This window comes from Pseudomonas sp. TE6283, assembly GCF_054060555.1.
On record NZ_JBSSDH010000017.1, the window covers coordinates 1 to 112103 of the forward strand.

Here is a 112103-nt window from a genome sequence, read left to right on the forward strand (position 1 = left end):
GCGGTCCTCCCGGGAGCAAGAACGGAGCGAGGGGACCCCGGAGCGCAGCGTAGGGGCCGGATGAACGGAGCGGAACGGTTTTGCCTACTTTTCCCTAGAGAAAAGTAGGTCGCCGTAAAGGCGAAAAGGTGACTAAATGTCGACATCGCCTACGAATGAGCATGCAAAAATCAAAACAATCACCCCGAATCCGAACTACCCCCGAAAAGCCCGAACAAAAACCCCAACAGCCTCCCGCACATGCGCCTCAGCCTCATCCCCACTCAGCGCCTGCGCACACCCCAGCAACAACCGATAATCCGGCGCCCCCTTGACCAGGCAGAAGAAATGCTCCGCCGCCCGCAACGGGTTGTCTATCCGCAGCAACCCTCGCTGGTCGACACAGTGCAGCAGCGCCGCCATCCCGGCCATCACCCGCTTCGGCCCCGCCTCGTAGAAATACTGCCCAAACCCCGGATCCTGGCTACCGAGGGCAAAGATCAGGCGACTCAGCTTGACCGCCTCGTCACTGCTGATGAGCGCCTGGAACCCCCGGGCAATGTTCAGCAGCACATCCTCCACCGCCACCCCTTCCGGGTACTCGAACATCAAGTCAGGCAACTGGTTCTGGCAGGTGGACATGACCGCAGCGCCGAACAGCGTCTGCTTGTCGGTGAAATGGCTGTAGACGGTGAGCTTTGAAACACCTGCCGCCGCAGCGACCGCATCCATGCTGGTGTTGGCATAGCCAAGGCTGAGGAACAGGTGCTTGGCGGCTTCGAGGATGGCCTCGCGCTTGGCCAGGTCCTTTGGCCGGCCTGGGCCGATGGGTGCGTCGTTGGACATGGGGGACCGCATTCAATGTGAAAGAGGCACATCTTACCGGGTCGTGAAGGTGTCGGCTGCAGCATACGTCGCAAGGCTAATATGGATTTTCTCTGACACGCCCGCTTCCCCGGCCCGGTTCGCTGACTTAATATACTCGCCAGTATAAATATTCGATGCGTCCTCTGCCAAAGGTCATTCATCATGTTGCGTCGTGCGTTGTCCCTCGCCCTGCCGGCAGCCGCCGTGCTTCTGCTTTCCGCCTGCGGCCAGGAGGCCGCGCCACCCGCCGCGCCGCGCCCGGCGCTGGTGGTCCAGCCGCAACCCGCGCAGGCCTCGGCCGATAGCTATCCAGGCGAGGTGCGCGCGCGCTTCGAGCCTGAGCTTGCGTTTCGCATCGGCGGCAAGGTCAGCAAGCGCCTGGTGGAAGAGGGGCAGCGGGTCAAGGCCGAGCAGCCGCTGGCCGAACTCGATCCCCAGGACGTGCGCCTGCAACTGGAGGCCAACCGCGCCCAGCTGGCGGCGGCCGAGGCCAACCTGGCGCTGGTCCGTGCCGAACGCGACCGCTACCAGAAGCTGCTGGACCGGCAGATGGTCAGTCGTTCCCAGTTCGACAACGCCGAGAACCTCTACCGTGCCGGCCAGGCGCGGCTGAAGCAGGCCAGGGCCGAGTTCGAAGTGGCCGGCAACCAGGCCGAGTACGCGGTGCTGCGCGCGCCCCAGGCCGGGGTGGTCGCCAAGCGCCAGGTCGAGGTGGGCCAGGTGGTGGCCGCCGGTCAGACCGTGTTCACCCTTGCCGCCGACGGTGAGCGCGAAGTGGCCATCGGCCTGCCCGAGCAGCAGTTCGCCCGCTTTGCCGTCGGCCAGGCGGTGAGCGTGGAACTGTGGTCGCATCCTGACCGGCGTTTCGAGGGACTGATTCGCGAGCTCTCTCCGGCGGCGGACCCACGTTCGCGGACCTTTGCCGCACGCATCGCCTTCACCTCCAATGCCACGCCGGCCGAGCTCGGCCAGAGCGCCCGGGTGTTCATCGATCATGCCGAACGCTCGCCACTGGCGGTGCCGCTCTCGGCGGTGACCGCAGAGGCCGGGCAGGCCTATGTCTGGCGGGTCGGCAAGGATAACCGCCTGGAGCGTGCGCAGGTGCGCCTGGGCGCCTATGGCGCCGACAGCGTGCCGGTGCTCGAAGGACTGCAGCCCGGCGACTGGGTGGTCGCCGCGGGCGGTCATGTGCTGCGCGAAGGGCAACAGGTGCGGCCTGTGGACCGCAGCAATCGTGAAGTGAACCTGGCGGCCAAGGAGTAAGTCCCGATGGGTTTCAACCTTTCCGCCTGGGCGCTGCGCAATCGCCAGATCGTGTTGTTCCTGATGATCCTGCTGGCGGCGATCGGCGCCATGTCCTACACCAAGCTGGGGCAGAGCGAAGATCCACCCTTCACCTTCAAGGCCATGGTCATCCGCACCCTGTGGCCCGGGGCGACCGCCGAGGAAGTGTCGCGCCAGGTCACCGAGCGCATCGAGAAGAAGCTCATGGAGACCGGCGAGTACGAGCGGATCGTCTCGTTCTCGCGGCCCGGTGAGTCCCAGGTCACCTTCATGGCCCGTGACTCGATGCATTCCGCGGATATTCCCGAGCTGTGGTACCAGATCCGCAAGAAAGTCGCGGACATCAAGCACACCCTGCCGCCCGAGGCGCAGGGGCCGTTCTTCAACGACGAGTTCGGCACCACCTTCGGCAACATCTATGCCCTGACCGGCGCCGGCTTCGACTATGCCGTGCTCAAGGACTACGCCGACCGTATCCAGATCCAATTGCAGCGGGTCAAGGACGTGGGCAAGGTCGAGTTGATCGGCCTGCAGGACGAGAAGGTCTGGATCGAACTGTCCAACGTCAAGCTGGCCACGCTGGGCGTGCCGCTGGCCGCCGTGCAGCAGGCGCTGCGCGAGCAGAACGCGGTGAGTACCGCAGGCTTCTTCGAGACGCCCAGCGAGCGCCTGCAACTGCGGGTCAGCGGGCGCTTCGACAGCGTCGAGCAGATTCGCCAGTTCCCCATCCGCGTAGGTGACCGCACCTTCCGTATCGGCGACGTCGCCGACGTGCAGCGCGGCTTCAACGACCCACCCGCGCCGCGCATGCGCTTCATGGGCGAGGATGCCATCGGCCTGGCGGTGTCGATGAAGGACGGCGGTGACATCCTGGTGCTCGGCAAGGCCCTGGAAACCGAGTTCGCCCGCCTGGCGCAGAGCCTGCCGGCGGGCATGGAACTGCGCAAGGTGTCCGACCAGCCGGCGGCGGTGAAGGCCGGGGTCGGCGAGTTCGTGCAGGTGCTGATCGAGGCACTGGCGATTGTCCTGCTGGTGAGCTTCTTCTCCCTGGGCCTGCGTACCGGCCTGGTAGTGGCGCTGGCGATCCCACTGGTACTGGCCATGACTTTCGCCGCCATGCACTACTTCGGCATCGGCCTGCACAAGATCTCGCTGGGGGCGCTGGTACTGGCCCTGGGGCTGCTGGTGGACGATGCGATCATCGCGGTGGAGATGATGGCGATCAAGATGGAGCAGGGCTACGACCGGCTCAAGGCTGCGAGCTACGCCTGGACCAGTACCGCGTTCCCGATGCTCACCGGCACCCTGATCACCGCCGCCGGTTTCCTACCGATCGCCACGGCGGCCTCGAGCACGGGGGAATACACCCGCTCGATCTTCCAGGTGGTGACCATTGCCCTGCTGACCTCCTGGGTCGCCGCAGTGGTGTTCGTGCCTTACCTGGGCGAGCGCCTGTTACCGGACCTGGCCAAGCTTCACGCGGCCCGCCATGGCGCCGACGGGCATGCCCCCGACCCCTATGCCACGCCGTTCTACCAGCGCGTCAGGCGGGTGGTGGAGTGGTGCGTGCGGCGGCGCAAGACGGTGATCGTGCTGACCATCGCCGCATTCGTCGGCAGCATCCTGCTGTTCCGTTTCGTGCCGCAGCAGTTCTTCCCGGCCTCCGGCCGGCCGGAGCTGATGGTCGACCTGAAACTGGCCGAAGGCGCTTCGCTGAACAACACCGCCGAACGGGTCAAGCAGCTGGAGGCGCTGCTCAAGCAGCAGGACGGCATCGCCAATTACGTCGCCTACGTCGGCACCGGCTCGCCGCGTTTCTACCTGCCGCTGGACCAGCAACTGCCGGCGGCGAGCTTTGCCCAGTTCGTGGTGCTGGCCAAGTCGCTGGAGGACCGTGAGCGTCTGCGCAGCTGGCTGATCGGCACCCTCGACCAGCAGTTCCCCGACCTGCGCTCGCGGGTCACGCGCCTGGAGAACGGCCCGCCCGTGGGCTATCCGGTGCAGTTCCGCGTCACCGGCGAGCACATCGAGAAGGTCCGCACCCTGGCCCGCGAGGTGGCGGCCAAGGTGCGCGAGAACCCCCATGTGGTCAACGTGCACCTGGACTGGGAAGAGCCGAGCAAGGCGGTGTACCTGGATATCGACCAGGACCGTGCCCGGGCGCTGGGGGTGAGCACCGCGCAGCTGTCGAGCTTCCTGCAGAGCTCGCTGACCGGCAGCAACGTCAGCCAGTACCGCGAGGACAACGAGCTGATCGAGATCCTCCTGCGCGGCACCCCGGAGGAGCGGCGCGAGCTGGGTAACCTGGGCAGCCTGGCGGTGCCCACCGACAACGGCCAGAGCGTGGCCCTGTCGCAGGTGGCGACCCTGGAATACGGCTTCGAGGAAGGCATCATCTGGCACCGTAACCGCCTGCCCACTGTCACCGTGCGCGCCGATATCTACGACAAGGAGCAGCCGGCGACCCTGGTCAAGCAGATCCAGCCGACTCTGGCCCAGATCAAGGGCGAGTTGCCCGATGGCTACCTGCTGGAAGTGGGCGGCACAGTGGAGGACTCCGAGCGTGGCCAGCGCTCGGTGAACGCTGGCATGCCCTTGTTCATCGTGGTGGTGCTGAGCCTGCTGATGATCCAGCTGCGCAGTTTCTCGCGGATGTTCATGGTGTTCCTCACCGCGCCCCTGGGGCTGATCGGCGTGACCCTGTTCCTGCTGGTGTTCCGCCAGCCGTTCGGCTTCGTCGCCATGCTCGGGACCATCGCCCTGGCGGGGATGATCATGCGCAACTCGGTGATCCTGGTAGACCAGATCGAACAGGATATCGCCGCCGGGATGGAGCGTTGGCAGGCGATCATCGAGGCCACGGTGCGGCGCTTCCGGCCGATCGTGCTGACCGCGCTGGCGGCGGTGCTGGCGATGATTCCGCTGTCGAGGAGCGTGTTCTACGGGCCGATGGCGGTGGCGATCATGGGTGGGTTGATCGTCGCCACGGTGTTGACCCTGCTGTTCCTGCCGGCGTTGTATGCGGCGTGGTTCAGGGTCAGGAAGGACTGACAACATCGCGGGTCAAGCCCGCTCCCACGGTGGGAGCGGGCTTGACCCGCGATCGGAACCGACGCCTCAGAGTGCGCCGAACACCTTCTTGGCCAGGCTGGTCGCGGCACCGGCCGGGTTCTGGCGAATGCTCTCTTCCTGCTTGGCGATCATCTCGAACAGCCCGTCCAAGGCTTTCTCGGTCACGTAGCTCTCGATGTTGGCGCTCTTGGCGTCGACAACGCCCAGGCCTGCGGCCTGCCCGGCGAAGTTGTTGTACTGCTGGGCCAGGCCGACCTTGTCGGTGGCCTGCTTGACGATCGGCAGGAACTTGGCGCGGATCTGCTCGCGGCTGCTCTTGTTCAGGTACTGGGTGGCCGAGTCCTGGCCGCCGCTGAGGATGCCCTTGGCATCGGTCACGGTCATCTTCTTCACCGCGTCCACCAGGATCGCCTGGGCTTGCGGCACTGCGGCCTCGGCTGCCTTGTTCATGCTGGTTTCCAGGGCTTCGACCTGCTCACCCTTGCCGAACATCTTCATGGCCTTGGCGGCCTTGCCGAGGTTGCCCGGCAGTTCGATGCGCACGTCGGGGTTGTTGCTGAAACCGCCGGGGGTGCTCAGTTGCTTGACGGCGATCTGCGCGCCTTGGGTGAGGGCGTCCTTCAGGCCGCCGGAGGCGTCGCTCTGGGACAGGTCGCCCAGCGACAGGGCCAGGGCGCTGGCCGACAGCAGCAGGCCGGCGCACAGGGTGGTGAAGCGCAAGGAGGAGCGAATCATGGGGATTTCCTTATGGGCAGAATGGAGCAGGTTCAGCGTATCGGGTAGACCGGGATCGGGCCAGTTCACTCAACCGCCACAGGTTCCGGTGTTTCATCGCGGTGCAAGGCTACCTGGCGGATCGACAGGCGCAGCTCCGCCGACAGTACCCGCTTGGCCACGCCTTCGGCCAGCTCGGCGAGCTTGTCGTGGTAGCCCAGCTTGCCATCGGTGTCCGGCTGCAGCACGCCCTCGCGCACCAGGGTCTGGATGAAGTGGCGGAACAGGGTCTTGTCGAAGAACTCCGGGGCGTTCAGGCCATGCAGGATCGACAGGCGCTGGGCCATCATCACACACAGCTCCTCCAGCTCCTCGGCGCTCAACGTGTGTTGGCCGCTGTTGAGCAGCAACGAGGTGGCCATGTAGAAGCGCTGCAGGGTCTGGGTGATGGTGCGCGCCAGCAGCGTCAGCAGGACGAACTGCCGCGAGCTGGGGGCCGGGCGCATGTAGATGTCCTGCTCCCTGCGCAGCAGCCCCTGCTCGACCAGCGCTGTCAGCCATTGGTCGATCACCTCGTCCAGTTGCTCGGGCGTCCAGCGCAGGAACAGCTCGGCCTGCAGGTACGGATACAGCGCTCGTACGTACTGGCCCAGCAGGTCGCGGCTCATGCGCGAGCTGCTGAGGAAGAAGCTCGCCAGCAGCCCCGGCAGGGCGAAGATGTGCAGCACGTTATTGCGGTAGTAGGTCATCAGCACCGCGTTGGCTTCGTCCAGGTAGAGGATGCGACCCAGCGCATCCTTCTGCTCGGCCAGCAGGTCCATGCCCAGCACATGGTCGATCAGCGCCTTGCCGTCGCCATCGGGCAGGGTGGTGTGTGGCGAGTAGGGCACCTGGCGCAGCAGGGTCAGGTACAGGTCGAGCACGCGGGTCAGGGCGCGCTCGTCCAGGGCCAGGCGGCTGGTCGACAGCAGGGCCAGGGCCACCAGGTTGACCGGGTTGATCGCCGCGGCTTCGTTCAGGTGACGGGCCACCGTCTCGCCCAGGCGGGTGGTGGTGTCGTTGAGCCAGGCCGGGCGGAACTGCGGGGCGAGCGGCTGATCGCGCCAGCCGGGCTGCTGTTCGTCGAGGAAACTATTGAGGCGGATCGGCTCGCCGAAGTTGACGTAGACCTGGCCGAAGCGCTGCTTGAGCGCGCCGATGACCTTGAAGATGTCGAAGATCGATTCTTTCTTCTTGCTGGCGCCGCGCAGTTCGCCCAGGTAGGTGCGGCCTTCGAGCACCCGCTCGTAGCCGATGTACACCGGGACGAAGACGATCGGCGTGCGCGAGGAGCGCAGGAAGCTGCGCAGGGTGATCGCCAGCATGCCGGTGCGCGGCTGCAGCATGCGCCCGGTGCGCGAACGGCCGCCCTCGACGAAGTACTCCACCGGGAAACCCTTGGTGAACAGGGTGTGCAGGTACTCGTTGAACACTGCGGTGTACAGCGGGTTGCCCTTGAACGTGCGGCGCATGAAGAAGGCGCCGCCGCGGCGCAGCAGGCCGCCGATCACCGGCATGTTGAGGTTGATGCCGGCGGCGATGTGCGGCGGCGTCAGGCCATTGCGGAACAGCAGGTAGGACAGCAGCAGGTAGTCGATGTGGCTGCGGTGGCAGGGCACGTAGATCACCTCGTGGCCGGGGGCGATGCCCTGCACCTGCTCGATGTGGTTGACCTTGATGCCGTCGTAGATCTTGTTCCAGAACCAGCTGAGCACCACTTCGAGGAAGCGGATGGCGGTGTAGGTGTAGTCCGAGGCGATCTCGTTGCCGTAGTGCAGCGCCTTGGCCTCGGCCTTGGCGTAGGGGATCTTCTCGCGGTCGGCCTCGTCGCTGATGGCCTGGCGCACCAGCGGGTCGTGCACCAGGCCCTTGACCAGGTTGCGTCGGTGCGAGATGTCGGGGCCGATCACCGCGGTCTTCAGGTTGCGGAAATGCACGCGCATCATGCGCTGGGCCATGCGCACTGTGCGCTCGTGGCCCTTGTTGTGCTGCACCAGTTCGCGCAGGTGGATCGGCGCGGAGAACTGCACCCGGGTCTTGCGCCCCAGGATCAGCACGCTGAGCAGGCGGCGCAGGCGGCCGGTGACGGCCCAGCTGTCGGCGAACAGCAGCTTCCACGGGCTCGACTCGCTGGCGGGGGTCTGGCCCCAGAACACGCTGACCGGAATGATCTGCGCGTCTTCCTCGGCGTGCTGGCTGATCGCCGCGACCAGGCGCTCGAGCGTCGGTGGCGCGCCGCGTTTGTCCTGGCGGCCGAGCCAGTCAGGCTCGGGGGTCAGGTAGAAGAACGCCGCGGGCTCCTGCAGCGGGCCGACAGCCACCGGCAGCACCGGGCGTGGCAGCCCCGCCTTGGTGCACTCGTGGTCGATCACGGCCAGGTCGGTGAGCGACGGCGAGGAGAGGGCGTAGAACACCGGTCGGCTGCGGTCGAGCTTGAGCGTCAGCGAGGATTGGTTGATGGTTTCGGAGCGCACCCACAGGTAGAGAACGCGACGCAGGGCGCCGAAGATGAGGCGGCGCAGGGGAGAACGGGTCATGGGGTGGGGCCCTGGGTGAAAGTTTGTTTTACAGCCTGTTAGTCTGCCGTATCTGCGTAAGTTCAGCAAAATTCGGCCAAAAATGACCCTGTCATGAATTTTTTTTGTTCCCTGTCATATACTCGGCCTGCCGCTTGCAGGATATTTGTGCAAGCTGCGTCGGCGCGGACGGTGAACCCGCGCCAGCAAGGCGATCTTCAAAATAAAAATCCGGAGTAGTTCAGATGTCGTCTCGTGAGACTGGGAATGTGAAGTGGTTCAACGATGCCAAGGGTTATGGCTTCATTCAGCGCGAAGGTGGTGCGGACGTGTTCGTCCACTATCGGGCTATCCGCGGTGAGGGGCATCGCACCCTGGTCGAAGGGCAGCAGGTCGAGTACGCCCTCGTGCAAGGCCAGAAAGGCCTGCAGGCCGAGGACGTGGTAGGGCTCTGAGCCTCGAGGCTTGACGCTCAAGCTGCAAGTTGACCGTGGAACTTGCAGCCTGATGCGAACAATTTCAGTGCGTGCGCCAGGTGATTTCCTGTTCACCGTCGGCGCTGATGCGGATCCAGCGATCGGCATCTTCTTCACCGTCCTCCTCCGTCCAGCTGCCTGGCGCGCAACGCACTTCGACGTTGAGCGCGGCGAATGCCGCCCGGGCGCAGGCGATGTCGTCGGCCCACGGGGTCTGGTCGCTTTCCAGGTACAGGCTGTTCCATTTTCCCACAGCCTTCGGTAACCAAGTGACCGGAATGTTACCGGCCGTGCACTTGAAGGTCTGGCCCTTCTGCTTCCATTCGCTGCACGGCCCCAGGGCCTGGGTGAGCCAGTCGGCGATCTGCTTGTGGTCGACGTCGTCGTCCTTGAGGTAGATCTCGATATCGGGTTGACGCATGGGGGGCTCCAGTGTGCTCAGTCTTGGCGCACGAAATAGTCATAACGCATGGAAACGGTGACCTCGAAGGGTTCGGGCTGGTCGATCACCCGCGCGCGCTTCTCGGCGCTGGCGCGCCAGCCGTGCGGGGTCATGGCCAGCAGGTCGGCGCGGGCCTTGGCGTCGGCCAGGCTCAGGCGGAACTCGAGAATCTCGCCGTGGGCGTGGGCCATGCCTTCGGGGACCAGGGCCAGGTGCTTGTCGTCGGCGTAAGGGCGCACTTCATCGTAGAGCACCTCGCGCAGTTCCATCAGGTGGCCGCTGGTCGGGCCGACCCGCATCAGGCCGCCGCCGGGTGCCAGCAGGCGCTTGGCCTCCTGCCAGTCGAGCGGGCTGAACACGCTGGTGATGAAGCCGCAGCTGGCATCGGCCATGGGCACGCGGGCCATGCTGGCGACCATCCAGGTCACTTCGGGGGCGCGGCGGCAGGCGCGCTTGACCGCCTCGCGGGAGATATCCAGTGCGTAGCCGTCGGCCGCCGGCAGGGCCTGGGCGATTTGCGCGGTGTAGTAGCCTTCGCCGCAGCCGATGTCCAGCCAGGCCTGTGGCTGGCGCTCGGCGGCCAGTTGCGCCAGGCGCCGGGCCACCGGCGCGTAGTGGCCGGCGTCGAGGAAATCGCGGCGGGCTTCGACCATGGCCTGGTTATCGCCCGGATCGCGGCTGTTCTTGTGCTGCACCGGCAGCAGGTTCAGGTAGCCCTGGCGGGCGCGGTCGAAACGGTGGCCGGCGGGGCAGGCCACGCCGTTGTCGAGTCGCGCCAGGGGGGCCTGGCAGAGTGGGCAGGCGAGCATCAGGCGAGCAACCGCACCAGGGTCTGGTAGTAGATTTCGGTGAGCAGGTCGAGGTCGCTGGCCAGGATGCGTTCGTCCACCTGGTGGATGGTGGCGTTGACCGGACCGAGCTCGACCACCTGGGTGCCCATGGTGGCGATGAAGCGGCCGTCGGAAGTGCCGCCGCTGGTCGACGGACGGGTCTCGCGACCGGTGACCGCCTTGATGCTCGACGACACCGCATCGAGCAGATCGCCCGGCTCGGTGAGGAACGGCAGGCCCGACAGCGCCCAGTCGATGCTCCATTCCAGCTGATGCCTGTCGAGGATCGCCGCGACGCGTTGCTGCAGGCCCTCGACCGTCGATTCGGTGGAGAAGCGGAAGTTGAACAGCGCGGTCAGCTCGCCCGGGACCACGTTGGTGGCGCCGGTGCCGGAGTTGAGGTTGGAGATCTGGAAGCTGGTCGGTGGGAAGAACGCGTTGCCTTCGTCCCAGTGCTCGGCGGCAAGTTCCGCCAGGGCCGGCGCGGCCAGGTGGATCGGGTTGCGCGCCAGGTGCGGGTAGGCCACGTGGCCTTGCTTGCCGCGCACGGTCAGCTTGGCGCCGAGTGAGCCGCGACGGCCGTTTTTCACTACATCACCGAGCAGGGTGGTGCTGGACGGTTCGCCGACGATGCACCAGTCCAGACGTTCGTTGCGCGCCTTGAGGCGCTCGACCACGGCCTTGGTGCCATGGTGGGCCGGGCCTTCCTCGTCGCTGGTGATCAGGAAGGCAACCTTGCCGCGGTGGTTCGGGTAGTCGTGCACGAAGCGCTCGCTGGCCACCACCATCGACGCCAGGCTGCCCTTCATGTCGGCGGCGCCACGGCCGCAGAGCATGCCGTCGGCATCGATCAGCGCCTCGAACGGCTCATGCTGCCACTGCTGCACCGGGCCGGTGGGAACCACGTCGGTGTGGCCGGCGAAGCACAGCACCGGGCCATCCTGGGTGCCATGGGTGGCCCAGAAATTGTCGACGTCTTCGATACGCATCGGCTCGAGCTGGAAGCCGACGGCGCCCAGGCGGTTCATCATCTGGGTCTGGCAGTCGGCATCGACCGGGGTGACCGAGGGGCGACGGATCAGGTCGCAGGCCAGTTGCAGGGTAGGCGAGAGCTCGGCTGGGGCCGTCATTGAGGGACTCCGGGGCATGGCAAGGCGGGAAACTGAGGGGCGTTATCTTATATCAAATTGACGGGCCGATGGGGCCGCTGTGCGGCCCTTTCGCGACACAAGGCCGCTCCCACAGGAGTTGCACAGGCCTTCTGGGCTGCGGTGATCCTGTGGGAGCGGCCTTGTGTCGCGAAAGGGGCGCGCAGCGCCCCCGGCAATCTCAAGCCTGTTGCGCTTCGGCGGCCTTCTCGGCGGGCTTGGGCAACGACGACAGCAACGCCATCACCAGCGCCGCCAGGTATGGCAACGACTGCACCAGCAGCATCGCCACCCAGAAGCGCATGTCCGAACTCGGTAGCCCTTGCACCAGGTAGATCCCCAGTGCAGCGCCCCACAGCAACAACATGATGAACAGCTCTTCGCGGGCCTCGGAGATCGCCACCAGCACACCGTGGCTGTCGGCATTCTTTGGCGTGCGGAAGAACGGCATGCTGCTGGTGAAGAACCCGTACAGCACCGCCTTGGCAATGGTGTGCGACAGCGCCAGCCCCGCCAGCGCGGCGGCGAAGGCATCCTTCAGGTTGACGCCGACCGCGCGGCGGTAGAGGAAGACGATCTTGCCGACCTTGAAGAAGAACAGCGCCAGCGGCGGAATGGCGAACATCATCAGCGGCGGGTCGACCCGGTGCGGCACGATGATCATCGCCGCCGACCACAGCAGCGCGCCGACGGTGAAGAAAATGTTCATGCCATCGGCAATCCAAGGCAGCCAGCCGGCCAGGAAGTGGTAGCGCTGGCCACGGGTCAGCTCGCTGCCCTTGCCACGCAGCAGGGCGCCGGCGTGGTGCTTGATGATCTGGATGGCGCCGTAGGCCCAGCGGAAGCGCTGCTTCTTGAAGTCGATGAAGGTGTCGGGCATCAGGCCCTTGCCGTAGCTGTTGTGGGCGTAGGCCGCCGACAGACCCTTCTCGAACACGCGCAGGCCAAGCTCGGCATCCTCGCAGATGCACCACTCGGCCCAGCCCAGTTCCTCGAGCACGCTGCGCCTGGTCATGGTCATGGTGCCGTGCTGGATGATCGCGTCACGGTCGTTGCGGGTGACCATGCCGATATGGAAGAAGCCCTTGTATTCGCTGTAGCACAGCTTCTTGAAGGCGCTCTCGTGCTGGTCGCGGTAGTCCTGGGGCGATTGCACCACGGCGATCTTCGGGTCGGCGAAGTGCGGCACCATGTGCTTGAGCCAGTTGCGATCGACACAGTAGTCGGAGTCGATCACCGCGATCACCTCGGCGTCCTTGGCCGTGTGCGGGATCAGGTAGTTCAGCGCGCCGCCCTTGAAGCCGGCCAGCGGCGCGACATGGAAGAACCTGAAGCGCTCGCCGAGCTTCTCGCAGTGGGCCTTGAGCGGTTCCCACACGGCTGGGTCCTTGGTGTTGTTGTCGATCACCAGCACTTCGTAGTCCGGGTAGTCCAGCGCGGCGAGGGCATCCAGGGTCTGCTTCACCATCTCCGGGGGTTCGTTGTAGCACGGCACATGTACCGAGACCTTCGGCCGGTAGGCGCTGTCACCCTGCACGGGCAGGAATTCCCGCCGTCGCTTGTGAATCCACACCGCCTCGGCCAGTTCGTGGGCCTCGGTCAGCAGCACGATGAACACCCCGAGGGCGCCCAGTGCCAGCAGCACACCCACGGTGAGGCTGAACCAGGTGCTGTACTGCTGGCTGTAGTCGTAGGCGATCCACACCAGCACCGACCCGCACAGGAAGGTGATGAAGGTGAGGAAGGTACGCCCGCGCTGGCGCAGGGCCGAGCCGTCGATCAGCAGGATGGCCAGGGCGATCATCGCCAGCACCACCGAGGCCACGGCCAGGGCGCGCCATTGCGGGATGGCCACGATCGGGCCTTCAAAGTTGAATTTCTGTTGGCGCTCGGCGTTGTACACGCCCCAGTAGGCGCCCACCGAGCCTTCGTCACTGGCCTTCCACGGCTGGTCGTAGGCCTCGATGACGAAGTAGTTGTAGCCACGGCGGTTGAGGGTGTTGACCAGGGTGCGCAGGTAGATGGCCTGGTCGGCCTGGGTGGCGTCGGCGCCGCCACGCATGCGGCCGTTGCTTGGCCAGCCGACCTCCGAGAGCAGCAGCGGCTTGCGTGGGAATTGCTTGCGCAACTCGCGGGCGCGGTCGAGGACGAACTGCACCGAGTCCTTCATGGGCACGAATTCCCAGTAGGGCAGGATGTGCGCGGCGATCAGGTCGACGTGTTTCGCCAGCTCCGGGTGCTCCTTCCAGATGTGCCACTGCTCACTGGTGGTCACCGGCACCTTGACCGCGGCACGGACCCGGTCGAGGTAGCCGATCAACTGCTCGGCGGTAACTTCCTCGCGAAACAACGCCTCGTTGCCGACGACCACCCGCACCACGCTGCGCGAAGTGTTGGCCAGGCCGATGGCCTTTTCGATCTCCCGCTCGTTGCGTTCCTGGTCGTTGCTGATCCAGATCCCCAGGGTGACGCGCAGGCCAAGCTCCTCGGCCAGGCGCGGCACCTCGGCCTGGGTACCTTCGACGGTGTAGATGCGGATGTTGTCGGTCAGCTTGTTCAGTTGCTCAAGGTCCTGGCGGATCTCATCCTCGCTGGGGTACTGGCCCTTCTGCGGGCTTTGGCCGAGACGGAAGGGCGAGTAGGAAAAACCGGAAATCTGTTCCGGCCAGGCGGGGGCGGATACCGGGCGGTTGATCAAGGCCCAGAACCCGGTGAACAGCGCGGCGATGGCCAGGACCACTACCAGGTTGAGACCGAATTTGCGTGATGACATAGGTGTTCGAGGTTCCGAAGAGGGGCGCGAGGCGTAGCCGCTGGGGCGTGGGTCCACGGATTCCGGGGAAGGTAACCCGTTGGATTGTCGGCAGGGGATGTAGTTCTCAGTCCGCCTGCCTGTCGTCCAGATATAGTTACTTGATAGGACATTAAAGCAGGCTTGGTAGGACTTTTTCCAACCCGTGGCCGCTCTGGCATGCCCTGGCGGCATGATCGGGTGGTGCGCTTTGCCCGCGAACCCATGGCTTGGCCTATAATGCGCGCCGGTTTTTTCGGGGTATCAGCATGAGTACAGAAGATCCACGCTTTGCCGGCGTCGCCCGGCTCTACGGTGACGACGGCTTGCAACGCTTGCGCCAGGCCCATGTGGCCATCGTCGGCATCGGCGGCGTCGGTTCGTGGGCGGCCGAAGCGCTTGCTCGCAGCGGCGTGGGCGAGATCAGCCTGTTCGACCTGGACGATGTCTGCGTGAGCAACACCAACCGCCAGGCTCACGCCCTCGAAGGCCAGGTCGGCCGGGCCAAGGTCGAGGTGATGGCCGAGCGCCTGCGGGCGATCAACCCGGCCTGCACGGTGCACGCGGTGGCCGATTTCGTCACCCGCGAGACCATGGCCGAGTACATCACCGAGCAGATGGACTGCGTGATCGACTGCATCGACAGCGTGATGGCCAAGGCGGCGCTGATCGCCTGGTGCCGCCGCCGCAAGATCGCCATCGTCACCACCGGTGGCGCCGGCGGGCAGATCGATCCGACCCAGATCCAGATCGGCGACCTCAACAAGACCTTCAACGATCCGCTGGCTTCACGGGTGCGCTCGACCCTGCGTCGGGACTACAATTTCTCGCGCAACACCAGCCGCAACTATGGCGTGCCGTGCGTGTTTTCCAGCGAACAGCTGCGCTACCCCAAGGGGGACGGCAGCGTGTGCCTGCAGAAGAGCTTTGTCGGTGAAGGCGTGCGCCTGGACTGCGCCGGTGGATTCGGCGCGGTGATGATGGTGACCGCGACCTTCGGCATGGTCGCGGCGAGCAAGGCCGTGGAGAAGCTGGTGGCGGGTGCGCGGCGCCCTTCTGAACGGATCAAGGCCCTGTAGGAGCGGCCTTGGATTTATTGAGCGGTCGCCAGTTCGGCCATCTTCAGCAGCACCGCATGCAGCCCATTGCTGCGCGACGGAGACAACTGCCGCTCAAGCCCCAACTGGGTAAACCAGGCGCTCAGGTCGAGCGCTGCCAATCGATCGCTCGCCAAGCCCTGCACCCGCACCAGCAGCAGTGCCAGCAAACCGCGCAACAGCCTTGCATCACTAGCGGCTTTGAAATGCCAATGACCCTTTTCTTGGTGGGCCACCAGCCACACCAGGCTCTCGCAGCCATGCACCCGGTTGGCCTCGATCTTCTCGCTGTCGTCCAGCGGCTCCAGCCGATCACCCCATTGCATCAGCAACCGCGCCCGCTGCTCCCAACCGCGTGCTTGCTTGAAGCTCTCCAGCGCCCGGCTGGCCTCGGCCGACAGGCTCATCGCAGCAGCTCCAGGCCCTGATCGAGTGCGTCGAAGAACCGTTGCAGGTCGTCGCTGTCGCTATAAAGCCCCAGCGACACGCGGATCGCGCCGTCCAGGCCCAGATGCCTGAGCAGCGGCATGGCGCAGTGATGCCCGGCGCGCACGGCGATGCCCTGTTCGGTCAGCAGGTGGGCAATATCGGCGTTGTGCACCCCATCAATGACGAAACTGGCCAGCGCCACCTGGGGCGCGCCGAGCAGACGAACCCCTTCGCGATCAGCCAGGCCGCGTACCAGGTGTTGGTGCAGGGTGGACTCATGGGCAACCACCGCGTTGGCGTCGAGGCTGGCCAGGTAGTCCAGGGTGGCGCCCAGGCTAATGACGCCGGCGATCGGCGGCGTGCCGGCTTCGAAGCCCAGCGGTGCCGGACGGAAGCTGGCGTCGTGGTAGTCCGCCAACTGCACCATCTCGCCGCCATACTGCCAGTGGCGCAGCAGTGCCAGCGCCTGCTGGCGACCGTACAGCACGCCCACGCCATCCGGACCGTACAGCTTGTGGCTGGAGAACACATAGAAGTCGCAGTCCAGCTGCTGCACATCGTGGCGACCGTGGACCACGCCCTGGGCGCCATCGACCACGCTCAGCGCGCCTTGGGCGCGGGCGTGGGCCAGCAACGGCGCCAGCGGCTGCCAGGTCCCCAGCACATTGGACAGCTGGCTGATCGCGAGCACGCGAGTGCGTGGGCCGATCAGTTGCAGAGCTTGCTCCAGGTCTACATGCCCCAGGTCGTTCACCGGCAGGATCACCAGGCGCAGTTGACGTCGGTGCGCCAGTTGTTGCCAGGGCAGCAGGTTGGCGTGGTGTTCCAGGCCGCTGACGGCGATTTCGTCACCGGCCTCGAAGCGGTGCTCCAGGCCATAGGCCAGCAAGTTCAGGGCCGAGGTAGCACCATGGGTGAAGACGATCTGCCGCGCGTCGGCGGCATTGAGCCAGGCGGCGACCTTGTCACGTGTGCCCTCGAATGCCTGGGTGGCCAGGGCGCCGGGCAGGTGCTGGGCGCGGTGCACGTTGGCGGCGCCATGGCCATAGTAATGGCCCAGGGCATCCAGCAGAGCCTGGGGCTTCTGGGTGGTGGCGGCGCTGTCCAGGTAGGTCTGGTGCTGCCGTTGCAGGGCGCCGATGGCGGGGAAATCGGCACGCCAGGGGGAGGGCTGGAACATATTAGCGGGGCCTGGAAAGAAAAATCGGGTCTGCTCACAGGCAAAACCTGGGAGCAGACCCGATCTTATCACTTCAAACCCAGGCGGGTTCTCAGTTGTGCGCGTGCAGCGCCTCGTTCAGCTCGATGGCTGACTTGTGGGTCTTGCACTCTACCGCGCCATTGAGCGAGTTGCGACGGAACAGCAGGTCGGTCTGGCCGGCCAGGTCGCGGGCCTTGACCACCTTGACCAGCTGGTTGTTCTCGTCCAGCAGATTCACCTTGGTGCCGGCAGTGATGTACAGGCCGGCCTCGACGGTGTTGCGGTCGCCCAGCGGGATGCCGATGCCGGCGTTGGCGCCGATCAGGCAGCCTTCGCCGACCTTGATGACGATGTTGCCGCCACCGGAAAGGGTGCCCATGGTCGAGCAGCCGCCGCCCAGGTCCGAACCCTTGCCGACGAATACGCCGGCGGAGACGCGGCCTTCGATCATGCCCGGGCCTTCAGTGCCGGCGTTAAAGTTGACGAAACCTTCGTGCATGATGGTGGTGCCTTCGCCGATGTAGGCGCCCAGGCGCACGCGGGCGGTGTCGGCGATACGCACGCCGGCCGGCACGACGTAGTCGGTCATCTTCGGGAACTTGTCCACCGAGAACACTTCCAGCAGTTCGCCTTTCAGGCGCGCTTCCAGTTGCAACTCGGCCAGCTCGGCCAGGTCGACCGCGCCCTGGTTGGTCCAGGCGACGTTCGGCAGCAGGGGGAAGATACCGGCCAGCGACACGCCGTGCGGCTTGACCAGGCGGTGCGACAGCAGGTGCAGCTTGAGGTAGGCCTCGGGGGTGGAGGTCAGGGCGCCGTCTTCGGCCAGCAGGGTGGCGACCAGCGGCTTGTGGCTTTCGGCCAGACGGGTCAGCAGGGCGGCCTGGGCGGCATCGACGCCCTTGAGTGCGTCGGCCAGTTGGGCGGCCTGGGCGGTGGTGAAGGCGATGGCCTGGTTGCCCCCTTCGTAGCCCAGCACTGGCGCGACGGCTGCGACCAGCTCGGCGGATGGCTTGAGCACGGGTTGTGCGTAGAAGACTTCCAGCCAGGCGCCCTGGCGGTTCTGGGTGCCGACACCGAAGGCCAGGCTGAACAGCGATTGAGACATGCGATTACCTCGTACAAAAAGGGGATGGAGCGTAATGCGGGATCAGGCCAGCGCCGCGGCGTACAGGTCGGGCTTGAAGCCGACCAGCGTGCGTTCGCCGAGGTCGAGCACCGGGCGCTTGATCATCGACGGTTGGGCGAGCATCAGTTCGACGGCCTTGGCCTGGTCGAGGTCGGCCTTGCTGGCGTCGTCGAGCTTGCGGAAGGTGGTCCCGGCGCGGTTCAGCACGACTTCCCAGCCATGCTCGTCGCACCAGCGGTTCAGGCTGTCGCGGTCGATGCCCTGGGTCTTGTAGTCGTGGAAGTCGTAGCCGATGGCCTTGTCTTCAAGCCAGGTGCGGGCCTTTTTCATGGTGTCGCAGGCTTTGATGCCGTAGAGAGTGTAAGCCATTGAATGCCTGGGGCCGCCTGGTCGGGCCGGGCTTCCCCGATGCTCCTTGAAGATTGGGTGGGCCGATTATGCGGTATCGATGGGGCTGGCGCCACGGCTGCGGGCTGGAAGGCGACGCCGATGTGTTTCACCGCTTCTCGTGTAGCATTGTGTTACACATTCCCGGCCAGGCTGCGACTATCGTGCAGCGGCCCACGATAGCGAGTCCCCGCTAACATATTGTTTCAATGGCGATGTTTCGCCTCGCTGTGGTTTCTCCGATCAAACAGGAAGCTCGCCGATGCAGTCAGCCTATACCGTTCTAATCCTGCTGATGCTGGTGAGCGTGTCGAAACTGGTCGGGCGGGTGCTGCCGCTGCCGCTGCCGCTGGTGCAGATTGGCGCCGGCGCGTTACTGGCCTGGCCGACCCTGGGCCTGCACGTGGCGCTGGACCCGGAGCTGTTTCTTTTCCTGTTCCTGCCGCCGCTGCTGTTCGCCGACGGCTGGCGCATGCCCAAGCGCGAACTGTGGCGCATCCGCGGGCCCGTGGTGGCCCTGGCGGTGGGGTTGGTGCTGTTCACCGTGGTTGGCGCCGGCTACTTCATTCACTGGCTGTTGCCGAGCATTCCGCTGGCGGTGGCCTTCGCCCTGGCGGCGGTGCTGTCGCCGACCGACGCCGTGGCCGTCTCGGCCATCACCCAGGACCGCCTGCCGACACCGCTGATGCACATGCTTCAGGGCGAGGCGCTGATGAATGACGCCTCGGGCCTGGTGACCTTCAAGTTCGCCCTGGTGGCGGCGATCACCGGGGTGTTCTCGTTGACCGAGGCCAGCCTGACCTTCGTCCTGGTCGCCCTCGGCGGCCTGGCGGTGGGGGTGGCGCTGAGCTGGCTGGTCGGGCGCCTGCGTATGTGGATGATCACCCGCGGCTGGGACGACCCGGCGACTCACGTGGTGTTCATGCTGCTGCTGCCCTTTGCCGCCTACGTACTGGCCGAACGGCTCGGCGTATCCGGCATTCTCTCGGCGGTGGCCGCCGGGATGATGCAGAGCTGGCTGGACCTGCTGCCCCGGCAGACCAGCACGCGCCTGCTCAATCGCAGTGTCTGGTCGCTGCTGGAGTTTGCCTTCAACGGCCTGATCTTCCTGCTGCTGGGGCTGCAATTGCCGGACATCATCAAGGCAGTGGTGACCGACGAAGCCGCAGCCTGGACGACTTTGGCCTGGCGCTGCCTGGATGTGGTGGCGATCTTCGCTGCGCTGGTGCTGTTGCGGTTCATCTGGGTGCAGAGCATCTGGCGGGCTATCGGCGTGGTCAGACGCTGGCGCGGCAAGCCTGCGCTGGTGCTGATGCCGACCGCGCGCTCCTGCTGGTTGCTGACCCTGGGCGGTGTACGTGGTGCTGTTACCCTGGCGGGTGTGATGTCGGTGCCGCTGCTGATCGGCGCAGGCAAGGTGTTCCCCGAGCGCGACCTGCTCATCTTCATCGCCGCCGGAGTGATTTTGCTGTCGCTGGTCAGCGCCTGTATTGCCTTGCCTCTCTTGCTGCGCGGGGTGACCAAGAGCCCGGACGAGCGCTTGCACCAGGAGGTGCAGGAGGCCTGGCGGCGCACCGCCGAGGCGGCGATCCATGCGCTTGAGGCCGAGGAGGTGATCGATGCCAACGCGCCGCAGGATGCCGCCCAGGCGACCCTGGCCACCGAGCTCAAGGCGCGGCTGATGGCCGAGTACCGCGATGAGCTGGACAGCTACAACGACAGCGCCGAGGCCCGGGCGCTGGCCGAGCAGATGGATCTGCTCGAACGTCGTTTGCGCCTGCGGGCCCTGCGTGCGCAGCGGCTGGAGTTGTACGAGTTGCATCGCCAGCACCTGGTCGGGGACGAAGTGGTGCGTCAGGTGCTAGGCGAGCTGGACCTGAGCGAGGCCAACCTCGGGCAGGTCCGCTAGTTATTTGCATGAAGCCGGATAGACCAGGCGCATGAAGCGCTTGTCCTTTTTGCTGATTTTCAGGTTATGGCTACGCTTGAACGCGTGGCGCGTGAGTTTCTGCCTGATGCGGTAGTGCATGATCGACCGCCTGTCATAGGGCAGGATGAGCAGGTCGCCGTTGTCGGGCAAGGGCAGGAACTGAGTGGCAAGGTCCTCTTCGATCAGGTCCTCGAGGTCATTCGGGTTGTTGGCCTCTTCGGCCAGGACCACGGCCAGCATTTGGCGCACCGCGTCCAGGTCCCAGGGTATGTTGGCCCTCGGGTGTTGGTGCTCATGCTCCATCCCCAATGCGTGTCCGAATTCATGCAGTACGAACGGCTCGAACAGCGGGTCCGACAGCTTGACCCCCAATGCCATGGTGGCACCGTCCACGTCCAAGGCCTGGTTGCCCAGGAAACTGAAATTCACGCCTTCCTGCACATCGGTCTGGATGCGGATCTCGGCTTTGTCGACATCGTTGTCGAGGAGCTCGAAGTTCAGATTGGCATATTTCAGCCATTGGCACGCGGTGTCGAAAATCGATTTCTTGAGCCACGGGCATGGCGTGCCGATGAACGAGATCCTGAGTGTCTGGCCGGGGCGCCAGAATGCAGAGTGATCGGCCACCGAGCGTTTCTTGCGCGGCTTCATCGCCTGGGGCAGATGCAGCTTCTGGCGTAGACGGTAGATCGTGTTTGCCACGAGAGTATCGGACATGGTTGTGCACCTTCAGGGGTTGAGAGGTGCCAACTATCGGTCGCCGGCGTTCTGCACCGACGGTACTTAATGCTTGTCTCGATAGAGATTGCGCCCCCCTGTGAGGAGGGGCGCCTGCCATCAGCGGCCCAGGAACGCGCGAATCCGCTCGGCCGCCTCGATGCACTCGGCCAGCGGCGCGACCAGGGCCATGCGCACGCGCCCGGCTCCCGGATTGACGCCGTCTACTTCGCGGGACAGGTACGAACCCGGCACCACGGTCACATGCTCGGCCTCGAACAGGTCGCGGGTGAAGTCGGCATCGCTGCCCGGTACCTTGGCCCACAGGTAGAAACTGCCGTCCGGGCGTTGCACATCGAGCACCGGCTGCAGGATGTCGAGCACGGCGTCGTACTTGGCGCGGTACTGGTCGCGGTTTTCGCGCACATGGGCCTCGTCCTGCCAGGCGGCGATGCTGGCCAGCTGGGTCTGCACCGGCATGGCGCAGCCGTGGTAGGTGCGGTACAGCAGGAACGGCTTGATGATTTCGGCGTCGCCGGCGACGAAGCCCGAGCGCAAGCCCGGCAAGTTGGAGCGCTTGGACAGGCTATGGAACACCACGCAGCGCTTGAAGTCATTTCGGCCCAGTGCCGCGCAGGCGCTGAGCAGGCCCGGTGGTGGCGCTTCCTCGTCGAAGTACAGCTCGCTGTAGCACTCGTCGGCGGCGATCACGAAGTCGTGCTCGTCGGCCAGGGCGATCAGCTTTTTCAGGGTGTCCATCGGCACCAGGGCGCCAGTGGGGTTGCCCGGGGAGCACAGGAACAGGATCTGGCAACGTTTCCAGACGTCGGCCGGCACGGCGTCGAAGTCCGGGTTGAAACCGTTGTTTTCCAGGCAGGGCAGGTAGTGCGGGGTGGCGCCGGCCAGCAGGGCCGCGCCTTCGTAGATCTGGTAGAACGGGTTGGGGCTGACCACCAGGCCGTCCGCGGAGCGATCGACCACGGCCTGGGTGAAGGCGAACAGCGCCTCACGGGTGCCGTTGACCGGCAGGATATGGCGGTCGGCGTCCAGCCAGCCGGCCGGCACGCCGAAGCGCCGCTCGCACCACTGGCCGATGGCCTGGCGCAGGGCCGGCAGGCCCAGGGTGCTGGGGTAGACCGCCAGCTTGTCGAGGTTGTCGGCCATGGCCTTGGCGACGAAAGCCGGCGATTCGTGCTTCGGCTCGCCGATCGACAGGGCGATCGGGCGTTTGTCCGCCGCCGGTTTCACGCTCCCCAGCAGGGCACGCAGTTTCTCGAACGGGTAGGGCTGGAGCTGGGTCAGTGCTGGGTTCATTGGCGCAAGGTCTCGTTATCGTCAAAAGGTCATGCGGGTGGGGCTGGCATCGCTGGCCTGGCCGGCCTGCAGCTGCCGGACGATGGCCTCCTGCAGGCGGCTGCACAGCTGCGGGTCGGACAGCGGCTGGTTGTCGGCATCGGTGATGAAGAACACGTCCTCCACGCGCTCGCCTAGGGTGGCGATCTTGGCGTTCTGCAGCGAGATGTCGAACTCCAGGAAGATCCGCCCGATCCGTGCCAGCAGGCCGGGGCGGTCCGGGGCGGTGATCTCGAGGATGGTCACCGGCCGCTGGGCGTCGTTGAGGATGGTCACCTGCGGCGGGAAGTCAAAGTGCTTGAGCTGGCGCGGCACCCGGCGCTGGATGATCGCCGGGTAGTCCTCGGGGGTGCGTAGCGCTTCGGTCAAGCCGTCGCGGATCTGCCTGACCCGCTGCGGATTGTCGCCGATCGAGCCGCCGTCGTTGTCGAGCACAATGTAGGTGTCGAGGGTGAACTGGCTGCTCGAGGTGATGATCCGGGCGTCGTGGATGTTCAGGTTGAGCTGGGCCATGGCGGCCACGGTCACGGCGAAGAAATCGTGCTGGTCGGGGGCATAGATGAAGATCTGCGTGCCGCCCTCGAACTCGCGCTGGGTGGTTTCCTTGATCAGTACCAGCGGCCCGCCGTCGGCCGGCTGCTGGAGGATCGCGTCGCTGTGCCAGGCCACGTCGGCAGCGGTGTGCTTGAGGAAGTAGTCGTCACCCAGTTGCGACCAGAGCTGTTCGACGTCGTCCGGGTCGGTGCCCTCGCGCACCAGGATATCCAGGGCGGCGCTCTGGGTCTGGCGGATCTGCTCCTCGCGGTCCAGCGGGTTCTCCAGGCCCCGGCGCAGGGCGCGCTTGGTCTCGGTGTAGAGCTGGCGCAGCAGGCTCGCCCGCCAGGAGTTCCACAGGCTGGGGTTGGTGGCGTTGATGTCGGCCACGGTCAGCACGTAGAGGTAGTCCAGGCGCGTCTCGTCGCCCACGTGCAAGGCGAAGTCGTTGATCACCTGCGGGTCGGAGAGGTCCTTGCGCTGGGCGGTGGTGGACATCACCAGGTGGTTCTGCACCAGCCAGACGATCAGCCGGCTGTCCCACGCAGGCAGCTGGTGGCGCGCACAGAAGGCCTGGGCATCCACCGCGCCGAGCTCGGAGTGGTCGCCCTGGCGACCCTTGCCGATGTCGTGGTAGAGGCCGGCCAGGTAGATCAGCTCGGGTTTGGGCAGGCGTCCCATGAGCTTGCTGGCCAGCGGGAATTTCTCGGACACCGGGGTGTACTGCAGCTTGCGCAGGTGCTTGATCAGGTTGAGGGTGTGTGCATCGACCGTATAGATGTGGAACAGGTCGTGCTGCATCTGCCCGACGATCAGGCCGAACTCCGGCAGGTAGCGGCCGAGGATACCGTAGCGGTTCATCCGCCGCAGGTTGCGGTGGATGCCGATTTCGCACTTGAACAGCTCGATGAACAGGCTGGTGTTGCGGATATCGTTGCGGAACTTGTCGTCGATCAGGTGGCGATGCTCGCGCAGCAGGCGCACGGTGTCGGCGCGCACGCCCTTGATCTCGGGGTGCTGGGCCATCAGCACGAAGATCTCCAGCATGGCAAAGGGGGTGCGCCGGAAAACATTCGGGTTGACCGCTTCTATATAGCCGTCGTGCAGGCGGAAGCGCGCGTTCAGCGGCTGGGTGGCGCCGCTGTCGTCATCGGCGAGGATCACTTCCTCGAAGTGCTGGATGATCAGGTCGCACAGCTGGCTGATGCTCATTACCACCCGGTAGTACTGCTGCATGAACTGTTCGATGGCGCGCTTGGGGTTTTCGTCGGTGTAGCCCAGCAGCGCGGCGATGCTGCGCTGGTGGTCGAACAGCAGGCGGTCCTCGGCGCGCCCGGCGAGCATGTGCAGGGCATAGCGCACGCGCCAGAGGAAGGCCTGCGACGAAGCCAGCAGTTCGTTCTCGCTTTCCAGCAGGAAATCCTCGCCGGCCAGGGCATGCAGGTTCAGGGTGCCATACTGGCGCCGGGCCACCCAGAGTACCGTCTGAATGTCGCGCAGGCCGCCCGGCCCGCCCTTGACGTTGGGCTCGAGGTTGTACTCGGTGTCGTTGTATTTGTGGTGGCGGGCCTTGAGCTCGGCGCGTTTGGCCAGGAAGAACTCCTTGCTCGGCCACATGTGCGCGGTGCTGGTGGCATCGAGCATGCGTTGGCGCAGCGATTCGGGGCCGGCGATGGTGCGGCTTTCCATCAGGTTGGTGATGACCGTGAGGTCGGCCCGCGCCTGCTCGGCGCATTCGTCGACGGTGCGCACGCTCTGGCCGACTTCCAGGCCGATATCCCACAGCAGCGTGAGGAAGCGTTCGATGGCGTCGCGGTACTGCTCGTGCTCGGCGGCGTCGAGCAGGATCAGCAGGTCGATGTCCGAGAACGGGTGCAACTCGCCGCGGCCATAGCCGCCCACCGCCACCAGGGCGATGCCGTCCGGCGCGCCCCAACTGAACTGGTGCCAGGCCTGTTGCAGGATGTTGTCGACGAACCAGGCGCGGTCCTCGATCAGCCGGCGGATCTCGCGGCCTTCACGGAAACGCTTGTCGAGCACCTCGCCGGCCATGCGGATGGCCTTCTTGAAAGCGGCGATGGGGCTTGCCTTGAGGGCCAGTTCCGCCTGGAACTGGCCGCGGTCGAACAGCTCGGGATCCACCTGGGGCATCGAGTCGCGTTCCTGTTAGTCAGTGTCAGGCCGAGGTGCGCGCAATGGTGTCGTCCTTGCGCAGGGTGAAGATCTCGTAGCCGTTGGCGGTCACCACCAGGGTGTGTTCCCACTGGGCCGAGAGCTTGCGGTCCTTGGTGATGGCGGTCCAGCCGTCGCCCAGCACCTTGGTGTCGGCCTTGCCCTGGTTGATCATCGGCTCGATGGTGAAGGTCATGCCTTCCTTGAGCTCCATGCCAGTGCCGGCGCGGCCGTAATGGAGGATCTGCGGCTCTTCGTGGAACACCTTGCCGATGCCGTGGCCGCAGAACTCGCGAACCACCGAGAAACCGTTCTTCTCGGCGTGCTTCTGGATCACCTCGCCAATGTCGCCAAGACGGCAGCCGGGCTTGACCAGCTCGATGGCCTTGTACAGGCACTCCTGGGTGACCTTGGACAGGCGCTCGGCCCATGGCGCGACGGTGCCGACATGGAACATGCGGCTGGTGTCGCCGTGATAGCCGTCCTTGATCACGGTCACGTCGATGTTGATGGTGTCGCCGTCCTTTAGCGCCTTGTCATTGGGAATGCCGTGGCAGACCACATGGTTGATCGAGGTGCAGATCGACTTGGGGAAACCCTTGTAGTTGAGAGGCGCGGGGATCGCCTGCTGGACGTTGACGATATAGTCGTGGCACAGGCGGTCGAGTTCCTCGGTGGTGACGCCGGGCTTGACGTGCTCCTCGATCATTTCCAGCACTTCGGCGGCCAGGCGGCCAGCGATGCGCATCTTCTCGATGTCTTCTGCGGTCTTGATGGTGACGGTCATGAACAGGCTCTCTACGGCGCCCTGTGAGGCGCGAACAAACGGGAAAGACCGGATTCTACCAGAGCACGGCGGCGATCTGTCGGGAGAGTCCCGTGGATCCGGAGGTCTATTGAGGGCATTCTGGCCGCAAAGCGCGGGGGCTGCAAAAGCCGCTGACGGACGAAGCATGATCCGGGTTCCGTTCGCGCTCGGCCTGTGGTATAAAATGCGCCGCTTTCGGGGGATGTCCTCCGTCAGCTCAAACCCACACACGTGTCGACACGATGGCCTGGGTGCCCGGTTTCCCTGGAAGCACGGGTTGGTCATTGGGATACGTGGAGGCCCAACCCGACTTATCAAGGAACTATCATGTCCCAAGTCAACATGCGCGATATGCTGAAGGCCGGTGTGCACTTCGGCCACCAGACCCGTTACTGGAACCCGAAAATGGGCAAGTACATTTTCGGCGCGCGTAACAAGATCCACATCATCAACCTGGAAAAAACCCTGCCGATGTTCAACGAGGCTCTGTCCTTCGTAGAGCGCCTGGCCCAGGGCAAGAACAAGATCATGTTCGTCGGCACCAAGCGTTCCGCCGGCAAGATCGTCGCCGAGCAAGCTGCTCGTTGCGGTTCGCCATACGTTGACCACCGTTGGTTGGGCGGCATGCTGACCAACTACAAGACCATCCGCGCCTCGATCAAGCGTCTGCGCGACCTGGAAACCCAGGCCGAAGACGGCACTTTCGCCAAGCTGACCAAGAAAGAAGCCCTGATGCGTTCGCGCGATCTGGAAAAGCTGGACCGCAGCCTGGGTGGTATCAAGGACATGGGCGGCCTGCCTGATGCCCTGTTCGTGATCGACGTCGACCACGAGCGCATTGCCATCACCGAAGCCAACAAGCTGGGCATCCCGGTCATCGGCGTTGTCGATACCAATAGCAGCCCGGAAGGTGTTGACTACATCATCCCAGGTAACGATGACGCCATCCGCGCCATCGAGCTGTACATGACTTCGATGGCTGACGCCGTCATCCGCGGCCGCAACAACGTTGCCGGCGGCACTGAAGTCTACGCTGAAGAAGCGGCTGCACCTGCTGCCGAGTAATTGACGCCTGGCGTCGACTTGGCACGCAAAAAGGGGGCTTGGCCCCCTTTTTGCCACCTTGAAATCCTGCTGTCAGCAACGGCCCCGCATCATGGGCGAGCTGATATAAAGGCAGCGATTTGCAGAATTTAACGCCCGTGACGAGCGGGTGGAATGGTTGAAAAACTTTCCAAGAGGATTTTGAAATGGCAGCAATTACTGCGGCGCTGGTCAAAGAACTGCGCGAGCGTACCGGCGAAGGCATGATGGATTGCAAGAAGGCCCTGGAAAAGGCCGGCGGCGACATCGAAAAAGCCATTGACGACATGCGTGCCTCGGGCGCCATCAAGGCCGCCAAAAAGGCTGGCAACGTCGCTGCTGAAGGCGCTATCGCGGTCAAGACCGACGGTAAATCCGCCGTTCTGCTGGAGGTGAACTCGCAGACCGACTTCCTGGCCCTGCAGGACGACTTCAAGAACTTCGTTGCCGAAAGCCTCGAAGAAGCCTTCGCCCAGAAGCTGACCGACGCCGCTCCGCTGATCGCCTCGCGTGAAGCCGCCCGTGAAGCCCTGGTTGCCAAGTGCGGCGAGAACGTCAACATCCGTCGCCTGGTGCGCGTTGAGGGTGACGTTGTCGGTGCCTACCTGCACGGCAACAAGATCGGTGCCGTTGTTGTCCTGAAAGGCGGCGACGTCGATCTGGCCAAGAACATCGCCATGCACGTTGCAGCCTCGAACCCAGAGTTCCTGGATGCGTCGGAAATCTCCGACGAGATCATCGAGCGCGAGAAGAACGTCTTCCTGCAGTTGAACGCCGACAAGATCGCCGGCAAGCCGGAAAACATCGTTGAGAACATGATCAGCGGTCGTATCAACAAGTTCAAGGCCGAAGCCTCGCTGAAAGAGCAAGCCTTCGTCATGAATCCGGAAGTCAAGGTTGGCGATCTGGCCAAGAACGCCGGCGCTAAAATCGTTTCCTTCACCTACTTCAAGGTCGGCGAAGGCATCGAGAAGCCGGTTGACGACTTCGCTGCCGAAGTTGCCGCCCAGGTAGCTGCCGCCAAGCAGTAAGACGGATTCGTCTGTCGCCCCGAAGAGGCTGCCCGCTTACGCGCGCAGCCTCTTTGTCAAAGCGGGAGCGGTTCACGAGACCGTTGCTCGCTGGCGCATCAAGTGCGTCACGCTAGAGTTACGCGCAGGCTGAAACAGCCCGCCAGATTTTTACAAACGCCGCAGGAGAGATTCGCAATGGCTCAGCAGGGCAGTGGTCATCAGGCTCGCTATAAACGCATTCTACTCAAACTTAGCGGCGAGGCCCTGATGGGCTCGGAAGAGTTCGGGATCGACCCCAAGGTCCTGGATCGCATGGCGCTGGAAGTCGGCCAGCTGGTCGGCATCGGCGTTCAGGTCGGCCTGGTGATCGGTGGCGGCAACCTGTTCCGTGGCGCGGCGCTCAGTGCGGCCGGCATGGATCGCGTTACCGGCGACCACATGGGCATGCTGGCCACCGTGATGAACGGTCTGGCCATGCGCGACGCGCTGGAGCGGGCGAACATCACCGCCATCGTCATGTCGGCTATCTCCATGGTGGGTGTGACCGATCACTACGATCGTCGCAAGGCCATGCGCCACCTGAATTCCAAGGAAGTCGTAATCTTCGCTGCCGGTACCGGCAACCCGTTCTTCACCACCGACTCCGCCGCTTGCCTGCGCGCCATCGAAATCGATGCCGACGTGGTATTGAAGGCAACCAAGGTCGATGGTGTATACACTGCAGATCCATTCAAGGACCCGCATGCCGAGAAGTTCGATCATCTGTCCTACGATGAAGTGCTGGATCGCAAGCTGGGCGTAATGGACCTGACGGCAATCTGCCTTTGCCGCGATCACAAGATGCCGCTGCGCGTCTTCAACATGAACAAGCCCGGCGCCCTGCTCAACATTGTGCATGGTGGTGCGGAAGGAACTCTGATCGAGGAAGTTCAAAAATGATCAACGAAATCAAGAAAGACGCCCAGGCGCGCATGCAAAAGTCGCTGGAGTCGCTGATCCACGCATTTGGCCAGATCCGCACCGGCAAGGCGCATCCGAGCGTCCTGGGCAGCGTGATGGTGCCTTACTATGGCTCCGACACCCCGCTGACCAGTGTCGCCAACGTGACCGTCAAGGACAACCAGACCCTGCAAGTCGTGCCTTTCGAGCGCAACATGCTGGGCGCCATCGACAAGGCCATCGGCAGCGCCGGCTTGAATCTCAATCCGACCAACCTGGGCGAGTTGCTGCTGGTCAATATGCCTCCGCTAACCGAAGAAACCCGAAAGGGCTTCACCAAGCAGGCTCGCGCCGCGGCCGAAGATGCGCGCGTTGCCGTGCGCAACATCCGTCGTGACGCCATGGGTGATCTGAAGAAGCTGTCCAAGGACAAGGAAATCAGTGAAGACGAAGAGCGTCGTGCCAGTGCCGACATCGACAAGCTGATCAAGGATTTCGAGGCGCAGATCGCCAAGGCCACCGAAGCAAAAGAAAAGGACCTGATGGCCATCTAAGGGTCAGGACGCCTTCATGGAAAAGACCAAGCAGACTGTGCCCTCCGTGGTGCCGCGTCACGTGGCGATCATCATGGATGGGAATAATCGCTGGGCGAAGAAACGCTTCATGCCCGGCGCTGCCGGGCATAAAGCGGGTGTCGATGCGGTGCGCGCCGTGATCGAAGTGTGCGCCGAGGCGAAGGTCGAAGTGCTCACGCTTTTTGCGTTCTCCAGTGAGAACTGGCAGCGACCGGCGGACGAAGTCAGTGCCCTGATGGAGCTGTTCTTCAAGGCGCTGCGCCGCGAGGCCTCGCGCCTTAACGACAACAACATCAGCCTGCGCATCATTGGCGACCGCTCGCGCTTCCATCCTGAGCTTCAGGCGGCGATGCGCGAGGCCGAGGCCGCGACCGCAGGCAGCAACCGTTTCATCCTGCAGATCGCCGCCAACTACGGCGGCCAGTGGGATATCGCCCAGGCTGCCCAGCGCCTGGCGCGTGAGGTTCAGGCCGGTCATCTGCGGCCGGACGACATCACACCGGAGTTGTTGCAGACCTGCCTTGCCACCGGCGACCTGCCGTTGCCCGACCTGTGCATCCGCACCGGCGGCGAGCACCGTATCAGCAACTTCCTGCTGTGGCAGCTGGCCTACGCCGAGCTGTACTTCTCCGACCTCTATTGGCCGGACTTCAAACACGAGGCCATGCGCAACGCGCTGGCCGATTTCGCTTCGCGCCAGCGCCGCTTCGGTAAGACCAGCGAGCAGGTCGAAGCCGGAGCCCGTGCTTAATGCTTAAACAACGCATCATTACCGCGCTGATCCTGCTGCCGATCGCGTTGGGTGGTTTCTTCCTGCTCAACGGTGGAGATTTCGCCCTGTTCATCGGCTTCGTGGTGACGCTCGGTGCCTGGGAGTGGGCGCGCCTGGCCGGCCTGGTCGCGCAGCCGCTGCGCATCGCCTACGCCGCGGTGGTGGCGGGCGGCCTGATGTTGCTCTACCTGATGCCCGACCTTGCGCCCTGGGTGCTGGGCGCCTCGGTGATCTGGTGGGCCCTGGCCACCTGGCTGGTGCTGACCTACCCGCGCAGCGGCGAGCTGTGGAGCAGCGCCGCCTGTCGCCTGCTGATTGGCCTGTTGGTGCTGCTGCCTGCCTGGCAGGGCCTGGTACTGCTCAAGCACTGGCCGTTGGGCAACTGGCTGATCCTGTCGGTGATGGTGCTGGTCTGGGCTGCCGATATCGGCGCGTACTTCTCCGGTCGGGCCTTCGGCAAGCGCAAGCTGGCGCCGCAGGTCAGTCCGGGCAAGAGCTGGGAGGGCGTCTATGGCGGCCTCGCGGTCAGCCTGCTGATCACCCTGGTCGTGGGTTTCTCCCGCGACTGGAGTATCGGCCAGGTGCTGCTGGGCCTGCTGGGGGCTGTCGTTGTAGTGATGTCCTCGGTGGTCGGCGACCTGACCGAAAGCATGTTCAAGCGCCGTGAAGGCATCAAGGACAGCAGCAACCTGCTGCCGGGTCATGGCGGCGTGCTCGATCGCATCGACAGCCTGACCGCGGCGATTCCGATGTTTGCCGTGCTGCTGTGGGCGGCTGAGTGGGGTGTGATGTGAGTGCCGTGCAACGCATAACCGTGCTGGGGGCCACTGGCTCCATCGGCCTTAGCACGCTGGACGTCATTGCCCGGCACCCTGATCGTTACCAGGTGTTCGCCCTGAGCGGCTATTCACGCATCGATGAGCTGCTCGCCCTGTGCGAGCGTCATCGGCCGGCGTTCGCCGTGGTGCCGAGCGCCGAGGCGGCCACGCGCTTGCGTCAGGGGCTGGGCGCGGCGGGCTGCGCCACCGAGGTGCTCGAGGGTGAGGCCGGATTGTGCCAGGTGGCCGCTGCGTCAGAGGTGGACACCGTGATGGCGGCCATCGTCGGCGCCGCCGGCCTGCGCCCGACCCTGGCTGCGGTCGAGGCGGGCAAGAAGGTGCTGCTGGCCAACAAGGAGGCCCTGGTGATGTCCGGGGCCTTGTTCATGGATGCAGTGCATCGCAGTGGTTCGGTGTTGCTGCCGATCGACAGCGAGCACAACGCGATCTTCCAGTGCATGCCCGGCGATTACGCCCGTGGCCTGGGCGCTGTCGGCGTGCGCCGGATCCTGCTGACCGCCTCCGGTGGGCCGTTCCGCGAAACCCCTGCTGAAGCATTGCTGGATGTAACGCCGGAGCAGGCCTGCGCGCACCCGAACTGGTCCATGGGTCGCAAGATCTCGGTCGACTCGGCCAGCATGTTGAACAAAGGCCTGGAACTGATCGAGGCCTGCTGGCTGTTCGATGCCAGGCCGTCCCAGATTGAAGTGGTGGTGCACCCGCAAAGCGTCATTCACTCGCTGGTGGATTACGTCGATGGCTCGGTGCTTGCCCAACTGGGCAACCCGGACATGCGCACGCCGATCTCCAACGCCCTGGCCTGGCCGGAGCGTATCGATTCGGGCGTCGCGCCGCTGGACCTGTTCGCCATCGCCCGTCTGGATTTCCAGGCGCCCGACGAACAGCGCTTCCCATGCCTGCGCCTGGCGCGTCAGGCTGCCGAGGCGGGCAACAGTGCGCCGGCGGTGCTCAACGCCGCCAACGAAGTGGCCGTCGAGGCGTTTCTCCAGCGGCGTATCCGCTTCCCGGAGATCGCGGGTATGATCGAACAGGTGCTCGGCCAGGAGCCCGTGGTGGCATTGCCCACCCTCGAGGCGGTGTTCGCCGCCGACCAGCGTGCCCGGGAGCTGTCCCGGGAGTGGCTGCGACGCCACGGCCGCTGAAGCCTGCGGCCGACTCCGCCGAATGTCACCCGGAGATTGGACATGACTGCGCTCTACATGATTGTCGGCACCCTGATTGCACTGGGTGTGCTGGTTACCTTCCACGAGTTCGGCCACTTCTGGGTGGCGCGGCGTTGCGGGGTCAAGGTCCTGCGTTTCTCGGTGGGTTTCGGCACGCCGCTGGTGCGCTGGCATGATCGCCACGGCACCGAGTTCGTCGTCGCCGCTATTCCATTGGGCGGTTACGTGAAGATGCTCGACGAGCGCGAGGGCGAGGTTCCTCCGGCGCTGGTCGAGCAGTCGTTCAATCGCAAATCGGTTCGCCAGCGCATCGCCATCGTGGCCGCAGGCCCCATCGCCAACTTCCTGCTGGCCATCCTGTTCTTCTGGGTGGTGGCCATGCTCGGTTCGCAGCAGGTGCGTCCGGTCATCGGCGGCGTCGAGGCTGGCAGCCTGGCGGCCAGCGCCGGTCTGAGCGTTGGCCAGGAAATCGTTTCCATCGATGGCGAACCGACCAATGGCTGGTCGGCGGTCAATCTGCAACTGGTGCGCCGTCTAGGCGAGACCGGCACGTTGCGGGTCGGGGTGCTCGATGAGGGCGCGACGGCCGAGCGCCAATTGAATGTTTCCCTGAATCAATGGCTCAAGGGCGTCGATGAACCCGAGCCGATCCAGTCCCTTGGCCTGCGTCCCTGGCGTCCGGCGATGGTGCCGGTGCTGGCAGAGATCGATCCGAAAGGGCCGGCCGCCGCGGCCGGGCTCAAGACCGGAGACAAGCTGTTGGCGCTCGACGGTGTCGAGCTGGCCGACTGGCGGCAGGTGGTCGACACGGTTCGCGCCCGTCCCGAGAAAGCGGTCAGCCTGCGCGTCGAGCGCGACGGCGCACCGTTCGAGGTTGCCGTCACCCTGGCGCGCAAGGGCGAGGGCCAGGCGTCCGGCGGATACCTCGGGGCTGGGGTCAAGGCCGCCGAATGGCCGGCGAAGATGCTCCGCGAAGTCAGCTATGGGCCGCTGGAGGCGGTGGGCGAGGGACTTTCCCGCACCTGGAACATGAGCGTCCTTACCCTCGAATCGCTGAAGAAAATGCTGTTCGGGGAGCTCTCGGTAAAAAACTTGAGCGGACCGATAACCATTGCTAAAGTGGCGGGCGCTTCAGCCCAGTCGGGCGTTGGGGATTTCCTGAATTTCCTGGCCTACCTGAGCATAAGCCTGGGGGTTCTGAACCTGCTGCCCATCCCGGTACTGGATGGGGGGCATTTGCTGTTCTACCTGATCGAGTGGGCGCGCGGTCGTCCGCTCTCGGATCGGGTGCAAGGTTGGGGGGTCCAGATCGGTATCAGTTTGGTCGTCGGGGTGATGTTGCTCGCCCTGATCAACGATCTGGGTCGACTATAAAAGCTTCGCTCAATCGCGAAAACCTGCCGCCTTGTCGCGGCAGGTTGTTTATTGCCAGTTGGAATAAAAGGACTTCATGAAACGTCTGCTGCTAACTGCGGTGCTCTCCGCACTGATGATCGCTGAAGTTCACGCCGAGTCCTTCACCATCTCCGATATTCGTGTCAACGGCCTGCAGCGGGTGTCCGCCGGCAGCGTGTTCGGCGCGTTGCCGCTGAACGTCGGTGACCAGGTCGACGACCGCCGCCTGGTCGAATCGACCCGCTCGCTGTTCAAGACCGGCTTCTTCCAGGACATCCAGCTGAACCGCGACGGCAATGTCCTGATCATCAACGTGGTCGAGCGCCCCTCGGTGTCGAGCATCGAGATCGAAGGCAACAAGGCGATCAGCACCGAAGACCTGATGAAGGGCCTGAAACAGTCGGGCCTGGCCGAAGGCGAAATCTTCCAGCGCGCGACGCTGGAAGGCGTGCGTAACGAACTGCAGCGCCAGTACGTGGCCCAGGGCCGCTACTCCGCCGAGGTCGACGCCGAGGTCGTGCCGCAGCCGCGCAACCGCGTCGGCCTGAAGATCAAGATCAACGAAGGCACCGTGGCCGCGATCCAGCACATCAACGTGGTGGGTAATACGGTCTTCGACGACGAGACCCTCGGCCAGCTGTTCGAGCTCAAGACCACCAACTGGCTGTCGTTCTTCAAGAACGACGACAAGTACGCCCGGGAAAAGCTCTCCGGTGACCTGGAGCGCCTGCGTTCCTACTACCTGGACCGCGGCTACATCAACATGGATATCGCGTCCACCCAGGTGTCGATCACCCCGGACAAGAAACACGTCTACATCACCGTCAACATCAACGAGGGCGAGAAGTACACCGTCCGCGACGTGAAGCTGTCCGGTGACTTGAAAGTGCCGGAAGACCAGGTCAAGTCGCTGCTGCTGGTGCAGCCGGGCCAGGTGTTCTCGCGCAAGGTGATGACCACCACCTCCGACCTCATCACCCGTCGTCTGGGCAACGAAGGCTACACCTTCGCCAACGTCAACGGCGTGCCACAGCCGAACGACCAGGATCACACCGTCGACATCATGTTCGTCGTCGATCCGGGCAAGCGTGCCTACGTCAACCGCATCAACTATCGCGGCAACACCAAGACCGAAGACGAAGTGTTGCGCCGCGAAATGCGTCAGATGGAAGGTGGCTGGGCTTCGACCTACCTGATCGACCAGTCCAAGACCCGCCTCGAGCGCCTGGGCTTCTTCAAGGAAGTCAACGTCGAGACGCCGCCGGTACCGGGTACCGACGACCAGGTCGACGTCAACTACAGCGTCGAAGAGCAGGCCTCCGGCTCGATCACCGCCAGCGTCGGTTTCGCCCAGAGCGCCGGCCTTATCCTGGGCGGTTCGATCAGCCAGAACAACTTCCTCGGTACCGGTAACAAGGTCTCCATCGGCCTGACCCGCTCCGAGTACCAGACCCGCTACAACTTCGGTTATGTCGATCCCTACTTCACCGCCGATGGCGTGAGCCTGGGCTACAACGCCTTCTACCGCAGCACCGACTACGACGACCTCGACGTCGACGTGGCCAGCTATGCGGTGGACAGCCTCGGTGCCGGTGTCAGCCTCGGCTACCCGATCAGCGAGACCTCGCGCCTGACCTACGGCCTGACCGTGCAGCAGGACAAGATCAAGACCGGCCGTTACACCGTCGACGAGATCTTCAAGTTCCTCCAGGACGAAGGCGACAACTTCCTGAACTTCAAGGCCTCGATCGGCTGGTCCGAGTCGACCCTGAACAAAGGCGTGCTGGCTACCCGTGGTCACTCCCAGAGCCTGACGCTGGAAACCACCGTGCCGGGCAGCGACCTGTCGTTCTACAAGCTCGACTACCGTGGCCAGCTGTTCAAGCCGATCAACAACGACTACACCCTGCGCCTGCACACCGAACTGGGCTATGGTGATGGTTTCGGTTCGACCTCCGGCCTGCCGTTCTATGAAAACTACTACGCGGGCGGCTTCAACTCCGTACGCGGCTTCAAGGACAGCACCCTGGGCCCACGCAGCACACCGAGCCGTGGCGCTGCGGTAACCGGCAACCAGGGCACCATCGCCGACCCGGACCAGGATCCGCTGCCGTTCGGTGGTAACGTCCTCGTCCAGGGTGGCGTGGAGCTGCTGTTCCCGCTGCCGTTCGTCAAGGATCAGCGTTCGCTGCGCACGTCCGTGTTCTGGGATGTGGGTAACGTGTTCGACACCAACTGCGGCTCGAAGCCCGATTGCACCAAGGTCGGCTTCTCGGACATGGCCAGCTCGGTCGGTCTGGGCGTGACCTGGATCACCGCGCTGGGCCCGCTGAGCTTCAGCCTGGCGATGCCGATCAAGAAACCGGACGACGCCGACACGCAAGTGTTCCAATTCTCTCTGGGCCAGACCTTCTGAGGTCGGCCCTTGCATAACGACAACGGATTATCCAGGAGTGCATCGTGCGTAAGTTGACCCAACTGGCCCTCGTGGCCGCGGCGCTGGTCGCCACCCCGGCTTTCGCCGAAATGAAAGTTGCCGTGCTGAACTATCAGATGGCTCTGCTGGAGTCCGACGCGGCCAAGAAGTACGCCGTTGACGCCGAGAAGAAGTTCGGGCCGCAACTGACCAAGCTCAAGGGCCTGGAAAGCAGTGCCAAGGGTATCCAGGACCGCCTGATCAAGGGCGGCGACAAGATGCCTCAGCCTGAGCGTGAACGCCTGGAGCTCGAGTTCAAGCAAAAAGCCCGCGACTTCCAGTTCCAGTCCAAGGAACTCAACGAAGCCAAGGCCGTGGCCGACCGCGACATGCTCAAGCAGCTCAAGCCGAAGCTCGACGGCGCTGTCGAGGAGGTGATCAAGAAGGGCGGTTTCGACCTGGTTTTGGAGCGTGGCGCGGTCATCGATGTCAAGCCTCAGTACGACATCACCCGTCAGGTCATCGAGCGCATGAACCAAGCCCGTTGATATGACCGTGACCATGACGCTCGGCCAGCTGGCCGAAGCCCTCGGGGCCGAACTCAGAGGCCCCGAGGCGCTGCAGATCACCGGGCTGGCCACCTTGCAGGAGGCCGGTTGCGGGCAGTTGAGCTTCCTGGCCAACAAGCAGTATCGCAAGTTCCTGGACGATTCCTCGGCCAGTGCGGTACTGCTCAAGGCCGAGGACGCCGAAGGTTTTGCCGGCAACGCCCTGATCGTTCCCGACCCTTACCTGGCCTATGCGCGCATTTCGCACCTGTTCGATCCGAAGCCCAAGGCTGTGGCGGGAATCCATCCCAGCGCCGTGGTGGCCGAGGATGCCCAGGTCGATGCCAGCGCCAGCATCGGCCCGTTCGCGGTGATCGAGAGCGGCGCGCGCGTTGGCGCCAATGTGACGGTCGGCGCGCACTGCTTCGTCGGTGCACGCTGTGTCATCGGCGAGGGTGGCTGGCTGGCTGCGCGTGTCACGCTGTATCACGACGTGACCATCGGTAAGCGCGTGGTCATCCAGTCTGGCGCGGTGATCGGTGGCGAGGGCTTCGGCTTTGCCAACGAGAAGGGCATCTGGCGCAAGATCGCGCAGATCGGCGGCGTCACCCTGGGTGATGATGTGGAGATCGGCGTGAACACCGCGGTAGACCGTGGCGCGCTGTCGGACACCCGCATCGGCGATGGCGTCAAGCTCGACAACCAGATCCAGATCGCCCACAACGTGCAGGTCGGCGACCACACGGCGATGGCGGCCTGCGTCGGGATTTCCGGCAGTACCCGCATCGGCAAGCATTGCATGATTGCCGGTGGTGTCGGGATGGTCGGCCACATCGACGTCTGCGACAATGTCTTCGTCTCCGGCATGACCATGGTGACCCGTTCGATTACCGAGCCGGGTGGCTATTCTTCCGGTACGGCCATGCAACCCTTGGCCGAGTGGCGCAAGAGCGCCGCTCGCATTCGCCAGCTGGACGAGATGTCCAAGCGTCTCCAGCAGCTGGAAAAGCGTGTCGACACCGTGACCTCAGGTGGCCAGCCGACATCAGAAGGCTGATACCATTTACTGAGCGAGCGTTACAGTCGCTAGCTGGCTCCTCTTTGGATCTGCAAAAGGAGCGTGTGGTCAGCACCTGCGCTCCCTATTCTTATACAGGCTTCCCCCCGAAATGATGGACATCAACGAGATTCGCGAATACCTGCCTCACCGTTACCCGTTCCTGCTCGTGGACCGTGTGACGGACCTGGACTTCGAGGCCCAAAGCATTCGTGCCTACAAGAATGTCAGCATCAACGAGCCGTTCTTCAATGGCCACTTCCCGGCGCATCCGATCATGCCGGGCGTGCTGATCATCGAGGCGATGGCCCAGGCGGCCGGGATTCTCGGATTCAAGATGCTCGACGCCAAGCCGGCGGACGGCACCCTCTACTACTTCGTCGGCTCCGACAAGCTGCGTTTCCGCCAGCCGGTGCTGCCGGGCGACCAACTGGTGCTGGAAGCCAAGTTCCTCAGCCGCAAGAGCATGATCTGGAAGTTCGAGTGCCGCGCCCTGGTGGACGGCAAGCCGGTCTGCTCGGCCGAGATCACCTGCGCGGAACGCTCCCTATGAGTTCGATTGACCCACGGGCGATCATCGACCCCTCGGCCAAGCTGGCCGAGGGCGTCGAGGTTGGTCCCTGGTCGATCGTAGGCCCCGATGTGGAAATCGGGGAGGGTACCGTCATCGGTCCGCACGTGGTGCTCAAGGGGCCGACCCGTATCGGCAAGCACAACCGTATCTACCAGTTTTCCTCGATCGGCGAAGACACCCCTGACCTGAAGTACAAGGGTGAGCCGACGCGCCTGGTGATCGGTGACCACAACGTGATTCGCGAGGGCGTCACCATCCACCGCGGCACCGTCCAGGACCGTTCGGAAACCACCCTGGGCGATCACAACCTGATCATGGCCTATGCCCACATCGGCCACGACAGCGTCATCGGCAACCACTGCATCCTGGTCAACAACACCGCGCTGGCGGGCCATGTGCATGTCGGCGACTGGGCGATCCTGTCCGGCTACACCCTGGTGCACCAGTACTGCCATATCGGCGCCCATGCGTTTTCCGGCATGGGTACCGCGATCGGCAAGGACGTACCGGCCTACGTCACTGTGTTTGGCAGCCCGGCCGAGGCGCGCAGCATGAACTTCGAAGGCCTGCGCCGTCGCGGTTTCGGCGATGAAGTGCTGCACGCCCTGCGTCGCGCCTACAAGATTGTCTACCGTCAGGGCCTGACCGTCGAAGAGGCGCTCAAGGAGCTGGATGAGCTGGTCACGCAGTTCCCTGAAGTCGATCTGTTCCGTCAATCGATCGCCAATTCCGCACGCGGCATCACCCGCTGATATGGCCCAGCTCTGCGTGGCGCTGGTCGCCGGCGAGGCCAGCGGCGACATTCTCGGTTCCGGCCTGATGCGCGCTATCAAGGCACGTCATCCCGATGTACGGTTCATCGGTGTTGGCGGTCCCTTGATGGAAGCCGAGGGCATGACCTCCTACTTTCCGATGGAACGCCTGGCCGTCATGGGCCTGGTCGAGGTGCTCGGGCGCCTGCGCGAGCTGCTCAAGCGGCGCAAGGAACTGATCCACACACTGATCGGCGAAAAGCCCGACGTGTTCATCGGTATCGATGCCCCCGATTTCACCCTCAATATCGAACTCAAGCTGCGTCAGGCCGGAATCAAGACGGTGCATTACGTCAGCCCGTCGGTCTGGGCCTGGCGACAGAAGCGCGTGCTGAAAATTCGCGAGGGCTGCGACCTGATGCTCACCCTGCTGCCGTTCGAGGCGCGCTTCTATGAAGAGCAGGGCGTGCCGGTGCGTTTCGTTGGCCATCCGCTGGCGGACACGATTCCCCTGGAGGCCGACCGTGGCGCGGCGCGTGCCGAACTGGGCCTGGGCGAAGGCCCGGTGATCGCGTTGATGCCTGGCAGCCGCGGCGGTGAGGTCGGACGCCTGGGAGCTTTGTTCCTTGATGCCGCCCAGCGCTTGCGCGAGTTGGTGCCCGGCGTGCGCTTCGTGCTGCCGTGCGCGAATGCCGCCCGGCGCGCCCAGGTCGAGCAGATGCTCGAAGGACGCGAACTGCCACTGACGCTGTTGGACGGCCGCTCGCACCAAGCGTTGGCTGCCTGTGACGCGGTGCTGATCGCCTCCGGCACCGCCACCCTGGAAGCGATGCTGTACAAGCGGCCGATGGTCGTGGCCTACCGCTTGGCGCCGCTGACCTACTGGATCCTCAAGCGCATGGTCAAGAGCCCGTACGTGTCGCTGCCCAACCTGCTGGCCCAGCGCCTGCTGGTACCGGAGCTGTTGCAGGACGCCGCTACCAGCGAAGCCCTGGCACAGACCCTGGCGCCGCTGGTCAAGGACGGTTCACAGCAAACCGACAGCTTCGACCAGATCCACCGCACCTTGCGCCGCGACGCCTCCAATCAGGCGGCCGACGCGGTGCTCGCCCTGTTGAAGGACCGCTGAGATGCAGATGGGACTGGATTTCAACCTAGTTGAAGAGCTGGTGGCCGGCGTCGACGAAGTGGGCCGTGGCCCGCTGTGCGGCGCGGTGGTCACCGCGGCGGTCATTCTCGACCCGCGCCGACCGATCCTCGGCCTGAACGACTCGAAAAAGCTCACCGAGGCCAAGCGCGACGTGCTGTTCGACGAGATCTGCGAGAAGGCGCTGAGTTTCTGCATCGCTCGCGCCGAGGTCGAGGAAATCGACCGACTGAATATCCTCCATGCGACTATGCTGGCCATGCAGCGTGCGGTCGAAGGGTTGCACGTCACGCCGAAGCTGGCACTGATCGATGGCAACCGCTGCCCGAAGCTTTCGGTACCGGCTGCGCCTGTGGTCAAGGGTGACTCGCAGGTGCCGGCGATCGCCGCTGCATCGATCCTGGCCAAGGTCACCCGCGATCGCGAGATGAGCGCGTTCGAGCTGATCTACCCAGGTTATGGGATCGGCGGGCACAAGGGGTATCCGACTCCAGTGCACCTTGAGGCCCTGGCCCGGCTTGGGCCAACGCCCATTCATCGGCGCTCGTTCGCGCCGGTTCGGGCCGCATGGGAAGCCCGTGAAGGCATTTCCACCTCGCTGATCTGATCGGCGCCGTTCATCGCGGGGCAAGCCCGCTCCCACGTCGATCTGTGTGGGGGCGGGCTTGCCCCGCGATGCATTCTGCAACCAACCGCTGACCTCCAGGCGAGGCAAGCGAAGAGCAATACGCTACAATCCCGCCCTTGTCGTTCAGCACTGCTACAGGATCCTCCATGCCGGTCTCCTTCGTTCACCTTCGCGTGCACTCCGAATTCTCCCTGGTCGACGGCCTGGTACGGATCAAGCCGCTGGCCAAGGCCCTGGCCGGGATGAACATGCCGGCGGTGGCGATCACCGACCAGAGCAACATGTGCTCGCTGGTGAAGTTCTACAAGACCGCCATGGGCGCCGGCATCAAGCCGATCTGCGGCGCCGACCTGTGGTTGGCCGGGGCCGATTCCGAGGCGCCGCTGTCGCGCATCTGCTTCCTGGCCATGAACCCCAAGGGCTATCGCAACCTCACCGAACTGATCTCCCGTGGCTGGACCGACGGCCAGCGCAACGGCCTAGTGATCATCCAGCGCGACTGGATCGCCCCGGCCAGCGAGGGGCTGATCGCCCTGTCGGCAGGCAAGGAAGGCGATATCGGCCTGGCCCTGATGGCCGGTCGCCAGGACGAAGCCGAAGCCCTGCTCGGCGACTGGATGGGCATGTTCCCGGACCGCTTCTATGTCGAGTTGCAGCGTACCAATCGCGCCGGTGACGAAGAGTACGTGCACGCCGCCGTGGCCCTGGCCGACAAGCTCGGCGCCCCGCTGGTGGCGACCAACGATGTGCGCTTCATCAAGCAGTCGGATTTCGACGCTCACGAGACCCGCGTGTGCATTGGCGAGGGCTGGACCCTCGACGACCCGCGCCGCCCGCGCGGCTACAGTGACCAGCAGTACCTCAAGTCGCCCGAAGAGATGGCCGAGCTGTTCAGCGACCTGCCGGACGCCATCGCCAACACCGTGGAGATCGCCAAGCGCTGCAACATCACCGTGCAGCTGGGCAAGTACTTCCTCCCCGATTTTCCGACGCCCAACGGCATGGGCATCGACGACTACCTGCGTCACGTCTCCCACGAAGGCCTGGAGGAGCGCCTGGCGGTGCTCTGGCCGAAAGAGACCACGCCCAATTACGAAGAGAAGCGCCAGGTCTACCTGGACCGCCTGAAGTTCGAGCTGGACATCATCATCCAGATGGGCTTCCCAGGTTACTTCCTGATCGTTATGGACTTCATCAAGTGGGCGAAGAACAACGATGTGCCGGTCGGCCCGGGCCGGGGGTCGGGTGCCGGCTCGCTGGTGGCCTATGTACTGAAGATCACCGACCTCGACCCGCTGGCCTATGACCTGCTGTTCGAGCGCTTCCTGAACCCAGAACGTATTTCCATGCCCGACTTCGACGTCGACTTCTGCATGGATGGCCGTGACCGGGTGATCGACTACGTGGCCGAGGCCTATGGCCGCAACGCGGTGAGCCAGATCATCACCTTCGGCACCATGGCCGCCAAGGCGGTGGTGCGCGACGTGGCGCGTGTGCAGGGCAAGTCCTACGGCCTGGCCGACCGCCTGTCGAAGATGATCCCGTTCGAAGTGGGCATGACCCTGGAGAAGGCCTACGAACAGGAGGAGATCCTGCGTGACTTCCTCAAGGGCGACGAGGACGCACGCGAGATCTGGGACATGGCCCTCAAGCTCGAAGGTGTCACCCGTGGTACCGGCAAGCACGCCGGTGGCGTGGTAATCGCGCCGACCAAACTCACCGATTTTTCGCCGATCGCCTGTGACGAAGAGGGCGGCGGCCTGGTAACCCAGTTCGACAAGGACGACGTCGAGGCTGCGGGCCTGGTGAAGTTCGACTTCCTCGGCCTGCGGACCCTGACCATCATCAAGTGGGCGATGGAGATCATCAACCGCGAGCAGGCCAAGAAGAACCTGCCCGACATCAACATCGACTTCATCCCGCTGGACGACCGCAAGACCTACGAACTGTTGCAAAAAGCCGAGACCACGGCGGTGTTCCAGCTCGAATCCCGTGGCATGAAGGAGCTGATCAAGAAGCTCAAGCCCGACTGCCTGGAAGACCTCATCGCACTGGTGGCGCTGTTCCGTCCGGGCCCGCTGCAATCGGGCATGGTGGACGACTTCATCAACCGCAAGCACGGCCGGGCGGAGCTGGCCTACCCGCACTCCGACTACCAGTACGAAGGTCTGAAACCGGTACTCGCGCCTACCTACGGCATCATCCTGTACCAGGAACAGGTGATGCAGATCGCCCAGGTGATGGCCGGCTACACCCTCGGTGGCGCCGACATGCTGCGCCGGGCCATGGGTAAGAAAAAGCCCGAGGAAATGGCCAAGCAGCGGGGTGGTTTCATCGAAGGCTGCGTGGCCAACAACATCGATGCGGACCTGGCCGGTAACATTTTCGACCTGGTAGAGAAATTCGCCGGCTACGGCTTCAACAAATCCCACTCCGCCGCCTACGGCCTGGTGTCGTACCAGACCGCCTGGCTGAAAACCCACTACCCGGCGCCGTTCATGGCCGCGGTGCTGTCGGCGGATATGCACAACACCGACAAGGTGGTGGTGCTGGTCGAGGAAGTGCGCAGCATGAAGCTGCGCCTGGACGCGCCGGACGTGAACTTCTCGGACTTCAAGTTCACCGTCAACAACGATGGCCGCATCGTCTATGGCCTGGGGGCGATCAAGGGAGTCGGCGAGGGGCCGGTGGAGGCAATCGTCGAGGCCCGCGCCCAGGGCGGCCCGTTCAAGGACCTGTTCGACTTCTGCGAGCGTATCGACCTCAAGCGGGTCAACAAGCGGACCCTCGACGCGCTGATCCGCAGTGGTGCGCTGGACCGCCTGGGGCCGCATTTCCATGACGAGATCAAGGCCTATCAGGCCAACATCGACATCAACCGTGCAACCTTGCTGTCGGCGCTGGGCGAGGCGGTCAAGGCTGCCGAGCAGGCCGCCCATACCGCGGACAGTGGCCACGTCGACCTGTTCGGCGGCATGTTCGACGAGGCGGATGTCGACGTCTACGCCAACCACCGCAAGGTGCGCGAGCTGACGCTCAAGGAACGCCTCAAGGGTGAAAAGGACACCCTTGGCCTGTACCTGACCGGCCACCCGATCGACGAATACGAGACCGAGATCCGCCGCTTCGCCCGCCAGCGCATCGTCGACCTCAAGCCGGCCCGCGACACCCAGACCATCGCCGGCATGATCATTGCCCTGCGGGTGATGAAGAACAAGAAGGGTGACAAGATGGGCTTCGTCACCCTGGATGACCGTTCCGGGCGCATCGAGGCCTCGCTGTTCGCCGATGCCTTCATGGGCGCCCAGGCCCTGCTGCAGACCGACGCCATGGTGGTGGTGGAGGGGGAGGTGAGCAACGACGACTTCTCCGGTGGCCTGCGCCTGCGGGTCAAGACCGTGATGACCATGGAGGATGCCCGGACCAAGCTGGCCGAGAGCCTGCGCCTGAAGGTTGGTCACGACGCGCTCAAGGGCGATCGTCTGAAATGGCTGGGCGAGCTGATCACCCGGCACCGTGGTGGTTGTCCGATCACCCTGGAGTACACCGGCAGCGACGCCAAGGCCATGCTGCAGTTTGGCGACCAGTGGTCGATCGACCCGGCCGATGGGTTGATTCAGGCGCTGCGTGACCAGTTCGGGCGTGAGAACGTCTTCCTGCAATACCGTTGAAACGACGCATTTTAATCTCGACCTTTATGCGCCTGATCCCTTAAGGTAGGGCGCCAAACGGATCAACCGGCCGGCCGCCTGGCCGTAGACCCAAGACGGAAGCCTATGAACCCGAATTTCCTCGATTTCGAACAGCCGATTGCCGACCTGCAAGCCAAGATCGAAGAGCTGCGCCTGGTGGGTAACGACAACTCGCTGAACATCAGCGATGAAATTGCCCGTCTGCAGGACAAGAGCAGCACCCTGACCGAGAGCATCTTCGGCAACCTGACCAGCTGGCAGATCGCCCGTCTGGCCCGTCACCCGCGCCGTCCTTACACCCTCGACTACATCGACCACATCTTCACCGAGTTCGAGGAGCTGCACGGCGACCGTCACTTTGCCGACGACGCCGCCATCGTCGGTGGCACCGCGCGCCTGGACGACAAGCCGGTCATGGTCATCGGCCACCAGAAAGGCCGTGAAGTGCGTGAGAAGGTACGCCGCAACTTCGGCATGCCGCGCCCTGAAGGCTACCGCAAGGCCTGCCGCCTGATGGAAATGGCCGAGCGTTTCAAGATGCCGATCCTGACCTTCATCGACACCCCGGGCGCCTATCCGGGCATCGATGCCGAAGAGCGCAACCAGAGCGAGGCCATTGCCTGGAACCTGCGCGTGATGGCGCGCCTGAAGACGCCGATCATCGCCACCGTGATCGGTGAAGGCGGTTCCGGCGGCGCACTGGCCATCGGCGTGTGCGACCAGCTGAACATGCTGCAGTACTCCACTTACTCGGTAATTTCGCCGGAAGGTTGCGCCTCGATCCTGTGGAAGACCGCCGACCGCGCGGCCGATGCCGCCGAGGCCATGGGTGTCACCGCCGAGCGCCTGAAGAGCCTGAACATCGTCGACAAGGTCATCCCGGAGCCGCTGGGCGGCGCCCACCGTGATCCGGCGAAGATGGCGGCCAATGTTCGCGCCGACCTGATCGAACAGCTGGACATGCTCGGCAAGCTCGACAACGACGCGCTGCTCAAGCGCCGTTACGATCGCCTGATGAGCTACGGCCTCTGATGGATTCCGGGGGGCCGCTTCGCGGCCCTTTCGCGACACAAGGCCGCTCCCACAGGATGGCGTCAGTTTCGAATACTGCGCAATCTTGTGGGAGCGGCCTTGTGTCGCGAAAGGAGCGCAAAGCGCCCCCGGCGATCTCAAGCCCTGTGAGGCCCTGATGCTCAACCTCACCCCCTGGCTCAACGCCCCCGCCTGGTACGTCGCCTTCTCCGGTGGCCTGGACTCCACCGTCCTCCTGCACCAGCTCGCCGACTACACTCGCAACCACCCCGCGCCCCCTCTGCGCGCCATCCATGTCCATCACGGCCTGCAAGCCGCCGCCGATGCCTGGCCCGATCACTGCCGAGCGGTGTGTGCTGCACTGGGTGTCGAACTCGATGTGGTCCCTGTCCAGGTCGCTCCCGGCGCCAGCCTCGAACAGGCGGCCCGCAATGCCCGCTACGGCGCCTTCGAACAACGGCTGGGCGCAGGCGAAGTGCTGTTCACCGGCCAGCACCGTGACGATCAGGCTGAAACCCTGTTGTTCCGCCTATTGCGCGGTGCCGGCCTGCGTGGTCTGTCTGCCATGCCGCAACAGCGGCCGCTGGGCCAGGGCAGCCTGGTGCGCCCATTGCTGGGGATGTCGCGCCAGCAGTTGCAGGCTTACGCCGACAGGCACGGGCTGGTATGGGTCGACGACCCTTCCAACAGCGACACCACCTTCGCTCGCAACTTCCTCCGTGGCGAGGTTTTCCCGATGCTGCGCCAGCGCTGGCCCCAGGCCGAAGCCAATCTGGCGCGCAGCGCGGAACACCTGGGCGAGGCATTGGGCCTGCTGGATGAGCTGGCCGCCAGCGACCTGGCGAGTGCATGCGACAATGCGCCGCTGCCCTGGCTGGGGTTGGATTCACTCAGCCTCGAGGCGCTCACCGCACTATCCCCGGCGCGTCAACGCAACGCCTTGCAGTTCTGGCTCAGACAGCGCACCCGCCTGCCTGACAGCCGCCACTGGACCGGCTGGAACGATCTGCGCGACGCGGCGGCCGATGCCTGTCCGGTCTGGTGTCTGACCGACGGCGAACTGCATCGCAGCCATGGACATATCTGGTGGCTGAGTGGCGATTGGCTGGCTGTGGTGTCGGGTGATTACCCCTGGCTGGACGGCGCGCAACCGTTGCGCCTGCCGGGCAATGGCAGTGTCCGTCTGATGTCGGCCCCGTCGGGTGAAGGCCTGCACATCCGCTACCGCCAGGGCGGCGAGATCATGCAACTGCCTGGTCGCGGTCGGCGCGATCTCAAGCGCCTGCTCAACGAGCTGCAGGTCCCGCACTTCGTGCGCCCGCGACTGCCGCTGCTGTATCGCGGCGAGCAGTTGCTCGCGGTGGCCAACCTGCCCGAGCTGGCGCAGGCGGATTGTCTGTTGCACTGGCAGCCGCCGACGAACGTGCAAGGTTTGAGCTGAAGGGTACATTCGGGTAGACTACCCTCCCTTCTTGATACAGCTTCTGTGGGTTGCGCAAAAACACAGAGGTTGCCGATTACCAAGCAGTTTTTTGCTGGGCTGATTTCTTAAAATGACGAGCGAGCTCCATGCCGGGGACACCCCTGGTCTGTACAGACGCGGCAGTTTTTCGAGATGCACTGTGATTGACGCAGGTGATCGGGGGCTTCGGCCTTCCTTCGCTTTCTCCGGCGGCCCATGCCGCCTTAACGCAGACTTCTAGGGTTTTTCATGACGCGCTACATATTCGTCACGGGCGGTGTTGTTTCTTCATTGGGGAAAGGCATTGCCTCGGCTTCCCTGGCGGCCATCCTGGAAGCGCGGGGGCTCAAAGTCACCATGCTCAAGCTGGACCCGTACATCAACGTCGACCCGGGCACCATGAGCCCGTTCCAGCACGGTGAAGTATTCGTCACCCACGACGGCGCCGAGACCGACCTTGACCTGGGCCACTACGAGCGGTTCATCCGCACCACGATGACCCAGAACAACAACTTCACCACCGGCCGCATCTACGAGCACGTGCTGCGCAAGGAACGCCGTGGTGATTACCTGGGCGCGACCATCCAGGTCATCCCGCACATCACCGACGAGATCAAGCGCCGCATCATCAAGGGCGCCGGCGATGCCGACGTCGCGCTGGTCGAGATCGGCGGCACCGTGGGCGACATCGAGTCGCAACCGTTCCTCGAGGCGATCCGCCAGCTGCGCGTCGAAGTGGGCTCCAAGCGCGCCATGCTGATGCACCTGACCCTGGTCCCGTACATCGCCACTGCCGGCGAGACCAAGACCAAGCCGACCCAGCACTCGGTCAAGGAGTTGCGCTCCATCGGCCTGCAGCCCGATGTGCTGATCTGCCGCTCCGACCACCCGGTCGATGCCTCGTCGCGTCGCAAGATCGCGCTGTTCACCAACGTCGAAGAACGTGCGGTGATCTCGCTGGAAGATGTCGACACCATCTACAAGATCCCAGGCGTACTGCACGCCCAGGGCCTGGACGACTTCGTCGTCGAGCGCTTCGGCTTGCAGTGCAACAGCGCCGACCTGTCCGAGTGGGACAAGGTCGTCGATGCCAAGCTCAACCCTGAGCAGGAAGTGACCATCGCCATGGTCGGCAAGTACATGGAGCTGCTGGACGCCTACAAGTCGCTGATCGAAGCGATGAGCCACGCCGGCATCACCAACCGCACCAAGGTCAACCTGCGCTACATCGACTCCGAGGACATCGAGAACCAGGGCACCTGCCTGCTCGAAGGCGCCGACGCCATCCTGGTCCCGGGCGGTTTCGGCCTGCGCGGCGTGGAAGGCAAGATCACCGCGGTGCAGTACGCCCGTGAGAACAAGGTCCCGTACCTGGGCATCTGCCTGGGCATGCAGGTGGCCGTGATCGAGTTCGCCCGCAACGTGATGGGCTGGAAGGACGCCAACTCCACCGAGTTCGACCGCAACAGCGGCCACCCGGTTGTCGGCCTGATCACCGAATGGGCCGATGCCACCGGCGCGGTCGAGACCCGTACCGAAGCCTCCGACCTGGGCGGCACCATGCGCCTGGGCGCCCAGGACTGCCAGCTGGCGGCCGGCTCCAAGGTTCACGACTGCTACGGCAAGGACGTGATCACCGAGCGCCACCGTCACCGCTACGAAGTCAACAACGTCCTGCTGCCGCAACTGGTCGACGCCGGCCTGGTGGTTTCCGGCCGTTCCGAGGACGGCGCGCTGGTCGAAGTGGTCGAGTCCAAGGACCACCCATGGTTCGTTGCCTGCCAGTTCCACCCGGAGTTCACCTCGACCCCGCGTGACGGCCACCCGCTGTTCAGCGGCTTCGTCAAGGCGGCCCTGGCACAGAAGAACAAGGCCTGATCCATGACTCAGAAGATCATTCGCGTCGGTAACATCGAGATCGCCAACGACAAGCCGTTCGTCCTGTTCGGCGGCATGAACGTCCTGGAGTCCCGTGACCTGGCCCTGAAGGTCTGCGAGGAGTACGTGCGGGTGACCGAGAAGCTCGGCATCCCGTACGTGTTCAAGGCCAGCTTCGACAAGGCCAACCGTTCGTCGGTCAACTCGTACCGCGGCCCCGGCATGGAAGAAGGCCTGAAGATCTTCGAGGAGATCAAGCAGACCTTCAATGTGCCGGTGATCACCGACGTGCACGAGCCCTACCAGTGCGAGCCGGTGGCCAAGGTGTGCGACATCATCCAGCTGCCGGCCTTCCTGTCGCGCCAGACCGACCTGGTCGTGGCGATGGCCAAGACCGGTGCCGTGATCAACATCAAGAAGGCGCAGTTCCTCGCGCCCCACGAGATGAAGCACATCCTCGCCAAGTGCGTCGAGGCCGGCAACGACCAGCTCATCCTCTGTGAGCGCGGTTCGAGCTTCGGCTACAACAACCTGGTCGTGGACATGCTCGGCTTTGGCATCATGAAGCAGTTCGAGTACCCGGTGTTCTTCGATGTGACCCATTCGTTGCAAACCCCAGGTGGTCGCGCCGACTCCGCCGGCGGCCGCCGTGCTCAGGTCACCGACCTGGCCAAGGCTGGCATGAGCCAGGGCCTGGCGGGTCTGTTCCTCGAGGCCCACCCGGATCCGGACAACGCCAAGTGCGACGGTCCGTGTGCCCTGCGCCTGGACAAGCTGGAGCCGTTCCTGGCCCAGCTCAAGCAACTGGACGACCTGGTGAAAAGTTTTCCGACGGTAGAAACCGCGTAAAGCGCTTTTCTCGGGTAAAGTACCGCCCGTTCCACCCCTGACCTTTCGGTCAGGGGCTCCCTTCGCCAGGCCTGCCCGTGCCATGTCGCCTGGTGAACGGCAAGAATTCCCAAAGCTGCGTTGTTTTCGTCAATTCTGGAGTGCTTACAACAATGGCAAAGATCGTCGACATCAAAGGTCGTGAAGTTCTCGATTCGCGTGGCAACCCCACCGTGGAAGCCGATGTACTGCTCGACAACGGCATCATCGGCAGCGCCTGCGCGCCGTCGGGTGCTTCCACTGGCTCGCGCGAAGCGCTGGAGCTGCGTGATGGCGACAAGAGCCGTTACCTGGGCAAGGGCGTGCTGAAGGCCGTCGGCAACATCAACGGCCCGATCCGCGACCTGCTGCTGGGCAAGGACCCGGCCGACCAGAAAGCCCTGGACCGTGCCATGATCGAACTGGACGGTACCGAGAACAAGGCCAAGCTGGGCGCCAACGCGATCCTGGCCGTATCCCTGGCCGCCGCCAAGGCCGCTGCCCAGGACCTGGACCTGCCGCTGTACGCCCATATCGCCAACCTCAATGGCACCCCGGGCCAGTACTCCATGCCGGTGCCGATGATGAACATCATCAACGGCGGCGAGCACGCCGACAACAACGTCGACATCCAGGAGTTCATGGTGCAGCCGGTTGGCGCCAAGACCTTCTCCGATGGCCTGCGCATGGGCACCGAGATCTTCCACCACCTCAAGGCTGTACTGAAGGCCCGTGGCCTGAACACTGCCGTCGGTGACGAAGGTGGCTTCGCGCCGAACCTGGCTTCCAACGAAGACGCCTTGGCAGCCATTGCCGAAGCTGTCGAGAAGGCCGGCTACAAGCTGGGCACCGACGTGACCCTGGCCCTGGACTGCGCGGCTTCCGAATTCTATGAAGACGGCAAGTACAACCTGTCCGGTGAAGGCAAGTCGTTCGACGCCGAAGGCTTCGCCGAGTACCTGAAGGGCCTGACCGAGCGTTTCCCGATCATCTCGATCGAAGACGGCCTGGACGAGTCCGACTGGGCCGGCTGGAAGATCCTGACCGACAAGATCGGTGCCAAGGTGCAACTGGTTGGCGACGACCTGTTCGTGACCAACACCAAGATCCTCAAGGAAGGCATCGAGAAGGGCATCGGCAACTCGATCCTGATCAAGTTCAACCAGATCGGCTCGCTGACCGAGACCCTGGAAGCCATCCAGATGGCCAAGGCCGCCGGCTACACCGCGGTGATCTCGCACCGTTCCGGTGAAACCGAGGACTCGACCATCGCCGACCTGGCCGTGGGTACCGCCGCCGGTCAGATCAAGACCGGTTCGCTGTGCCGTTCCGACCGCGTCAGCAAGTACAACCAACTGCTGCGTATCGAAGAGCAACTGGGCGCCAAGGCTGTATATCGCGGCCGTGCCGAGTTTCGCGGCTGAGCAAGAGATGGTAAAAAGGCAGCAGCCGGGGCCGGCTGAACGTTCGCACTGATCGTTCGGTCGTTTCCACGGGTTTCTGTCGACGAAGCCTGGCCTCGGCCAGGCTTCGTGCTATCGGAAGCTCGCTGCGGCGGCCTTTTTTACCCTGGATATCTTCATGCGCAGTCCCTATTGGTTGTTCCTCGTCCTGCTCCTGCTGCTCGGCGGCCTGCAATATCGCCTTTGGGTAGGCAATGGCAGCCTGGCGCAAGTGACCGAACTCAAGCAGCAGATCGCCGACCAGCATGCGGAGAACGAGCGCCTGCTGGAGCGCAATCGCGTGCTCGACGCTGAAGTCCTGGAATTGAAGAAAGGTATGGAGACCGTGGAAGAACGGGCTCGTCATGAACTGGGGATGGTCAAGGAGGGCGAAACCCTCTACCAGCTGCCGCAGAAATGACACATGAACTGCCGGCCTTCTGGGCCGTGATTCCCGCCGCGGGCGTTGGTGCCCGCATGGCTGCCGACCGTCCCAAGCAGTACCTGCAACTGGGCGGGCAGACGATTCTCGAGCACAGCCTCGACTGTTTCCTGGACCATCCCATGCTCAAGGGCGTGGTGGTCAGCATTGCCGAACAAGACCCTTACTGGCCCGGCCTGCGCTGCGCCAACGACCCGCGTATCCAGCGCGCTCCAGGCGGTCGCGAGCGCGCCGATTCGGTGCTCAACGCGCTGTTGCTGCTGCACGCCCAGGGCGCATCGGATGACGACTGGGTGCTGGTGCACGACGCCGCGCGGCCGAACCTGGCGCGCAGCGATCTGGACAAATTGCTGTCAGCTCTTGCTGAAGATCCCGTCGGCGGATTGCTCGCCGTTCCCGCCCGGGACACGCTCAAGCGTGCCGACGGCGAGGGCAGGGTGGCGGCCACGGTCGATCGCAGCACCGTCTGGCAGGCGTACACCCCGCAGATGTTCCGCCTTGGCATGCTGCATCGGGCGCTGGCCGAGTGCCTGGTGTCCGATGTGGCGGTCACCGACGAGTCGTCGGCCATCGAATGGGCCGGTAATGCGCCGCGCCTGGTCGAAGGGCGCAGCGACAACATCAAGGTGACCCGTCCGGAAGACCTGGAGTGGCTGCGCCAGCGCTGGGCCGGGCGCCGCTGAGCGCCTGCGGGGGAGTAGTGCGATACTCCGGCAACTGTGCCAACCCTTCCTTCAGGTAGTCGACCAGCCTGCGCACCTTCGGCGACAGATGCCGTTGCTGTGGATACAACGCCCACACCGCCGTATTCGGCGGCTGATGGCCCTCCAGCAACGACACCAGCGCGCCGCTGTGCAAATGCTCGAGCACGTAGTAGTCCGGCAACTGGCACAGCCCCATGCCTTGCAGCGCCGCGTCCAGCACCGCCTGGCCGCTGTTGCAGCGCCAGTTGCCCTGCACCCGCTGGCTGATCTCGCGTCCCTCCTGCTGCAGCGCCCACAGGTCCGAACTGCCCACCAGGCAGTTGTGCCGCGCCAGCTCCGACAGGCTGTGCGGTCGACCATAGCGCTCCAGGTAGGCCGGCGACGCGCACAGGTACATGCGCCGAGGCGCCAGGCGCGTGGCCACCAGCCGCGAATCCTGCAGCCGTCCCAGGCGGATCGCCAGGTCCATGCCTTCGTGCAGCAGGTCGAGGGTACGGTTGCTCAGCTCCACTTCGACCCGCAACTGCGGGTACTGCGCCATGAAGCGCGTCACCAGCGGCACGATGAAGCGTTCGCCATAGGCCACCGCGCAGGTCATGCGCAGCAGGCCCTTGGGCTCGCTGGCCAGGTCGCCCATGGCCCGCAGCGCCTCCTCGCGGCCGTCCTGCAGGCGCTGGCAGTGCTGGAGAAAGGTCTGCCCGGCTTCGCTCAGGGTCACCCGCCGGGTGCTGCGGTACAGCAAACGCGTCTGCAGGCGTTCCTCCAGGCGGGCGATCTGCCGGCTGATGTGCGAGGACGACACCCCAAGGTGTTCGGCGGCGGCGGTGAACTGTCCCGATTCGGCCACCGCGACGAACTCGTCGATGCCTTCCCAGCGGCTGCTCATGGATTATCCCTGTATGGCAATAATGTTTTGTGAGTGACTGGATTATTCATCAAAAGGCGGTGAATTACACTGCAAGCCAGCAACCCTTACCTTTTCTGGAGACCTTTGATGATCAAGTCCCGCGCCGCCGTCGCCTTCGAGGCCAAGAAACCCCTGGAAATCGTCGAAGTGGACGTGGCCATGCCCAAGGCCGGCGAAGTGCTGCTGCGCGTTGTCGCCTCCGGTGTCTGCCACACCGACGCCTATACCCTGTCTGGCGCCGACCCGGAGGGCATCTTCCCGTCGATCCTTGGCCATGAGGGTGGTGCGATTGTCGAAGCCGTAGGCGAAGGCGTCACCTCGGTGGCGGTCGGTGACCATGTGATCCCGCTGTACACCCCGGAATGCGGCAAGTGCAAGTTCTGCCTGTCGGGCAAGACCAACCTGTGCCAGGCCATCCGCGCCACCCAAGGCAAAGGCCTGATGCCCGACGGCACCACCCGCTTCAGCTACAAGGGTCAGCAGCTGTTCCACTACATGGGCACCTCGACCTTCTCCGAGTACACCGTGCTGCCGGAAATCTCCGTGGCCAAGATCCAGAAGGAAGCTCCGCTGGAAAAGGTCTGCCTGCTCGGTTGCGGCGTGACCACCGGCATCGGCGCGGTACTCAACACCGCCAAGGTCAAGCCGGGTGACACCGTGGCCATCTTCGGCCTCGGCGGCATCGGCCTGTCGGCGGTGATCGGCGCGGTCAAGGCCAAGGCTTCGCGCATCATCGCCATCGACATCAACCCGGCCAAGTTCGAGATCGCCCGCCAACTGGGCGCCACCGACTGCATCAACCCGAAAGACTACGATCGCCCGATCCAGGAAGTGATCGTCGACCTCACCGACGGCGGCGTCGATTTCTCCTTCGAGTGCATCGGCAACGTGCAACTGATGCGCGCAGCGCTGGAGTGCTGCCACAAGGGCTGGGGCGAGTCGGTGATCATCGGCGTCGCCGGTGCCGGCCAGGAAATCGCCACCCGGCCGTTCCAGCTGGTCACCGGCCGCGTCTGGCGTGGTTCGGCCTTCGGCGGCGTGCGGGGTCGCAGCGAGCTGCCGAGCTACGTCGAGATGTCCGAGAAGGGCGAGATTCCGCTGGATACCTTCATCACCCACACCATGGGCCTGGAGGACATCAACAAGGCCTTCGACCTGATGCACGAAGGCAAGAGCATCCGCAGCGTGATCCACTTCTGAGGGCCTCGCCATGACCCTGGAAAACCTCTCCTGCCAGAAAAGCTTCGGCGGCTGGCACAAGCGTTACCGGCACAGCTCCAAGGTACTCGGCTGCGACATGGTGTTTGCCGTCTACCTGCCGCCCCAGGCCGAGCAGGGCGAAAAGCTGCCGGTGTTGTACTGGCTCAGCGGCCTGACCTGCACCGACGAGAACTTCATGCAGAAGGCCGGTGCCCAGCGCCTGGCTGCGGAACTCGGGTTGATCATCGTTGCCCCGGATACCAGCCCGCGTGGCGAGCAGGTGCCGGGCGACCCGGACGGCGCCTGGGACTTCGGCCTGGGCGCAGGGTTCTACCTCAATGCCACCCAGCAGCCCTGGGCCCAGCATTACCGGATGCACGACTACGTGGTGGAGGAGTTGCCGGCCCTGATCGAGGCGCACTTCCCGGCGTCGGACCAGCGCAGCATCAGCGGCCATTCCATGGGTGGGCATGGCGCGCTGGTCTGCGCCCTGCGCAACCCAGGGCGTTACCGTTCGGTGTCGGCGTTTTCGCCCATCAGCAATCCGATGGATTGCCCGTGGGGCGAGAAGGCGTTTTCCCGCTACCTGGGGGAGGACCGTGCGCGTTGGCGGGAGTGGGACGCCAGCGTGTTGCTGGCCGAGGCAGGGGAGTGCCCGCCGTTGCTGGTGGACCAGGGCGATCGCGATGACTTCCTCGAGAAGCAGCTCAAGCCGCAAGCGCTGGAGCAGGCGGCGCGCAAGGGTGGTCATGCGCTGACCCTGCGCCTGCAGCCGGGTTATGACCATAGCTACTATTTCATCGCCAGCTTCATCGATGAGCACCTGCGTCATCATGCGGTGGCGTTGGGCAGGGTCTGACACCGCCTGCAACTTTCTGTCGGAGCCGGCTTGCCGGCGATGGGCTGCGAAGCAGCCCCATTACCTCAAAAGCAGGTAGAATCACGCCCTGACTCAATCAGGGCGTTTTTCTATGCGTATTGGCCACGGCTACGATGTCCACCGTTTCTGCGACGGTGATTTCATTACCTTGGGCGGGGTGCGTATCCCCCACAAGTTCGGCCTGCTGGCCCACTCCGACGGAGACGTGCTGCTGCACGCCCTGAGCGATGCCCTGCTCGGCGCTGCGGCGTTGGGCGACATCGGCAAGCATTTCCCCGACACCGACCCGCAGTTCAAGGGCGCCGACAGTCGCGTGCTGCTGCGCCACGTGGTCGCCGTCGTGCGCGACAAGGGCTGGAAGGTCGGCAACGTCGACGCCACCATCGTCGCCCAGGCGCCGAAGATGGCCCCGCATATCGAGACCATGCGCCAGCAGATCGCCGCAGACCTGCAGGTCGAACTCGACCAGGTCAACGTCAAGGCCACCACCGAAGAAAAGCTGGGCTTTACCGGCCGCGAGGAGGGCATCGCCGTGCATGCGGTCGCCCTGCTGCTGCCAGCATGACCGAACTGGAACTGCTGGGGCCGCGGGCCTCGGGCGAAGCCTTGGGCACTGCGGTGCTCAAGGCGGTGGCCGAAGACTTTCAGGTCGATGAAGTCCTCGATATCCCGCTGTCTGGCCAGGGCGAACACCTGTGGCTGTGGGTCGAGAAGCGCGACCTCAACACCGAGGAAGCGGCACGCCGCCTGGCCCGCGCCGCCGGCGTGTCGGTGCGCGCCATCAGCTATGCCGGCCTGAAGGACCGCCAAGCTTTGACCCGCCAGTGGTTCAGCCTGCACCTGCCGGGCAAGGCCGACCCCGACCTGTCCCGCGCCGAGGACGGCACCCTGCGGGTGCTCAAGCAGGTGCGCCACCAGCGCAAGCTGCAGCGTGGGGCGCATTCGGCCAATGGTTTTACCTTGCGCCTGACCGCGCTGCAGGCCGACCGCCCGGCCCTCGATGCCCGCCTGGAGCAACTCAAGCAGCAGGGTGTGCCTAATTACTTCGGCAGCCAGCGTTTCGGGCATGCCGGCGGCAACGTGCATGATGCCCAGGACTGGGCTGCACGCCAGGCATTGCCCGAGCAGCGCAACGTGCGCTCGCGGCTGTTGTCGGCCGGGCGCAGCTACCTGTTCAACCAGGTGCTGGCGGCTCGGGTGGCCGATGGCACCTGGCAGCGCGCCCAGGTCGGCGACCTGCTCGCGTTCACCGACAGCCGCAGTTTCTTCCCGGCGGGGGAGGCCGAGTGCAGTGACCCGCGCCTGGCCATTCTCGACCTGCACCCCACCGGCCCGCTGTGGGGCGAAGGGCAATCGCCTTGCGCCGGCGCGACCCAGGTGCTCGAGAGCGAAGTCGCCGCGCGTCATCCGGCGTTGTGCCAATGGCTGGCGCGAGCGGGCATGGATCACGAACGGCGCATCCTGCGGCTCCCTATTGGGCGTCTGTCGTGGCATTATCCCGAGCCTGATATCCTGCAACTGGAATTCGTCCTTCCGGCCGGATGCTTCGCCACCGTGGTGGTGCGCGAACTCGTCGATCTGGTGCCGGCAGGGCAGACGGACAGCCCATGCGTATTCTGATTTCGAATGACGACGGTGTTACCGCACCCGGCATCGCCGCGCTGCATGAAGCGCTGGCGGATTACGCCGAGTGCGTGGTGATTGCCCCGGATCAAGACAAGAGCGGCGCCGGCAGTTCGCTGACGCTCGATCGGCCGCTGCACCCGCAGACCCTGGCCAACGGCTTCATCAGTCTCAACGGCACGCCCACCGACTGCGTGCACCTGGGGCTCAACGGCCTGCTGCCGGAACCCCCCGACATGGTGGTGTCCGGCATCAACCTGGGCGCCAACCTGGGTGACGACGTGCTGTATTCCGGCACGGTCGCCGCCGCCCTGGAAGGGCGTTTCCTCGGCGGCACCTCGCTGGCCTTCTCGCTCCTGTCGCGCCTGCCCGACAACCTGCCGACTGCCGCCTATATCGCCCGGCGGCTGGTCGAGGCGCAGTCGCGCCTGGAGCTGCCACCGCGCACCGTGCTCAACGTCAATATCCCCAACCTGCCGCTGGAGCACATCCGTGGCATCCAGCTCACCCGCCTGGGACACCGGGCGCGTGCCGCGGCGCCGACCAAGGTGGTCAACCCGCGGGGCAAGGAAGGCTACTGGATCGCCGTGGCCGGCGATGCCGAGGACGGCGGGCCGGGTACCGATTTCCATGCAGTGATGCAAGGCTACGTGTCGATCACGCCGTTGCAGCTGGATCGCACCTTCAACGATGCCTTCGAACGCCTCGACGGCTGGCTGGAGGGCGTGCTCTGATGCGCGAACAGGACGATCTGCAGCGTCGCGGCATCGGCATGACTTCCCAGCGTACCCGGGAGCGGCTGATCCAGCGCCTTTACGAGGAAGGCGTGTCGAACGCCAAGGTGCTCGAAGCCATCCGCCGTACCCCGCGCCACCTGTTCGTCGATGAAGCCCTGGCCCATCGTGCCTACGAGGACACGGCACTGCCGATCGGCCACAACCAGACGATCTCCCAGCCGTTCATGGTCGCGCACATGAGCGAGCTGTTGCTGGAGGCCGGGCCCCTGGACAAGGTGCTGGAGATTGGCACCGGCTCGGGCTACCAGACGGCGATCCTGGCCCAACTGGTGGAACGGGTGTTTTCGGTTGAGCGAATCAAGGTCCTGCAGGACCGGGCCAAGGAGCGCCTGGTCGAGCTCAACCTGCGCAACGTGGTGTTCCGCTGGGGAGACGGCTGTGAGGGGTGGCCGGCGCTGGCGCCGTACAACGGCATCATCGTCACCGCGGTCGCCCCGGAGGTGCCCCAGGCATTGCTCGACCAGCTGGCACCGGGCGGGCGCATGGTGATCCCGGTCGGTCCGGCGGGGGAAACCCAGCAACTGATGCTGATCGTGCGCGAAGAACATGGCTTTTCGCGCCGGGTGCTCGGGGCCGTGCGCTTCGTGCCCCTGCTCAACGGCCCGCTGGCCTGAGTGGCGCAACGGAATATTTGCGTCGGCGACGAATTCTTGCGTCTGGCCCCTGTCTATCTGGCGTGGCGATATTCGTACACCGATCAGGCCAATTGCGAGTCACCCCTGGCAGGGTGGCTCGGTTATAATTGAAACAATATTGCATTTTGTATCGTCATTATTTGACAGCATGAGGGGAGCGCGGGTGGGTCACACAGGCATGCGGCAGCGCAAGGAACGGTCGGTATTGAAGCTTCTGGTGATTGCGCTGGCCATGGGGACCCTGCTGGCTGGCTGTTCCAGCACCAGCTCCAACGGCGCCCGCGTGGTCGATCGCAACAATACCGCGCCCAAGCGCCCGACCGTCACCTCGGGGCAGTACATCGTCAAGCCCGGCGATACGCTGTTCTCCATCGCCTTCCGCTATGGCTGGGACTACAAGGAGCTGGCGGCGCGCAACAACATTCCCGCCCCCTACACCATTCGACCGGGTCAGCCGATTCGTTTCAGTAGCGGCGTGGGGGGGAGCACCACGGTTGTCAGCAGCCCTTCTTCGTCGAGCAAGACCACCGTCATCCGCCGACCGGTCGCGACCACCGTACCGGCGACCGGTAATGGCAAAAGTGCCACTACTGCCTCTTCCACCACCTCGCAAACGGTTGCCCAGGTGCCCGCCGCAGAGCGCGCCGTGGGCGGTTGGACGTGGCCGGCGAACGGGGTGCTGATTGGTAAATTTGCTTCAAACGGTAGTTTGAATAAAGGCATTGATATCGCCGGTGATTTGGGACAGCCTGTTTTTGCTGCGTCTGATGGAGCGGTGGTCTACGCCGGCAGTGGCTTGAGGGGCTATGGCGAGCTCATCATCATCAAACACAGCGATACCTACGTCAGTGCCTACGGTCACAACCGCAGGCTTTTGGTTCGGGAGGGGCAGCAGGTCAAGGCAGGGCAGACGATCGCAGAAATGGGGTCCACGGGCACTGATCGGGTGAAGCTGCATTTCGAGATTCGCCGCCAGGGCAAACCCGTCGATCCTCTCCAGTTCCTGCCACGCCGTTGATCAATGTCCCAGCCTGTTCCTTGGATGTAGAGGGGACAGGCTCCAGCGCTGCCATGGAAGGGTGACGCTCGAGTCTGAGTTCGAACTCAGCAAAGGACTATAACAATGGCTCTCAGCAAAGAAGTGCCGGAGTTTGACATCGACGATGACCTCCTTCTGATGGAGACAGGCATCGTTTTGGAAACGGATGTGGTGTCAGACGAACCTGCTGTACCTTCGGTTCGGACCAAGTCGAAACAGGGCGCGTCGCTCAAGCAGCACAAGTACATCGACTACAGTCGCGCACTTGATGCCACTCAACTGTATCTCAATGAAATCGGCTTCTCGCCCCTGCTTTCGCCAGAGGAAGAAGTGCATTTCGCGCGCCTGTCGCAAAAAGGCGACCCGGCCGGTCGCAAGCGCATGATCGAAAGCAACCTGCGCCTGGTGGTCAAGATCGCCCGCCGTTACGTCAATCGCGGCCTGTCGTTGCTCGACCTGATCGAGGAAGGCAACCTGGGCCTGATCCGTGCGGTGGAGAAATTCGACCCCGAGCGGGGCTTCCGTTTCTCGACCTACGCGACCTGGTGGATCCGCCAGACCATCGAGCGGGCGATCATGAACCAGACCCGCACCATTCGCCTGCCCATCCACGTGGTCAAGGAGCTCAACGTCTACCTGCGCGCTGCCCGTGAGCTGACGCAAAAGCTCGACCACGAGCCGTCGCCGGAAGAAATCGCCAGTCTGCTGGAGAAACCGGTGGCCGAGGTCAAGCGCATGCTTGGCCTGAACGAGCGGGTGTCCTCGGTGGATGTCTCGCTCGGGCCTGACTCCGACAAGACGCTGCTCGACACGCTTACCGATGATCGCCCCACCGATCCGTGCGAACTGCTGCAGGACGACGACCTGTCGCAGAGCATCGACCAGTGGCTGGGCGAACTGACCGACAAGCAGCGCGAGGTGGTGGTGCGGCGTTTCGGCCTGCGTGGGCATGAAAGCAGCACCCTCGAGGATGTGGGCCTGGAGATCGGCCTGACCCGCGAGCGCGTCCGGCAGATTCAGGTCGAAGGCCTCAAGCGCCTGCGCGAGATCCTCGAGAAGAATGGCCTGTCCAGCGAGTCGCTGTTCCAGTAGTCACTGACGTGCACCAGGCAAACGCCCCGACTTGTTCGGGGCGTTTGCGTTTTTAGCGCAGGCGCCAATCTGGTTGGCTGACCTGACACCATCGCGGGGCCTCACTCCCAACCCCATAGCCTGTCACCTGCGAAGTATTTACTTCTCCACCCTCGTAGCATCGCGTGTAAGCATTCGCTTACTCGTCATGTAAGCGATCGCTGTAGGGATCAGTAAATCAATGTCGTTTCCAGTGGCGTACTTTTTCTAACTATATGAAATATATAGGTTTTATAAACATCAAAAGATGTGTCGTCTGAATCATCCTGAGATATTCGTCGCTTGTTCCGTACCGAGGAATCGCTAGTATTCGAACTGTGTCAAGGGACAGACACAGGCCTTCAAGGATGACGGCCAGGGACATCGCGGGACGCGATTCATCAGGATGATGATTGGGACATACAGGGACTACGGAAAAAATGTGGGCGGGTCAAACCGCCCCTTTTTTTTGTCCGGCGAAAATGAAAAAGGCCCTTTCGGGCCTTTTTCGCAACTGGGCGCGATCAGCGCTCCAGATCGGCAATCTTGCCAGTCTTGCCGTCCCACGCTTCGGCGTCCGGCAGGGCGTCTTTCTTCTCGGTGATGTTCGGCCAGATCTCCGCCAGCTCGGCGTTCAGCTCGATGAAGTTCTCCATGCCGGACGGCACTTCGTCTTCCGAGAAAATCGCCTGGGCCGGGCACTCCGGCTCGCACAGCGCACAGTCGATGCACTCGTCCGGGTGAATCACCAGGAAGTTCGGGCCTTCGTAGAAGCAGTCCACCGGACAGACTTCCACGCAGTCGGTGTACTTGCATTTGATGCAGTTGTCGGTGACGACGAAGGTCATTTCTAATTCTCTCCTCAGGCGACGGCAGCTTGCCCTTCCTTACCAGGGCAGCACGGTTCACGGTGCTGGCTGCAGGCCAGGCTAATAACCTTGCAGTGCTCGCAAACCGCGCCGGATTCTAACAGCTTGCGCGGTGGGCCGTTATAACAGGTTTTTCAGTTGATATAGCATTTCGATAGCTTGGCGTGGCGTCATGTCGTCCAGGTCCAGCTTGCCCAGCTTCTCGATGGCCGGGTGTGGCAGGCTGGCGAACAGGTCGCTCTGGTGCGGCACGTGGGGCATGTTGTCGCGGGCCGGCATGACTGGCGCCTCGTGGGGCAGGCTGGCGGTCTCCAGCCGGCCCAGATGCTCGCGGGCGCGCTGGATCACCGCCGCCGGCACGCCCGCCAGTTGTGCCACGGCCAGGCCGTAGCTCTGGCTCGCCGGCCCAGGCAGGACGTGGTGCAGGAACACGATGCGTTCGTTGTGCTCGGTGGCGTTCAGGTGCACGTTGGCCACCAGTGGTTCGTTGTCCGGCAACACGGTGAGTTCGAAATAGTGGGTGGCAAACAGCGTATAGGCGCGCAGCTGGGCCAGGCGCTCGGCGGCGGCCCAGGCCAGCGACAGGCCATCGAAGGTGCTGGTGCCGCGGCCCACCTCGTCCATCAGCACCAGGCTGCGGTCGGTGGCATTGTGCAGGATGTTGGCGGTCTCGCTCATCTCGACCATGAAGGTCGAACGCCCGCCGGCAAGGTCGTCGCTGGAGCCGATACGGGTGAAGATGCGGTCGACCGGCGACAGTTCGCAGGCGGCGGCCGGGACGAAGCTGCCGATATGCGCCATCAGCACGATCAGCGCTGTCTGGCGCATGTAGGTGGACTTACCGCCCATGTTCGGGCCGGTGATGATCAGCATGCGCGTGCTGTTGTCCAGCCCGAGGTCGTTGGCCACGAATGGCGTGGTCAGCACCTGCTCGACCACCGGGTGACGACCCTGCTCGATGCGCAGGCACGGCTCGTCGACGAAGCTTGGGCAGTTCAGGTCCAGGTTCAGGGCGCGCTCGGCCAGGTTGCTCAGCACATCCAGCTCGGCCAGCGCGGCGGCGCTGTCCTGCAGCGGCGCCAGGTGCTCGATCAGGGTTTCGAGCAGGGCGTCGTAGAGCATCTTCTCACGGGCCAGGGCGCGGCTCTTGGCCGACAGCGCCTTGTCCTCGAACGCCTTGAGCTCGGGGGTGATGAAGCGTTCGGCCCCTTTGAGCGTCTGCCGGCGGATGTAGTCGACCGGCGCCTGTTCGGCCTGCTTGGTCGGCAGCTCGATGAAGTAGCCGTGCACGCGGTTGTAGCCGACCTTGAGGTTGGCCAGGCCCGTGCGGGCTTTTTCGCGGGCTTCCAGGTCGATGAGGAACTGGCCGGCGTTCTCGCTGATCGCCAGCAGCTCGTCCAGCTCGCTGTCGTAGCCGGTCTTGAGCACGCCACCGTCGCGGATCACCGCCGGCGGGTTGTCGATGATCGCCCGCTCCAGCAGGCCGGCCAGCTCCGGGTAGGTGCCGGTGATCGCGGCCAGGCGCGCCAGGTGCGGGGCCTCCAGCTCGGCCATGGCGTTCTGCAGCTCCGGCAGGGCGCCGAGGGCATCGCGCAGGCGTGCCAGGTCACGGGGACGGGCGTTGCGCAGGCCGATCCGCGCGAGGATCCGCTCGATGTCGCCGATTTCCTTGAGCTGCGGCTGCAGCCTCTCGAAACGGTAGCCGTCGAGCAGGCAGCGGATCGAATCCTGACGGGCCTTTAGCACCTTCAGGTCGCGCAGCGGACGGTTCAGCCAGCGGGTCAGCAGCCGGCTGGCCATGGCGGTCTGGCAACGGTCGATGACCGATTGCAGGGTGTTGTCGCGGCCACCGGCCAGGTTGATGTCCAGCTCCAGGTTGCGGCGGCTGGCGGCATCGAGGATGACCGTGTCGTCCATGCGCTCGTGGCGCAGGCTGCGCAGGTGGGGCAGGGCGGTGCGCTGGGTTTCCTTGGCGTAGGTCAGCAGGCAGCCGGCGGCGCCGATGGCCAGGGTCAGCTTGTCGCAGCCAAAGCCCTTGAGGTCCTGGGTGGCGAACTGCTGGCAGAGGCTCTTGCGCGCCGTGTCGCGGTCGAAGTCCCACGGTGCGCGGCGGCGGGCGCCGGGGCGCTTCTCGGCCGGCAAGCCCTGCGGCCAGTCGTCGGGGATCAGCAGTTCCACCGGGTTGATGCGCTCGAGTTCGGCCAGCAGGTTCTCCCAGCCCTTGATCTCCTGCACGGTGAAGTTGCCGCTGGTGATGTCCAGCACCGCTAGGCCGAACAGGCGCTCGTCACCCAGAAGGGCGGCGATCAGGTTGTCGCGGCGCTCGTCGAGCAAGGCCTCGTCGCTGATCGTGCCCGGGGTGATGATGCGCACCACCTGGCGCTCCACCGGGCCCTTGCTGGTGGCCGGGTCGCCGATCTGCTCGCAGATCACCACCGATTCGCCGAGCTTGACCAGCTTGGCCAGGTAGCCTTCCAGCGAGTGGAACGGAATCCCGCACATGGGAATCGACTGGCCCGCCGACTGCCCGCGGGCGGTCAGGGTGATATCCAGCAGTTTCGCGGCTTTCTTCGCATCTTCGTAGAAGATCTCGTAGAAATCGCCCATGCGGTAGAACATCAGCTGGTCCGGGTGCTGGTTTTTCAGCTTCCAGTACTGCTGCATCATCGGGGTGTGTGCGGAGAGATCAGACATTCAGGGCCTTACAGCGGGTGGTCTGGTGGCAAATTTCGAAACCGCTAATGGTACAGGCTTTTTCCGGTCCACGCAGGCCAGATGGTGGGCACATCTGCGCCGGTTGCCGGTTGCAGGGACCATTGCATTTTAGGTTTCACAGTTGCATTATGCGTATTATGCAAAAACGCAACGTAGCCTCCGTACTCAGAGAACTGCTCGCCCGCCACGGCCTGTCCCCTACAGAGCTGCATCGGCGCACGGGCGTGCCTCAATCCACCCTGTCGCGGATTCTCAGCGAGAAGATCGTCGATCCTTCGGACAAGCACGTCTCGAAGATCGCCGAGTACTTCGGCGTGAGCACCGACCAGTTGCGCGGCCGTGTCGAACTCGGCGAGTCCCGTGACGCGGCCCCGCTCGCCCAGGGCCACGCGGCCCTGAGCGATATCAGCCTGTGGGACGATGAAACCCCCGTCGAGGACGACGAGGTCTCCGTTCCTTTTCTTCGTGAGGTCGAGTTGGCAGCAGGATCAGGAAGATTCGTCATCGAGGAAAGCGAGAACGCTCGCTTGCGCTTCGGCAAACGCAGCCTGCGCCACAATGGCGTGCAGTTCGACAACGCCAAGTGCGTGACGGTACGTGGCAACAGCATGCTGCCGGTGCTGCGCGATGGCGCCACGGTCGGGGTCAATACCGGTAAAAGCTCTATCGGCGACATCATCGACGGTGACCTTTACGCCATCAACCACAATGGCCAGCTGCGGGTGAAACAGGTGTATCGCCTGCCTACCGGCATTCGCCTGCGCAGCTTCAACCGCGACGAGCACCCCGACGAGGACTATAGCTTCCAGCAGATGCAGGAAGAGCAGATCAGCCTCCTCGGCCACGTCTTCTGGTGGGGCATGTACGCCCGTTGATCCCCTGCCCTCGATAAAACCCGCCTCGGCGGGTTTTTTTTTCGCCTTCAGAAACCCCCTACATCCACGTCGGATCAGGCCTCCATGCATAGGAGCAAAAGCTGATGCATAAATATTTGAATTTGTGCATTGACTGCATATGCATGAATGCATAATATGTATCCCAGGCCGGACGCAAACCGGTCGAGATACAGGCAGCGATGAACAGGCCTCGACTGTTCAGAGGGTTGGCAACTGGCCCGGGTGTGCAGCGTAAAGCACCACGATCAGTTATCCGGCGGGCAGGCGGCCGCGGTCGGAGTCACCAATTTGAAGCGCAACCGCATGGCGTCACCAGTCGTGGCCGGCGGTTACACCGCGCATTACTGAAAAGCCTGCAGGGCGGGCTTTTTGGAATGCCGAGTCAAGCCAATCACGATCCGCCGGCCTGTCGCCGGTGGGCAAACACACAGGAGACAGGAACGTGACGAACGAGCAACAGACGTTGCTGGAGATGCCGCTCTGGCTGGTGATCCTCCTGGCATTGCTGGGCGGAATTTCCGGCGAGATGTGGCGCGCCGACAAGGCCGGTGCCCGCGGCTGGGGGCTGCTCAGGCGGTTGGCGCTGCGCTCGGGGGCCTGCATGGTCTGCGGGGTGTCGACGGTCATGCTGCTGTACGCCAGCGGCATGTCGATCTGGAGTGCCAGCGCTTTTGGCTGCCTTACCGCCATGGCCGGCGCCGACGTGGCCATCGGCCTTTACGAGCGCTGGGCCGCTCGGCGGCTGGGGTTGGACGAACAGCCCGCGCCTGTACGCCAGGACGAAGAATGAACGTGGCAACAAGGAAGAAAAGCGAATGTTCAACGAGTTTCGCTGCGGTAAATGCAACCGCTTGCTGGCCCGCATCGGCGGGTCGGCGGTGGTCCAGATCAAGTGCTCGCGTTGCGCGACCTTGAACCACATGAAGGCCACGGGCCTCGACAACGTGCCGACGAGCGATCAGGACGGGCCGCAGAGTCCAGCTCCCCTTCAATCGATCCAGTAGGAGAACCACCATGGCAGGTCGTACCCGCATTCCTTTCAACGGCGTCGGCACTTCGGTGCTGCCCGCTTACCAGACCCTGTCGGCAGGCCAGTACCTGCTGTCGCCCAACCAGCGCTTCAAGCTGCTGCTGCAGGGCGATGGCAACCTGGTTATCCAGGACAACGGCGCCACCGTCTGGGTCGCCAATGAACAGCAACCCTTCAGCTCGACCATCCCCTTGCGCAACAAGAAGGCCCCGCTGGCCTTCTACGTTCAGTACGGAGCGTTCCTCGACGACTACTCGCGACGCCGGGTGTGGCTGACTGACAACAGCACCTTCACCAGCAACGACCAGTGGAACCGTACCCACCTGGTGCTGCAAGACGACGGCAATATCGTGCTGGTCGACTCGCTGGCGCTGTGGAACGGCACGCCGGCCATCCCGCTGGTGCCTGGCGCGATCGACTCGCTGCTGCTGGCACCTGGCTCCGAGCTGGTACAGGGCGTGGTGTACGGCGCGGGCGCCAGCAAGCTGGTGTTCCAGGGTGACGGTAATCTCGTGGCCTATGGCCCGAACGGCGCGGCCACCTGGAACGCCGGCACCCAAGGCAAGGGCGCGGTGCGCGCGGTGTTCCAGGGTGACGGCAACCTGGTGGTCTACGGTGCCGGCAACGCCGTGTTGTGGCATTCGCACACCAGCGGTCATGCCAGCGCGGTGCTGCGTCTGCAGGCCAACGGCAGCGTCGCCATCCTCGACGAGAAACCGGTATGGGCGCGTTTCGGCTTCCAGCCGACCTATCGCCATATCCGCAAGATCAACCCTGACCAGAAGCCGATCGACATCTGGACCTGGCACTTCTGAGCCAGGCGCCGGGCCTTCACGGGCCCGGCCTTCGCCGAACCGAGCGTTCAAGGAGCACAAGCATGAGCGAACTGGCCCAGTTGTACGCGGCCGTCACCTCCACCCTGCGGGCGGCGTTGCCGGCCTTCGCCACGGTCGCCACGGAGGGCGATGCCACGCTCGAGCCAGCCCTGCCGGCCTTGGTCCATGGCGTGTTGCGCATGCGTGGCGACGAGGCGCTGCGTGACGGTCGCTCATTGCTGATGGCAACCTTCGAGGCCCGCGTCACCGCCCAGGGCACCCCCGCGCAGGCACGGACGCAGGCCGGCGTGCTGGCGGCGCAGCTGATCGATGTGCTGCGCCAGCAGTCCTGGGGGCTTGATTACGTCGAGGGCGCACGGGACATCCTCGCCGAAGCCGAGGGCACTTCCTGGCGGGTGCAATGGGAGCAACCGGTCCTGCTGGGCAGTGTCCAGTGGCCCTGGCCCGACCAGCCGCCGGGCAGCCTGATGCTGGGCTTCGCCCCGGACACCGGGCCCGGCAACCAGGACAAGTACCTGTCACCGGAGAACCTGGCATGAGCTACGCCAGCGCCATGCACGATCGCATGCTGGCCAGCCTGATGATCCCCTGTCGGGTGGTGGCGGTGGACTTGGTCGCAGCCCGGGTGCGGGTGTCCGACGGTGGCGGCTGGACCAGCGCCTGGGTGCGCTGGCATGCCCAGGCTGCCGGCAAGGCCCGCCACTGGCGGGTACCGAGCCTGGACGAGCAGGGCGTGTTGTTCAGCCCCAGCGGCGAACCGGCTTTGGGCACCTTCGTCCCGGGGTTGTACGGCAATGCCGGGACGGCGCCGGACAACCGCGACCATGTCGAGGTCTGGCGCTTCGACGATGGCGGCTCGCTGGTCTACGACTGGCAGGCCAGACGCTATGACATCCAGCTGCCCAGCGGCCAGGCCACGGTCAAGGTCGGCGCCAGCACGCTGGTGGTCAGCGACAACGCCATCACCCTCGACGCCGCGTCGATCACCCTGACCGGCAAGGTTGCCATCAACGGCCCGCTGACGGTCAGCGGCGACATCAACGGCGGTGGCCGGATCATCGACACAGCCGGCAACACCGCCAATCACAAGCACTGAACCAAGGCCTGTACGAAATGTGTCTGCGCGAAGGCCAGACAAGGCTGAACGGGGGGAGGAAGCGGAGTGTACTGGAGTACATGAGCATTCCGAGCCCCGTTTCAACGCAGTATGGGCGAGTGCAGATACATTTCGTACAGAGCCTAAGGCCTTGAGCCCAGCAAGATCGCCATTGAGCGACATGAGCGCGGCATGTGCCGCGCCCCATCATTTCGACTCAAAAGGTTAAGCAACATGGAAGCAGTAAAAGTCGGCAAGCATTTCTTCAACGCCCACCCAACCGCCGTCAGCCAGGTCTTCAGCGCCGCGGACAACAAGGATGGCGTGTACCTGCGCACCGCGACCCTGTGCACCGGCGGCGGCATCCTCAACCTGTACACCGGCCCGAAGGCGCCGGCCTACCTCGGCGACATGAGCGTCCACGCCATCATGGGCGGGATCAACGGCGGCATCGATTCGCAGTACACCCTGCCTTATCCGCTGTTCATCCCGGCGGGCTACGGCCTGTGGACCGTCGCCAACAACGCCACGGCGGCCATCGCCCTGACCTACGACTTCGTCTCCTGAAACGGCTGCCCGGCTTGTCCGGGCAACCCTTTCCTGCCTGCCAGGTGATAACCATGCGCTATCCGAACAGGCTACCTGGAGCCTCAATTCCAGGAGGTGCCCCATGATCGGCATGGACCGCCGCACCGGCCAGCCCCTGTCGGGCGTGGCCCACCTGCGTCAATCCATCGAGGACATTCTCACCACGCCGTTGGGCAGCCGGCGTATGCGTCCGGAGTACGGCAGCCAGCTGCGCCGTTACGTCGACCTGCCGGTCAACGAAGGCTGGAAGAGTGCGGTGCAGGCCGAGGTGGCCAGGGCCCTGGGGCGCTGGGAGCCGCGGCTGAAGCTGGAGCGGGTCAAGGTCGTCGCGGTGCTCGATGGCCAGGTCAGCCTGGCCTTGAGCGGTCGTTACCTGGGGGATGACGCCCTGGTGGAGGTGACGGTATGAGCCAGGTCGACCTGTCGAGACTGCCCGCTCCGCAACTGCTCGAAGACCTCGATTTCGAGGCGCTGTACCAGGAAGACCTGGCCAGCTTCCGCGCCCAACTGGGCGACGACTGGACCGCCAACCTGGAAAGCGACCCGGTGACCAAGCTGCTCGAAGTCGGCGCGTACCGCAAACTGCTCAACCGGGCACGGATCAATGACGCGGCCAAGGCGCTGCTACTGGCCTATGCCCAGGGCAGCGATCTGGATCAGCTGGCGGCCAACGTCAGCCTGCAACGGCTGGTGATCCAGGCGGCGGACCCGGGCACGATTCCACCGACCGAGGCCGTGCTCGAGTCCGACGACGCCCTGCGCGAGCGGGTGCAACTGGTCTACGAAGGCCTGACCACCGCCGGCCCGCGCAACAGCTACATCCTCCATGCCCGCAACGCTTCGGGGCGGGTCGCCGACGCGACCGCCGAAAGCCCGTCGCCGGCGGTGGTGGACGTTACTGTGCTGAGCCTGGACAACGACGGCGTGGCCAGCCCCGAGCTGCTGGCGCAGGTAAGCGCCTACCTCAACGACGACGATATCCGCCCGGTCGCCGACCGGGTCAATGTGCGTAGCGCCGAGGTGTTGCCGTACCGCGTCGAGGCGGTGCTGCACATGGCTGACAACGGCCCTGAGTTCGAGGCGATCCTCAGCGAGTGCCGGCGCCGGCTCCAGGCTTGGGTCAATCCACGTCGACGCCTCGGCGTCGAGGTTGCCCGTTCCGGGATCGACGCACAGTTGCACATCGATGGCGTGAGCCGTGTCGAGCTGGTCGGTTGGAGCGACATTCGCCCGAGCAAGGCCCAGGCGGCCTGGTGCACCGGCATCGAACTGCGACGGGGAGGCTGACATGCAGAGCCTTCTGCCGCTCAACCGCACGCCGCTGGAGCGGGCCATCGAGGTGGCGGCCGACGAGGACCTCAAGGTCACGTTGCGCACCCTCTACAACCCCGAAACCTGCCCGGCGCACCTGCTCTACCAGCTGGCCTGGGCCTGGTCGGTGGACCGCTGGGACGACAGCTGGAGCGAGGCGATCAAGCGCTCGGTGATCCGCTCGGCGTTCTTCGTCCATGCCCACAAGGGCACCCTCGGCGCTCTCCGGCGGGTGGTCGAGCCATTCGGCTACCTCATCGAGGTGCAGGAATGGTGGCAGACCCAGCCTGCCGGCGTACCGGGGACCTTTGCCCTGAAGGTCGGGGTGACCGACACCGGCATCAGCGAGGAAACCTACAACGAACTGTCGTCGCTGATCGACGACGCCCGGCCGGTCAGCCGCCACATGACTGGTCTGGCGATCAGTCTCGAAAGCCGTGGCGGTCTCTATTTCGGCTGCGCGCTGCAGGACGGCGACGAACTCGACGTCTACCCGCCGGCACCTCCTGACCTGATCGTCAGTGGCGCCATTGGTCGCGGCGGCCGGGAACACACAATCGATACCTTGGACATTGCACATGGTTGACCAGAATTCCCAGTTCTACGCCATCCTCACCAACGTGGGCGCGGCGAAACAGGCCAACGCGGATGCCTTGGGCATCCCGTGGAAAATCACCCAGATGGGCGTGGGCGACGCCAACGGCGCCGACCCCACCCCCAACGCCACCCAGACCAGCCTGATCAACGAATGGCGCCGGGCGCCGCTGAACCAGCTGAAGGTGGACGACAAGAACAGCGCGATCATCGTCGCCGAGCAGGTCATCCCGGCGGATGTCGGCGGCAAGTGGATCCGCGAGATCGCGCTGTACGACGCCGATGGCGACATGGTCGCCGTAGCCAACTGCGCGCCGACCTACAAACCGTTGCTCAGCCAGGGCTCGGGGCGCACCCAGGTGGTGCGCATGAACCTGATCGTCAGCAGCGCGAGCAACGTGCAGTTGAAGATCGATCCGGCGGTGGTACTGGCTACTCGGGATTATGTCGATAGCCGCATTACCGAAGAGCTCAGCAAGTTAGATATAAAGCAGTCGGTACGGGTTGCAACCTCGGTCAATCTCTCCCTTGCGGGACTTCAGACCGTCGACGGTGTAGCGCTTGTTGCGGGTGACCGAGTCCTAGTGAAAAGTCAGACGGCGGCGAAGGAGAACGGCTTGTATGTCGCGGCTGTCGGCACTTGGCCCAGAGCCTCAGATGCCGATACAAGCACAAAAGTAACGTCGGGGCTGATCGTAGTTGTCGAACTGGGTGAGGTGCTCGCAGATACCATCTGGCAATTGACTACAGATGCACCTATTACCCTTGGCCTCACCTCGTTGGTTTTTCAGAATATCACCGATGGTTTTGCGCGCCTGTTATCCCCAGCCTTTGTGGGAGCACCCACAGCACCTACGCCAGCACAATACGACAGTAGTTCAAAGCTTGCCACCACTGATTTCGTCAAGCGTGTGGGGCTGGAATACTCGAGCTTTAGTTCGGTTGCGGTCAACACAGTATTAACAGCTATTCATGTTGGAGGCCTAATCAGCGCCTCAAGTTCAACGCCTATCAGCATTACATTGCCCCCAACGCTGGGTGTTGCACAGGGGGCAACCACTACTGTCGTAAGCGCTGGCTCTGGTAGTGTCACTGTGAAGGCTGCGGCCGGCGATCTTATTTATACTGCTAGCGGAGTCGTTGGACCAATTGTGCTTGGTTTAGGGGATTCAGCTGAGTTCATCAAGCTGGCCGGGCAGTGGCGCTTGTCTGGCGGTAGCAGCATGCTGCGCTACTCGCAGGTCCTGAGTGAGGAAGGATTCGTTACCCAGGCTCAGTTCAATTCTTCCCAGCGCCTTGCAACTACAGAGTTTGTGCAGCGTGCGTTGGGCAGCTTTTCAGGTGCGGTGAGCTATGGCGCAAGCATAACGCTAACCAAGTCTGATGCTGGCAAAATCATCAGAATGGCCGGAACAGGCTATACTGTGAAACTTCCGCTGATTTCCAGCTTGGTTGAAGGCACAACTTTTGCGATTCAGCATTCGGGCACCTCAGGAACTCAAAGTGTGGTTGTTCAGGGGGACGATGTTATCGATCCTGGGGCCGGTCTTGTTACCTCACTTACGCTGAATATAGGTGATACCGCTATCCTGACCCGGGCGGCGGGTAACTGGGCGTTGACAGGAGGAAGTGCGGCGCTGGGTTATGTAGATCGCCCTACTATGCCGCAGTTCGATAGCAGTCGTCAGTTGGCGACAACTGAGTTTGTGCAGCGGGAGATTGGAAATTACAGTGGTCAGAAGGGTGTCAGCGGCGCCTATACAGTGGTCCCAGCTGACTCAGGAAAAGTTCTCAGCCTCACGGGCGGAGGCTACACGATTACGCTACCGTCTATTTCATCCTTTGCTGTTGGTTCCAAGATCAGGTTTATAAACTTTGGAACGGGCGCCATTCAGGTGGTGGGTTCGGGCTTGATAGGCACAATGTCCATCGGTATCACTGACTCGCTTGAGGTAATCGCCACTCTCGGCGGTTGGATGTTGGTTGGTGGTAGCGCCTTGCTTGGTTCAAGCTCCGGCTTTGGGGCCTCGCTCAATGGTACTGTCGGGTATCAGAAGCTTCCAAACGGAGCAATTGAGCAGTGGGGGGTATACGTCGGAGCGCCCTCGGGTTCGGACACGGTGATCACGCTTCCCGTAGCAATGCTGGCGGTACCAACCTGTATAGAACTCACATTTGCGAACTTCAGCGGCGGTGAAAACGTCGGAGTTTCCCCCGTTCTTCAAGCCAGAAATAGTACACCGGGCAGTATTACGGTGCGTAACTTATTTGTAGGGTCGTCGTCGTTCTTTTGGAAAGTGAGAGGTCGTGTATGACAACGTTTTTCAGCCCAGCGACTGGCTTTTTCTATGACGATAACGTCAATAGTTTCATTCCTTCTGACGCACGTAAAGTGAGCGATCAAATACATAACACATTGCTGGCTGGACAAAGTGGTGGTCGTCGGATTATTTCGGATATGAACGGCTCTCCTATTCTGAGTGACCCGCCCCCTCCGGATCTTGGAGTGCTGGGCACTATTGAACGACAGTGGCGTGATGAGCGGCTAGCCGCCACGGATGGTGTTGTATCGCGACACCGTGACGAGTTGGAGGAAGGCGTGGTGACCACGCTGACTACCGATCAGTACATAGAACTACAGGCTTATCGTCGGGCATTGCGGGACTGGCCCCAGGGTAGCGACTTCCCGTCGGTTGAGCACCGGCCGCCGACGCCAGCCTTAATGGCCAGCATCATTCCATGACGCCTCGTACTGACGGGACGTTTTCTTAACCGCTGTATCAATGGCCTCGCTCTGCGGGGCCTTTTCGTATCTGGAGACTTACATGAGTGGATTCTTCCACGGCGTCACCGTAACTAACGTCGACACCGGCGCCCGCAGCATCGCGCTGCCGTCGTCCTCGATCATCGGCTTGGTCGACACCTTCACCGAAGGCCCGGGCGTCACCGCCAAGGCCAATGACCTGATCCTGATCACCAGCGAGCGCGAAGCGGTCGCGGCGTTCGGCCAGGATGCGGCGATCACCAAGGCCTGCCGCGCCATCTACAGCCGCGCCAAGGCGGTCATCGTCGCCTGCGGCGTGGCCAAGCTCGAAGACGCCGCCGAGCAGACCTCGGCGATCATCGGCAACGTGCTGGCCGACGGCAAGCGCACCGGCCTGCAGGCGCTGCTCGACGGCAAGAGCCGTTTCAACGCCCAGCCGCGCCTGCTGGTCACCCCCAAGCACAGCGCCACCCAGGCCGTCGGCACCGCCCTGGTGGCCCTGGCCGACAAGCTGCGCGCCATCGCCATCATCGACGGCCCCAACACCACCGATGAAGCGGCCATCGCCTACGCCAAGAACTTCGGCGCCAAGCGCGCCTTCCTGGTCGATCCGGGCGTGCGCTACTGGGACAACGCCGAAGAGGCTACCGTCGACGCGCCGGGTTCGGCCTGGGTCGCCGGCCTGTTCGCCTACACCGACCGCGAGTACGGCTTCTGGGCTTCGCCTTCGAACAAGGAGTTCGTCGGCATCACCGGCACCACCCGCGCCGTGGAGTTCCTCGACGGCGACGACACCTGCCGCGCCAACCTGCTGAACAACGCCAACATCGCCACCATCATCCGCGACGACGGCTTCCGCCTGTGGGGCAACCGCACCCTGTCGAGCGACCCGAAATGGGCCTTCGTCACCCGCGTGCGGACCATGGACATCGTCATGGACGCGATCCTCTACGGCCACAAGTGGGCCGTCGACCGCTCCATCACCGCCACCTACGTCAAGGACGTCACCGAAGGCCTGCAGGCCTTCATGCGCGACCTGAAGAACCAGGGCGCGATCATCAACTTCGAGGTCTTCGCCGATCCGGAACTGAACACCGCCAGCCAACTGGAGCAGGGCAAGGTGTACTGGAACATCCGCTTCACCGATGTGCCGCCTGCCGAAAACCCCAATTTCCGCGTCGAAGTCACCAACCAGTGGCTGACCGAAGTCCTCGATTCCGCCGCTTAAGGAGCGCATCCACATGGCAATGATTCCCGAAACACTGGCCAACCTGAACCTGTTCGTCGATGGCGTCAGCTTCCAGGGCGACGTGCCCAGCCTGACCCTGCCCAAGCTCACCCTGAAGATGGAAGAGCACCGCCCCGGCGGCATGGACATGCCGGTCGAGATGGACCAGGGCATGGAGAAGCAGGAAGCCGCCTTCACCACCACCGGCGTGCGCCGCGAGTCGCTGAAGTTCTTCGGCCTGGCCGACGGCACCGCCTTCAACGGCACCTTCCGCGGCGCCTTCAAGGGCCTGAAGGGCAAGATCAACCCGGTCATCGTCACCCTGCGCGGCTCGCTGAAAGAGATCGACATGGGGGACTGGAAGTCCGGCGACAAGGCCGAGATCAAGCACAGCGTCGCCGTCACCTACTACAAGCTCGAAGTCGATGGCCGCCTGGTCTACGAAATCGACGCCCTGGGCATGAAGCGGGTGATCGACGGCGTCGACCAACTGGCCGCCCAGCGCGCCGCCCTGGGTCTTTAAGGAGAACGCTCGATGGCTCAAGCGAAAAAACTGCCGCAATGGCTGACCGTCGACGCCGAGCGCGTGACCGTGCGCCTGTCGCGCCCCAGCGAGGCCAACGGCGTGCAGGTTGACAGCCTGTCGTTGCGCGCACCGACCGTGCGTGACATCCGCAATGCCCAGACCGGTGGCGCGGGCGATGACGAGCAGCGCGAACTGAACCTGTTCGCCTCGCTCGCCGAAGTTGGCGTCAAGGACCTCGAGGGCCTGGCCCTGAAGGACTACAGCCGCCTGCAGACTGGCTATTTTCGCCTGGTGCAGGACGACGAGGTTTGACCCTGCCCGGCAGAAGGCCGCCGCCAGGCGGCTGGCCAAGGAGCTGAACTTTTCCGCCAGCGAAATCATGACCATGTCGTACAGCGACATGGTCTGGTGGTTGGCGGAATGACAAGGAGGAACCCATGGCGAACACACAGGTGTTCACCCTCGGGCTCGGCGTCAGCGCCGACAGGCCGTTGGGCGCCGCGTTCGATAAGCTCCGTCAGCGCATCGGACACTTGCGCATGGAGGCGGATGGCACCCGCCTGGGACGCCTCATCGCAGAGGTGATCCGTCTGGGGTTGGAGCTGAACAAGGCGGGGCAGGTCGGCAGGAGGCTGGCCGGTGAACAGGCAGGAAGTCATTACACGCAGGTCGAGCACTTGCGCGATGAAGGCGATCGTGTCGCTGATCTGCAGCAGGCTTACGTTCGCCTCGGACAGGTGATCGCGGGGTTGCCGCGACTCAAACCGTTGCCCCCTCGCAGCGTCTGGCACCCACCCTTGCTGCTGCCGGCGGCGAACGGCAAGACAACGGCTGGGACGCCGGTCAAGCCGACGACACCGGCCAAAACCACATCCACACCCCGTAGTGCCGGCGAGAAAACCAGAATCGTCATGGCAAGCCTGGGTGGGCTTGCCGCGGGGGGGATTGCGGCATACAAGGCCAGTCGCCGTCTGTCTCCTGAAGAGCGGCAGCGGGCCGTCAAGGCGGTCAATAGCAAGACCGAGATGGGCGCTGTTACAGCGCTGCTGAAGGGCACCGAGGCAATGGTGACCGGCGAGGATGGCCGGGCGAAGTCCAAGGGTGTCGGTGCTGCCATCGGCGAGCTGGCCGGCAACCTCCTTGGCGCGGCCCTTGGGGCGGCGAAGGGCGGTGCGAGCGGCGGCAAGCGTGGTGAGGAGTACGGCAGCCTGTTTGGTGCCTACCTGGGCGAGAAGCTTGGCGGTCGCGCTGGCGAGGGGCTGTACGACTTCTTCACCGACAGCAGTGACGACAAGGGCAGCAAGCCCGAGGCGTCTGCGGATAATTCTGCCACGACTGCATCGTCGCTCCAGTTGGCCGGGCCCTCGGTCAGCCTGTTCGAGGCACAGGTTGACGCAGGCACGCTACCGGCCTTGGGCAGCGCCTTTGGCGAGCTCGGGGCCGGCGCTACACTTGCGGGCCAACGCCTGCTGGCTCTGGGTGATGCAACCGGGTCTGGTGCACAGGTCCCTCTGGTAGCTGCACCCATGCAAGCACCCGCTAGCGGTTTGCTGAAGGCCGTGGCGGATAAGCCACCAGCAGCACCCGCTTCAACGCCAGCCACGCCTTCCTCAGCAGCAGCCGACGCTCCCAAGGGAATGCTCGCCAAGATGGGCGGTGCCGTTAAATCGCTTGGCAAGCCAGCGGTGCTTGGCGCCGTGGGTAAAGGCCTTGAGACATTCACCGGTGACAAGTCCGATAGCGAGAAGGCCGAAGGCTACGGCAATGCTGTAGGTGGTTTGGTCGGCACGCTGGTTGGTGGTGCCTTGGGCTCGGTCGTGCCGGGCCTGGGAACTGTCGTCGGCTCCACGGTCGGCGGCATGGTGGGTGAGGCGGTCGGTGGCTGGGTCGGTAAAACCTGGTTCGGTGGTGACAAGGAGGTTGCCAAACCGGCCGCCGCAAACGTGGAGTCATCCGCAACGCCTGCTGCCGAGGGTGATCCGGAGGGCGCGAAGTCCGCAAGCAACAAGATTGCCGCGGCAAGCGAACCTGCCAAGGAGGGCGCGCAAGCTTCCCAAACGGCTCAACCTACACCCGATTCAGCCTCAGCACCGGAACCCAGGGGCGTTGGCGCGGCGATGAAGGTCCTGGCCAAGCCTGCGGTGCTGAAAGCGACTCGGCAAGGGCTGGAAACCTTCACCAGCGACAAGCCCGATGGCGAGAAAGCCGAAGGCTACGGCAGTGCCGTCGGTGGGTTGGTCGGGACGCTGGTCGGCGGGGCCATCGGCTCTGTCGTGCCGGTGCTCGGCACCACCTTCGGTGCCGCACTGGGTGGGATGGTGGGCGATCAGCTCGGCGGTTGGTTGGGCAAGACCTGGTTTGGCGGCAAGGATCAGCCGGTCAAAGGGGATGCTGCAGCCAAGGCCGGCGGGGCTACGTCCGCTGTGCCCAAGGACACGCTCGAACAGAAGGCCGTACCCGGTGATGTGGTGCGCTCGATAAGCAGTCAGGCGACACCTGCACAGGGGCCGCCCGCCGTTACATCGACACCTGCGGCCACACCGCCGGCACCCGTCTACAACCAGCAGTTCACGTTCACCTCGAACATGCCCGTCAGTGTCACCAATAGCCTCGACGACCCAGGCACGCTTGCGCAACTGGAGGCCATCGCCCGTCGCCAGCTCGAGGAACTCATGCGCCAGGCCCGTTCCGCGCAGTTGGTCGACACCCCACATATCGCACTTTAAGGAGGATCCATGACCTATCTGGAGCAGCTGCAAGCCACGCTGCACGCCCTGGTCAAGGCGGGAGAGGCAGGGCGTCGGCGTGCCGACGCCATGCTCGATCCGATGAACGACGCGATCGTCCATATACAGGGCGCGGTGGGTGAGCTGGAAGCCTTGCCGGTGGTCGGCCCGATCATCGGGGCCAAGCTGCAGCGCACCATGCGCGCAATCACCAACGCCCAGGCCCGGGTTGCCAAGGTGGTGGCCAAGTACGACCAGGCGGTGGCGGTGGTGCGTCAGGTGCGTGATCGCATCGACGGCTTCGCCGCCCATGCCGCCAAGGCCGGTGCGGCGATTCGCCGTGTGGTGGGGGAGGTGCGCTCGACCGTCAATGGCGTGCTGTCGACGCTGGGTTTCGCGCCCGAGGCGACGCCGGCCGCCGAAGCGGTCAAGCCGTTCCCGCACTTGCTGGTGCTGCAACCGCTCAAGGTGGGAGCGGCGCCGTACTACTTCAACCTCGATACCGCCGCCTTCGACCAGCTGCGCCGGCAGACGCGCTTTCGCTGGGCCGGGCAGGAGCGCCTGAGCCGCGCGAGCGCCCAGCAGGCGGTCAGCCTGGGCGAGGAGAGCATCAACATCCGGGGCGCGATCTTCCCCGGGTTCAAGGGCGGCCTCGGCCAGTTGCAGACGCTGCGCAGCATCGGCCGCCAACTGCTGCCGCTGTCATTGACCACCGGTTACGGCGAGGTACTCGGCACCTGGTGCCTGACCAGCATCGAGGAGGAGCAGAGCGTCCTGCTGGCCGGCGGCATTCCGCGCAAACAAGGGTTTTCACTGGAGTTCGTGAGCTATGGCCAAGACCTGCACAACGTCTGAGGGCGATCTGCTCGATACCCTCTGCCAGCACTATTACGGCCACTTGGCCGGCACGGTCGAGGCCGTCCTGGATGCCAACCAGGGGCTGGCGGACGAGGCGCAGCCGTTTCGCGCCGGGGTGAGGATCCTGTTGCCGGAACTGCCGATGACGACGAGCTATACCGTGCAACTGTGGGACTGATCTGGAGCCTCAATCGTGCAACCCCAATTTCGTATCACCGCCGATGGCAACGATATCACCACCCTGATCAACGACCGTTTGCTGCTGCTGCGCACCACCGACAAGCCGGGCCTGGAGTCCGACGAGTTCGAACTGCGCCTCGATGCGCGGGACGGCGCCCTGGCCTTGCCAGCCAGGGGCGCAATGCTCGAAGTGCACCTGGGTTACGCCGGTCAGCCATTGAACGGCCTGGGCCGCTACACCGTGGACGAGGTCGAGCTGTCCGGGCCGCCGGACACCCTGGTGATCCGCGGCAAGGCCAGCGACCTGCGCGGCAGCGGCAAGACCATCCGCAGCGGCAGCTGGGAGAACGCGACGCTGCAGCGCATCGTCGCCGAGATCGGCGCCCGCAATGGCTGGCAGGCGGTGTGTCCGGTGGCCGTGCAGGTGCCGCGGGTCGACCAGTACAGCGAGTCGGACTTCAACTTCATCACCCGCCTGGCGCGCCTGCACGACTGCACCGCCAAGCTCGCCAACGGTCAGCTGCTGGTGCTGCCGCGCCAGGGCGGTCAGAGTGCCAGCGGCAAGCCCCTGGGCGTGGTCGGCATTGCCCGCAACGAGGTCAGCCAGTGGCAATTCCGCCTGGCCGACAAGAGTACCCACAAGGCTGTCAGGACCCGTCACCACGACAGCGCCAGCGGGCGCCTGCAGGCGGTGGAACTGGACAATGGCGATGCGCCGGACGGCCTGCAGCCGGTCTATACCGACCGCCACCTGTACCCCAACCGCGCGGCGGCGGAGCAGGCCGCCCGCGCCCGCCTGGCCAGCTTCAACCGCGACACCGCCAGCGTGCGCCTGGACATGCCCGGGCGCACCGACCTGTTCGCCGAGCGCGCCATCGATGTCCAGGGCTTCCTGGCCGGGCTCGATGGGCACTACCTGATCGAGTCGGTCGAGCAGGTGTTCACCAGCAGCGGCTGGCGCACCACCGTGCAGTGCAACGGCGGTCGTCAGGGCAAGGCCAAGGCCAAAGGTTCCGCGCCTCGGCGGGCGGGTTCGCTCAAGGCCTGAGACAGGGCGGTGAGGGTTTCCCGATGCCTGCCGGCGGCGGCGTTCCCTATAGTCGCTGTCAGCCGGCCGCATCACCCTGTTTCCGAGCTCCAGATCAGGTGCGGCGGTCGCCACACCGTGACCTCTGTGAAAGCCACGCGCTTCGAGCCATCGCCCACGAGCGAGCCACAGGCGGCACTGGCCGCCTTTCGATCAGACCGCAATGGAGAATGCACCGATGCCGCTCACTGAACAGCAACTCAAGCAGATCTACCCGTTCGCCGGCCAACGCGTCGCCACCTTCCTGCCGGCGCTGAACACGGCCATGGCCAACTGGGAAATCGACCACCCCAAGCGCATTGCCGCGTTCCTGGCCCAGGTCGGCCATGAGTCCGGCCAGCTGCGCTACGTCAAGGAACTGGGCAGCGATCGCTACCTGGCCCGCTACGACACTGGCAGCCTGGCCCTGCGTCTGGGTAACACCCCCGAAGCCGACGGCGATGGCCAGCGCTATTGCGGTCGTGGTCTGATCCAGGTGACCGGGCGCAACAACTACCAGGCCTGCAGCCGCGCGCTGTTCGGCGACGAACGCCTGCTGGCGCAACCGCAGATGCTCGAGCAGCCGCGCTGGGCCTGCGAATCGGCGGCCTGGTTCTGGCACTCGCGCGGGCTCAACGCCCTGGCTGACCAGGGTGAGTTCAACCGCATCACCCGGCACATCAACGGCGGCCTGAACGGCTTGTCGGAACGCCTCGATCTGTGGGCGCGGGCGCGGGAGGTGCTGTGCTGAGCCGCCTGCAACTGGCGCTGTGCCTCGGCTTGATGGCGCTGTCCGCCGCGTTGGCCTGGCAACTGCAGGGCTGGCGCCTCGGGCGTCAGCTGGCCGAGCAGGAACAGGCGCTGGCGCGGCAGCGCCTCGACCAGGCCGAGGCGCTGCACGGCCTGCTGCTCGCTGAGCGCGATCAGCGCCAGGCCCTCGAACAACGCCTGCATGACAGTGAAGCGAAATATTTCCGGGAGCTGACCGATGCCCAACAGACTCAGGCTCGCCTGCGTGACCGCCTTGCTACTGCCGATCTGCGCTTGTCGGTCCTGGTCGAGCGCGACACCGCCTGTGCCCCAGTGCCTGCCGCCGCCGGCACCAGCGGCGTGGATCATGGCCCCGTACGCGCCCGACTTGACCCGGCGCATGCTCGACGAATTGTCGCCATCACCGACGACGGCGACCGTGGACTGATTGCCTTGCGGGCGTGCCAGGCCTATATCCGTGCGCTGTCGCCCTGAGCGCTTGCCAGCAGGGGCGGGAGTGGTAGGGTAGGGCGCAGTCTTGCCAGGAGCTAGCCATGGACCCGATCACCGTACTCTCCACCCGCCTGGGCGAACACCTGCGGCGCTTCAACGCTCAGGTGAGCACTGCTGAATCCTGCACCGGCGGCGGCATCGCCGAGGCGATCACCCGCATCCCCGGCAGCTCGGCCTGGTTCGAGGCCGGCTATGTCACCTATTCCAATGCCCAGAAAACCCGCCAGTTGGGCGTCCCCGAGGCGTTGTTCGCCCAGGTGGGGGCGGTCAGCCAGGAAGTGGTCGAGGCCATGGTGCGTGGCGCCCAGGCCGCCAGCGGGGCGCGTTTCGCGGTGGCGGTCAGCGGTGTGGCCGGGCCAGACGGCGGTTCGCCGGCCAAGCCGGTGGGCACGGTGTGGCTGGCCTGGGCCGACGGGTCCCATGTGAGCAGCGAGCGCCGGCACTTCGACGGCGACCGTGAAGCGGTGCGCCGACAGACGGTGATCGCCGCGTTAGACGGCTTGTTACAGCTTGGCGCGGAGTAAATCGCCCGACGGGGGTTTGCGGAAACGAATCGCTGTGGAATAATACTGGCTACTTATACAGTTATTCCGGCCGTCAGGGCCACGTCGAACACGTGAGGATTTCAATGGACGACAACAAGAAGCGCGCCTTGGCTGCGGCCCTGGGTCAAATCGAACGCCAATTCGGCAAGGGCGCGGTCATGCGCATGGGCGACCACGAGCGCCAGGCCATCCCTGCCATCTCCACCGGTTCCCTCGGCCTGGACATCGCCCTGGGCATCGGCGGCCTGCCGAAAGGCCGTATCGTCGAGATCTACGGCCCGGAATCCTCGGGTAAAACCACGCTGACCCTGTCGGTCATCGCCGAAGCCCAGAAGAACGGCGCCACCTGCGCCTTCGTCGACGCCGAGCACGCCCTCGACCCTGAGTACGCCGGCAAGCTGGGCGTCAACGTCGACGACCTGCTGGTCTCGCAGCCGGACACCGGCGAACAGGCCCTGGAAATCACCGACATGCTGGTGCGCTCCAACGCCGTCGACGTGATCATCGTCGACTCCGTGGCCGCCCTGGTGCCGAAGGCCGAGATCGAAGGCGAGATGGGCGACATGCACGTCGGCCTGCAGGCCCGCCTGATGTCCCAGGCCCTGCGCAAGATCACCGGTAACATCAAGAACGCCAACTGCCTGGTCATCTTCATCAACCAGATCCGTATGAAGATCGGCGTGATGTTCGGCAGCCCGGAAACCACCACCGGTGGTAACGCCCTGAAGTTCTACGCCTCGGTGCGCCTGGACATCCGCCGTACCGGCGCGGTCAAGGAAGGCGACGAAGTGGTCGGTAGCGAAACCCGCGTCAAGATCGTCAAGAACAAGGTTTCGCCACCGTTCCGTCAGGCCGAGTTCCAGATCCTCTACGGCAAGGGCATCTATCGCAACGGCGAAATCATCGACCTGGGTGTGTCCCAAGGCCTGGTGGAAAAATCCGGTGCCTGGTACAGCTACCAGGGCAACAAAATCGGTCAAGGCAAGGCCAACGCCGCCAAGTACCTGCAAGAGAACCCGGCCATTGGCAGCGAGATCGAGAAGCAGATTCGCGACAAGCTGCTGACCGCTGGTGCCGCCGCCGCTGCAGCAGCTGCCGCCAAGGCCGGTGCAGCCGAAGCCGATGCCGACGACCTGGCTGACGCCGACGCCGGTTATTGATTGGCCCCATGTCCGTCGTACTCGACACCCCCGTCGCCGTTCGACGGACAGCCATGGACCTGCTCGCACGCCGCGAGCATGGTCGCGTCGAGCTGACGCGCAAGCTGCGTCAGCGTGGCGCACCGGACGAGCTGATCGAGCCTGCGCTCGATCGGCTGGCCGAAGAAGGGCTGCTTAGTGAGGCCCGCTATCTGGAAAGTTTTATCCGCTACAGGTCCAGTGCCGGCTACGGCCCCGCACGAATTCGCGAGGAGCTCGGCCAACGCGGCTTGAACCGTGGCGATATCGACCAGGCCCTGCGCGACAGCGAAGTGGACTGGGCGACGCAACTTCGTGATGTCTGGCAGCGCAAGTTCGCCGGGCAACGCCCGCAAGACCCACGCGGCCGGGCTCAGCAGATGCGCTTTCTCGCCTACCGTGGTTTCCCCATGGACATGATCGGCCGGCTGCTCAGCGGTCGCGATCTCGACGATTATTGATGCCCCGTACGGCTGACGCCCATGCGTGTCAGCCGTACGGGGCATTTTGCGTTCAGCTGACCCGCAGCGCTTCCCGGGCGCGCTGGGTGGTGTGCATCGGCTGGGGTTTGGCCCAGTTCTCCGGCAGATTGATGAAGTCCACCAGTTCGCGCAAGCGGCCCTGGTCACGACCGTTGAAGGCGAAGGTCAGGCGCGTCAGGTGGCTGAAGTTGCCTTCCTCGTGTTCGGCACCGCTGTCCGGTTGCTGGTGGTACCTGCCGCTCAGGCGCAAGTCGGCGAAGCCTTCCTCCACATCATGCAGGGCCGCCTCGCTCAAGGGGTGGTGCATGCGGATCACGAACTGGCTCTTCAGCCAGCGGCTGGAGTGGTAGTTGCTGTAGAACTGGTTGATCTCCTCGACCGCCTCGTCGGCGCTGTGCACCAGGCGCACCAGCTTGAGGTCGCTGGGCAGGATATAGCGGTTCTCTTCGAGCTGGCGGCTGATGAAGGCCAGGGCGTCCTGCCAGAAACTGCCGCCGGGCGAGTCGAGCAGCACCACCGGCACCAACGGGCTCTTGCCGGTCTGGATCAGCGTCAGCACCTCCAGCGCCTCGTCGAGGGTGCCGAAGCCGCCGGGGCAGAGCACCAGCGCGTCGGCTTCCTTGACGAAGAACAGCTTGCGGATAAAGAAAAAATGGAACGGCAGCAGCTTGTCGGTGCCATTGACCGTGGCATTGGCGTGCTGCTCGAACGGCAGGGTGATGTTGAAGCCCAGGCTGTGGTCGGTGCCGGCGCCTTCATGGGCAGCGGCCATGATGCCGCCGCCGGCGCCGGTGATGACCATCAGGTCCGAGCGCGCCAGCGTTGCGCCCAGTTCCCGGGCCAGGGCGTACATGGGGTGCTCCAGCGGCGTGCGCGCCGAACCGAACACGGTGACCTTGCGCCTCCCCTTGTAGTGCTCGAGGGTGCGGAAGGAGTGGTCGAGCTCGCGCAGGGCCTGCAGGGTGATCTTGGCGTTCCAGCGGTTGCGGTCGTCGTGGGCCATGCGCAGCACGGTCAGCAGCATGTCGCGGTACAGCGGCAGGTTGGGACTGTTCGGCGCGACCAGTTGCAATTGTTCGTCGATCTTGCTCAGGTCGATGCCGTTGTCCCTGAAATGGTTGAACAGCAGCTCGTTCGATTGGTAAGGCATTCAACGTCTCCTTCTGCAGCAAAACCTCTGACCGGGTCGATGGCGTGTCCCGGCCGCGACACTGCGTGTGTCGCTGGCTGCTGTGGCTCGAGTGTGCCCCCCGAGCGTTGCAGTAGGCCTTCAAGGCCATGTTGCAGTGGCAATTCCATCGCGTTGTCGTTGTTATGGGTACTCGATATCAATCTAGACGCTGGCGCGGCTTTGTGCCGCCATAGGCGCGCACTACCGCCGGTCAGGCGAAAGCCAGTGACGACAGGGCTTTGGTTAACTGGGGGCAGTAAGGCGATACAGCGAGGTGGCGGTATGCACCGGCTGGTGATCGAGGTGGATGGGCAACTGTTGCAGTTGCTCGAGTACGAGGCCAAGGCTCATCACCTGAGTCTTGAGGGGGAGTGCCTGCGCCGGCTGCAAGGGGCCGAGGCGCATTCGCGCTACTTGCAGGCCCTGCTGGCTGAATTGCGCGCCGATGATGAGCAGCGGCGCGCCAGTAACAGCGATCAGCTGGCCTGAATCACTTCTTCTTGTTGCCGGCCGCGCAGCTGGCGGCGTCGAAGGCCTGGTCCATGACCGGCTGGTTGGTCTTGTAGACGGTGAAGCGGTAGACCATCACGGCGCCCTTGGTCATCAGCTGGCGGTAGCCGTTGTTGCGGCACACGCTGTCACCCAGCTGGCTGCGAACCTGCGCGGGATTGGCCTGCATACGCTGGGCGTGGTCCTGGCGCACGCTCAGGTGATTGACCAGTGCCTTGCCTTCGACGGTGTAGCCCTGGTCGAGGATGTCCTCGTTGATGGCACGCGGGGTGCCGACGCTGCTTTCCTTGGCGACCTTCTGCAGCATCTGGTTCAGCTCGTATTCCTGCTTGGACGCAGCCTGGGCGGCCAGGGGCAGGGCGAGCAGCAGGCTCAGGGTCGGGACGATAAGACGCAGCATGGATCTCTCCTGGTTCGATGACTGGCGCTTTGACCAGCGCCGACGGGCGGCGTTCCATGAAACCGCAGGGTTTCCAGGCCGCCAGGACCTGCGATTATAAAGGAGCGGCGCCGCTGGCTGCACGGCAAATGACGTGGGCTCTGGTAGACTGGGCGCCTTGTTTTCATCGAGTCGTCGCCGTGCCCCTCCCACTTCCCTGCCAAGGCCTGCTGCCATGAGCCACGCGGTAGCGCGCCTGCGCGCCGAACGCCTGGCGCGCAGCATCAAACCCTTTGTCGCCCGAGGCTCGCGCGCCGAGCGTTGCCCGGATTGCCGGGTGATCGCCACGCACTGCCTGTGCGCCTGGAAACCCCGGGTGCCGGCCGAGTCCGGCATGTGCCTGCTGATGCACGATACCGAGCCGCTGAAGCCGACCAACACCGGTTGGTTGATCGCCGATGTGATCGAGGACACCTCGGCCTTCGGCTGGCTGCGCACCTCGGTGGACGAGGGGCTGCTGGCGCTGCTGGACGATCCCCGCTGGCAGCCCTACATCGTCTTTCCGGGCGAGTTCGTCAAGGAAGATCGGGTGGTCAGCGAAGTCGTGCGCGAGCCGGGCAAGCGCCCGTTGTTCATCTTGCTCGACGCCACCTGGACCGAGGCGCGCAAGATGTTCCGCAAGAGCCCTTACCTCGATCGCTTCCCGGTGCTGAGCCTGCAGCCCGAGCAGATGTCGCGCTACCGCCTGCGCCGTTCCAAGCGTGATGACCATTTCTGCACCGCCGAAGTGGCCGCCATGTGCCTGGAACTGGCCGGCGACGGCCAGGCTTCGCAGGCCCTGGACGCCTACCTGGACGTCTTCAGCCTGCACTACCTGAGTGGCAAGCGGCGCCTGCCGCTGGACGAGCAGGACGAGGTCCACCAGCGTTTGCATACCTTCCTATAGTCCAAGGGGCAGGCGCGACGGATTGGTTCATACTGTCGGGGCTGGCAGCCAGGGTAGGCGGGTTCGACCGGGCAAGTGGCTTGACCACCCGGGGCGTGCTCGGCATCCTTGGCGCCGCTTCGGGCACGACGAAGCTGCTGTTATCCCGGACTTCGCCGTGCCATCCCGGCCCGCGGCCCTGCCGTTCGCGCCATGAGTTGCCCGCCAGGCGTCTCCCGTATCCCCTGCGCCTGCACAGAACAGGATCCATAGATCGATGGCCACATACGAAATCCTGATTGCCGATGACCACCCGCTGTTTCGCAGCGCACTGCGCCAGGCCGTTACCCTCGGTCTGGGCCCGGACGTGCGCCTGGTCGAGGTGGCGAGCATCGCCGAACTGGAAACCAGCCTCACCGAGAAAGCCGACTGGGACCTGGTCCTGCTGGACCTGAATATGCCCGGCGCCTATGGCTTCTCCGGCCTGGTCCTGCTGCGCGGCCAGTACCCGCAGATCCCGGTGGTGATGGTCTCGGCCCAGGAAGAGGCGGCCGTCGTGGTCAAGTCCCGCGAATTCGGCGCCAGCGGCTTCATCCCCAAGTCCAGCGAGCTCAGCAAGATCCAGGAAGCTGTGCGCAACGTGCTCGATGGCGATGTCTGGTGGCCGCCGCAGGCATTCGACAAGGTCGATGTGTCGGCCGAGGCCAAGGCCGCCAGCGAAGGCCTGGCCAGCCTCACCCCGCAGCAGTTCCGCGTGCTGACCATGGTCTGCGAAGGGCTGCTGAACAAGCAAATTGCCTATGAGCTGAACGTTTCCGAGGCGACCATCAAGGCCCACGTGACGGCGATCTTCCGCAAGCTGGGGGTGCGCACGCGGACCCAGGCGGCGCTGCTGCTGCAACAACTTGAATCGGTTTCGGCCAGCTAAGTACCCGTGCATTCACGCTTTTTTGACTCAGGCTGGACTAGCCTTCGGGCCTTTCTCCGGTGAAGTGACGGACACACATGTCGCCATTCAAAGGCCAGACCGGCCTCAAACGTATCGTCAACGCCGCCAGCTATTCGCTGGACGGCCTGCGCACCGCCTTCAAGGGCGAGGCCGCCTTCCGGCAGCTGGTGCTGCTCAACGTGGTGCTGGTGCCGCTGGCCTTCTGGCTGCCGGTCAGCCGCGGTGAGCGGGCGATCCTCATTGCCGTGTGCCTGCTGGGGCTGATCGTCGAATTGCTCAATTCGGCGGTGGAGGCGGCCATCGACCGCATTTCCCTCGACCGCCACCCGCTGTCGAAGAACGCCAAGGACATGGGCAGCGCCGCGCAGCTGGTGGCCATGAGCATGGTTGCGGTGGTCTGGGGGGTGATCCTGCTTGGTTGAGCCTTCAGGCGATCGGCGGCAGCACGATTTCGTCGCTGCGCCGCACGCCTGCAGTAAAGCTGCGGCACAGTTCGAGGAACTCGCGCATGGCCGAGGTCTGGTACTTCTGCTTGTGCCAGATGAAGTAGAACTGCCGCGCCAGGTCCAGGGTCGGGGTCTCCACCGGTACCAGGCTGCCGCGGCGGAAAGCATCCCGCAGGGCCAGGCGTGAGATGCAGCCGATGCCAAGGCCCGACTCCACGGCGCGCTTGATCGCCTCGGTATGTTCCAGTTCCAGGCGGATGTTCAGGTTGGCGCGGTGATGGCGCATGGCCTGGTCGAAGGTCAGGCGCGTGCCCGAGCCCTGCTCGCGCAGGATCCAGGCTTCATGGGATAACTGCTCGATACCGGCATGGCCGACCTTGGCCAGGGGATGCTGGGGCGCACAGAACACCACCAGCTCGTCCTCCACCCAGGGCTGAACCTCAAGATCGGGATGGTTGCAGTCACCTTCGATTAGACCCAGGTCAATTTCATAGTGGGCGACCTGTTGCACGATATGCGCGGTGTTCTGCACGTGCAGCTTGACCTGGCTTTCCGGGTGTACCTGCATGAAGCTGCCGATCAGCAGGGTGGCCAGGTAGTTGCCGATCGTCAGCGTGGCGCCGACGGCCAGCGAGCCGAACCCCGACTTGCCGTTGAGCAGGTCCTCGATCTCCTTGGCCTGGTCGAGCAGGGCCACGGCCTGGGGCAGCAGTTGATGGCCCAGAGCATTGAGACTCAGGCGCTTGCCGGCGCGGTCGAACAGCTGGCAGCTGGACTGGCGCTCCAGTTCGGTGATCGAGGTGCTGGCGGCCGATTGCGACAAGGCCAGCACGCCGGCGGCCCGGGACACGCTCTGGTGCTGGGCGACGGCGACGAATACCTGGAGCTGACGGAGTGTGAATCGCATATCGATATAACCGATAACACATATCTTGATAATTCAGTTAACAGATATTGTCGCTGCCCCTAAACTATCGCGCAACTGCGCGTCTTGCGCGCGCCGCGTTTTCCTTCAGGAGCCCCATCGATGAGCAACATGAACCACGAACGTGTCCTCAGTGTGCACCACTGGAACGACACCCTGTTCAGCTTCAAGTGCACCCGTGATCCGGGCCTGCGCTTCGAGAACGGTCAGTTCGTGATGATCGGCCTGCAGCAGGACAGCGGCCGTCCGCTCATGCGCGCCTACTCCATCGCCTCGCCGAACTGGGAAGAGCACCTGGAGTTCTTCAGCATCAAGGTGCCGGACGGCCCGCTGACCTCGCAGTTGCAGCACCTGAAGGAAGGCGACGAGATCATCATCAGCAAGAAGCCTACCGGTACCTTGGTGCTGGATGACCTGAACCCGGGCAAGCACCTGTATCTGCTGAGCACTGGCACCGGCCTGGCGCCGTTCATGAGTGTCATCCAGGATCCGGAGACCTACGAGCGCTTCGAGAAAGTGATCCTGGTTCACGGCGTGCGTTACGTCAACGAAGTGGCCTACCGCGAGTTCATTACCGAGCACCTGCCGCAGAACGAGTTCTTCGGTGACGCGGTGCGTGACAAGCTGATCTACTACCCGACAGTGACTCGCGAGCCTTTCGAAAACCAGGGGCGCCTGACCGACCTGATGCGCAGTGGCAAGCTGTTCAGCGACATCGGTCTGCCACCGATCAACCCGCAGGACGACCGCGCGATGATCTGCGGCAGCCCGAGCATGCTCGACGAGACCAGCGAAGTGCTCGACAGCTTCGGCCTGAAGATCTCCCCGCGCATGCGTGAGCCAGGTGACTACCTGATCGAGCGTGCGTTCGTCGAGAAGTAAGGCGAGCGGCAGGCATGAAAAACGCAGGCTTGGCCTGCGTTTTTTTATGCCTGGAATGTGGGTCTTATCGACACCCCATTACTCCGGCGTCACCTCCAGCACCCGAATCACATCCGGCTGCGGATAATGCCAGCGCACCTGCACATCCCAGAACTTCACCCCATACACTCGTTCGGGCGGTGGCACCTGGTACGCCGGGCGTGGATCCTGGGCCAGGCACTGCTCGATCAGCTCGACCAAGGGTTCGCCCAGGCGCAGTGCGTGGGTGTGTGCCTGGGGCAGTGCGCTCTCGCTCCATTGCACCCTGATCGGCTCCGGCGCATCACTGGCCATCAGGTTCGATGCCTCGGCGACGCTGTCCGCATACGGCACGTAAGGCTTGATATCCAGCACCGGCGTACCGTCCAGCAGGTCGATCCCCGACAGCAGCAGACGCCCCGGTTCGACGCCTTCCAGGCGCACCACCGACTGGCCGATGCCATTGGGCCGGTGGGTGGCCCGGGTGGCGAACACCCCCATGCTCTTGTTGCCGCCCAGGCGTGGTGGCCGCACCTTCAGGCGTGGCTTGTCTTCCAGTGCCTGGTGGAACAGGAACAGCAGCCACACATGGCTGACCTGTTCCAGCCCTTCGACGGCATCGCCCTGGTCAAAGGGCGGCAGCAGCTCCAGCACGCCACGGGCGGCCGGCGCCAGCTGGGGCTGGCGGGGGATGGCGAACTTTTCCTTGAAGCAGGAACGGACGATGCCGACCGGCGAGACGCTATGCTGCATCACGGCTCAGCCGCGCACGCGAAGGGTCAGGCCCTTGAGGAAATTGCGCAGCAACTGGTCGCCGCAGGGGCGGTAGTTGTCGTGGCCGACCTTGCGGAACAATGCGCTCAGCTCGGGCTTGGACACCGGGAAATTGACTGACTTGAGCACTGCGTGCAGGTCGTCTTCCTTCAGCTCGAAGGCCACCCGCAGCTTCTTGAGTACGGTGTTGTTGGTCACCGGCACTTCGATCGGCTGCGGTGGGCGGCTGTCGTCGCGGCCGCGACGGTGGATCACCAGGCCGTCGAGGAAGTGCGCCATGACCTTCTCCGGGCAGCGCACGAAGCCAGGTTCCTCTTCTTTCTTGACGTAGCCGGCGATGGCCTCGGCGGAAACCTCCAGGCCCGAGAGCTTGATAATCTCGGCCAGCTTCTGGTCGTTGGCCTTGAGCATGTAGCGCAGGCTGCGCAGTACATCGTTGTGGTTCATTGCAGCGAATCCTGTTCTGTTGCCGTGTCAGTCTTTGCGCGGCGGTAATGCTGGGCTCTGTACGAAATGTATCTGCACTCGCCCATACTGCGTTGGAACGGGGCTCGGAATGCTCATGTACTCCAGTACACTGCGCTTCCTCCCCCCGTTTCGCCTTGTCTGGCCTTCGCGCAGACACATTTCGTACAGACCCTAGAAGCGTTCTGTAGCGGCCACATAGCGCCATTGGCCCACTGGCAGCTTGCCCATCGACACGCCGCCCAGGCGAATGCGGCGCATCGCCAGGACCTTGAGGCCGGCGGTTTCGCACAGTTGTTCGATCAACCCGGGCTGCGGGTTCTTCAGGACCATGCGCAGGTGCTGTTCGTTCTGCCAGCTGGCCTTGGCCTTCGGCAGTTCGACGCCCTTGCGCTCGACACCGCGGGCCAGACGCTCGAGAGCGCCTGGCTTGGCTTCACCGCTGACCTGGACGATGTATTCCTGCTCCATTCGGCGCAGGTCGGCGTCGAGCTTGCGGGTCACCCGCCAGTCCTGGGTGAACAGTTGCAGGCCGCTGGCGCCTGGCAGCAGCGGGGCGACACAGGCCTGGCGGGCGAAATGCCCGTGCAGCGGGCGCACGCCTTCGCGGTGCGCTTCGCTGAGGCTGGCCATGCTCATGCCCGCCTGGGCGCTGGCGACGTCCTGTCCGGCCTGCTGGTTGAGCAGCAGGGTCACCGGTTCAAGTGTTTCGGCACGGGCGCCCGGGAGCAGTTCGATGCGTTGTCCGGCGACCTTGAACTGCGGCTGTTCGACCACCTCGCCGTCGACCGTGACCCAGCCTCCCTCGATGTACAGTTCGGCCTCTCGGCGGGAGCAGCCAAGCTGTTCGATGAGGCGTTTGGAGAGACGAATGGGTTCGGACATGGACACGGGTATCACGCGGTAGGGAAAGCTCTCATTGTACCTGCCCGCGCAGGGTAGCGGCTGCAAATCGATGTCATTTGCGCCATTTCGGAGCGGGGTGGTGGTTTCCTTGGCTTTTGTCCTAGGACGTTGTACGAACCAGCCTCATGTGCAGCAGGGGATAGGGCTGCCCCAGGCCGTCGGTTTCCGAGCGCCCGTACACCTCGAAGCCTTCGTGCAGATAGAAGCCCAGGGCCTGCGGGTTCTGCTCGTTGACGTCCAGGCGTTCGGCATTGAGCTCTCTTACAGCATGCCGCAGCAGGCGTTGGCCAATACCCTGGCCACGGTACTGCGGCGCGACGAAGAGCATGTCGACACGGCCATTGGCCACGCCGGCGAAGCCGAGGATGCGTCGCCTGGCGTCCTTGCAGCAGACCAGCATCACCGCGTCGAGGTATTTGCGCAGCACATGCTCGCGCAGCAGCACGATGTAGCCGTCGGGCAGGAAGTCGTGGGTGGCGCGCACCGACGCCTCCCACACCCGCACCAGTTCGGGGTAGTCGCTCAGGTGGGGCGTTTGCAGCGTGACGGTGGGCGACATCCTGTGATCCTCGGGGCCATTGAGGAAAACATAGATGCAAAAAAATACCCCGCCAGTGGGCGGGGTATCTTCAGGCGAGCATCGCTCAGACGGGCTCGGCCCACATGTCGTACTCGTCGGCATCGACGATGCGGCAACGGACCTTGTCGCCCGGCTTGAAGCCGTGGTCGCCGTCGATGAACACGTTGCCGTCGATTTCCGGCGCGTCGAAGAAGCTGCGACCGACCGAGCCCTGCTCCTCGACCTCGTCGATCAGCACTTCGATCTCCTTGCCGATGCGCTGTTGCAGGCGCGCGGCGCTGATCGCCTGCTGGTGGGCCATGAAGCGGTCCCAACGTTCCTGCTTGACGTCGTCCGGTACTTCATCCAGGCCCAGGTCATTGGCCGGGGCGCCTTCGACAGGCGAGTACTGGAAGCAGCCGACGCGGTCGAGCTGGGCTTCGGTCAGCCAGTCGAGCAGGTACTGGAAGTCTTCCTCGGTCTCGCCGGGGAAGCCGACGATGAAGGTCGAACGGATCACCAGCTCCGGGCACTGTTCGCGCCAGCTCTTGATGCGCGCCAGGGTGCGGTCTTCGAAGGCCGGGCGCTTCATCGACTTGAGCACCTTGGGGCTGGCGTGCTGGAACGGAATGTCCAGGTACGGCAGGATCTTGCCGGCGGCCATCAGCGGGATCACGTCGTCGACGTTCGGGTACGGGTAGACATAGTGCAGGCGCACCCAGGCGCCCAGGCTGCTCAAGGCCTCGCACAGCTCGAGCATGCGGGTCTTGACCGGGCGGCCGTTCCAGAAGTCGGTCTTGTACTTGACGTCGACGCCGTAGGCGCTGGTGTCCTGGGAAATCACCAGGATTTCCTTGACGCCGGCCTTGACCAGGCGCTCGGCCTCGCTCAGCACTTCACCGACCGGACGGCTGACCAGCTTGCCGCGCATCGATGGGATGATGCAGAAGCTGCAGCTGTGGTTGCAGCCTTCGGAAATCTTCAGGTAGGCATAATGGCGCGGGGTCAGCTTGATGCCTTGCGGCGGCACCAGGTCGATCAGCGGGTTGTGGTCCTGGCGTGGCGGCACCACCTCGTGCACGGCGTTGACCACCTGCTCGTACTGCTGGGGGCCACTGACCGACAGCACGCTGGGGTGCACGTCGCGGATATTGCCTTCCTCGACACCCATGCAGCCGGTGACGATGACCTTGCCGTTCTCCTTGATCGCCTCGCCGATCACTTCCAGCGACTCGGCCTTGGCGCTGTCGATGAAGCCGCAGGTGTTGACCACCACCACGTCGGCGCCATCGTAGGTAGGCACGACTTCATAGCCTTCCATGCGCAGCTGGGTCAGGATGCGTTCGGAATCGACCAGGGCCTTGGGGCAACCCAGGGAAACGAAGCCGACCTTTGGGGTGGCGGGAGTGGTGGACATGGCTAACCTCGGTATTGAATACAGGTCGCCCGACCGGTAACGGGGGCGATCCTGGCGGACGCTTTTGGCGCCTCTGATCAAAAAGTGCGCAATTCTAGCGAGCGCAAGGTCGCTTTACCAGCAGAAATACGACGAACGCTGCGCTATGCTTCGCGCCGTTGCGCCGGGGCATCCGGGATGGCCCGGCGCGGGTAGGAATTCAACCGGTCTAGATGGCCGTCTGCGGGAGTGGTCGATGGTTCAGGCAAGCAGTCACGCCGAAGGCGGACAGGGCGCGGCACGGCCGCTGGGCCTGCTGGTGGCAGCTGTTGGGGTGGTCTATGGCGATATCGGCACCAGTCCGCTTTACACCCTCAAAGAGGTCTTTACCGGTGGTTATGGCGTACAGGTCAACCATGACGGGGTGCTGGGCATCCTGTCGTTGATCCTCTGGTCGCTGCTGTGGGTGGTGTCGTTCAAGTACGTGATGTTCATCCTGCGCGCCGACAACCAGGGCGAGGGCGGCACCATGGCCCTGACCGCGTTGGCGCGGCGGGCCACGGCGCAGTACCCGCGGTTGCGCATGCTGATGGTCGGTTGCGGCCTGGTCGGCGCCTCGCTGTTCTACGGCGACAGCATGATCACCCCGGCGGTGTCGGTGCTCTCGGCGGTGGAGGGCATGGGCCTGGCGTTCGAGGGTATCGATCACTGGGTGGTGCCGATTTCGCTGGTGGTACTGGTGGCGCTGTTCCTGGTGCAGAAACACGGTACGGAGAAGATCGGCAAGGCCTTCGGCCCGATCATGGTCGCCTGGTTCCTGGCCCTGGCGGCGCTCGGGGTGCACGGCATCTCGCAGAGCCCGGAAGTGCTCAAGGCCTTCAACCCGGGCTGGGCGCTGAATTTCTTCATCGTTCATCCGGGCATGGGGGTGGCGATTCTCGGTGCTGTGGTGCTGGCGCTGACCGGCGCCGAGGCCCTGTACGCCGACATGGGCCACTTTGGCCGCAAGCCTATCGCCCGCGCCTGGTTCGCCCTGGTGCTGCCGGCGTTGGTGCTCAACTACTTCGGCCAGGGTGCGATGCTGCTGCAGAACCCGGAGGCGGCGCGCAACCCGTTCTACCTGCTGGCGCCGAGTTGGGCGTTGCTGCCGCTGGTCGGGTTGGCCACCATGGCCACGGTGATCGCTTCGCAAGCCGTGATTTCCGGTGCCTTCTCCCTGACCCGACAGGCCATCCAGCTGGGCTACGTGCCGCGCATGCAGATCCAGCACACTTCCAGCGACGAGCAGGGGCAGATCTACATCGGCGCGGTGAATTGGACGCTGATGGTTGGCGTGGTGCTGCTGGTGATCGGTTTCGAGTCCTCCGGCGCCCTGGCCGCCGCCTACGGCGTGGCGGTGACCGGCACCATGTTGATGACCACGATCCTGGTGTCGGCGGTCATGCTGCTGCTGTGGAAGTGGCCACCGGTGCTGGCGGTACCGCTGCTGGTGGGTTTCCTGCTGGTCGACGGGCTGTTCTTCGCCGCCAACGTGCCGAAGATTGTCCAGGGTGGTGCCTTCCCGGTCTTGGCGGGGATCGTGCTGTTCGTGCTGATGAGTACCTGGAAGCGCGGCAAGCAGATCCTGGTCGATCGCATCGATGAAGGCGCGCTGCCGTTGCCGGTGTTCATCAGCAGCATTCGCGTGCAGCCGCCGCACCGGGTGGAGGGCACCGCGGTGTTCCTCACTGCCCGGCCCGATGCCGTGCCCCATGCGCTGCTGCACAACATGCTGCACAACCAGGTGTTGCACAGCCAGGTGGTGCTGCTGACGGTGGTCAGCGAAGACCGGCCCAGGGTGCCGGAGCACGAACGGTTCGAGGTGGAAGCCTACGGCGACGGGTTCTTCCGGGTGCTGCTGCACTTCGGCTTCATGGACGAGCCAGACGTGCCGGCGGCGCTGAAGCTGTGCCACCTGGACGCGCTGGACTTCAGCCCGATGCGCACCACCTACTTCCTCAGCCGGGAAACGGTGATCGCCTCGCGCCTTGAAGGCATGTCGCGCTGGCGCGGGAACCTGTTCGCGTTCCTGCTGAAGAACGCCAACGGCAACTTGCGGTTCTTCAACCTGCCGCTCAATCGGGTGATCGAGTTGGGGACACAGGTCGAGATCTAAGCTGGGTCAGGGCCGCGAAGCGGCCCTTTTCCCTGTCATTTTTCAGCGACGTTGGCCTTTCCCTGGCGGGTCTCGATCTCGCCGATCAGGCGCTTGGCCAGCGCCGGGTAGTTCTCGTCGAAGTGATGGCCGCCCGGCAGCTTCATGCGCTCGCCCACGGCTGTCTTGTCAGTGCAGCCGCTCTCGTCGGTCTCTTCGACGCCATAGATGCACACCACCTTCGCTGCCGGCAACCTGGCCATCTCAGGTCCGGTCGGCGCCTCCTGGCCTTCCTTGCCCAGCCAGCCCTCCACCTCGATCTCGAAGCTGCCGCTGCGGGCGAAGGCCAGCAGGATCACCGCGTCGATACGCTTCTGGTCTTCCTCGGAGAGGCGGTTGTAGATGGCCGGCAGCACATCGGCGCCGAACGAGTAGCCGGTCAGCACGAAGCGCTTGGTGCCCCATTTCTGGCGGTAGTGCTGCATCAGTTCGGACAGGTCGGCGGCGCTCTGTTCCGGGGTCTTGTGCTGCCAGTAATAGCGCAGGGTGTCGATGCCGACCACCGGGTAGCCGAGCTTGGCCATCTCGCCGGCCACGTCGCGGTCCAGGTCGCGCCAGCCGCCGTCCCCGGAAAGGAACAGGGTCACGGTGTCGGTGGTCTGCCCGGCCGGAACTTCCACCACCGGGATCGCCAGGGCGTTGCCGTCATGGCCGACCAAGGCCTGGGTCAGTTGGGCCTTGAGCACCTGGGGCAGGTGGATGTCGTAGTCGGCGATGCTGGTCTCGGCGTTGGCCTGGTCGCGCACGAAGGCGGCGCTGGCGTCATCCGGGTTGTCGTTCCAGGCCACGTTCCAGTGGCCGTGGGCGGCGGACTTGGGCAGGGCGACCTGGCAGCCGGGCTGCTCGACGGTAAAGTCCACCGAGATGGCCCGGGCCTTGTCGTCGCCTTGTGCGGCCAGCCAGCGCCAGGCCTGGGCCGCGCCCGGGCCGATGCCGGCGACCAGGGTCGGTTTGTCGGCCAGGCGGGTGAGGGCCTGGTCCATCGCCGCCTGCTGCTTGGCGCAGTCGGCGGGCGGCAGGATCACCTGCACCAGCTGAGCCTCGCCGGCCTGGCTGAGGTCGAGCAGTTGCTTGTCGGTCAGGGCTTGGTCCTGGGGCACGCCGATGGCCACCTGGGCCTTGGCGTGCACGCCGGGGGTGGCGCGGGTCAGGGCACTACCGTCGTCGAGGGTGAGGTGCTCCAGGCGCGCCTCGGGCGCCGGCCGGGTCCACAGCCAGAAGGCCGCGCCGCCGGCCAGCACGGCCAGCAGCAGGGGAATCAGTACGTACAGCCAATAGCGTCGGATCATCAACGTTTCACCAATCCAGTCAGGCCGCCAGCGATCAGGGCGGCAGTATCAGCCAGTGCCACGAGCGGGTCGAGCCCGGCCGGCACGGCCATGTAGCGGGGTTCCCAGTCCGGCTGGAACTTGTCCTTGAAGCGCCGCAGGCCCTGGAAGTTGTAGAGCTGCTCGCCGCGCTGGAACACCATCGAGCCCAGACGCTGGGTCAAGGGGGCGCCACGGCGTGGCTGCAAGCCGGAGAGAGGGACCATCCCCAGGCTGAATCGGCCATAGTCATGGCTCTTGTAGTGCAGGATCAGGCCGACCATCATGAATTCCATGGTCAGTTTCGGTGCCTCAGGGTGCGCACGCATCAGGTCGAGGCTGGCCAGTTCGTTGCTGCGGGTTTCCAGCAGGTTGGCGAAGGCCACCGGACGGCCCTGGAAGCGGATCAGCGCGATGCGGAAATGCTGCAGGTACTCGGGGCTGAAGCGACCGAGGGAGAAGCCTTTCTCGCGCACATTCTTGCCGGCGAGCCAGGCGTCGGAGATTTCCTTGAGCTCGGCCAGCGGCGCTTGACCAGGCTCGTGGATCTCCAGGCTCAGCCCGTCCCGCCCGCCTCGGTTCCAGGTGTAGCGCAGGTCCTTCATCTCCTTGCCCTTGGCTTCGATGTCGAAGCGCCGCAGGTCGACCCGGGCCTCTTCGCCGAGCTTGATCGCGGTCAGGCCGATGTCCATGTAGAACGGCAGGTTCTCCGCGCGTACCTGGTAGAACACCGGGCGTGCATGATGCAGGTCGCACAGGTCGCGGAACTGCCAGATCATCTCGGCGCGCTCCTGGGCCGGGCCGATCGGATCGTACAGGGCCACCAGGCTGCGGCCACGGCGGGCATACATGAGGAAGGCGTTGTCGTTGGGGTGGAACAGCAGCGCCTTGTCGCCGGTCAGGGCCAGGCCGCCGTCGGGCTGGTCGGAAGCCAGCAGGATGCGGTTGGCGCGTTGCAACTCGTCGTCGGTTGGCAGATGGATGACCGGGCGGGCGGTGCGCAGCAGCCAGGTCAGGGCGACGATAACCAGCAGCACGGCGCTGCCGAGGGCGGCGCGCAGGCCGCGCGGCGCGTCGGCATCGAGGGTGAACTGCCACCACAGCTTGTGGGTGTAGGGCACGTCCTGATAGGCAAACAGCAGCAACCACACCGAGGCACCGACCACGCAGGCGCTGGCCACCAGGTACACCGGCGAGAACGGGAGCTCCAGCAGACGGCTTGGGCGGTAGAACGAGCGGCGGAACAGGGCGAGCAGGGCGGCGGTGAAGCACATCAGGCTGGCTTCTTCCCAGTCGAAGCCCTTGAGCAGCGACAGTACCGCTCCCACCAGCAGCAGCACCGTGGTCAGCAGCCAGGCGGCCGACAGGCGCCGGCGCAGGCCCTGGGCGAGCAGCAGGCAGAGCACGCCGATCAGGCTGGCACCGAAATGCGAGGCATCGATCAGGCGGTGCGGAATCAGGAAGCCCATGTGTTCCAGACGGCTGTCGATCTCCGGGGTGGCGCCGGAGAACAGCAGCACCACACCGGAGAGGAACACTAGGATTGCCAGCACCGGCGCGGCCAGGCCGGAGGCGGCGCGGATCGCCTGCTGGGCGACCATCAGGCGCCGGGCCTCGTTGGCCAGCAACAGCACACAGGCCAGCAACAGCGGCAGGACCACGTAGATCAGCCGGTACAGCAGCAGCGCGGCAGCCAGTGGCGCGGCCCCCAGCTGGTTGGCGAAGGCCGCCAGCAGGATCGCCTCGAACACGCCGACGCCGCCCGGCACATGGCTGAGCACGCCGGCGGCGAGGGCCAGCAGGTAGACCAGCACGAAGGCGCCGAACGGCGGCGCTTCCGGTAGCAGCAGATAAAGCACGGTGGCGGCGGCGGCGACATCCAGGGCAGTGATCAGCAGTTGCAGCGCGGTCAGGCGCGCCCCCGGAAGGCGCAGAGTACGACGGCCGAACTGTACCATCAGGCTGTCGGCCAATGGTTGTTCGGGTAGGCGCCGGCGATACAGGCCCATCACCACGGCTGCGGCGGCCACCAGCACGGCAATTGCAATCCCGCCCAGCAGTGGCGCGGGCAGACGTAGCGCGGTTGCCGCCGCCGGCAAGTCGCTCAGGGTGGCCAGGGCAGCCAGGGGGGGGAGGGCGCATCCCAGCGAGAGGCTGGCAAACACCGTCATGCGCGCGACTTCCGCGGCGCCCAGGCCTTGGCGCGCATAGAGGCGATATCGGACCGATCCACCGGACAGCATCGACAGGCCAATGGCGTTGCCGATGGCGAAGGCACTGAAGCCGCCGAGCACCAGGATGCGGGGTGGCAGTTGCACGGCCGCATAACGGCTGGCGGACCATTCGTAGCCCAGCAGGATCACGAAACCGATCACGGTGGCCAGTATTGCGCCGATCAGCGAACGTGCCGGTACTTCGAGCATGGCGTCATGCAGCGCGTAGATATCCAGCTCGCTCAGCAGGTGACGGCAGGCAATCAGGCCCATGGCGAACAACACCAAGGTCACTGCCAGCCCAATGGGCTGGCGGTACTTGCTCAGCCGCTCCAGCCAGGGCAGGCGCTGAGCCGCCGTGGGCAGGGCCGCTGTCAATGGCGCCTGGGTTTCGGGAGTGGGGGCGGTCATGGGGTGCCTCGTGCAGTCTGCGCGAGGTGGAGGCGAGGTACGGCCAAGTGAAAGTCCCTTTGGAAAACGTATCCGAATATTACTCCGGGCCGGCGTCTTAATCTGTTTCAGGATAGTTAAAGATAGTTCATTCAGCCGCAGGGTCGGCAGGGGAGCGAGGAGGGCGGGGAGGATTGTCTTTTACAGGGCGCTGAATGCAACAAACCCCGCGCTATCTTGCAATAGGCGGGGTTCGTTCTGACGAATATGGTTGCGGGAGCCGGATTTGAACCGACGACCTTCGGGTTATGAGCCCGACGAGCTACCAGGCTGCTCCATCCCGCGTCAGAGGGGCGCATTATACGGATTGGCCGTTAGTTGTCAAGTGCGTACGTTAAGTACCACGTCGCTTGGCTGATCAACAGACAATAAAAAGGCCACTGTCGAAACAGTGGCCTTTTTTTGAATCTGGTTGCGGGAGCCGGATTTGAACCGACGACCTTCGGGTTATGAGCCCGACGAGCTACCAGGCTGCTCCATCCCGCGCCTGTGGGATCGGATTCTACGGATTTTGTACTGGGAGTCAAGCGTTACTGTTTGATTTTTCGAATGTTTTTACTGATCGATAATCAATAGGCAACAAAAAAGGCCACTGTCGAAACAGTGGCCTTTCTTTGAATCTGGTTGCGGGAGCCGGATTTGAACCGACGACCTTCGGGTTATGAGCCCGACGAGCTACCAGGCTGCTCCATCCCGCGCCTGTGAGATCGAATTCTACGGATTTCCTTTCCGGTGTCAAGCATTAATTCAAAAAAATCCTTTTTTGTTCAAACCCTTAGCGTCTCAAATCGGCACGCGGCTCAGTCGCGACGGGGCTTGCAGGCCGATCGTCCCGCGCAGGCTGTTTCGGGGCAGGGGCATGGGATACTATCTGTATGAATTTACAGTAGTGGCTGTCGTCCATGTCCCTGCGCAAGATCATCCACATTGATTGTGACTGTTTCTACGCCGCCATCGAGATGCGTGACGACCCGCGCCTGGTCGGTCGACCCATGGCGGTGGGCGGGCAGCCTGGGCAGCGTGGAGTGATCGCCACCTGCAACTATGAGGCGCGCGCCTATGGCGTTCGCTCGGCGATGGCATCCGGGCATGCGCTGAAGCTGTGTCCGGACCTGGAGATCGTCAAGCCGCGCTTCGAGGCCTACCGCGAGGCGTCGCGGGAGATTCACGCGATCTTTCGCGACTACACCGAGTTGATCGAGCCGCTGTCCCTGGACGAGGCCTACCTGGATGTCAGTGACAGCCAATGGTTCGCCGGCAGCGCCACACGGATTGCCGAGGACATTCGCCGTCGGGTGGCCCGGCAACTGCACATCACGGTGTCTGCCGGTGTGGCGCCGAACAAGTTCCTGGCCAAGATTGCCAGTGACTGGCGCAAGCCCAACGGCCTGTTCGTCATTACCCCGGACCAGGTGGAGGCGTTCGTTGCCCATCTGCCGGTGGCGCGCTTGCATGGGGTTGGCAAGGTGACAGCGGACAAGCTCTCGCGGTTGGGGATCGATACCTGCCTGTCGCTGCGCGACTGGTCGCGGCTGGCGTTGGTTCGCGAGTTCGGCAGTTTCGGCGAGCGCTTGTGGGGGCTGGCGCGGGGGATCGACGAGCGTGCGGTGCAGAACGACAGCCGGCGGCAGTCAGTCAGCGTCGAGAACACCTATGACCATGACCTGCCCGACTTGAACAGTTGCCTGGATAGACTGCCGGAGTTGCTGGCCAGCCTGAACGAGCGGATTGCGCGGATGGACAGCAGCTATCGGCCCGACAAGCCCTTCGTCAAGGTCAAGTTCCATGACTTCAGCCAGACCACGCTGGAGCAGGCGGGGGCGGGTAGGGATCTGGAGAGTTACCGGCAGTTGCTGAGCCAGGCGTTTGCCCGGGGTGGCAAGCCGGTACGTTTGCTGGGCGTTGGGGTGAGGCTGCGCGATCTGCGCGGTGCGCATGAGCAGTTGGAGTTGTTCGCAGATACATAGGAGAAGGGCTGCAAAGCAGCCCTTCTTCGTGTTACTGCACGCCCGGATCGGCCACCAGGCGCCCGGTGGCCTTGGTCAGGGTCTGCAGGAACTCCTGTTGCAGCTCCGGATCGTTGCGGGTCAGCTCGATCAGGCTCTGCTCCAGTTCACTGGCTTCTTCTTCCAGCCCCAGCTCCGACAGACGCTTGACCCGATGCACCCACTGGCCGACATCATCATCCTCGAGGTCATCGAAGATCAGCTCGTGAGCCTCGAGCAGCTTGCCACGCAGGTTGCCGCTGACCAGCAGGCTGGCGTCGCCGCGCACCTGGTTGTCCTCGTCGACCACCTGCAGGTGCAGGGTGCCGATATGGTTGAGGTTCTGCTCGGAGAACGGGCTGTCGAGCAGGTTTAGGCGCAGCACACCGTTCTTGTCGGTGGTCAGCTCGTGGGTCATCTTGCCGGCTTTGACCTCGACCAGGCGCTCGTTCCACGGCAGGCTGATGGCCTCCTCGCGCTTGCCCTTCTCGATCTCGTCGATGCCGGCCAGGTTCTGCTGGGCGCGACCGTTGGACTGCACGTTCATGAACGGGTTGACCCCCGCCAGGCCATAGCTGAGCCAGTCGTGGGTGACGCTGTCCGGCAGGTTGCCCAAGGCGAACACGTTGACCACGTTGGCACCAACGCCGGCCACCACCGCCACCGCGCCCAGCGGGATCTCGTAGATCTCCCGCCAGGGTTGGTAGGGGGTGTAGCGGTCGTAGCGGCGGGTCACCTCGAACTCGGTGACCTCGAAGCGCTTGAGCTCATGGATGCGTACACGTCGTTGCGGAAGCTCCATCACCTTCGGCTCGCCGACATCGATCTGCAGACTGTGCTCGAGCAGTTTGCGCTCGACGCGCTCCTCATGGTCGCTGCGCTGGGACATCTGGTTGGCACAGCCGCCGAGGAGCAGGGCGCCGCACAGTGCAGCGCCCCCCAGGGTGTAGGTACTTCGCTTGGACATGATCACTCGCGTAACGGGTTATCAGCGGCGGATGCGGGCCTGCAGGAAGGTCAGCACGTCCGCGAGCGGCAGTGCCTGGGCCTCCGATTCGGTGCGGTGCTTGTACTCCAGGTTGCCTTCGGCCAAGCCACGGTCGCTGACGACGATGCGGTGCGGAATGCCGATCAGCTCCATGTCGGCGAACTTGATGCCGGGGCTGGTCTTCTTGTCGCGGTCGTCCAGCAGCACTTCGAAGCCGGCGGCGGTCAGTTCGGCATACAGCTTGTCGGTGGCTTCGCGGACCACATCGGTCTCGTAGCGCAGCGGTACCAGGGCGATCTGGAACGGTGCCAGGGCGTCGTTCCAGATGATGCCTTTTTCGTCATGGCTCTGCTCGATGGCGGCAGCGACCACGCGGGACACGCCGATGCCGTAGCAACCCATGGACAGCACCACAGGCTTGCCGTTCTCACCCAGCACCTGGCACTTGAGGGCCTCGCTGTACTTGGTGCCGAGCTGGAAGATATGGCCGACTTCGATGCCGCGCTTGATCACCAGGGTGCCCTGGCCATCCGGGCTCGGGTCGCCCTCGACCACGTTGCGCAGGTCGGCGACCTGTGGAACCGGCAGGTCGCGCTCCCAGTTGACGCCGAAGTAGTGCTTGTCGTCGATGTTGGCGCCGATGCCGAAGTCGCTCATCAGGGCGACCGAGCGGTCGATGATGCACTCCAGCGGCAGGTTCAGCGGGCCGAGGGAGCCTGCGCCGGCACCGATGGCGGCGCGCAGCTCGGCGTCGGAAGCCATGACCAGCGGGTCGGCGACCTGCTCCAGCTTGGCAGCCTTGATCTCGTTGAGCTCATGGTCGCCACGGACGATCAGGGCGACCAGCTTGCCTTCCTCGGCGCCATGCACGATCAGGGTCTTGACGGTCTTCTCGATCGCCAGGCCGAAGTTTTCCACCAGTTCGGCGATGGTCTTGGCGTTCGGGGTGTCGACCAGGCGCAGCTCTTCGGTCGGCGCCGGACGCACGGTTTCACGCGGGATGGCCTCGGCCTTCTCGATATTGGCGGCGTAGTCGGAGGTGTCGCTGAAGATCACGTCGTCCTCGCCGGAGGAGGCGAGCACGTGGAACTCGTGGGAGTAGCTGCCACCGATGGAGCCGGTGTCGGCCTGCACCGGACGGAAGTCCAGGCCCAGGCGGGTGAAGATGTTGGAGTACGCCAGGTGCATGCGGTCGTAGGTTTCCTGCAGGGAAGCCTGGTCGGCATGGAAGGAGTAGGCGTCCTTCATGATGAACTCGCGGCCGCGCATCAGGCCGAAGCGCGGACGGATCTCGTCACGGAACTTGGTCTGGATCTGGTACATGTTCAGCGGCAGCTGCTTGTAGCTGGACAGCTCGTTGCGCGCCAGGTCGGTGATGACCTCTTCATGGGTCGGGCCGACGCAGAAGTCGCGCTGGTGGCGGTCCTTCAGGCGCAGCAGCTCGGGGCCGTATTGCTCCCAGCGGCCGGATTCCTGCCACAGTTCAGCCGGCTGGATGCTCGGCATCAGCACTTCGAGGGCACCGGCGGCGTTCATTTCCTCGCGGACCACGGCTTCGACCTTGCGCATCACCCGCAGGCCCATCGGCAGCCAGGTGTACAGGCCGGAGGCCAGTTTGCGGATCATGCCGGCACGCAGCATGAGCTGGTGGCTGATGACCACTGCATCGGCAGGGGTTTCTTTCTGGGTGGCGAGCAAATATTGACTGGTGCGCATGGTGGGCCGTGTCGATTGCCTGAATGTGAAATGACCCCGCATTGTACGGGGGCGAAACGAAAGCGTACAGAATGCAGCAGTCAGGCTTTTCTGTCAGCCAGGAAAAAGCCCGGCGATTGCCGGGCTTTTTCATTCGCAGAGCGATGCAAGCAAGGGCTTACAGGATGCTCAGCGGGTACTCGACGATCAGGCGCAGTTCGTCCAGCGACGGGGAACCATAGTAGACACCGTCGGCGGAGCGGTAGGTGGCTTGGCGCACGCGGAAGCTCAGGTCTTTGGCCGGGCCTTCCTGGAGTACGTACTTGATGTCGATGTCGCGTTCCCATTCCTTGCCGTTGGTGGTGCCGGCGACGTTGGCGTCGCTGCCGCGGGCGTAACGGGTCATGAAGGTCAGGCCTGGAATGCCGTACTCGGCAAAGTTCAGGTCGTAACGTGCCTGCCAGGACTTCTCGTCTTCGGCGTTGAAGTCGGAGCGGGCGATGGAGTTGGCCAGGAACACGGTGCCGCCGCCGTCGATGCCGTAAGCGTAGTCGCCATCACCGGTGACCTTCTGGTAGGCGAGGGTGAAGGTGTGCGCGCCTACGTTATAGGCGGCCGAGAGGCTGAAGGCTCGGTTGTCGAGCTTGTCGCCATCGAACGCCTTGACGTTGGCGGCGCCGCTGCTCTTGGTGTCGTAGATGTTGAAGTCGAATACCAGGCCTTGTTTATCGGACAGCGGTACTGCCCAGTTCACGTTGGCGTAGTATTTGCGCCAGTAGTCTTCGACTTTGGAGTAGTAGAGGCTGGTGCTCAGGCCGTCGGTGATGGCATAGGTGCCGCCGAAGATGTTCGCTTCGGTCAGGCCGCCGTTCTTGATGCCGGCATCGTTGCGTCCGCGGATACTGTCCTTGTAGCTCTGGGCTTGTGCGTCGAGGCGAGTGAAGTGACCCGCGTTGAGCTCAAGGCCTTCGATCTCCTTGCTGGTCAGCAGGAAACCCTCGGCGGCTTCAGGCAGCAGACGGCTATCGTCAGTGGCGAAGACTGGCAGTGCAGTAAACTGACCGCCGAATTTCAGCACGGTGTTGGAGATGCGAGCTTTTACCGCGCCGTAGCCCTTGGAGTAGCTATCTTCCGGGCGGCCTTCGGAGTCGACCGGGAACAAGCCGGTGTTGGTGGTTCCGCGGCCGCCATCCAATTTGATGCCCAGCAGGCCGATGGCGTCGACGCCGACGCCAACGGTGCCTTGGGTGAAGCCGGATTCGAAGGTGCCAATGAAGCCTTGGCCCCATTCGGCTTGACGGCTCTGGCGGTCACCTGTCTCCGGGTCACGGTCATCGTTGCGACGGTCGCGGCTGAAATACAGGTTGCGCATTTTCACGTTCAGCGTGCTGTCATCGACGAAACCCTTGGACTCGTCCTGCGAAGAGGCGACAGCCAGTTGCGAAGTCCCTGCCGCTACGGCCAGGGCGATCATGCTCCACTTCATCACGCGCATCGTGATTTGCTCCTTTGGTTTTTAGGAAGAGTACCGCCGCACCCGGGTATTTTAGTTATGGGGCCGGCTCTTTCTTGTTATGTCGGCGAAAATGTATATCACGCGGACTATTCTTGGCGATATGGGCAGAAACAACCTTTCGGTAACTTTATGGCCATGTCGCTGTTGGTTGTCTCCATGTCGCAAATCACGCCTGTCATATAAGGGCGTACAACTCCAGCGCTGTCTCGAAACCGTCATTTTTGTATAAATACAAAGTACGGCTTGTGAAACTCCCTGGTTTATCCGATGCCGCTGTTGTTATTTGTCGCGTCCACCCCGCAATGCAGGGGGCGTGCCGACTTGGCGTGAAACGAATGCAACAAGCGTGCTCAAAATCACGAACGCTTGATGAAATTTTCACATTTGCCTTGAGCGGGGCTGGGAAACCTCCGCAAACACGGGGCGCGACCGGTTCGTCTGTGGGTCGCGATCCTTCCATGTGTTTGCTTGTGAAGCTGCCTTCCAAGTCAAGGTGTTACCGCCGATTGTTTATCCTGGCTGTTTTATGTGAAGGATGTGTGGCGAAGGTCTGGCGAGCGGCATCATTTTGGTGCGAAAAGTAGCGCAGTGTTACCGAAGCAGGGCGTTGATGTTGTCATTCGCGTGCCACAAATGCCCAGGGTCGACGTCGACGGGTGTGGCAGCGGTCGAAGCGGAGTATCCTTGCGCGCCTGTGCCCGACCGCTCGGAAGGGCTGAATCGCTTTAAGGAGGTTTGCCGTGTTCACCCTCGATTCGCGTCTGCAGGAGGATTCCCTGGTGCTGGGCGACCTGCCGCTGTGCCGCCTGCTGCTGAGCAAGGATGCCAACTACCCTTGGTTCATTCTGGTGCCGCGTCGCGCCGATATCACCGAAGTGTTCGAGCTCGAGGAGGCCGACCAGCAGCAACTGTGGGTCGAGACCACCGCCCTGGCCGAAGCGCTGAAGGATGCCTTTGCCGCCGACAAGATGAATGTCGCGGCGTTGGGTAACGTGGTCAGCCAGTTGCACATGCATGTGATCGTGCGCCGCCAGGGTGATGCTGCCTGGCCTGCCCCGGTTTGGGGCAAGGTGCCGGCCATCGGCTACACCCAGGAACAGATCGACGGCATTCGCCAGCAAGTGCGTGCGCTGCTGGGCGAAAGCTTCAAGGGGGCTTGAGGATGTCGCAGGAGCTGGAAATGCGCATGGTCGAACTGGAGACCCGTCAGGCGTTCCAGGACGACAGCTTGCAGGCGCTCAATGATGTGATTGTCGAGCAAAGTCGAGTAATCGAACGCTTGCAATTGCAGATGGCGGAGCTGATCAAGCGCTACGAGGAAATGGCCGGCCAGCAGGGCGGCGGGGAAGAAGAAGCGCCGCCGCCTCATTATTGAGCGCGGCGGCGGCAAAGGGTCAGCGGCGCGCGACGGCGACCACGTCTTCGGCCTGCAGGCCCTTGTCGCGGTGCATCACCGAGAACTCCACGCGCTGGCCTTCGACCAGCACCCGGTGGCCCTCGCCGCGGATGGCGCGAAAGTGCACGAAGATATCGTCACCGGAGTCGCGGGAGATGAAGCCGAAGCCCTTGGAGGTGTTGAACCACTTCACGGTGCCGGTATCGCGATTGCCGGCGTCATGCGAAGTGCCTTGGGTGGAGCGGGCCTTTCGCGTGCCGCGAACGAAGCCGGCAATCAGGTGCAGGGCGCAGGCCAGGACAGCACAGGCCAGGGCTGGCAGGTTGCCCAGCTCCGGACGGGCCAGCAGGGTGACGGTCTGCAGCACCACAGCCAGCACCAGCAGCAGGCTGGCGGCGTGTTGCAATTGCTGACGCATGCCTTTGTAGTACTGCGGCAGTACCGGGGCAATGACCAGGTTGAGCAGCCCGAGCAGCGCCAGGTAGACGGCTTCGGGTTGTTGCAGGAAGGGTGTTGCGTCAGCTTTCAGGCTGGGTATGAGCGATAGCAGCAACGCCGCCAGGCCCGTCACCAGATGGACGATCTTGAACATTGGTTTGGCTCACATTGATAAGGCCGATCACAGGATGAGCTGGTCGCACGGTGCGCGTGAACGGTAGGCGCGAAAACGTGGCGGGCCAGCCTATGCACCCGGCACTGACAATCCGCACGGGTGGCACACTGCCTATTTAACAGCAAAGGCGCAGGCTTCTCAAACCGGTTGGCACGGGCGGCCCTGTGCCGCATGCGCCGGGCGGCAACTCTTGTTAGAGTGTTTGCTGCCCGCTTGATGATCAAGCCTTATGGAAAGGGGAGCTTCATGGCAATCGATATCGGTATCAGTGAAGAAGATCGCAAGTCCATCGTCGATGGGTTGTCCCGCCTGTTGTCGGATACCTATGTGCTGTATCTGAAAACCCATAACTTCCATTGGAACGTCACCGGTCCGTCGTTCCGTACTCTGCACCTGATGTTCGAGGAGCAATACAACGAGCTGGCCCTGGCGGTCGATTCGATTGCCGAGCGCATTCGTGCCCTGGGCTTCCCGGCACCGGGTTCCTACGCCTTCTATGCCCGCCACTCCTCCATCAAGGAAGAGGAAGGGGTGCCGCCTGCCGAGGAAATGATCCGCCAACTGGTGCAGGGGCAGGAGGCGGTGGTGCGCACCGCGCGCAGCATCTTCCCGGTGGTGGACAAGGTCAGTGATGAGCCGACCGCCGACCTGCTGACCCAGCGCATGCAGGTCCACGAGAAAACGGCGTGGATGCTGCGGGTCCTGCTCGACGGGAACTGATTGCCGGTTGCTTGTCGTTCGACCCAGTGAAGCCGGGCCCGATACCGTCAGCGGTATCGGGCCCGCGCGTTTGCGGGGAAGGCTTTGCCGCTGCTATCGGCCTGGTCGGTGGCGCTTCATGACGGTCATGGACCTGTTCGGCTGACGAACGGGGTGTGGTTTCGTGACGATGGAGCGGTGCGATGGGCGATCCGATGCGTGGTATCGATGGTAATGCAAGGCAGGGGGGCGGCAACCCGCGTCTCGACCCGTTCAGGCGAGATTTCGACATGACCCAGGCCGGGCCCGTGTCGCGCTCGGTGCGGCTCAACGGCTTTGCCACCTGCCTGCGCCTGGAGGTGGTGTACTGGCGCATCCTGGAGCGCATCGCCCAGGCCAACCGCTGTTCGGTGAGCGCCGTGCTGTCCTATGTGGATCGCGAGGTGCACCTGCGTCATGGTGGGGTGCGCAATTTCAGCGGCTTGGTCAGGGTGATCTGCGTCGCCTGGCTGCAGGAAGCGCGAGACGCGCACTGATCGCCGGGCTGCGCTGCTCTTCTTTACCATATATAATCCCGCTTTTTGCTGCCCTGGGCAGCGTGCGATGTGGTTGACGAGAGACACCCATGCCCCTGTACGACTATCAATGTGCATCCTGCGAACACCGAATGGAGGTGTTGCAGAAGATCAGTGCCGCTCCGCTGACCGATTGCCCGGCGTGCCAGGCGCCGGCATTGAAGAAGCTGCTGTCGGTCCCCGGCTTTCGCCTGAGTGGCAACGGCTGGTACGAGACCGACTTCAAGACCGGGGCGAAAAAGAATCTGGCAGGCGGCGACAAGGCCGACTGAGTTGAATTGCATCCGCCAGGTCTTGCAGTATTAGCCCCTTGGGCGGCCAAGACCTCCACCGAACACACGAATCACGAGAAGCGAAACCACGATCATGATGCGCAGCCATTATTGCGGCCAACTGAACGAGTCCCTGGACGGCCAGGAAGTCACCCTTTGCGGCTGGGTCCATCGTCGTCGCGACCACGGCGGGGTGATTTTCCTCGACATCCGTGACCGCGAAGGCATGGCCCAGGTCGTATTCGACCCGGATCGCGCCGAAACCTTCGCCGCCGCCGACCGCGTGCGCAGCGAATATGTCGTGCAGATCACCGGCAAGGTGCGCAAGCGCCCTGAAGGCGCGGTGAACGCCAACATGGCCTCCGGCGCCATCGAGATCCTCGGCTACCAGCTGAACGTGCTCAACGAAGCGGAAACCCCGCCGTTCCCGCTGAACGAATACTCCGACGTCGGCGAGGAAACCCGCCTGCGCTACCGCTTCATCGACCTGCGCCGTCCGGAAATGGCCGACAAGCTGCGCCTGCGTTCGCGCATCACCAGCAGCATCCGTCGCTTCCTCGACGAGAACGGCTTCCTTGATGTCGAAACACCGATCCTGACCCGCGCGACTCCTGAAGGCGCGCGCGACTACCTGGTGCCGAGCCGCACCCACGCTGGCAGCTTCTTCGCCCTGCCGCAGTCGCCGCAACTGTTCAAGCAGCTGCTGATGGTCGCCGGCTTCGACCGCTACTACCAGATCGCCAAGTGCTTCCGCGACGAAGACCTGCGCGCCGACCGCCAGCCGGAATTCACCCAGATCGACATCGAGACCAGCTTCCTCGACGAGTCCGAGATCATGGGCCTGACCGAAAGCATGATCCGCAAGCTGTTCAAGGAAGTGCTGGACCTGGAGTTCGGTGAATTCCCGCACATGACCTTCGAAGAAGCCATGCGCCGCTACGGTTCCGACAAGCCGGACCTGCGTATTCCGCTGGAGCTGGTCGACGTCGCTGACCAGCTGAAAGACGTCGACTTCAAGGTCTTCGCCGGCCCCGCCAACGATCCGAAGTGCCGCGTCACCGCCCTGCGCCTGCCGGGCGGCGCCAGCATGCCGCGCAGCAAGATCGATGAGTACACCAAGTTCGTCGGCATCTACGGTGCCAAGGGCCTGGCCTACATCAAGGTCAACGAGCGCGCCAAGGGTGTCGAGGGTCTGCAGTCGCCGATCGTCAAGAACATCCCCGAGGCCAACCTCAACAACATCCTCGACCGCGTGGGTGCCGTGGATGGCGACATCGTGTTCTTCGGTGCCGACAAGTTCAAGATCGTCAGCGAGGCCCTGGGCGCGCTGCGTATCCGCCTGGGTCACGACTTCGAGCTGCTGACCTGCGAGTGGGCGCCGATGTGGGTCGTCGACTTCCCGATGTTCGAAGAGAACGAAGACGGCAGCTTCACCGCGCTGCACCACCCGTTCACCGCGCCGAAGTGCACCCCTGAAGAGCTGGAGGCCAACCCGGCCACCGCGCTGTCGCGTGCCTACGACATGGTCCTGAACGGCACCGAGCTGGGTGGCGGTTCGATTCGTATCCACCGTAAAGAGATGCAGCAAGCGGTCTTCCGCCTGCTGGGTATCGAAGCGGCAGAACAGGAAGAGAAGTTCGGCTTCCTGCTCGACGCCCTGAAGTTCGGCGCACCACCTCACGGTGGCCTGGCCTTCGGCCTGGATCGCCTGGTCATGCTTATGACCGGCGCCCAGTCGATCCGTGAAGTGATCGCCTTCCCGAAAACCCAGAGCGCCGCCTGCGTCATGACCCAGGCCCCAGGCATGGTCGACGCCAAGGCCCTGCGTGAACTGCACATCCGTCTGCGCGAGCAGACCAAGGTCGAGTGATCGACCGGGGTGCCCCGGCAACGGGGTGCCCCCGCGCTTGAGGCGCAGGATTCTTCACGTTCCGCCCTTCGGGGCGGAACCTGTTTCTGTTTCAAGGATTCGGAGTCGTTATGGCTGGTCATTCCAAGTGGGCGAACATCAAGCACCGCAAAGAGCGCCAGGATGCCAAGAGAGGCAAGGTCTTCACCAAGTGGATCCGCGAACTGACCGTCGCGGCCAAGCAGGGCGGTCCTGACCCGGCCTCCAACCCGCGCCTGCGCCTGGCGCTGGACAAGGCCCTGGGTGCCAACATGAGCCGCGATATCATTGATCGTGCCGTGGCCCGTGGTGCCGGCACCAACGAAAGCGACAACGTCGAAGAGCTGAGCTACGAGGGCTACGGCCCGGGCGGCGTGGCGATCATGGTCGAGGCCATGACCGACAACCGCAACCGTACCGCCGCCGCCGTGCGTCATGCCTTCACCAAGTGCGGTGGCAACCTGGGCACCGACGGTTCGGTGGCCTACCTGTTCGAGCGCAAGGGGCAGATCAGCTTCGCCGCCGAGCTTGCGGTCGACGAGGACGCGCTGATGGAGGCCGCGATGGAGGCCGACGCCGACGACGTGGTGGCCAACGACGATGGCTCCTTCGAGGTGTTCACCTCGTTCAACAGCTTCTATGCCGTGCGCAATGCGCTCGAAGAGGCCGGCTTCAAGGCCTCGGACGCCGAGATCGTGATGCAGCCGACCACCAGTGCCGAGCTGGACAAGGA

Annotated in this window: 106 protein-coding genes and 3 tRNA genes (1 of these 109 running past the window's edge); 74 read left to right on the top strand and 35 right to left on the bottom strand. The window is 64.1% G+C overall.

The features are described from left to right. Nucleotides 1-195: 195 nt before the first annotated feature. Entirely contained in the window at nucleotides 196-837 is a 642-nt protein-coding gene (locus ACVWZ5_RS19870) for a TetR/AcrR family transcriptional regulator (RefSeq protein WP_062574955.1), read from the bottom strand. 171 nt (nucleotides 838-1008) lie between these two features. Here ACVWZ5_RS19870 and ACVWZ5_RS19875 point away from each other — a divergent pair, with 171 nt between their 5' ends. Further along, entirely contained in the window at nucleotides 1009-2109 is a 1101-nt protein-coding gene (locus ACVWZ5_RS19875) for an efflux RND transporter periplasmic adaptor subunit (protein ID WP_062574954.1), read from the top strand. Nucleotides 2110-2115: 6 nt separating this feature from the next. Further along, the gene (locus ACVWZ5_RS19880) at nucleotides 2116-5181 is read left to right on the top strand and encodes an efflux RND transporter permease subunit (RefSeq protein WP_084942490.1); all 3066 of its coding nucleotides are present in this window, start codon (nucleotides 2116-2118) and stop codon (nucleotides 5179-5181) included. Between the two features lie 66 nt (nucleotides 5182-5247). Here ACVWZ5_RS19880 and ACVWZ5_RS19885 read toward each other — a convergent pair whose 3' ends face one another. Beyond that, entirely contained in the window at nucleotides 5248-5937 is a 690-nt protein-coding gene (locus ACVWZ5_RS19885) for a DUF4197 domain-containing protein (RefSeq protein WP_050704395.1), read from the bottom strand. Nucleotides 5938-6002: 65 nt separating this feature from the next. Further along, nucleotides 6003-8492: a glycerol-3-phosphate 1-O-acyltransferase PlsB gene (plsB, locus tag ACVWZ5_RS19890; RefSeq protein ID WP_062574952.1), complete on the bottom strand. Its 2490-nt coding sequence runs from the start codon at nucleotides 8490-8492 to the stop codon at nucleotides 6003-6005. A 224-nt stretch (nucleotides 8493-8716) separates the two neighbouring features. On the opposite strand from plsB, the gene ACVWZ5_RS19895 reads away from it, so the two are divergent. Next, a complete protein-coding gene (locus tag ACVWZ5_RS19895; protein WP_011535295.1) occupies nucleotides 8717-8926 on the top strand; it encodes a cold-shock protein in 210 nt (69 codons plus the stop codon). Nucleotides 8927-8990: 64 nt separating this feature from the next. Here ACVWZ5_RS19895 and ACVWZ5_RS19900 read toward each other — a convergent pair whose 3' ends face one another. The 4 genes from ACVWZ5_RS19900 to ACVWZ5_RS19915 form a co-directional block, all read right to left on the bottom strand. After that, nucleotides 8991-9368, bottom strand: coding sequence for a hypothetical protein (locus ACVWZ5_RS19900; protein ID WP_028690691.1), 378 nt, complete (start codon nucleotides 9366-9368; stop codon nucleotides 8991-8993). Nucleotides 9369-9385: 17 nt separating this feature from the next. Continuing rightward, nucleotides 9386-10198 (bottom strand): putative RNA methyltransferase, encoded by an 813-nt coding sequence (locus ACVWZ5_RS19905; protein WP_062574951.1) that lies wholly within the window; start codon nucleotides 10196-10198, stop codon nucleotides 9386-9388. After that, nucleotides 10198-11349 (bottom strand): succinyl-diaminopimelate desuccinylase, encoded by a 1152-nt coding sequence (gene dapE / locus ACVWZ5_RS19910; protein ID WP_028690689.1) that lies wholly within the window; start codon nucleotides 11347-11349, stop codon nucleotides 10198-10200. The genes ACVWZ5_RS19905 and dapE overlap by 1 nt, the downstream gene beginning before the upstream one ends. Before the next feature lie 199 nt (nucleotides 11350-11548). Further along, entirely contained in the window at nucleotides 11549-14140 is a 2592-nt protein-coding gene (locus ACVWZ5_RS19915) for a glycosyltransferase (RefSeq protein WP_062574949.1), read from the bottom strand. Between the two features lie 287 nt (nucleotides 14141-14427). On the opposite strand from ACVWZ5_RS19915, the gene tcdA reads away from it, so the two are divergent. Beyond that, on the top strand, nucleotides 14428-15237 hold the full coding sequence (gene tcdA / locus ACVWZ5_RS19920) for a tRNA cyclic N6-threonylcarbamoyladenosine(37) synthase TcdA (protein ID WP_062574948.1): 810 nt from the start codon (nucleotides 14428-14430) through the stop codon (nucleotides 15235-15237). 14 nt (nucleotides 15238-15251) lie between these two features. Here tcdA and ACVWZ5_RS19925 read toward each other — a convergent pair whose 3' ends face one another. The 4 genes from ACVWZ5_RS19925 to ACVWZ5_RS19940 form a co-directional block, all read right to left on the bottom strand. Continuing rightward, the gene (locus tag ACVWZ5_RS19925) at nucleotides 15252-15662 is read right to left on the bottom strand and encodes a SufE family protein (RefSeq protein ID WP_457340805.1); all 411 of its coding nucleotides are present in this window, start codon (nucleotides 15660-15662) and stop codon (nucleotides 15252-15254) included. Continuing rightward, nucleotides 15659-16864, bottom strand: a complete 1206-nt coding sequence (locus ACVWZ5_RS19930; RefSeq protein WP_343578806.1) for a cysteine desulfurase — start codon at nucleotides 16862-16864, stop codon at nucleotides 15659-15661. The genes ACVWZ5_RS19925 and ACVWZ5_RS19930 overlap by 4 nt, the downstream gene beginning before the upstream one ends. Before the next feature lie 91 nt (nucleotides 16865-16955). After that, complete coding sequence (gene dapD / locus ACVWZ5_RS19935) at nucleotides 16956-17990, bottom strand: 2,3,4,5-tetrahydropyridine-2,6-dicarboxylate N-succinyltransferase (RefSeq protein WP_062574945.1); 1035 nt, start codon at nucleotides 17988-17990, stop codon at nucleotides 16956-16958. 42 nt (nucleotides 17991-18032) lie between these two features. Beyond that, the gene (locus ACVWZ5_RS19940) at nucleotides 18033-18380 is read right to left on the bottom strand and encodes an ArsC family reductase (protein WP_028690683.1); all 348 of its coding nucleotides are present in this window, start codon (nucleotides 18378-18380) and stop codon (nucleotides 18033-18035) included. A 280-nt stretch (nucleotides 18381-18660) separates the two neighbouring features. Here ACVWZ5_RS19940 and ACVWZ5_RS19945 point away from each other — a divergent pair, with 280 nt between their 5' ends. Continuing rightward, nucleotides 18661-20307, top strand: a complete 1647-nt coding sequence (locus ACVWZ5_RS19945) for a Na+/H+ antiporter (RefSeq protein ID WP_062574944.1) — start codon at nucleotides 18661-18663, stop codon at nucleotides 20305-20307. On the opposite strand, the gene ACVWZ5_RS19950 is transcribed toward ACVWZ5_RS19945, so the two are convergent. The 4 genes from ACVWZ5_RS19950 to map all read right to left on the bottom strand — a co-directional run bounded on the left by ACVWZ5_RS19950 (nucleotide 20308) and on the right by map (nucleotide 25891). Continuing rightward, nucleotides 20308-21045 (bottom strand): zinc metalloprotease, encoded by a 738-nt coding sequence (locus tag ACVWZ5_RS19950; protein ID WP_186600476.1) that lies wholly within the window; start codon nucleotides 21043-21045, stop codon nucleotides 20308-20310. Nucleotides 21046-21165: 120 nt separating this feature from the next. Further along, nucleotides 21166-22359, bottom strand: a complete 1194-nt coding sequence (dapC, locus tag ACVWZ5_RS19955) for a succinyldiaminopimelate transaminase (RefSeq protein WP_069016711.1) — start codon at nucleotides 22357-22359, stop codon at nucleotides 21166-21168. A gap of 21 nt (nucleotides 22360-22380) precedes the next feature. Continuing rightward, nucleotides 22381-25083, bottom strand: a complete 2703-nt coding sequence (locus tag ACVWZ5_RS19960) for a [protein-PII] uridylyltransferase (protein ID WP_280070495.1) — start codon at nucleotides 25081-25083, stop codon at nucleotides 22381-22383. A 25-nt stretch (nucleotides 25084-25108) separates the two neighbouring features. Continuing rightward, a complete protein-coding gene (gene map, locus ACVWZ5_RS19965; RefSeq protein ID WP_028690679.1) occupies nucleotides 25109-25891 on the bottom strand; it encodes a type I methionyl aminopeptidase in 783 nt (260 codons plus the stop codon). Nucleotides 25892-26239: 348 nt separating this feature from the next. Between map and rpsB the strand changes: the two genes are divergently transcribed. The 23 genes from rpsB (at nucleotide 26240) to ispD (ending at nucleotide 52311) form a co-directional block, all read left to right on the top strand. Next, nucleotides 26240-26977, top strand: a complete 738-nt coding sequence (gene rpsB / locus ACVWZ5_RS19970; protein WP_028690678.1) for a 30S ribosomal protein S2 — start codon at nucleotides 26240-26242, stop codon at nucleotides 26975-26977. 185 nt (nucleotides 26978-27162) lie between these two features. Further along, a complete protein-coding gene (gene tsf / locus ACVWZ5_RS19975) occupies nucleotides 27163-28026 on the top strand; it encodes a translation elongation factor Ts (RefSeq protein WP_062574940.1) in 864 nt (287 codons plus the stop codon). A 177-nt stretch (nucleotides 28027-28203) separates the two neighbouring features. Then, nucleotides 28204-28947, top strand: coding sequence for a UMP kinase (gene pyrH / locus ACVWZ5_RS19980; RefSeq protein ID WP_028690676.1), 744 nt, complete (start codon nucleotides 28204-28206; stop codon nucleotides 28945-28947). Then, nucleotides 28944-29501, top strand: a complete 558-nt coding sequence (gene frr / locus ACVWZ5_RS19985; RefSeq protein ID WP_062574939.1) for a ribosome recycling factor — start codon at nucleotides 28944-28946, stop codon at nucleotides 29499-29501. The genes pyrH and frr overlap by 4 nt, the downstream gene beginning before the upstream one ends. Nucleotides 29502-29517: 16 nt before the next feature. Beyond that, nucleotides 29518-30273: a polyprenyl diphosphate synthase gene (gene uppS / locus ACVWZ5_RS19990; RefSeq protein WP_062574938.1), complete on the top strand. Its 756-nt coding sequence runs from the start codon at nucleotides 29518-29520 to the stop codon at nucleotides 30271-30273. Next, nucleotides 30273-31088 (top strand): phosphatidate cytidylyltransferase, encoded by an 816-nt coding sequence (locus ACVWZ5_RS19995; RefSeq protein ID WP_280070496.1) that lies wholly within the window; start codon nucleotides 30273-30275, stop codon nucleotides 31086-31088. Before uppS ends, ACVWZ5_RS19995 begins: the two co-directional genes overlap by 1 nt. Further along, nucleotides 31085-32275, top strand: coding sequence for a 1-deoxy-D-xylulose-5-phosphate reductoisomerase (gene ispC, locus ACVWZ5_RS20000; RefSeq protein WP_062574936.1), 1191 nt, complete (start codon nucleotides 31085-31087; stop codon nucleotides 32273-32275). Before ACVWZ5_RS19995 ends, ispC begins: the two co-directional genes overlap by 4 nt. Nucleotides 32276-32317: 42 nt before the next feature. After that, nucleotides 32318-33670 carry an RIP metalloprotease RseP gene (gene rseP, locus ACVWZ5_RS20005; RefSeq protein WP_084942495.1) on the top strand — a complete coding sequence of 451 codons (1353 nt, stop codon included), beginning with the start codon at nucleotides 32318-32320 and terminating at the stop codon, nucleotides 33668-33670. 76 nt (nucleotides 33671-33746) lie between these two features. Then, nucleotides 33747-36107 (top strand): outer membrane protein assembly factor BamA, encoded by a 2361-nt coding sequence (gene bamA, locus ACVWZ5_RS20010; RefSeq protein WP_028690670.1) that lies wholly within the window; start codon nucleotides 33747-33749, stop codon nucleotides 36105-36107. A gap of 44 nt (nucleotides 36108-36151) precedes the next feature. Continuing rightward, a complete protein-coding gene (locus ACVWZ5_RS20015; RefSeq protein WP_023629834.1) occupies nucleotides 36152-36655 on the top strand; it encodes an OmpH family outer membrane protein in 504 nt (167 codons plus the stop codon). A gap of 1 nt (nucleotide 36656) precedes the next feature. Further along, nucleotides 36657-37712 carry a UDP-3-O-(3-hydroxymyristoyl)glucosamine N-acyltransferase gene (gene lpxD / locus ACVWZ5_RS20020; RefSeq protein WP_084942496.1) on the top strand — a complete coding sequence of 352 codons (1056 nt, stop codon included), beginning with the start codon at nucleotides 36657-36659 and terminating at the stop codon, nucleotides 37710-37712. Between the two features lie 112 nt (nucleotides 37713-37824). After that, a complete protein-coding gene (gene fabZ, locus ACVWZ5_RS20025) occupies nucleotides 37825-38265 on the top strand; it encodes a 3-hydroxyacyl-ACP dehydratase FabZ (protein ID WP_003252314.1) in 441 nt (146 codons plus the stop codon). Then, on the top strand, nucleotides 38262-39038 hold the full coding sequence (lpxA, locus tag ACVWZ5_RS20030) for an acyl-ACP--UDP-N-acetylglucosamine O-acyltransferase (protein ID WP_084942497.1): 777 nt from the start codon (nucleotides 38262-38264) through the stop codon (nucleotides 39036-39038). Before fabZ ends, lpxA begins: the two co-directional genes overlap by 4 nt. Nucleotide 39039: 1 nt before the next feature. After that, entirely contained in the window at nucleotides 39040-40167 is a 1128-nt protein-coding gene (gene lpxB / locus ACVWZ5_RS20035) for a lipid-A-disaccharide synthase (RefSeq protein WP_062574932.1), read from the top strand. 1 nt (nucleotide 40168) lies between these two features. Then, complete coding sequence (gene rnhB / locus ACVWZ5_RS20040; RefSeq protein ID WP_062574931.1) at nucleotides 40169-40792, top strand: ribonuclease HII; 624 nt, start codon at nucleotides 40169-40171, stop codon at nucleotides 40790-40792. Nucleotides 40793-40959: 167 nt separating this feature from the next. Then, nucleotides 40960-44484 (top strand): DNA polymerase III subunit alpha, encoded by a 3525-nt coding sequence (gene dnaE / locus ACVWZ5_RS20045; protein ID WP_084942498.1) that lies wholly within the window; start codon nucleotides 40960-40962, stop codon nucleotides 44482-44484. Nucleotides 44485-44589: 105 nt separating this feature from the next. Further along, on the top strand, nucleotides 44590-45537 hold the full coding sequence (locus ACVWZ5_RS20050; protein WP_062574930.1) for an acetyl-CoA carboxylase carboxyltransferase subunit alpha: 948 nt from the start codon (nucleotides 44590-44592) through the stop codon (nucleotides 45535-45537). A 157-nt stretch (nucleotides 45538-45694) separates the two neighbouring features. Continuing rightward, complete coding sequence (tilS, locus tag ACVWZ5_RS20055; protein ID WP_280070497.1) at nucleotides 45695-46978, top strand: tRNA lysidine(34) synthetase TilS; 1284 nt, start codon at nucleotides 45695-45697, stop codon at nucleotides 46976-46978. Nucleotides 46979-47248: 270 nt separating this feature from the next. After that, nucleotides 47249-48877 carry a CTP synthase gene (locus ACVWZ5_RS20060; protein WP_062574928.1) on the top strand — a complete coding sequence of 543 codons (1629 nt, stop codon included), beginning with the start codon at nucleotides 47249-47251 and terminating at the stop codon, nucleotides 48875-48877. Between the two features lie 3 nt (nucleotides 48878-48880). Continuing rightward, nucleotides 48881-49726, top strand: a complete 846-nt coding sequence (gene kdsA / locus ACVWZ5_RS20065) for a 3-deoxy-8-phosphooctulonate synthase (RefSeq protein WP_028690660.1) — start codon at nucleotides 48881-48883, stop codon at nucleotides 49724-49726. Nucleotides 49727-49878: 152 nt separating this feature from the next. Further along, the gene (gene eno, locus ACVWZ5_RS20070; RefSeq protein WP_028690659.1) at nucleotides 49879-51168 is read left to right on the top strand and encodes a phosphopyruvate hydratase; all 1290 of its coding nucleotides are present in this window, start codon (nucleotides 49879-49881) and stop codon (nucleotides 51166-51168) included. A gap of 157 nt (nucleotides 51169-51325) precedes the next feature. Continuing rightward, the gene (gene ftsB / locus ACVWZ5_RS20075; RefSeq protein ID WP_011535259.1) at nucleotides 51326-51607 is read left to right on the top strand and encodes a cell division protein FtsB; all 282 of its coding nucleotides are present in this window, start codon (nucleotides 51326-51328) and stop codon (nucleotides 51605-51607) included. Continuing rightward, complete coding sequence (gene ispD / locus ACVWZ5_RS20080) at nucleotides 51604-52311, top strand: 2-C-methyl-D-erythritol 4-phosphate cytidylyltransferase (RefSeq protein WP_062574927.1); 708 nt, start codon at nucleotides 51604-51606, stop codon at nucleotides 52309-52311. Before ftsB ends, ispD begins: the two co-directional genes overlap by 4 nt. Here the strand turns inward: ispD and ACVWZ5_RS20085 are convergent. Beyond that, a complete protein-coding gene (locus ACVWZ5_RS20085) occupies nucleotides 52250-53218 on the bottom strand; it encodes a LysR substrate-binding domain-containing protein (protein ID WP_062574926.1) in 969 nt (322 codons plus the stop codon). The genes ispD and ACVWZ5_RS20085 overlap by 62 nt on opposite strands. 108 nt (nucleotides 53219-53326) lie before the next feature. Here ACVWZ5_RS20085 and ACVWZ5_RS20090 point away from each other — a divergent pair, with 108 nt between their 5' ends. The 8 genes from ACVWZ5_RS20090 (at nucleotide 53327) to rpoS (ending at nucleotide 60505) form a co-directional block, all read left to right on the top strand. Continuing rightward, complete coding sequence (locus ACVWZ5_RS20090) at nucleotides 53327-54439, top strand: S-(hydroxymethyl)glutathione dehydrogenase/class III alcohol dehydrogenase (RefSeq protein ID WP_016712915.1); 1113 nt, start codon at nucleotides 53327-53329, stop codon at nucleotides 54437-54439. Nucleotides 54440-54449: 10 nt separating this feature from the next. Further along, nucleotides 54450-55298 (top strand): S-formylglutathione hydrolase, encoded by an 849-nt coding sequence (gene fghA, locus ACVWZ5_RS20095; protein WP_028690656.1) that lies wholly within the window; start codon nucleotides 54450-54452, stop codon nucleotides 55296-55298. 112 nt (nucleotides 55299-55410) lie between these two features. Further along, nucleotides 55411-55884, top strand: coding sequence for a 2-C-methyl-D-erythritol 2,4-cyclodiphosphate synthase (gene ispF / locus ACVWZ5_RS20100; protein ID WP_028690655.1), 474 nt, complete (start codon nucleotides 55411-55413; stop codon nucleotides 55882-55884). Next, nucleotides 55881-56939, top strand: a complete 1059-nt coding sequence (truD, locus tag ACVWZ5_RS20105) for a tRNA pseudouridine(13) synthase TruD (protein WP_457340806.1) — start codon at nucleotides 55881-55883, stop codon at nucleotides 56937-56939. Before ispF ends, truD begins: the two co-directional genes overlap by 4 nt. Beyond that, a complete protein-coding gene (gene surE, locus ACVWZ5_RS20110; protein WP_280070498.1) occupies nucleotides 56927-57676 on the top strand; it encodes a 5'/3'-nucleotidase SurE in 750 nt (249 codons plus the stop codon). Before truD ends, surE begins: the two co-directional genes overlap by 13 nt. 38 nt (nucleotides 57677-57714) lie before the next feature. Further along, nucleotides 57715-58353, top strand: a complete 639-nt coding sequence (locus ACVWZ5_RS20115) for a protein-L-isoaspartate(D-aspartate) O-methyltransferase (RefSeq protein ID WP_162175259.1) — start codon at nucleotides 57715-57717, stop codon at nucleotides 58351-58353. A 184-nt stretch (nucleotides 58354-58537) separates the two neighbouring features. Further along, nucleotides 58538-59392, top strand: a complete 855-nt coding sequence (locus tag ACVWZ5_RS20120) for a peptidoglycan DD-metalloendopeptidase family protein (protein WP_028690651.1) — start codon at nucleotides 58538-58540, stop codon at nucleotides 59390-59392. 105 nt (nucleotides 59393-59497) lie between these two features. Then, complete coding sequence (gene rpoS / locus ACVWZ5_RS20125; protein ID WP_011535249.1) at nucleotides 59498-60505, top strand: RNA polymerase sigma factor RpoS; 1008 nt, start codon at nucleotides 59498-59500, stop codon at nucleotides 60503-60505. A gap of 542 nt (nucleotides 60506-61047) precedes the next feature. Here the strand turns inward: rpoS and fdxA are convergent. After that, nucleotides 61048-61371 carry a ferredoxin FdxA gene (gene fdxA, locus ACVWZ5_RS20130; protein WP_028690650.1) on the bottom strand — a complete coding sequence of 108 codons (324 nt, stop codon included), beginning with the start codon at nucleotides 61369-61371 and terminating at the stop codon, nucleotides 61048-61050. Between the two features lie 141 nt (nucleotides 61372-61512). Further along, nucleotides 61513-64086, bottom strand: a complete 2574-nt coding sequence (mutS, locus tag ACVWZ5_RS20135) for a DNA mismatch repair protein MutS (RefSeq protein ID WP_457340807.1) — start codon at nucleotides 64084-64086, stop codon at nucleotides 61513-61515. A 149-nt stretch (nucleotides 64087-64235) separates the two neighbouring features. On the opposite strand from mutS, the gene ACVWZ5_RS20140 reads away from it, so the two are divergent. From ACVWZ5_RS20140 to recX, 24 genes are all read left to right on the top strand, one after another. Beyond that, entirely contained in the window at nucleotides 64236-64982 is a 747-nt protein-coding gene (locus ACVWZ5_RS20140) for a LexA family transcriptional regulator (RefSeq protein ID WP_084942502.1), read from the top strand. Nucleotides 64983-65445: 463 nt separating this feature from the next. After that, nucleotides 65446-65793 (top strand): phage holin family protein, encoded by a 348-nt coding sequence (locus ACVWZ5_RS20145; protein WP_062574921.1) that lies wholly within the window; start codon nucleotides 65446-65448, stop codon nucleotides 65791-65793. Nucleotides 65794-65818: 25 nt separating this feature from the next. Next, nucleotides 65819-66007, top strand: a complete 189-nt coding sequence (locus ACVWZ5_RS20150) for a zinc finger domain-containing protein (protein WP_062574920.1) — start codon at nucleotides 65819-65821, stop codon at nucleotides 66005-66007. Between the two features lie 10 nt (nucleotides 66008-66017). Beyond that, complete coding sequence (locus ACVWZ5_RS20155) at nucleotides 66018-66848, top strand: putidacin L1 family lectin-like bacteriocin (protein ID WP_062574919.1); 831 nt, start codon at nucleotides 66018-66020, stop codon at nucleotides 66846-66848. Nucleotides 66849-66910: 62 nt separating this feature from the next. Continuing rightward, complete coding sequence (locus ACVWZ5_RS20160) at nucleotides 66911-67408, top strand: hypothetical protein (RefSeq protein ID WP_457340808.1); 498 nt, start codon at nucleotides 66911-66913, stop codon at nucleotides 67406-67408. Further along, entirely contained in the window at nucleotides 67405-67965 is a 561-nt protein-coding gene (locus ACVWZ5_RS20165; protein WP_062574917.1) for a phage baseplate assembly protein V, read from the top strand. Before ACVWZ5_RS20160 ends, ACVWZ5_RS20165 begins: the two co-directional genes overlap by 4 nt. Before the next feature lie 234 nt (nucleotides 67966-68199). Continuing rightward, nucleotides 68200-68532 carry a hypothetical protein gene (locus ACVWZ5_RS20170; protein ID WP_023631778.1) on the top strand — a complete coding sequence of 111 codons (333 nt, stop codon included), beginning with the start codon at nucleotides 68200-68202 and terminating at the stop codon, nucleotides 68530-68532. 103 nt (nucleotides 68533-68635) lie between these two features. Then, nucleotides 68636-68962, top strand: a complete 327-nt coding sequence (locus ACVWZ5_RS20175; RefSeq protein ID WP_028690641.1) for a GPW/gp25 family protein — start codon at nucleotides 68636-68638, stop codon at nucleotides 68960-68962. Continuing rightward, on the top strand, nucleotides 68959-69840 hold the full coding sequence (locus tag ACVWZ5_RS20180; RefSeq protein ID WP_084942503.1) for a baseplate assembly protein: 882 nt from the start codon (nucleotides 68959-68961) through the stop codon (nucleotides 69838-69840). Before ACVWZ5_RS20175 ends, ACVWZ5_RS20180 begins: the two co-directional genes overlap by 4 nt. Nucleotide 69841: 1 nt before the next feature. Beyond that, complete coding sequence (locus tag ACVWZ5_RS20185; protein WP_062574915.1) at nucleotides 69842-70450, top strand: phage tail protein I; 609 nt, start codon at nucleotides 69842-69844, stop codon at nucleotides 70448-70450. Beyond that, nucleotides 70443-72773, top strand: a complete 2331-nt coding sequence (locus tag ACVWZ5_RS20190; protein WP_084942504.1) for a phage tail protein — start codon at nucleotides 70443-70445, stop codon at nucleotides 72771-72773. Before ACVWZ5_RS20185 ends, ACVWZ5_RS20190 begins: the two co-directional genes overlap by 8 nt. Then, nucleotides 72770-73201 (top strand): phage tail assembly chaperone, encoded by a 432-nt coding sequence (locus ACVWZ5_RS20195; RefSeq protein ID WP_280070501.1) that lies wholly within the window; start codon nucleotides 72770-72772, stop codon nucleotides 73199-73201. The genes ACVWZ5_RS20190 and ACVWZ5_RS20195 overlap by 4 nt, the downstream gene beginning before the upstream one ends. An 82-nt stretch (nucleotides 73202-73283) precedes the next feature. After that, on the top strand, nucleotides 73284-74450 hold the full coding sequence (locus tag ACVWZ5_RS20200) for a phage tail sheath subtilisin-like domain-containing protein (RefSeq protein ID WP_062361274.1): 1167 nt from the start codon (nucleotides 73284-73286) through the stop codon (nucleotides 74448-74450). 13 nt (nucleotides 74451-74463) lie between these two features. Beyond that, nucleotides 74464-74973 (top strand): phage major tail tube protein, encoded by a 510-nt coding sequence (locus tag ACVWZ5_RS20205; RefSeq protein WP_023628885.1) that lies wholly within the window; start codon nucleotides 74464-74466, stop codon nucleotides 74971-74973. A gap of 12 nt (nucleotides 74974-74985) precedes the next feature. After that, nucleotides 74986-75288 carry a phage tail assembly protein gene (locus ACVWZ5_RS20210; RefSeq protein ID WP_062574911.1) on the top strand — a complete coding sequence of 101 codons (303 nt, stop codon included), beginning with the start codon at nucleotides 74986-74988 and terminating at the stop codon, nucleotides 75286-75288. Nucleotides 75289-75413: 125 nt separating this feature from the next. Continuing rightward, nucleotides 75414-77702 carry a hypothetical protein gene (locus ACVWZ5_RS20215; RefSeq protein WP_457340809.1) on the top strand — a complete coding sequence of 763 codons (2289 nt, stop codon included), beginning with the start codon at nucleotides 75414-75416 and terminating at the stop codon, nucleotides 77700-77702. 9 nt (nucleotides 77703-77711) lie between these two features. Beyond that, nucleotides 77712-78557 (top strand): phage tail protein, encoded by an 846-nt coding sequence (locus ACVWZ5_RS20220; RefSeq protein ID WP_084942507.1) that lies wholly within the window; start codon nucleotides 77712-77714, stop codon nucleotides 78555-78557. Continuing rightward, on the top strand, nucleotides 78532-78738 hold the full coding sequence (locus ACVWZ5_RS20225) for a tail protein X (protein ID WP_084942508.1): 207 nt from the start codon (nucleotides 78532-78534) through the stop codon (nucleotides 78736-78738). The genes ACVWZ5_RS20220 and ACVWZ5_RS20225 overlap by 26 nt, the downstream gene beginning before the upstream one ends. 15 nt (nucleotides 78739-78753) lie before the next feature. Further along, a complete protein-coding gene (locus ACVWZ5_RS20230) occupies nucleotides 78754-79788 on the top strand; it encodes a phage late control D family protein (RefSeq protein ID WP_084942509.1) in 1035 nt (344 codons plus the stop codon). Nucleotides 79789-80005: 217 nt separating this feature from the next. Continuing rightward, nucleotides 80006-80557, top strand: a complete 552-nt coding sequence (locus ACVWZ5_RS20235) for a glycoside hydrolase family 19 protein (RefSeq protein WP_084942510.1) — start codon at nucleotides 80006-80008, stop codon at nucleotides 80555-80557. 32 nt (nucleotides 80558-80589) lie between these two features. Next, complete coding sequence (locus tag ACVWZ5_RS20240) at nucleotides 80590-81051, top strand: lysis system i-spanin subunit Rz (RefSeq protein WP_084942516.1); 462 nt, start codon at nucleotides 80590-80592, stop codon at nucleotides 81049-81051. A 59-nt stretch (nucleotides 81052-81110) separates the two neighbouring features. Then, complete coding sequence (locus ACVWZ5_RS20245; RefSeq protein ID WP_084942511.1) at nucleotides 81111-81593, top strand: CinA family protein; 483 nt, start codon at nucleotides 81111-81113, stop codon at nucleotides 81591-81593. Nucleotides 81594-81697: 104 nt separating this feature from the next. Next, nucleotides 81698-82774: a recombinase RecA gene (recA, locus tag ACVWZ5_RS20250; RefSeq protein ID WP_028690616.1), complete on the top strand. Its 1077-nt coding sequence runs from the start codon at nucleotides 81698-81700 to the stop codon at nucleotides 82772-82774. Nucleotides 82775-82782: 8 nt separating this feature from the next. Further along, nucleotides 82783-83253 (top strand): recombination regulator RecX, encoded by a 471-nt coding sequence (recX, locus tag ACVWZ5_RS20255; RefSeq protein ID WP_084942512.1) that lies wholly within the window; start codon nucleotides 82783-82785, stop codon nucleotides 83251-83253. Between the two features lie 52 nt (nucleotides 83254-83305). Here recX and ACVWZ5_RS20260 read toward each other — a convergent pair whose 3' ends face one another. Continuing rightward, on the bottom strand, nucleotides 83306-84424 hold the full coding sequence (locus ACVWZ5_RS20260) for an LOG family protein (RefSeq protein WP_062574902.1): 1119 nt from the start codon (nucleotides 84422-84424) through the stop codon (nucleotides 83306-83308). 303 nt (nucleotides 84425-84727) lie between these two features. Between ACVWZ5_RS20260 and ACVWZ5_RS20265 the strand changes: the two genes are divergently transcribed. Then, entirely contained in the window at nucleotides 84728-84934 is a 207-nt protein-coding gene (locus ACVWZ5_RS20265; RefSeq protein ID WP_062574901.1) for a hypothetical protein, read from the top strand. Nucleotide 84935: 1 nt separating this feature from the next. On the opposite strand, the gene ACVWZ5_RS20270 is transcribed toward ACVWZ5_RS20265, so the two are convergent. Next, a complete protein-coding gene (locus ACVWZ5_RS20270) occupies nucleotides 84936-85355 on the bottom strand; it encodes a quorum-sensing-regulated virulence factor family protein (protein ID WP_062574900.1) in 420 nt (139 codons plus the stop codon). Between the two features lie 214 nt (nucleotides 85356-85569). Between ACVWZ5_RS20270 and ACVWZ5_RS20275 the strand changes: the two genes are divergently transcribed. From ACVWZ5_RS20275 to ACVWZ5_RS20285, 3 genes are all read left to right on the top strand, one after another. Then, nucleotides 85570-86280, top strand: a complete 711-nt coding sequence (locus ACVWZ5_RS20275) for a tRNA-uridine aminocarboxypropyltransferase (protein WP_028690611.1) — start codon at nucleotides 85570-85572, stop codon at nucleotides 86278-86280. A 256-nt stretch (nucleotides 86281-86536) separates the two neighbouring features. Further along, nucleotides 86537-87187 carry a response regulator transcription factor ErdR gene (gene erdR, locus ACVWZ5_RS20280; protein WP_028690610.1) on the top strand — a complete coding sequence of 217 codons (651 nt, stop codon included), beginning with the start codon at nucleotides 86537-86539 and terminating at the stop codon, nucleotides 87185-87187. A 77-nt stretch (nucleotides 87188-87264) separates the two neighbouring features. Beyond that, on the top strand, nucleotides 87265-87630 hold the full coding sequence (locus tag ACVWZ5_RS20285; protein WP_028690609.1) for a diacylglycerol kinase: 366 nt from the start codon (nucleotides 87265-87267) through the stop codon (nucleotides 87628-87630). Between the two features lie 4 nt (nucleotides 87631-87634). Here the strand turns inward: ACVWZ5_RS20285 and finR are convergent, their stop codons facing one another. After that, nucleotides 87635-88561, bottom strand: coding sequence for a LysR family transcriptional regulator FinR (finR, locus tag ACVWZ5_RS20290; protein WP_028690608.1), 927 nt, complete (start codon nucleotides 88559-88561; stop codon nucleotides 87635-87637). 120 nt (nucleotides 88562-88681) lie between these two features. Between finR and fpr the strand changes: the two genes are divergently transcribed. Continuing rightward, a complete protein-coding gene (gene fpr / locus ACVWZ5_RS20295) occupies nucleotides 88682-89461 on the top strand; it encodes a ferredoxin-NADP reductase (protein WP_028690607.1) in 780 nt (259 codons plus the stop codon). A gap of 78 nt (nucleotides 89462-89539) precedes the next feature. Here the strand turns inward: fpr and tsaA are convergent, their stop codons facing one another. From tsaA to rimO, 5 genes are all read right to left on the bottom strand, one after another. Continuing rightward, complete coding sequence (gene tsaA / locus ACVWZ5_RS20300) at nucleotides 89540-90232, bottom strand: tRNA (N6-threonylcarbamoyladenosine(37)-N6)-methyltransferase TrmO (protein ID WP_062361257.1); 693 nt, start codon at nucleotides 90230-90232, stop codon at nucleotides 89540-89542. Between the two features lie 6 nt (nucleotides 90233-90238). After that, a complete protein-coding gene (locus ACVWZ5_RS20305) occupies nucleotides 90239-90700 on the bottom strand; it encodes a YehS family protein (protein WP_028690605.1) in 462 nt (153 codons plus the stop codon). Nucleotides 90701-90892: 192 nt separating this feature from the next. Beyond that, nucleotides 90893-91603 carry an rRNA pseudouridine synthase gene (locus ACVWZ5_RS20310; protein ID WP_084942515.1) on the bottom strand — a complete coding sequence of 237 codons (711 nt, stop codon included), beginning with the start codon at nucleotides 91601-91603 and terminating at the stop codon, nucleotides 90893-90895. A gap of 121 nt (nucleotides 91604-91724) precedes the next feature. Further along, complete coding sequence (locus ACVWZ5_RS20315; RefSeq protein WP_028690603.1) at nucleotides 91725-92183, bottom strand: GNAT family N-acetyltransferase; 459 nt, start codon at nucleotides 92181-92183, stop codon at nucleotides 91725-91727. 85 nt (nucleotides 92184-92268) lie between these two features. Next, the gene (rimO, locus tag ACVWZ5_RS20320) at nucleotides 92269-93600 is read right to left on the bottom strand and encodes a 30S ribosomal protein S12 methylthiotransferase RimO (RefSeq protein ID WP_050704462.1); all 1332 of its coding nucleotides are present in this window, start codon (nucleotides 93598-93600) and stop codon (nucleotides 92269-92271) included. 235 nt (nucleotides 93601-93835) lie between these two features. On the opposite strand from rimO, the gene ACVWZ5_RS20325 reads away from it, so the two are divergent. Continuing rightward, nucleotides 93836-95734 (top strand): potassium transporter Kup, encoded by a 1899-nt coding sequence (locus tag ACVWZ5_RS20325; RefSeq protein ID WP_028690601.1) that lies wholly within the window; start codon nucleotides 93836-93838, stop codon nucleotides 95732-95734. Nucleotides 95735-95769: 35 nt separating this feature from the next. Here the strand turns inward: ACVWZ5_RS20325 and ACVWZ5_RS20330 are convergent, their stop codons facing one another. From ACVWZ5_RS20330 to ACVWZ5_RS20350, 5 genes are all read right to left on the bottom strand, one after another. Then, complete coding sequence (locus tag ACVWZ5_RS20330; RefSeq protein WP_062574898.1) at nucleotides 95770-97062, bottom strand: virulence factor family protein; 1293 nt, start codon at nucleotides 97060-97062, stop codon at nucleotides 95770-95772. Continuing rightward, entirely contained in the window at nucleotides 97062-99704 is a 2643-nt protein-coding gene (gene mprF, locus ACVWZ5_RS20335; protein ID WP_062574897.1) for a bifunctional lysylphosphatidylglycerol flippase/synthetase MprF, read from the bottom strand. The genes ACVWZ5_RS20330 and mprF overlap by 1 nt, the downstream gene beginning before the upstream one ends. A gap of 247 nt (nucleotides 99705-99951) precedes the next feature. After that, nucleotides 99952-100028, bottom strand: a tRNA-Met gene (locus tag ACVWZ5_RS20340). Nucleotides 100029-100152: 124 nt separating this feature from the next. Then, nucleotides 100153-100229 (bottom strand) — tRNA-Met (locus tag ACVWZ5_RS20345). 135 nt (nucleotides 100230-100364) lie between these two features. After that, a tRNA-Met gene (locus ACVWZ5_RS20350) sits at nucleotides 100365-100441 on the bottom strand. 210 nt (nucleotides 100442-100651) lie between these two features. Here ACVWZ5_RS20350 and dinB point away from each other — a divergent pair. After that, complete coding sequence (gene dinB / locus ACVWZ5_RS20355) at nucleotides 100652-101710, top strand: DNA polymerase IV (protein WP_172402433.1); 1059 nt, start codon at nucleotides 100652-100654, stop codon at nucleotides 101708-101710. Nucleotides 101711-101741: 31 nt separating this feature from the next. On the opposite strand, the gene ACVWZ5_RS20360 is transcribed toward dinB, so the two are convergent. The 3 genes from ACVWZ5_RS20360 to ACVWZ5_RS20370 form a co-directional block, all read right to left on the bottom strand. Next, the gene (locus ACVWZ5_RS20360; RefSeq protein WP_258800395.1) at nucleotides 101742-102695 is read right to left on the bottom strand and encodes a hypothetical protein; all 954 of its coding nucleotides are present in this window, start codon (nucleotides 102693-102695) and stop codon (nucleotides 101742-101744) included. 21 nt (nucleotides 102696-102716) lie between these two features. Continuing rightward, nucleotides 102717-104432 carry a proline--tRNA ligase gene (locus ACVWZ5_RS20365; protein WP_062574894.1) on the bottom strand — a complete coding sequence of 572 codons (1716 nt, stop codon included), beginning with the start codon at nucleotides 104430-104432 and terminating at the stop codon, nucleotides 102717-102719. A 157-nt stretch (nucleotides 104433-104589) separates the two neighbouring features. Beyond that, entirely contained in the window at nucleotides 104590-105906 is a 1317-nt protein-coding gene (locus ACVWZ5_RS20370; protein ID WP_028690595.1) for an OprD family porin, read from the bottom strand. Nucleotides 105907-106667: 761 nt separating this feature from the next. On the opposite strand from ACVWZ5_RS20370, the gene ACVWZ5_RS20375 reads away from it, so the two are divergent. Beyond that, nucleotides 106668-107087 (top strand): HIT family protein, encoded by a 420-nt coding sequence (locus ACVWZ5_RS20375; RefSeq protein ID WP_028690594.1) that lies wholly within the window; start codon nucleotides 106668-106670, stop codon nucleotides 107085-107087. Nucleotides 107088-107089: 2 nt separating this feature from the next. Continuing rightward, a complete protein-coding gene (locus ACVWZ5_RS20380; protein ID WP_036986089.1) occupies nucleotides 107090-107302 on the top strand; it encodes a SlyX family protein in 213 nt (70 codons plus the stop codon). Nucleotides 107303-107321: 19 nt separating this feature from the next. Here ACVWZ5_RS20380 and ACVWZ5_RS20385 read toward each other — a convergent pair whose 3' ends face one another. Beyond that, the gene (locus ACVWZ5_RS20385; protein WP_028690592.1) at nucleotides 107322-107915 is read right to left on the bottom strand and encodes a cold-shock protein; all 594 of its coding nucleotides are present in this window, start codon (nucleotides 107913-107915) and stop codon (nucleotides 107322-107324) included. A gap of 267 nt (nucleotides 107916-108182) precedes the next feature. Between ACVWZ5_RS20385 and ACVWZ5_RS20390 the strand changes: the two genes are divergently transcribed. The 5 genes from ACVWZ5_RS20390 to ACVWZ5_RS20410 all read left to right on the top strand — a co-directional run. Further along, on the top strand, nucleotides 108183-108656 hold the full coding sequence (locus ACVWZ5_RS20390) for a Dps family protein (protein ID WP_028690591.1): 474 nt from the start codon (nucleotides 108183-108185) through the stop codon (nucleotides 108654-108656). Nucleotides 108657-108838: 182 nt separating this feature from the next. Continuing rightward, a complete protein-coding gene (locus tag ACVWZ5_RS20395; RefSeq protein ID WP_225933257.1) occupies nucleotides 108839-109171 on the top strand; it encodes a ribbon-helix-helix domain-containing protein in 333 nt (110 codons plus the stop codon). Nucleotides 109172-109260: 89 nt separating this feature from the next. Then, a complete protein-coding gene (locus ACVWZ5_RS20400) occupies nucleotides 109261-109482 on the top strand; it encodes an FmdB family zinc ribbon protein (RefSeq protein WP_003254776.1) in 222 nt (73 codons plus the stop codon). A 94-nt stretch (nucleotides 109483-109576) separates the two neighbouring features. Continuing rightward, entirely contained in the window at nucleotides 109577-111352 is a 1776-nt protein-coding gene (aspS, locus tag ACVWZ5_RS20405; RefSeq protein ID WP_028690589.1) for an aspartate--tRNA ligase, read from the top strand. Between the two features lie 110 nt (nucleotides 111353-111462). Continuing rightward, nucleotides 111463-112103, top strand: the 5' portion of a protein-coding gene (locus tag ACVWZ5_RS20410) for a YebC/PmpR family DNA-binding transcriptional regulator (RefSeq protein WP_062574893.1). The gene runs 112 nt beyond the window's last position; 641 of the gene's 753 nt are visible here — the first part of the coding sequence; the start codon lies at nucleotides 111463-111465; the stop codon falls past the right edge of the window.

Bases quoted from the DNA above. Each gene is read 5' to 3' on its own strand.
- ACVWZ5_RS20155 (WP_062574919.1), top strand. From the start codon at position 66,018: ATGGCAGGTCGTACCCGCATTCCTTTCAACGGCGTCGGCACTTCGGTG.
- dapC (WP_069016711.1), bottom strand. From the start codon at position 22,359: ATGAACCCAGCACTGACCCAGCTCCAGCCCTACCCGTTCGAGAAACTG.
- ACVWZ5_RS20180 (WP_084942503.1), top strand. From the start codon at position 68,959: ATGAGCCAGGTCGACCTGTCGAGACTGCCCGCTCCGCAACTGCTCGAA.
- mprF (WP_062574897.1), bottom strand. From the start codon at position 99,704: ATGACCGCCCCCACTCCCGAAACCCAGGCGCCATTGACAGCGGCCCTG.
- fabZ (WP_003252314.1), top strand. From the start codon at position 37,825: ATGATGGACATCAACGAGATTCGCGAATACCTGCCTCACCGTTACCCG.
- ACVWZ5_RS20270 (WP_062574900.1), bottom strand. From the start codon at position 85,355: ATGCTGCGTCTTATCGTCCCGACCCTGAGCCTGCTGCTCGCCCTGCCC.
- ACVWZ5_RS20265 (WP_062574901.1), top strand. From the start codon at position 84,728: ATGCACCGGCTGGTGATCGAGGTGGATGGGCAACTGTTGCAGTTGCTC.
- ACVWZ5_RS19895 (WP_011535295.1), top strand. From the start codon at position 8,717: ATGTCGTCTCGTGAGACTGGGAATGTGAAGTGGTTCAACGATGCCAAG.
- rpoS (WP_011535249.1), top strand. From the start codon at position 59,498: ATGGCTCTCAGCAAAGAAGTGCCGGAGTTTGACATCGACGATGACCTC.
- ACVWZ5_RS20310 (WP_084942515.1), bottom strand. From the start codon at position 91,603: ATGTCCGAACCCATTCGTCTCTCCAAACGCCTCATCGAACAGCTTGGC.
- ACVWZ5_RS20200 (WP_062361274.1), top strand. From the start codon at position 73,284: ATGAGTGGATTCTTCCACGGCGTCACCGTAACTAACGTCGACACCGGC.
- aspS (WP_028690589.1), top strand. From the start codon at position 109,577: ATGATGCGCAGCCATTATTGCGGCCAACTGAACGAGTCCCTGGACGGC.
- ACVWZ5_RS19870 (WP_062574955.1), bottom strand. From the start codon at position 837: ATGCGGTCCCCCATGTCCAACGACGCACCCATCGGCCCAGGCCGGCCA.
- surE (WP_280070498.1), top strand. From the start codon at position 56,927: ATGCGTATTCTGATTTCGAATGACGACGGTGTTACCGCACCCGGCATC.
- ACVWZ5_RS19915 (WP_062574949.1), bottom strand. From the start codon at position 14,140: ATGTCATCACGCAAATTCGGTCTCAACCTGGTAGTGGTCCTGGCCATC.
- ACVWZ5_RS20190 (WP_084942504.1), top strand. From the start codon at position 70,443: ATGGTTGACCAGAATTCCCAGTTCTACGCCATCCTCACCAACGTGGGC.
- ACVWZ5_RS19905 (WP_062574951.1), bottom strand. From the start codon at position 10,198: ATGCTCGCCTGCCCACTCTGCCAGGCCCCCCTGGCGCGACTCGACAAC.
- fdxA (WP_028690650.1), bottom strand. From the start codon at position 61,371: ATGACCTTCGTCGTCACCGACAACTGCATCAAATGCAAGTACACCGAC.
- ACVWZ5_RS19925 (WP_457340805.1), bottom strand. From the start codon at position 15,662: ATGAGCCTGTCGGCCGAGGCCAGCCGGGCGCTGGAGAGCTTCAAGCAA.
- fpr (WP_028690607.1), top strand. From the start codon at position 88,682: ATGAGCAACATGAACCACGAACGTGTCCTCAGTGTGCACCACTGGAAC.
- ispF (WP_028690655.1), top strand. From the start codon at position 55,411: ATGCGTATTGGCCACGGCTACGATGTCCACCGTTTCTGCGACGGTGAT.
- rnhB (WP_062574931.1), top strand. From the start codon at position 40,169: ATGCAGATGGGACTGGATTTCAACCTAGTTGAAGAGCTGGTGGCCGGC.
- ACVWZ5_RS20370 (WP_028690595.1), bottom strand. From the start codon at position 105,906: ATGCGCGTGATGAAGTGGAGCATGATCGCCCTGGCCGTAGCGGCAGGG.
- ACVWZ5_RS20210 (WP_062574911.1), top strand. From the start codon at position 74,986: ATGGCTCAAGCGAAAAAACTGCCGCAATGGCTGACCGTCGACGCCGAG.
- ACVWZ5_RS19880 (WP_084942490.1), top strand. From the start codon at position 2,116: ATGGGTTTCAACCTTTCCGCCTGGGCGCTGCGCAATCGCCAGATCGTG.
- truD (WP_457340806.1), top strand. From the start codon at position 55,881: ATGACCGAACTGGAACTGCTGGGGCCGCGGGCCTCGGGCGAAGCCTTG.
- ACVWZ5_RS20325 (WP_028690601.1), top strand. From the start codon at position 93,836: ATGGTTCAGGCAAGCAGTCACGCCGAAGGCGGACAGGGCGCGGCACGG.
- ACVWZ5_RS20225 (WP_084942508.1), top strand. From the start codon at position 78,532: ATGGCCAAGACCTGCACAACGTCTGAGGGCGATCTGCTCGATACCCTC.
- ACVWZ5_RS20305 (WP_028690605.1), bottom strand. From the start codon at position 90,700: ATGAACCACAACGATGTACTGCGCAGCCTGCGCTACATGCTCAAGGCC.
- ftsB (WP_011535259.1), top strand. From the start codon at position 51,326: ATGCGCAGTCCCTATTGGTTGTTCCTCGTCCTGCTCCTGCTGCTCGGC.
- ACVWZ5_RS19885 (WP_050704395.1), bottom strand. From the start codon at position 5,937: ATGATTCGCTCCTCCTTGCGCTTCACCACCCTGTGCGCCGGCCTGCTG.
- mutS (WP_457340807.1), bottom strand. From the start codon at position 64,086: ATGTCTGATCTCTCCGCACACACCCCGATGATGCAGCAGTACTGGAAG.
- ACVWZ5_RS20390 (WP_028690591.1), top strand. From the start codon at position 108,183: ATGGCAATCGATATCGGTATCAGTGAAGAAGATCGCAAGTCCATCGTC.
- ACVWZ5_RS19950 (WP_186600476.1), bottom strand. From the start codon at position 21,045: ATGTCCGATACTCTCGTGGCAAACACGATCTACCGTCTACGCCAGAAG.
- tsaA (WP_062361257.1), bottom strand. From the start codon at position 90,232: ATGCAGCATAGCGTCTCGCCGGTCGGCATCGTCCGTTCCTGCTTCAAG.
- finR (WP_028690608.1), bottom strand. From the start codon at position 88,561: ATGCGATTCACACTCCGTCAGCTCCAGGTATTCGTCGCCGTCGCCCAG.
- ACVWZ5_RS20215 (WP_457340809.1), top strand. From the start codon at position 75,414: ATGGCGAACACACAGGTGTTCACCCTCGGGCTCGGCGTCAGCGCCGAC.
- erdR (WP_028690610.1), top strand. From the start codon at position 86,537: ATGGCCACATACGAAATCCTGATTGCCGATGACCACCCGCTGTTTCGC.
- rpsB (WP_028690678.1), top strand. From the start codon at position 26,240: ATGTCCCAAGTCAACATGCGCGATATGCTGAAGGCCGGTGTGCACTTC.
- eno (WP_028690659.1), top strand. From the start codon at position 49,879: ATGGCAAAGATCGTCGACATCAAAGGTCGTGAAGTTCTCGATTCGCGT.
- tsf (WP_062574940.1), top strand. From the start codon at position 27,163: ATGGCAGCAATTACTGCGGCGCTGGTCAAAGAACTGCGCGAGCGTACC.
- tilS (WP_280070497.1), top strand. From the start codon at position 45,695: ATGCTCAACCTCACCCCCTGGCTCAACGCCCCCGCCTGGTACGTCGCC.
- ACVWZ5_RS20330 (WP_062574898.1), bottom strand. From the start codon at position 97,062: ATGATCCGACGCTATTGGCTGTACGTACTGATTCCCCTGCTGCTGGCC.
- ACVWZ5_RS20085 (WP_062574926.1), bottom strand. From the start codon at position 53,218: ATGAGCAGCCGCTGGGAAGGCATCGACGAGTTCGTCGCGGTGGCCGAA.
- ACVWZ5_RS20380 (WP_036986089.1), top strand. From the start codon at position 107,090: ATGTCGCAGGAGCTGGAAATGCGCATGGTCGAACTGGAGACCCGTCAG.
- ACVWZ5_RS20400 (WP_003254776.1), top strand. From the start codon at position 109,261: ATGCCCCTGTACGACTATCAATGTGCATCCTGCGAACACCGAATGGAG.
- lpxD (WP_084942496.1), top strand. From the start codon at position 36,657: ATGACCGTGACCATGACGCTCGGCCAGCTGGCCGAAGCCCTCGGGGCC.
- uppS (WP_062574938.1), top strand. From the start codon at position 29,518: ATGGAAAAGACCAAGCAGACTGTGCCCTCCGTGGTGCCGCGTCACGTG.
- ACVWZ5_RS20060 (WP_062574928.1), top strand. From the start codon at position 47,249: ATGACGCGCTACATATTCGTCACGGGCGGTGTTGTTTCTTCATTGGGG.
- recA (WP_028690616.1), top strand. From the start codon at position 81,698: ATGGACGACAACAAGAAGCGCGCCTTGGCTGCGGCCCTGGGTCAAATC.
- ACVWZ5_RS20160 (WP_457340808.1), top strand. From the start codon at position 66,911: ATGAGCGAACTGGCCCAGTTGTACGCGGCCGTCACCTCCACCCTGCGG.
- plsB (WP_062574952.1), bottom strand. From the start codon at position 8,492: ATGACCCGTTCTCCCCTGCGCCGCCTCATCTTCGGCGCCCTGCGTCGC.
- ACVWZ5_RS20365 (WP_062574894.1), bottom strand. From the start codon at position 104,432: ATGCGCACCAGTCAATATTTGCTCGCCACCCAGAAAGAAACCCCTGCC.
- lpxA (WP_084942497.1), top strand. From the start codon at position 38,262: ATGAGTTCGATTGACCCACGGGCGATCATCGACCCCTCGGCCAAGCTG.
- ACVWZ5_RS20360 (WP_258800395.1), bottom strand. From the start codon at position 102,695: ATGTCCAAGCGAAGTACCTACACCCTGGGGGGCGCTGCACTGTGCGGC.
- ACVWZ5_RS20150 (WP_062574920.1), top strand. From the start codon at position 65,819: ATGTTCAACGAGTTTCGCTGCGGTAAATGCAACCGCTTGCTGGCCCGC.
- ACVWZ5_RS20185 (WP_062574915.1), top strand. From the start codon at position 69,842: ATGCAGAGCCTTCTGCCGCTCAACCGCACGCCGCTGGAGCGGGCCATC.
- recX (WP_084942512.1), top strand. From the start codon at position 82,783: ATGTCCGTCGTACTCGACACCCCCGTCGCCGTTCGACGGACAGCCATG.
- dapD (WP_062574945.1), bottom strand. From the start codon at position 17,990: ATGTCTCAATCGCTGTTCAGCCTGGCCTTCGGTGTCGGCACCCAGAAC.
- ACVWZ5_RS20220 (WP_084942507.1), top strand. From the start codon at position 77,712: ATGACCTATCTGGAGCAGCTGCAAGCCACGCTGCACGCCCTGGTCAAG.
- ACVWZ5_RS20195 (WP_280070501.1), top strand. From the start codon at position 72,770: ATGACAACGTTTTTCAGCCCAGCGACTGGCTTTTTCTATGACGATAAC.
- ACVWZ5_RS20275 (WP_028690611.1), top strand. From the start codon at position 85,570: ATGAGCCACGCGGTAGCGCGCCTGCGCGCCGAACGCCTGGCGCGCAGC.
- ACVWZ5_RS19875 (WP_062574954.1), top strand. From the start codon at position 1,009: ATGTTGCGTCGTGCGTTGTCCCTCGCCCTGCCGGCAGCCGCCGTGCTT.
- lpxB (WP_062574932.1), top strand. From the start codon at position 39,040: ATGGCCCAGCTCTGCGTGGCGCTGGTCGCCGGCGAGGCCAGCGGCGAC.
- ACVWZ5_RS20315 (WP_028690603.1), bottom strand. From the start codon at position 92,183: ATGTCGCCCACCGTCACGCTGCAAACGCCCCACCTGAGCGACTACCCC.
- ACVWZ5_RS20205 (WP_023628885.1), top strand. From the start codon at position 74,464: ATGGCAATGATTCCCGAAACACTGGCCAACCTGAACCTGTTCGTCGAT.
- ACVWZ5_RS19960 (WP_280070495.1), bottom strand. From the start codon at position 25,083: ATGCCCCAGGTGGATCCCGAGCTGTTCGACCGCGGCCAGTTCCAGGCG.
- ispD (WP_062574927.1), top strand. From the start codon at position 51,604: ATGACACATGAACTGCCGGCCTTCTGGGCCGTGATTCCCGCCGCGGGC.
- ACVWZ5_RS20175 (WP_028690641.1), top strand. From the start codon at position 68,636: ATGATCGGCATGGACCGCCGCACCGGCCAGCCCCTGTCGGGCGTGGCC.
- fghA (WP_028690656.1), top strand. From the start codon at position 54,450: ATGACCCTGGAAAACCTCTCCTGCCAGAAAAGCTTCGGCGGCTGGCAC.
- ACVWZ5_RS20385 (WP_028690592.1), bottom strand. From the start codon at position 107,915: ATGTTCAAGATCGTCCATCTGGTGACGGGCCTGGCGGCGTTGCTGCTA.
- ACVWZ5_RS20115 (WP_162175259.1), top strand. From the start codon at position 57,715: ATGACTTCCCAGCGTACCCGGGAGCGGCTGATCCAGCGCCTTTACGAG.
- pyrH (WP_028690676.1), top strand. From the start codon at position 28,204: ATGGCTCAGCAGGGCAGTGGTCATCAGGCTCGCTATAAACGCATTCTA.
- ACVWZ5_RS20285 (WP_028690609.1), top strand. From the start codon at position 87,265: ATGTCGCCATTCAAAGGCCAGACCGGCCTCAAACGTATCGTCAACGCC.
- ACVWZ5_RS20165 (WP_062574917.1), top strand. From the start codon at position 67,405: ATGAGCTACGCCAGCGCCATGCACGATCGCATGCTGGCCAGCCTGATG.
- ACVWZ5_RS20245 (WP_084942511.1), top strand. From the start codon at position 81,111: ATGGACCCGATCACCGTACTCTCCACCCGCCTGGGCGAACACCTGCGG.
- map (WP_028690679.1), bottom strand. From the start codon at position 25,891: ATGACCGTCACCATCAAGACCGCAGAAGACATCGAGAAGATGCGCATC.
- dapE (WP_028690689.1), bottom strand. From the start codon at position 11,349: ATGACGGCCCCAGCCGAGCTCTCGCCTACCCTGCAACTGGCCTGCGAC.
- ACVWZ5_RS20260 (WP_062574902.1), bottom strand. From the start codon at position 84,424: ATGCCTTACCAATCGAACGAGCTGCTGTTCAACCATTTCAGGGACAAC.
- ACVWZ5_RS20170 (WP_023631778.1), top strand. From the start codon at position 68,200: ATGGAAGCAGTAAAAGTCGGCAAGCATTTCTTCAACGCCCACCCAACC.
- ACVWZ5_RS20050 (WP_062574930.1), top strand. From the start codon at position 44,590: ATGAACCCGAATTTCCTCGATTTCGAACAGCCGATTGCCGACCTGCAA.
- ACVWZ5_RS20090 (WP_016712915.1), top strand. From the start codon at position 53,327: ATGATCAAGTCCCGCGCCGCCGTCGCCTTCGAGGCCAAGAAACCCCTG.
- ACVWZ5_RS19995 (WP_280070496.1), top strand. From the start codon at position 30,273: ATGCTTAAACAACGCATCATTACCGCGCTGATCCTGCTGCCGATCGCG.
- ACVWZ5_RS19940 (WP_028690683.1), bottom strand. From the start codon at position 18,380: ATGGCTTACACTCTCTACGGCATCAAAGCCTGCGACACCATGAAAAAG.
- ACVWZ5_RS20235 (WP_084942510.1), top strand. From the start codon at position 80,006: ATGCCGCTCACTGAACAGCAACTCAAGCAGATCTACCCGTTCGCCGGC.
- ACVWZ5_RS19945 (WP_062574944.1), top strand. From the start codon at position 18,661: ATGCAGTCAGCCTATACCGTTCTAATCCTGCTGATGCTGGTGAGCGTG.
- tcdA (WP_062574948.1), top strand. From the start codon at position 14,428: ATGAGTACAGAAGATCCACGCTTTGCCGGCGTCGCCCGGCTCTACGGT.
- dnaE (WP_084942498.1), top strand. From the start codon at position 40,960: ATGCCGGTCTCCTTCGTTCACCTTCGCGTGCACTCCGAATTCTCCCTG.
- ACVWZ5_RS20395 (WP_225933257.1), top strand. From the start codon at position 108,839: ATGGGCGATCCGATGCGTGGTATCGATGGTAATGCAAGGCAGGGGGGC.
- kdsA (WP_028690660.1), top strand. From the start codon at position 48,881: ATGACTCAGAAGATCATTCGCGTCGGTAACATCGAGATCGCCAACGAC.
- rimO (WP_050704462.1), bottom strand. From the start codon at position 93,600: ATGTCCACCACTCCCGCCACCCCAAAGGTCGGCTTCGTTTCCCTGGGT.
- ACVWZ5_RS19930 (WP_343578806.1), bottom strand. From the start codon at position 16,864: ATGTTCCAGCCCTCCCCCTGGCGTGCCGATTTCCCCGCCATCGGCGCC.
- frr (WP_062574939.1), top strand. From the start codon at position 28,944: ATGATCAACGAAATCAAGAAAGACGCCCAGGCGCGCATGCAAAAGTCG.
- ACVWZ5_RS20240 (WP_084942516.1), top strand. From the start codon at position 80,590: ATGGCGCTGTCCGCCGCGTTGGCCTGGCAACTGCAGGGCTGGCGCCTC.
- ACVWZ5_RS20140 (WP_084942502.1), top strand. From the start codon at position 64,236: ATGCGTATTATGCAAAAACGCAACGTAGCCTCCGTACTCAGAGAACTG.
- ACVWZ5_RS19900 (WP_028690691.1), bottom strand. From the start codon at position 9,368: ATGCGTCAACCCGATATCGAGATCTACCTCAAGGACGACGACGTCGAC.
- bamA (WP_028690670.1), top strand. From the start codon at position 33,747: ATGAAACGTCTGCTGCTAACTGCGGTGCTCTCCGCACTGATGATCGCT.
- rseP (WP_084942495.1), top strand. From the start codon at position 32,318: ATGACTGCGCTCTACATGATTGTCGGCACCCTGATTGCACTGGGTGTG.